This is a genomic window from Flavobacterium jumunjinense (assembly GCF_021650975.2).
Lineage (GTDB): Bacteria > Bacteroidota > Bacteroidia > Flavobacteriales > Flavobacteriaceae > Flavobacterium > Flavobacterium jumunjinense.
Window position 1 is genome coordinate 4554033 of record NZ_CP091285.1, and the last position, 115343, is coordinate 4669375.

A 115343-nucleotide genomic window follows, 5' to 3' on the forward strand; every position below is an offset into this window, starting at 1 on the left:
ATTGGAAAACAGATGCTAGAAACAAACAAGGCTTATTATTTGGAACTTTCTTAGTGTCTCTTTGGACAGTTCGTTTCTTCGTTGAATATGTAAAAGAAAGTCAAGGTGGTTTTGAAAGCGCTTTAGGCCTATTTTCAACAGGACAATGGTTGAGTATTCCTTTCATAATTATCGGGCTATATTTTATCATCAAACCACAAATAGCAAAAAAATAAAAAATATTTTATAAAAAATCGAGCACTAAAATAATTATTTTAGTGCTCGATTTTTTTATATCTTACTTATACTATTAAGTATTTGCTAATTCTTGTTTCATTATATTTGTTACACAGGGTTTTAAAATTGGATTTTCATTAATAAAATAAACCAGCCACTTTTTTAAATGGTCTAACTCATATGGAAGTAATTTTTTTATTGCTTTTTTCAATTCTTTCATAAAAAGTTCAGGATCAAAACTTACTCTTTCAAGTACATCTTTTGTGTAATCGTAAATCATTCTAGACATAATTCAAATTATTATTAGTTAATAAGTAGATTTAAATTCATTATAAAGCTACAACTATCTATTTGAAAATCAAAGTAAAAACATTATTTATTATCGTTTAAAACCTTTTTTTATCGTTGAAATACACTTTTGTAGGTATATTCTTTTTGAATGATAAATTGAAAATAACTTTTGTAAATTGCATACCTATTAAAAATTAAATTCCACCATACTATAACCTTTACAACTCATTGATTTTAAATGAAAAAACATCAGGAAGAAATTAGAAATGAACTAATCAATTCAAAATTAATTACAAGAGAACAAGGCAATCAAATTGATGCATATAAAAAATTATCTATTTTTTCACTACATAATGAATTACGTACTTTATTATATCTTTCAGTTTCTCTCTTTACAGCAGGAATAGGAATAATAATATATCAAAACATAGATTCAATTGGGCATATTGCATTATTACTTGCATTATTTATAATAATCTGTTTTTGTTTTTTTATGAGTTTCCAAAAAGCACCTCGCTTTCAAAAAACAGAAACTTTTTTCAGCAACTCTTTATTCGATTATCTCATAGTATTAGCATACATTTTAACTTGCACTTTTATTGGTTATCTTCAATTTCAATATTCTATTTTCGGTAATCAATTTGGGTTAGCAACACTAATTCCAACCCTGATTGGTTTAGGTTGTGCTTATTATTTTGATAATAAAAGTATTTTAACAATTGCTATTACTGGTTTAGCTGCATTTATTGGCATTACTGTAAAGCCTCAAATGTTGTTACAATGGGACACATTTAACTTAAATACTTTAGGTTATCCATCAATACTATTAGGTGCTGTTTTAGTGCTTTGGTCTATCTATTGTGACACTATTGATTTGAAGAAGCATTTTAAATTAATTTTTACTACCTATGCTTTACATATTATTTCTTTAGCATGTATTTGCAATCTTTTAAGTTATACAAATAGAGTTCCTTTTGCTATTTTTCTACTACTTTCAACTTATTATTTTATCAAAACCAGTATAAAAATAAAAGCAATTTCTATCTATATTTTTACCATTTTATACGGTTATATTGGTTTAAATATCATTTTATTTATGCTCCTTGAAAGATTAGATTTTTCAAACTTATTTGAACTCTTTATTTTTTTACTACCAATATATTTCATCCTTTCAATAATAGGCTTCATTAAATCAATAAAAAAATTCAAACAATAAGTTATGATAAGTTACGACAAAAAGTTATTAGAAAATACTTATTTAGTTAATGAAGCAAAAAGTCTAGAAACTTCTGGATTTATCAGTCAAGAACAGGTTGCTGCTATAAAAAACAATTTTACAGCATTGAAAACTCAGGATAATCTATTTATTCGAATTTGTTTATTCCTTTTAGGAAGTATCCTGTATTTATCTATATGTGGAGCAATCGGTTTTTTAGGTTTAAACTCATTTAATTCAGATTCAGACACAAGTATGTCAATCTTAATTTTTATATTTGGTTTAACTGGTTTTCTAACTACAGAATTCATTTTAGTACGGACAAAGAATTATTTCGGAAATGGTTTAGACGATTCGTTTATTATTGGTATGCAAATAGCCTTTAACGGCCTTATCTTATTCTTCAATAATTCTGACATGGTATTCTGTTTTTCAATATTTTCAATAAGTACACTATGCTATTTTCGATACCTTCATTTAGTATCACTCTTAGCATCTTATATTTCAGTAATAGCACTATTGTTTTTTATTTTTATTGATTATATACATTACGGAGCGGAAATTTTACCTTTTATACTTTTTTTCTTTGGAATAGGTTCTTATCTCTTTTCAAAAAAAATAACATCAAAAATAAAGACTCCCTATTATAGTGCAGGTATTCTTTTAATTAGCAATCTTGGATTAATTTTAACCTATCTTTCAATGAATTATTTTATAGTTAGAGAGCTATCTAATGAAATAAATTCATCTAGAGGAGAAATACCAATGGCTTGGTTATTTTATAGCTTTACGATTCTAATACCATTGTTTTATTTGTTTTACAGTATAAAGACTAAAAACAAACCAATGTTATGGATTGGTGGTCTAACAATGGCATTTACAGTATTCACAATACGTTATTACCATCATATAATGCCTACAGAAATTAGTTTAACATTAGCAGGAATAATTCTTTTTAGTATTGCTTTTCTAGCCATTAGAAAATTAAAAATGAAGGAAAGTGGTATTACATTTTTGCCAGACAGATTTGAACCATCAAATTCATTATTAAATATTGAAACATTAGCAAGTGCTTCTCAGTTTGGAATACAAACAGAAGACCAAACTACAGATTCACCAATGGATTTTGGTGGTGGTGGCTTTAGTGGTGGTGGTGCAGGAGAAAGTTTTTAATGAGTCACAAAAACAAGATACAAGTCATTACAAAAAGATTAAAAAGAATGGTGTTTTAACAACTTTAAAACTCCATTCTTTTTAGTACGTCTATTACGAAATCATGCATTACTCCTCTATAATCCAAGTGCGTAACCATTCTTAATTTCCCTTGTCCCATTGAGGTAATAAGGATGCTTTTTTGCTTTAATTTTTCAACAAACATTTTCTCATCAATATTTTGTTGCAATGTAAAAATGACAATGTTTGTTTCAACTGGTGCTACAGAAGCAATCCATTTCTTTCCTACTAAAACTTCACCAAGCTCTTTTGCACGTTGATGATCTTGTGCTAGCCTTTCAACATTATTCTTTATTGCATATAAACCCGCTGCTGCTAAATATCCAGCTTGACGCATGTTCCCGCCAAATAATTTACGAATCCTAATTGCTTTCTTTATATCGGCAGCGCTTCCTACTAAAACAGAACCAACAGGCGCACCTAATCCTTTAGACAAACAAACAGAAATTGTATCGAAGAGATTACCAAAATCTCTTGGATGTTGATTTTTTGCTACCATTGCATTCCATAATCGAGCTCCATCTAAATGAAATTTCAAATTATGTTCCTGGCAAACTCTTTTAATTTTTTCTAATTCTTCCAATTCATAGCAAGCTCCACCTCCTTTATTTGTAGTATTCTCTATACTCACTAATCGAGTTGTTGGAGCATGATAAAATTCTGGATCATTTATAACATTTCGAACTTGTTGAGCCGTAATTTTCCCTCTATCTCCGTCTACTAAATGACAAGAAACACCACTATTTGCAGCTACTCCACCACCCTCATATAAAAAAATATGCGACCATTTATCGCAAATTACTTCGTCAGCTGGTTGTGTATGTAATTTTATTGCAGTTTGATTCGCCATTGTTCCACTTGGAAAAAACAAAGCCGCTTCTTTACCAAATAGTTTAGCAGTGTAACGTTCTAGTTCATTGACAGTTGGATCTTGCTTAAATACATCATCACCTACTTCTGCTTTAAACATTACGTCTAACATTGCAGGAGTTGGTTTCGTTACGGTGTCACTAATTAAATTTATTTCCATAAAATCAAAAGTAATGTTCTATTTTTGTGACGTAAAACTACAATATTTATGCTTAATATAGAACAAGTAAAAGATATTATTGATCGCCTTGGTGCGTTAAGGAGGTATCTTTGACATCGATAGAAAACAGATTGAAATAACAAACGAAGAAGAAAAAACGTTTGCTCCTAATTTTTGGGATAATGCCAGAGAAGCGCAAATTATTGTTCGAGAACTCCGTTCTAAAAAGAAATGGGTTGAAGATTACAATAAAGCGGTTGATATGACAGATGAACTTCAAATCATGTTAGATTTCCTGAAAGATGGCGATATATCTGAAGAAGAAGTAGAAGAATTGCATGCCAAAACTCTGACTCATATAGAGGATATTGAGTTTAGAAACATGCTTTCTGATGAAGGAGACAGCATGAGTGCTGTTTTACAAATAACTGCTGGTGCAGGGGGAACAGAAAGTTGTGACTGGGCTTCTATGTTAATGCGTATGTATTTAATGTGGGGCGAAAAACAAGGTTACAAAATTAAAGAGTTGAATTTTCAAGAAGGAGATGTTGCAGGTATTAAAACCGTTACACTCGAATTTGAAGGTGATTTTGCTTTTGGTTATTTAAAGGGTGAAAATGGTGTACACCGATTAGTGCGTATTTCTCCTTTCGATAGTAATGCAAAACGTCACACCTCTTTTGCTTCTGTATATGTATACCCATTGGTAGATGATACGATTGAAATTGAAATTAATCCTGCTGATATTGAGATTACAACTGCTCGTTCGAGTGGTGCTGGTGGTCAAAATGTAAACAAGGTGGAAACTAAAGTTCAATTAGTGCATAAACCAACAGGAATACAAATTCAATGTTCGGAAACACGTTCGCAACATGACAATAGAAATCGTGCGATGCAAATGCTGAAATCGCAATTGTATGAAATTGAATTGAAAAAACAATTAGCACAACGTGCCGATATTGAAGCTGGGAAAATGAAAATTGAATGGGGTTCGCAAATACGTAATTATGTAATGCAACCTTATAAATTAGTAAAAGATGTACGCACAGGTGCAGAAACTAGCGATGTTGATGCGGTTATGAATGGTGATATTGACAAATTCTTGAAAGCCTATTTAATGATGATGGGTCAAAAAGAGGAAGAATAAAATCATTGTTTTTATTAAATAAAGCACACTATAAAAGTCCAAATTCTATTAGTTTAGAGTTTGGACTTTTTTATGTTTACTATTAATTAACATCGGTTTCATTGATTTAAAACAAAATAATAGCTATTTTTAGGAAATAATACCTACTTACAACAAATACAAACAGACATAGAAAAGTGAATGTCTTAAAATGTTCACTGTAGCATTAATTTTTAATATTTTAAATCATGAAAAAACAAATTTTAAAATTTGGTAAAGTTTTAACAAAGGCAGAACAAAAAGGAATCATTGGAGCTAATTCTTTTGGAGATGAATATGGGGTTTGTAACTCTCGTTATTCTTTCTTTTGCGGAGTTCCAGATCATGTATGTTGCAATTATATGTGTGTTTTAGTAACACATCCTGCTTGTAATAGAAATTAAAAATAGGTTAGCAAATATAAAATAGTCTTTTGTTGACAAGAGTCAAAAGTGAATCCCAAAGTTTTTTTAAGCTTTGGGATTTTTACTTTCTATAAATCATATAACTAATTGATACTCTACTGACAGAATAATGTAGATTTAATTCTGATGTGTAAATTGACAAATTATTAAAAGTCTATTTCATAATAAGAGCGTAAAAAAAGAAAGAATAGCGAACACCCTTTTGAATATTTTTTTTCACATATCTCAATAATTATTGTAAAATATTACATATTTCAAAACAAAAACACGTTATTTGAAAAAAATACCTAAAATATACTCATGAAACCCTATACGCTACAAGAAATAAATGATGTCCTAAAAGGTACAATTTATGGAACTACAAATCAGAAAATTACTGCCCCTGAACAACTTGAAGTCGCTTCAAATACAGAAATATCTTTTATTGGAAATAAAAAATATGAAAAATTATGGGCTACTTCAAATGCTTGCGTTGCAGTAGTCAATGAAGATATTTCGATAGCACCTGGTGAGAATAGGGCTTTTATAAAAGTAAAAAATGCTGATTTGGCAATGTCGCAAGTACTTGAACTTTTTGCGCCTGCTCCTCCTCAATTTCTTGTAGACATTCACCCCACAGCAACTATAGACTTAACTGCTGTTATTAGTAATGGTGTTAAAATTGGTGCTGGTTGCTATATAGGTCCGAAAGTAGTTATACACGAAAACACAATACTCTATCCTAATGTGACTATTCTAGATGAATGTACTATTGGAAAAAACACAATAATTTGGTCTGGTGCAGTTGTTAGAGAACGTTGCCATATTGGTAATGATTGTATTATTCACCCGAATGCTACTATTGGTGCAGATGGTTTTGGATTTCGACCTTGCTCTGAAAGAGGACTCGTTAAAGTTCCTCAAATTGGAAATGTAATTATTGGAAACGGTGTAGAAATTGGTGCTAATTCTTGTGTTGATAGAGGTAAATTTAGTTCTACCGTAGTTGGGGACGGATGTAAAATTGACAACTTAGTTCAAATTGGACATAATAGTAAACTAGGTCGTTTTTGTATTATGGCTGGAAATAGTGGATTAGCTGGTTCTGTTACATTAGGAAATGGTGTAATAATTGGCGGAAGTGCATCGATAAAAGATCATATAAAGATTGGAGATGGTGTAATTGTTGGTGCTGGTTCTGGTGTTGCTGGAGATATTGAAGCGGGGAAAACAATGCTTGGTTATCCTGCAATTGAGGCTAGAGACGCATTAAAACAATGGGCTATTCTGAAAAGATTAGTCAATGATTCTAAAAAAAGTAAATAGTATTTATGATTTTCTTTTTCTATTATCCTATGTTATTCAAAGGATAATAGAAAAAGAAAATCGTTTTTATAAGTTGATAATTATACCATTTATGATTTGAATTTACTGTAAAATAAAATGATGATTTTTTTCTTGATATGTAATAGAAAATCAAAGCATAACATCGCTACGTTTTTATTTTATATTGAAATAGCGAGGAAAAAAGGGCGTTTTATTCCAGTAAATTCAAGTGATAAATGGTATTAATCACAACCATCAATTCCGCAACTGTCGCCTTCGGTACTATTTACAACTTTTACATTTGACATTGAAGATTTTTCTTCCCATACTTTTTCTAATGTTTCCATAAATACTTCTTCTGGTTGTGCTCCTGAAATAGCATATTTATTATCAAAAACAAAGAAAGGTACACCTTGAACTCCTATATTTTGCGCTGTAGCAATATCGTTATTAACCTCATCCGAATAAGCATCAGAATGTAAAACCTCTTCTACAATTGTTTTTTCTAAGCCAACTTCTTGTCCTAATGTACTTAATATTTCTAAATTATTTACATCTTTCCCTTCAGTTAAATAAGCTTTTAACAGCAATTCTTTTAGTTCGTTTCCTAAATTATATTTCTTTGCTAAATGCAATAAACGGTGTGCGTTATGAGAATTGGCTAAAATGGCTTTTTCAAAATGAAAATCTAAACCAGAATTTTTAGCATTTTGCGTCATATTATCGACCATTTCTTGTGCCCAAGCCTTGTCTTTACCATATTTTACTGCTAAATGATCTACAATATTGTCATCGGCTGATGCTTTAAAGCTTGCGTCTAACTGAAAACTTTTCCACTCAATTTCAACCTTATCCTTGTGTTCAAAATTAGCTAATGCTCCTTCTATTCTTCTTTTTCCTATATAACAAAACGGACACATGACATCGGACCAAATTTGTACTTTTAATGTATTTTCCATTACTTTTTTTATTTGTATATACAAACTTACTTCTATTTGAATGGTAATAAAAAGGATTTAAGAGTTTATTAACGTATCAACTGAGGTAGATTAAAAGGGATGCATGTAGTATAGAAAAGGATAAAAAAAGGTTACAAAACCATAGGCGGCTGTCCCAAAAATGATAAATAAATGCCTGTATTGAAAGAAATTAAACTTTGATTTTAAATAATATACGTTAATTATTTCAAGTAATATTCCTAGAGAATAAAGAACATTTGCCATGAAGCCCCAAAATAAAATTCCAATACAATCTAATAAACCAAAACAAGGTGAAAAAATAAGCAACAGAGAAAAAGTGCCTAAAGCTCCTAAAATCATATTAAAGCTAAGTCTATGCCTTTCCCACCAATTAATTGTTTGATTTATTGAACTAAAATCTATTTCTTTCATGTTTTTAAATTTATCTACTTGACTTAATCAAATACTACTTATTTTATACTTTTTTATTCTTCAACTATCTTGGTTGCGAGGTATTCTGGTAATTTATTTACTGCTGCTGTTAATTTCTCTTTATTGACTGTTTGTTTTTCTTCGTTTTCTAAATTGTGGTTATAGTTTAAAAACAAATAATACATTAAAATCCTATTGTAATCGTCAAGTTGATTATCAGCTATCATTTCTAGCATTTTTGCTTCTATTTCATTTGCTTTTTCAGTTTCAGATAAAGCTCTGCCTATCCTACCTATACTTCCATAATAATGATTTTCACTTGGGTTTTCAATTCGCAAACTTATTCCTAATAGCAAGTCTAAAACATTAATATCTAAGACTTCTAGCTCTTTTATATAGGTTTTCCTTTTTCCCCATGCATAACTTCCATCACTTACTCTGTCAAATCTATCGTTCATGATGTCTAAATGGGATCTAAGAAATATTTCCCAGTTTATGGTTTCAGCCGCTAATTTAGCAATATTTACAGCGTGTATTCTTGGACTATTATCTTGACTACAACCTCCTACTACAATTCGATTTCTTTTTAATTCGAGTGCTGTTTTTGGTGAATAATAAAGTGCTACATATTCTTCAAATTCATCATTTGAACCTCCTTTTTCTAGCACTTCTTTAACTGCTTCTTCCAGAAGTGTATCAATTTTTTTATCAATTGCTTTTAAACTATCTACTCTCTTAAGACGTAAAGAATCCCATAATTCACGCTTCTTCAAAAATTTTTCATACTTTTTTTCAGTATATTTTGATTTGAATTCGGGTTTCTTTGTTGCTTTATTAATGTAATCTATAAATTTTTTAGATTTCGCAGACTTTTTGTTTGAGAATCTAACACCTCCTTTTTTCGCTCTTTCATAAAAAATATGTGCAGTAGTATCGACCATACAATCTGAATATTGAATCATTCTCTCATAATGCTCTGGTATGGGTTGTTGTCTAAAATCTTCTGTAAAGTAAAAAGCATAGATAGACTCCTCTGAATATTCACTCTTTTCGTAATGATCAAAAACCCATTGTCCTTTTACTGATTGGTCATATTTTTCTAAATCTTCATAAAAATTAAATTCATGTCCATATTTATCATTGAACTCTAAACTACTTAGCTCTACAACATCTTCATCATTATAATTCTTATATTTAAACTTCACTACTACTAAGTCTTTTTCTAACTCGGTTTGGTTGTACTTTTTTATAAAATCATCAAATGCGATGTTTGCTTCTATATCGTTTTTAGCTTCATTTGCTAGTGAGCCTTTTAATGAGATATAATGAGCCTTTGCCTGTGGTTTTGACAAATAGGTTTTATTGAATTCGCAAACTTTAAATTTTAAGTTTAGCGAATCTACAATAAATTTTAATTGTTTTACAGTGGTGTCCGAATAGATTAATCCATTGTTCGATTTGCCAAATTCTGTGTTTTGGGAAAAAATGTTTGTCCCTAAAAATAAAACAAGTATTGTTGTAAGTAGCAATTTGAATTTCTTCATATTAAATATATTTTCCAATTATATCTTACCAAAGATAACTTTGGTTTTTATTTTTTAGTATCTTCAAGTATTATTTTTATTTCTGTTTCCTTTTTTACTTCTTCTATTAATCTTGCTCTTTTTAATCACCAATATTCTGTAATGGATTGTATTAAATCGGCTCCTCCTTTGTGCGGATGTGGCACGTAATTTTCTGGTGGTTTTGGCAGTTTTTGTTCGCAAGCTTTGGAACAAAGATTGGCAAGCATTGGAATAGCATCAGTACCTACGTATGCTGTTATCCACATTTGATTGGTGTTTTCATAACTCAGGTCTTTTTCACAAACGCTACATTTTAGTTGGTCTCCAAAATATCTAACGGGATTATGGTCTAGTTTGGGAAATTTCATTCTGTTCCTAAAATTACCATAAAGCGCTCTGACACTTATTCTACTGTCTTTTAGCTTTTTGCATTTCGTAATTTCATAGGGAAACCAATGCAAATTATAGGATGTATAAGGATCGAAATTTTCTAACGATTCCATTTGCCCGATCTCTGGTGGTATTCGTTTTAAATTACTACCATAAAGATCTAATTTCTTAACTTTTTTAAGTTTGGCAATAGATTCTGGCAGGGTATAGATTTGTGAATACAGTTCGTTTCCTAATGCTAATCTTGGCACAAATTCGTCTGCTCCATTCGCTGCAATTTCTTCAACATAATTGCATAGTTTTTGCCAAGCTTCAGTAGTTCTGTCTTGCACATCATTTGGTATTTTAGATATTCGATTGTTCATAGTGGCTTTTGCTTTGTGATGACTTGTTCGCTATTCAAAACCTCCTGACTTTTTGAAGTTGTAGATGTTAGGGAGTGATAGCTAATTATAAAAAAATTAATTATAAATAATGTGAAATAAAACCAAAATAGTTTTCTGTTTTTAATTGTTTTCTTCAATTGAATACTATGCTTTGGGTTGTCTGTTTTTTTTAACTGATTAATCATTTCATTTAATGAAATATAGGGCTTCTTTTTAACCTTAACTTTTAAAATATTTTCAAAAACATATGGTGAATCATCATTAAATAAATGATAAAGAATAAGTATAAAGAAAACAATAGCTAGAAAGTACATAATTTACTTATTTTTTTGATGACATATGCCTCAACGTTGGGAAACTTTACGGAGCTTTAGTACTTTAAATATATTCCTGAAAGGAGCATAAAAAACTGATACAAAGTAATTATTACCGTAAAATGAAAGGTGTAATCATTTCGTTCTAAATAATTTGTTATTTTCTGTTTTATCCTTTTATTTTTCTCGGTCATTTTTTCATTTGTACTTTTTTTATAATTTACAATGGTTTTAAAAAAAAGGCTAAAAATAGGTATTGCTATACTAAAACATAACAAATGTATTAATGCTTGTGTTATTCCATTCTCAACATTGCTTCTTAGTTTTGAAAGAAGTAGTAAAAAAAACAAGAAAATTATTTGTAATCTTATTGTTTTTAAACTCATTATTATTTTATAGAGAATGAGGTTTAGTAGTAAGAATGAAAAGATATAGATAATTACCATATAGTTATTTAAATTGTGTTCTAATCAAAGTTTTTTCTGTTTACTTTTTTTCTATTGTAGAAACCATTCCAGAAGTCTTTTTCGTTTTCAAAATTTATTTCTTCATTAATGGGTTGTAATTTAAGGTTTCTACTACTATCTAAAAAATACAATTCTATGGAATTATTTTCTTTTTGTTTTATTAAGGCTTTTGTAGAATGGCTCCATTCTCCAAATGTTTTAAAGTATAGGGTATCCTTTTTAATGGCTATTTTTCTCCATTCTGATAGTCCTACCCAATAATTATCGTATGCCATTCTCATTGAATCTTTTTTAAAATAAACTTCAAAATATCCTCCATTTTTAGAAACAAAGTAGTTTTTTTCAATAGTTGTATTATGACAACTGAATGCAAATAAAAGACAAAATATAAAGAGAAGGTATTTCATTGTTTCGTATTAATCTTATTTTGATTGCAATTGCTATGCCTACTAAGAAACGTAATTTATTTGTGCTCTTACCTAAAAGGTGGTCCAGAAACCCAACCCACAATAGATTGTCGTGTGCCTTTTGTAATGGGTGTAACGCGATGCATGATGAAGGAAGGAAAAATGACTATGGTTCCTTTTTTTCGGGGTGCATTTTCTATTTTATTGTTTATCATAAATTGTAAATCGCCTCCTTCATAACTATCTTCATCGGACAACTGAATGGTCATGCTTAATTTTCTAGCGGAAATTTCTCCTGCACCAAAATCTAAATGCCAATCAAAAAAATCGCCTTCTGAATATCTTGTTAGTTGTAGTTCTTGATGGAAGCCTAACAAATCAAACCAATATCTTTCGTTATTGCAGTTGATTGCTAAACCTGCTAATCGGTTATAAATCCAATCGTTTTCGGGTGTGTTGTCTATAAACATTACGGAACTCTTTCGTAATTCGTCATTATAGGTATCGTCTCCAGAGAGTGTTGCTTTTATGGTTTTGTCTTCTTCCCAAAAATGGAGTATTCTATCTATTTCATGTGGAAGAAATAGTCCTGTATAGTAGATGTATTCTGCAAAGTTATGCTTTAGTGGTAGACCAAATGAGTAATTTATTGCCATGCTATTTTGCTTTTTAGTACCGTTATATTCTTTGTGGCTGTTGGGTAAATTTAAAACAAAAGATTGCTAATTCAAAATAGTTTTTGGTTCTATTGCACGAAAAGACATACTGTTTTATGAATTGTTTTTGTTTGCTGGTGATGAAACTGTTTATAAGGTATAGGTTCTTGATACACTGTTTATAAAATTGCTATTCGCATTTTATAAACAACACTCGAACTGACGGTGTGCAAAACTAAGAGTTGATGGAGAGCATTTTAACCACCCCGTCCTTCGGACACCCCTCCAAAGGAGGGGAAATGAATACCATTCTGGGCTAACTGTTGTGTTGAAAATCAGTTTGTGTTATACTAGTGAGATCGGGTAACTCGAACTGACGGTGTGCAAAACTAAGAGCTGATGGAGAGCATTTTAACCACCCCCTTCGGACACCCCTCCAAAGGGGAAAATGAAAAAGTCCTATTATTAAAGTTAATAAATAGGACTGTTATTGAGTGGTAAATCGATATTAGAAAGAGGTTGTTTCCGCCTTCTTCTTTTTCTTCCGTGTATTGCTTTTTCTTCCGCGTATTGAAACAGAGTAACTCTCGGCTAAAAATGAGCTTCCGTGTGTTGCAATACAATTTCCCTGTGTTACAAATGAATTTCTCTGGGGTACAAATGAGTTTCCGCTGTTTACAATTGTTTTTCCGTGTTTTTCAAATGAATTACTCTGACTTACAAATGAGTTTCCGCTTTATTCAATTGTGTTTCCGTGTATTCTAAATGCCCTTCCGTAGTGCTTTAAGGTTTCTTTTTTGCTGTGGTAGTGCTTGCTGCTTTACTGTTTATTGTGGCTGCTACTTTGGCAAAGCTGAATAGTTCTTGTTTTGTTTTATCGGTTTTATAGAAGTTGTGTGCAATTTTCGCAATACTTATTACTTGTTCGTAGATTTCGTTGAAGGTTACTACTACTTCTTCTGTAATTACTTTGCGGCCTCCTTTTTTGCCTTCTTGGGTAATGTTGGCTTGTTTTAGGGTGTTTGCATAGCCTATAATTCGGTCTATTGTGGCTTGTGCTATTCCTTTTGCTACAATTTCGGTGTTTAGCGTTGGGGTTAGGTTGTTTTTGAATTGATATAACAATTGTATTAGTGCTTCTTGGTCGCTTTTTTGAACGTTTTTATGGAGTGCTACAAAGCCTAATGTGGTTAGGATTTCTTTTTTTTGAACGGGTTCTTTTTTGAAATCTTGTTCTATTTGAATTTTGAATTCGGCTAGGTCTATTTGTGCTTGTGCTTGAATGCTGAGTACTACTTGTGTGGCTTCGCGCATTTCTTTGGCAGCATCTTTTCCTAAATAGGTTTCGGTTATGTCTTCAATTTGTGTTTTTAGATCATTGAAGAACGGATCTGCCCAGGTGCTTCTTTTGGATAGTAATAGTGTTTTGTTTGCAATTGCGTTTTCTACAATTGTTGCTGCTGCTGTTAGCATTTCGACATCTTTTACTTTGTACTTTCTTGTGATTTCATTTTGCATATGTTTGTTATTTAATTGTTTGAAATCAAATGTAATACATTGGCAAATTATCAACAATAGGGTAAATGTTATTTTTTTTATAAAAAATAGGGGTGCATTTTTTTGGTGGTTTGAAGAATTACACGAAAGGATTCGTAAGGTAGCGTGGGGTTCTTTGTTATGTAAACAGACTTTTTATTTTATACCAAAACCCTGAATTAATTATAGTTTTTGTTTCCTGTACTTTTCCTTCATTTTCTGGTTCAGATTCCTGTTTTTCAATAATCCATTCAGCTCCAATTCTATCTCTATAAGCTTTTTGTCCGTAATTCAGATAATAAATATCATTAAGTGTTGCATCGAGTTTTATTATTTGTTCTAGACACACTAGCTTATAATTTTCTATTTTTGGTTCATACTCGGTATGGAATTGCCAGTCTCCATCTTCATTATGATAAACATACAAAATTGGTTTACCTTCTAAAGCATGATGAGTTGTATAAACTCCTAATTTCTTTTCTTCGTGATATTTGAAATCAATATTTCTATCAAGTAAAGGTTGCTCGAACTTCCAATTTTCATTGAACTCAGTTTCCCAAGGCCATTTATTTTCTTTATCTGGCCAAATCATTTGTAAAACTGGGAAATCAAAAGTTTTTTTATAATACCATCCAGCATAACCTAAATAGTCAGGATAATTTTCTCTTTTTACTTCTAAGAATTGAATTTCATAACCTTCTAGTAAACCTGAATATGTTTGATTAGGTTGATAGTTTTTTCCTTTTCTTATTTCGTCTCTTAACCCATTTAAAAGGTGCGCCATAACATCAGTTTTAAGTCCGAAAATTATAATTTCAGGATGTTGGAACTTTTCATAAAGTCCAATTGTATAAACAAATGCAGGCAGGTAACCATCACTTTCCAATAAAGCTAAATGACAATCATATTCTTTGATGTCATTTACTATTCTTTCTTTGGCTTCTTTATCGTGTACTTCGTGATTTTCCATATTACTAGTATCTTTTTATAGGTATACAAATATCCTTTTATTTTTTTATTCCTTCAAATCTAAACTATCCTTTTTAACTCTGCAATACGCAGTAAAGGGTGAATGATTTGTGGTGTGTTTTATTTTGTGCTTTACAAACACGTATAACATTTCTTTCTAACGATTTTGGATATTAGAGCGATCGGTTTTTTAGGAGGAAGTTTTACTTTTGTACCTCTAATTCGGGAGACTTTACGGAGCAGGGATTTAATTAGAACTCTTCAGAGAGCTGGTTTAGATTATCAGGTAATTCATTAGAATAAGTTAAATATATACATCTTTTCATTTTCTTTATAAATAGAAATCTATATCTCTGGTATTTATTAATTTCAATAGGAAAATATTTTTTATTTATTGTTATTAAAATATTTTCAGTGTTTTTTGCTTTAATCACTTTATAAAACTCATTTTTTCTTTTCAATTGAAATGTTTCATTATAAATTACATTTGTACCAGATAGACTACCTGTTTCTACACTAATGTTACTATTTATCAACGACTTATCTATAATAATAAATAAATTAAAAAAATTAGGTGTTCCTTCAATTTTCTTTTCAAAAGTCGAATTTACATCAGTCTCTATATATTCAACAATATAAGATGTCTTACATGATGTAATAAAAAACATAAATAAATAAATAAAATTTTTCATCATATTATAAAACAATTTAAATTCCTAATTAATTATTAACACCTCTACCGAGCGAATAAATGTGATTTTTTTATAAAAAATAAGGGTGATTTTTAGCAGAGCAAATCTTCTTTCTTACTCATTATTGAATAAATCTAATAGCGGGTCTGTATCGATATCATAGTCATTCCAAGTTGTTTTTTCTTTCAATAATTTATTAATCATATCTTCAAAATATCCTTTATAATTTACTTCAATTTCTTTACTTACTTTTTCACCGTTAAAATTTGAATTGATAACCATTTTATTTTCACCTAAGAAAGTAATTTGCAAATGTGGTTCTTTATCTAGTCCGTGATTTCTATTTCTAGACAATAATAAAAACCATAGTGATTGACCAGTTCTTAAGTCTTTATCAAGTCCTAAATTTCTCATTTCTTTAATCAATCTGAGCGCATCAAGGTTGAATGGACGTTTATCGTCATTATATCCTTGATAAAAGTTTTCAATTAAATTCCAACTCTCAATAAAATCCTTTTCAATTTGTTTCATCTATTTTAGGGTTATAAAGTTAGTATCATCATAGTCCACCATCTAACAAACAATGAAAGTATTCCAATAATACTCAAAATAATTGATAGTATTGAATACTGCCGATTTTCTGCTTTACGAATTGCTAAAATTCCAAATCCTAAAGCAATCGTTACAACTAAGCCGATATATAATTTTACATCTAAGTAAGCTAATTCTGTTAGTCCAAAAAGTGCTTTGTTTTTACCACTCGAATTGTTAAATAGGGTTGCTAATCTATAATTTAGAACTACTATTCCACAGATACTGACTACACTAATTAAAATAGAAATTTGATATTTTTTCATTATGAAATAGCTTTTTTGTTTGTAATGCTTTTGTTTGTGGTCACGGAAAACATTTCCGCACTAACGATTGGGTACATACTTGTTTTGTAAGTTGTTGTCTTTCAGAATTCCATTTCATCCCTTGTGCAAAACCAGTTTGGATGACAATCAGTAACTACACATCCTCCGTATTTCACTTTTCTTTCTTCTAAAATTGGCTTTCCATTTTTATCTGTTATTTCTCCGTCTTTATCACGAAACTTGACAGACGCTACAAATCCATAAGTAATAGAAATTACTTTATCGTCTTTTTTGCATATTGGACAAATTGTATTTTGAGTTTTTGAGTAAGGACAAACAGAAGAATATTTTAATTCTAATTTTTGGATTTCGCCTTCTTTCAAATTAACTCTATAATATGTGTTAGTTGGATAATTTCGAGGAAGAATAAAAACATTTAAAGTATCTGTTGACAAATTTTTAAATTTAAATTCCAAGTTTTTGTCAACTTTTATAGTATCATTTCTTGTTTTAGATTTTAATATTATCATTGTGTTTTTTAAAACTACTTGATAATTTTCTAAATCTTCAAGTATTAGTTTTCCGTGAATTTCTCCAGTTTGACAAAATCCAAAAAATGAATTTAAAATTGTAATAAGAAATAATATGATTATTTTTTTCATAACTTGATGTTAGCGTTCTGCGCCAAAATAGCTTGGATGGTTGGAAGCCTGTAACCGCTCAATTTTCGGCTTAACGAAAAAATGATGCGAAACGGTAACTAAAAAGAATCTTCACTCGTTTCAATCTTCTAATTTCTATTGGTTTTCTTTAGAAGAGTTCTGTTTTTTATAGTCTTTTCTCGAAATTAACGCCATGATTAAGCCGAAAAATGAAGCATTAAAAATAAATTTTCCTAATCTAAATTCATTTCCACTAAAGTAATCGTATCCAGCAATTGCTACAGCATATATTAACCCTGTTAATAAAAAAGTTTTTATCATTTTTTTTATTATTGGCTTCATGTTTTTTTATTTTTTTAATGTTTTCATTTTTTATGAGTAATTGTATGTAACGTCATATACTTAGTAAATAGTGTTTTTTAAGAAGCAATTTCAAAATGGATTTATTTTTCCAATTTCAATTCACTAAAAACCTCTTTAAACATTTCTCCTGGATCAATATCAATGGCTAGAGCAATTAGATACAATTCATCTGCTCTTAATTTTGTTGATTCATTTGAAGTTAATTGAGACAATCGCGCTTGACTGATTCCTGTTCTTCTAGAAACCATTGCTCTATTTACAGATTTCTTGGTAAGATATAGTCCTAAAGAAGTCATAATACTTTCGAATTTATACTCGTAAATATAGCTTAATTAAAGAAAAATATAGAATATCTAAAGTTTTGTTTTGGATTTAGATAGATTATCACTAGATTTGTTTAGAAAGTCTAAATAATTATTTATAAAATATAGTGATATGAGTAAAAGATATACGAAAGCAGATTTAGAGGAAATTATCTATAATCAATTAGAAAATCTAAACGCAATGCATGATTTATTGGGAATTATGAAACTTCAAAATGATTTAATACAAAATATTAATCAGAAACTTAGAGAGGAAATTGGTCAATTTAAAGGACAACAAGTAATGTATCCAACACGAAAAAAAACTAAATCGTAATTTCTATGTTGGATTTACTTTGTTTGTGGTTTAAAGGCGGGGATTTTGAGGAACAGATTATATTTTTCAAATTTAAATAAAATACAATTTGGTTTTTTTTGACGCTCTTTGTGGGTACAGAATGCCATTATGAGCTAACTGTTGCGTTGAGAATCCAGTTTGTGTTTTACCTGTGCGATCGGGAAATTTTTATAATCATTTCTAGTAGCTCGTCTAAATGACTCGTTCCGAAAAAGCCATCTGACTTCAAATAATATTATAAAAAATCATTGACTTAAAAATCTATAAATGATAATTCAACGCTTAGCAAAGTCTAAAATAGTTAGTCCTCAAAGCCAAGTGACTTTGAGGACTAACTATTTTAATCTTCGGTGTTCAAATGTTTCAAGTAAAAATGTAGCCAATGTTATACCTGCACCAACAGCTAATTTAGCATGCCTTTCATTTAATCCTTTTCTTGCATTTTCTTTACCGTGACCAGTCCCGTATAAATTTCTCAATTCTGTTAGTTTAATAACTACTTGACTTAAATTACTTAAAAGAATTTTTATTATGTCTGAACCTTTTTTTGCATCATCTACATCATCAGGAACGAGTTCTAAAGCTTTTTGCACACTTTTCAAAAGTTTTGGAATATCATCTTTCTTATCAAATGAGATTTTTGATTTATTTAAAATTGTTTTCAATGTAGATTCTACTAATTCTTTGGTTGAGCCAATTGCTAAACCAACATCTTCTGTAATAGATTTTTTTATTCTATCTATATGTTCTTGGAAATGCGATTTATCTAATAAATCAGTTGCATTTTGTAAATCTTCAAAATTGACTATTTGACCTACTGATGATAATTCTCCATTTGAAAATTCAAAACCATCACGAAGTAAAAATTTACTTAATTTATCAAACCAAATTTTATTTTGTTCAGTATTCCATGTGAATTTATTATCTTCCAAATCATTAAGTATATCTTGATAAACATTCAAAATTTTTCGACACATAATTGGATTTCTCCAGTCGATTCCTATATAATAATTTTCAACTAGTGTTCTACGTTGTCCCCCATAATTTGACTCATCAGAATGCTCTGTGAATTGTACATCATGATTGTCAAAGTAATTTTCAATTTCTCGTAAAGTTATTGTTACAAAATATTCTTTAAATTCAGAACGTGTTTTTTTACTTATAATTTCCATATTCATTGAGGTTTACCATGCTTATTGTTAGCTTTATATAAATGAAAGATTGCGTAGAATTATCCTTTGTAGCTTAATCTCGCTTTTTTAGCAATTCATAAATTTTATCTAATACAAACATATCGATAGATAAATTGGTTAACTCATTTGTATTTGAACGAATATCTTCTAATTTAGAAGACATATCTTCTAATAATTCAATCATTTTTTCGGCTTGTTCTTCTGTCATTTTTTTGTTTTTTAATAATTACACTAACTTATTTATACATGTTACAAAATCACACAAAGCCATCTGTTTTTAGGTAGATCGGCATGATAAATCCTGTTTGTTTTATTTATTCCTTACAAACCTAAACTTTTCTTTTTAGTCTTGCAATACGTATAAATACGTAGTCAAGGTAAAGTAGTTCGCCAAAACACTTTTTTATGGTGTATTGGGTTGGTTTTGTTTTGGTAAAAATAGGGTGCTTTTTTTAATCTATTTTACGGTTTTCCTTATTGTGGTGTTTTTTTTGGTTCTCGAGTTCTCGATACTTTTTAACTTCGTTGCTCTGCGTTAAAAAACTCGAACTGACGGTGTGCAAAACTAAGAATTAATGAAGCCGAATTTTAACCACCCTGTCCTGCGGACACCCCTCCAAAGGATGGGAATTGACGGAGTGCTAGGGTTCTCGATACGTTTTTTATGAAATTGCTGTTCTACAACACCTATTCTTTTATAAGTAAGCCACTAATGAGGTGCTTTCAGCAAGACAATTTTGAGGATAATCATTTTACGTTAACATCCTACACCTGTCAGGTTTTAGAAACCTGACAGGTGTAGGATGTTAGTATTAATACATGAATTTCTTTTTAACACAATCAATAAACACACAAAAAAATCCCAAGCATTACACTTGGGATTATTGCTGTTCTCCATAACTTAACAAATTCGGAAAACATCATAAAAATGTTTTATAATATAACTAACTCACAAAAACATTTTATTATTTCATATGCTATCTTTTTAAAGAAAAGTGTGCTTTAAACACCCTTCTACTTTCTCCAAATAAATAATCTACTGTGAACCAATAATCGGTAGAAGGCAATTGTTCGCCATTAAACGTTCCGTCCCAACCTGCTCCAACGGTAGATAGTTGTTTCAATAACTTTCCATACCTATCAAAAATAAAAATACGTGCATCTGGCTGATCGGATAACGCAACAATATTCCAATTATCATTAATTCCATCACCATTAGGGGTAAAAAACTTAGGATAATCTAAAACAATAACTTCAGTCGTAATTGATGCGGAACAACCATTCAAATCGGTAACCGTAATAGTATGTGTTCCAATAGCTACATTTTCAAAAACAGGACTCAATTGAGGAATATTGTCGTCTAACTGATATTCATAATTACCAGAAGAAGTAGCATAAACCGTTATTGTTCTTTCGCCCGAAAAAGGTTCCCCCACTACACAAGTAACATTCGTTAAAGTAGGCTGATTAATTGTCATTGCTAAAGTTGTTGCAACAGCACATTGTCCAGCATCGGGTGTAAAAGTATAGGTTGCCGATGTGGTATTGTTGACAACAGCAGGATTCCATGAACCAGTAATACCTTCTATCGAAGTAGCTACTAAAACAGGAGCCGTTTCTCCTGAACAGATGGGTTGCAGCCCTGTAAAACTAGGAACAATAGGCGTGTTTACCACAATCGTCATAACAACAACCTCAGCACATTGTCCGGCATCGGGTGTAAAAGTATAGGTCGTTGTTGTGGTATTATCCAAAGCAGGAGACCATGTTCCTGTGATGCTTTCTAACGATGTTGTTGGTAAAGGACTCAAGGTTTCCCCTGAACATATAGGTGCTACTTGTGTAAACGTTGGTGTTACTAAAGGGTTTACTGTTATTGTTACTGTTGTCAATGTTGATGAAGTACATTGTCCGGCATCGGGTGTAAAAGTATAAGTCGTTGTTGTAGTATTATCTAAAGCAGGAGACCATGTTCCTGTGATGCTTTCTAATGATGTGATTGGCAACGGAGCAAAAGCATCTCCCGAACAAATTGCAGCAACTGCTGAAAATGTCGGTGTTACTATTGGGTTTACAACAATCGTCATCATTACACTATCTGCACATTGTCCGGCATCGGGTGTAAAAGTATAAGTTGTAGTTGCTGTATTGTCTAATGCTGGTGACCATGTTCCTGTGATTCCTTCAATTGAAGTAGTCGATAAAGGAGCCAAAGCATCTCCCGAACAAATTGGTGCTACTTGCGTAAATGTTGGTGTTACGATTGGATTTACAACAATTGTCATCATTACACTATCTGCACATTGTCCGGCATCGGGTGTAAAAGTATAGGTTGTTGTTGTGGTATTATCCAAAGCAGGAGACCAACTTCCTGTGATGCTTTCTAACGATGTTGTTGGTAAAGAACTCAAGGTTTCCCCTGAACATATGGGTGCAACTTCTGTAAACGTTGGTGTTACTAAAGGGTTTACTGTTATTGTTACTGTTGCCAATGTTGATGAAGTACATTGTCCGGCATCGGGTGTAAAAGTATAAGTTGTTGTTGTAGTATTGTCTAATGCTGGTGACCATGTTCCTGTAATACTTTCTAATGATGTAATTGGCAATGGGCTCAAGGTTTCTCCTGTACATATTGGTGCTACAGGATCGAAAGTAGGCATTACACTTCCTGGATTTACAGTACTTGTTAAAGTTGTTATTGTAGCACATTGTCCCGCATCGGGTGTAAAGGTATAAATTGTTGTGGTGGTATTGTCCAAAGCTGGAGACCATGTTCCTGTGATGCTTTCCAATGACGTGGTTGGCAAAGGAGCCAAGGCATCTCCTGCACATATTGGCGCAACAGGATCAAAAGTAGGTGTTGTACTTGGGTTAACAACAATTGTCATATCAACCGGTTCTGCACATTGAATACCTGTGGGAACAAAACTAATATCATCAATCCCAAAATCATTTCCATAAGCAGCTGTATTCTTATCATAAATACAAATCTCAGCCGAAGTACTTGTTCCAGAATTCCAAGGAAAAGAGCTTCTTGTCCAATTACAGGTAGCATATCCTAAATTAGTGTTTCCTATGGCAACTCCATTAATGGTTACTTCTAAATTAGCAGGACTTCCCGAAGAAACAGATTGGGCAAAATAGCTGAAAATATAATTTTCTCCTGCTTGAATAGGAATTGTTTGACACCATACACTATCGTTTCCTCCATTGGAAACAGAAGCATCTGCTACTAAAAAATTACCACCACCCGTATTGTCATTACAAGACGAAAGTGAATTGAACCAAACACTAGAGTTGGTTGTTACTCCATAGACTCCCACAACAGTTCCATCTGAACTTAATGTATGAGTATAGCTACTTGAAAATCCAGAATTACCTTGCGAAAAATCTCCATTTAGAGCTAAATTCGGATTCGGATTCGGGTCGGGTGTAAAAGTATACGTCGTAGTTGTTGTGTTGTCTATAGCAGGAGACCAAGTTCCAACTACACCGTTATTTGAAATAGTAGGCAAAGGAGCAATTACTTCTCCTTCACAAATATCGGGTACAGGTGTAAAAATTGGAGTAGTTATTGGTTTTACAGTTACCAACACTGGTTGAATATCATTACAGTTTGGTGCTACACCAGAGGAACTTCTAATATAATAGGTGCCACTCACATCTATAGCAGACGGTGAAGGGGTAACTAAAGGAATTGTTCCCGCAGGATCGGTCCAATAGGTTAATGTACCACCACCTATACTTCCTACTGTTATAGCAGGATCGGTAATATCTACTGTATTCGGACTACAAACTGCATCTGGATTTGTGATTGATAAAACGGTTGGTGCACACAATTGTAAAACAACTTCTAAATCATCTAGCGCAAAATCATTTCCTCCAGGACTTGTATTAACGTCTACTAAATTAATTGTTACACAAGCAGCCGAAGGCACAAAAGTGTACATTACTTGTTGCCAACCAACAGTAGGCAAATCGGCAGTAGGATTACCATAGATAATTGTTCCTGTAGCGTTTCCAAAATTAACCACAATATTGGGTTGTGTAGTTGCATCTGTAGTTGTAGAAGAAATCGTTCTAATCCAATAACTAAAAGTATAAGAAGCTCCAATTGTTAAACCACAAAGTCCCGAGGCATTGTCTCCAGCACTCCAAAAAGAAGCATTCGAATTGGTATGACCATCAACAACCATCATGGTGTTTCCTGCACCAGCAGTATGGTCGTTTAGGGGTGAAATAAAATATTGATTTAAAGGAGATGGATTATTGCTTATCGCATAACTTCCTGGATAAGTATCTCCTGTAGTAGATGTGTATAGATTGTAATTTGGAACAGTAAAACCGCTACCGGCTCCTCCGCTTTCAAAATCTCCGTTAGTTAAAAGGTTTTGGGAAAATAAGTGCACAGAAAAGAGCACAAAGCATGTAAAGAATGCTTGATTCAATTTTTTCATGATCGTTTTGATAGTTTGTTTGTTTTTAATTCCTTCTAGTAATAACAATAGTAACCATCAAAATTCCCACATAATGATGTTTGTCTTTTCTATTTTAGAATAACACATAAAAGGTTACCAAAAAACAAAACTAGACTTGTATTTATTCTTTCCACTAAAAGTTGATAACGGCAAAAATAGAAAGATATTATGAAATAGCCTCCCTTTTTACTATTATGTTTCTGTAAAATAAAGTCCTAAAAAAAAATAGTTGCGAAAGAAAAATAAAACTGTAATTTTGTTTCCACAAATAGGAAATGGTGTGCTTCCTAAACCAACCGCCCTGAAAAAGCTGATGACACCTGATTAAATATTTATTTTTCACAATTTTAATCAGGAGAACTATGTCTCATAATAATGCACCAGAAACCGCTAGCCAAAAAGTACAAAAGCAGCTCCAATTATTTTTTAAACGATTTCCATCACTACCTTATATTGCAAAATGGTTGCTCATTAGTAGCATCATCAGTATTTGTATTGGTTCTGCATCTGCCGGATTTCTAATCTCCTTAAATTGGGTGACCAACTATAGAGAAAACCATCTTTGGATTATTGCACTACTTCCCATTTGTGGACTATTCATTGGTTATTTATACCATTATTTAGGAAAAGATGTTGAAGCAGGTAATAATTTACTTATTGACACGATTCATGATCCTAAAAAAATAAAAATCCCGTTCAAAATGGCTCCCTTAGTCTATATTGGAACCATTGCCACGCACTTATTTGGAGGATCCGCAGGTCGAGAAGGAACAGCATTACAAATGGCAAGTGCTATAGCCGATCAATTTACCAAACCCTTTAAACTAAATAGCGAAGAACGAAAAATAGTCCTCATTGCAGCTATTGCGGCTGGTTTTGGTTCTGTCTTTGGAACACCATTAGCGGGTGCTATTTTCGGATTGGAAGTATTCCTTATCGGAAAACTCCGTTACAATGCTATTTTTCCTGCTTTTACATCAGCCATCATAGCCGATTTAGTTACCGATTTTTGGCAAGCTGAACACACACTTTATCATATTGATAGTATTCCTACACTTTCTACCTCAACACTGCTATATAGTATTCTAGCTGGAATAGCCTTCGGACTTTGTGCGGCTTCTTTTAGCAAAATAATGCATGCCACCACTCGTTTTTTCAAAGCCAAAATTAGTTATGCTCCTTTGCGACCTTTCATAGGTGGTTGCATTGTTGCATTAGCAGTATTACTTATGGGAACATCAAGATATATTGGTTTGGGTGTACCCGTAATTGTAGAAGCCTTTGATCACACATTACCCGTGTATGATTTTGCCTTAAAAATGGCATTCACACTACTCACACTTTCCGCTGGTTTTAAAGGAGGCGAAGTGACTCCCTTATTCTTCATAGGAGCCACATTAGGTAGTGCGCTATCGTTATTTATACCGTTACCCACTGCCCTATTAGCAGGAATGGGATTTGTAGCCGTTTTTGCAGGGGCTACCAATACACCATTAGCTTGTATCTTCATGGCACTCGAACTTTTTGGTTCAGAATGTGGTATTTATGTCGCTATTGCTTGTGTTGTTGCCTATTTACTTTCGGGACACACTAGTATCTATACCGCACAAATTATTGGCAATGCCAAACATTCCGATTTTAATGAGGAAGAAGGTAAAACAATCAAAGAAGTGAAAAAGTAATACTGTGTTATAATGAAAAAGAACCTCTTTTTATTTGCTTTCGTAATCTTGCTATTTTCATGTAAAAAAACAGAAATAAGACCTATTGAAACAACAAAAAAACTAAAAGAAAAAGGTCTTCCAAAAAGAGAAAGTAGCCAATCGTTTGATTATTCAAAGTTTACTATTTCTAAAGGAAAAATGGGAACATTAAAAATTGGCATGACTTGCCATGAGGCTGACAAATTACTTTCAGATTTAACAAAAAAAGAAACAGATCCTTTCAATTTTGGGTTCGATGGCGGAGGAAAAGCATACATCTATTATTTTGAAGAAGAACCAATTCTATCATTAATCCCAGAATTTGAAACCGATACAATTATTGCAATAATAGCCCTTACAAAAGAAATAACAACAAAAAATGGCTTACACCCAAATGCCTCAGTTTCTGAAATACTTCAAAAAATTCCAAAACTAAAAGTCAACTATAATCCAATGATGGATTGGGAATATATGACCGATGAAAACAATAATTGGGATTTTATTTTTGCTACAGATCCAAACCACCAAATTGGAAATTATACTGCTATTGAAGAACCTACAAAACCGATTCGTTTAGAAATAAAATGCGATTGGATAACCATACATTAACCATCAAGGTACAAAACACAGCACCTCATAATTTAACCTAATAGCATTTCTTTTATTCGCTATTACAAGAAGTTAAACGCAAATTAATTCGTATTTTTAACCTAAAAAAAATGAAGGTTAAAACAGAAATTGCTCCAGAAACAGCTCTTATAAAAGAAGCACTTCCTAAAGTAGACTTTACGGATACCTTTTCAACAACCAATCATCAAGATACTTTAGAAAGTATAACAAACCTCATCTTTGGTAAAGAACCGAAATGGGTGACGCTACTTTTCAAAATTAGAAATTCCATTGTGAAACTGTTTGGTTTAAAAACTGAAATGCCCAAAAATGTAAACACCCACTTTAAAGTAGGTAGCTATATTGGTTTCTTTCAAATTTTCAACATCATAGAAAATGAAGTACTACTAGGAGCAGACGATAGCCATTTAAAATTTAGAGTCAGTATTTTCAATTCTCAAGAAAAAGACTTCAATATAAAAGTAACCACACTTGTGCAATACAACAATACGTTTGGCAAAATATACATGACTATTATAAAGCCCTTTCATGGTTTAGTAGTCAAATCGATGATTAAGAACGCGTATAAAAGTAATTGATTAGTAGTATGAAAGTAGAAAACATCCATCAACGAATCATTAATGCGCCCATCAATACCATTAGCGAATGCTTAAAAACATTAGCAACTGAAAATGATACAATTTGGCCGAAAGAAAAATGGCCTAGTATTCGATTTAAAGAAGGACTTAAAGTTGGTTCAAAAGGAGGACATGGACCTATTCGGTATACGATTGAAGTTTACGAACCGAATCAAATTATCCAATTTCGTTTTTCTAACCCTAAAGATTTCAAAGGCATTCATAAATTCGAAATTACTGCAACAAATACATCACAAACAATAATTAAACACACCATCAATATGAATGTAAAAGGTAAAGGAGTATTGCTTTGGTATTTTACAATTCTACACCTTCATAATGCACTCATAGAGGATGCTTTCGATAAAATAGAAAATCAATTCGATACTGTTAAACAGCCCGCTAGATGGAATATTTGGGTAAGAGTACTACGAAAATTACTTTCCTAGAAAAGTTTTCCCGATGTTCGTATTTTATTACAGTAAATTCAAATTACAACTGGTATTATTATAAATACTTTTCTAAATTGCAAAAGCTTTTCAATGAATACAAACAACTTTATATAATACAAACAAATAGCAAAACAATAAAATGAAAATAATCGACCTCTCAAAACCCATCCAATACAACAAGAACGATCCTTGGTTCATGAAAGTAAAAATAAAACACAAACCTCATCGAAAAGCAAAATGGCTCATTCGTGTTTTAGGACTTCCTTTCAAACTATTTCCTAAAGGGTTTGAAGGTTGGGCTGACGACACTATACAAAAAATGGGAGTACATTCCACCACACATATCGATGCACCTTGGCACTACTCACCTACTACCAACGGAGAAAAATCGAAAACTATAGATGAAATCCCACTCGATTGGTGCTATGGAGAAGGTATTGTAATCGATATGAAGCACAAAGCCGATTTCGACCCTATCACTATTGCCGATATAGAAGCATTCCTATCTGAAAACCAACTTACTATTACTCCAAACATGATTGTTCTTATCAAAACAGGAAGAGATCAGTTTAATGGTACTAAAAACTTTCATGAAATTGGTACCGGAATGAGTGCTACAGCTACCGAATGGCTCATTGATAAAGGCATAAAAGTAATGGGTATCGATTCTTGGGGTTGGGATTTACCACTTCAGCATCTGATGAAAAAAGCTAAAGAAACAAACAATAGTGAATTATTCTGGGAAGCACATCTTGTTGGAAGCAAAAAAGAATATTGCCACATGGAACAATTAGTAAACTTAGATGCGTTACCCTATACAGGGTTCAAAATCGCAGTTTTCCCATTAAAAATTGTAGGAGCATCTGCTGCACCAGCGCGAGTAGTAGCCATGATGGAATAAAAAAACACAAATCACGTTAAGTAGACAAATAGCTATAAATGATAAAGAAAATAATAAACCGACTATTCTTTCCAGAAAAAGAAAGAAATCCGAATTCTAGAACAGAAAGAGCGGTACAGAAAGAACCATCAAACTCAAATCAAACCAATACAGTTGCGTTTAAAAAAGGCGAAATTCATACCTTCACCATACCAAATCTAGGAAATCAAGAACCATTTATCGTAACACAATTTTATTACAAACCAGGTGACGTTGTTAAAGCTGGTGCTATTTTATGCGAAATTGAAAATGAAGAAATTACCATTGAAATGGAGAGTTATTTTTACGGTAAAATAATAGCTACTTGTGCATTAGAAGAAGAACTTACAACAGGAACAGAGATTTTAAAAATTGAAGTACTATAGAAGCACTTTAACAAAAGTGAAGAACATTGCGGTTATACCCAAATTACACATTAGAATCTATTATTTAACATAATGAAACTATAAATGAACAAAAATAACTTTCTATACATCATCTTCCTTTATTCAATAGTAACCTTCGGACAAACTGAAATACACAAAGAAAAGTTTCGCACATTAGAGCCCGATATTTGGTTAGGCATTTGGGATAAAGAAAACTCCAATCATTCCATAGTAGTTGACACATTAAGTTATGATGATATACCCAAAGTAATCGATTTTAGAGGAACAGTTGTAGAAGCCTTAAAATGGAAAGACAAACAAGGAGAAAACATACTTATTCAAACCGTAACAGGACATTTTAATTGGAAAGACTATGAAGAAAATTCAACCAATTATATGATTCAAGATAAGTCAGAATTGTATGCCTATCTATTTCAAAAAGGAGAGAATGAAAACGAATACCAAAGAAAATGGAAAATTTATGATTTCACCGAATGTTTTGGAGTCGATTGGTTTACTGGTTTCATACCCAAAGCAACCACAATAACCGATTTGAATAAAGATGGAATTGCTGAAATAACAATTCCCTATGTGTTAATTTGTAGAGGTGGAATGGATCCTGGTACAATGAAAATAATTATGTATGAGGCAAGCACAAAATATGCATTAAGAGGAGAAACCAAACTCATGTGTGATAGTAAAAATCCCTACGGAGGAGAATATACAGAAAGTGATAATTTAAAAGACAACACCATTTTTAAAAATTTCTTACTAAGACATTGGAATCGTAATACATGCGAAGCCGGGAAGTATTATTAAACCCTAATTAAGCATTTTTTTCAAAACAATATGACAGCAAAAATCCCTTTAGGGATGAAATAATAAATCAATTACTAAATATTGAACATAATTAAAAAACACAGCTACCTCTCACTTATCCTATTAGCGCTACTATGCGGAATAATTTGGCGAATAGAAATAGAGCATCATGGTTGGAAAGGCCTTATTTGGCTTAGCTATTTTCATATTGCAATACCAATTGGCTTCGGGTTATTTTTACTTTGGGCAAATTTATGCATTGAACTAAAAATGTATAAAAGAATACAACTCAATATAACAGCTATTCTATTTGGAATATTTATCTATTTCTGGCTTAAAATTTCACTATACTATCTTTTTAACTCAGGTTCTTCTGCACTTATATTGGAAATGCAAACACCAAGATGGATCTTTTTCGTTTTTAGATATTCTATTTTTATCTTAACTCCACTACTCCCCATAGGTACTTACACTATTTTAAACATTTTTAAAATAAAAAGACCTATTAAACAATTATTTTATGCCATTTTGAGCATCCTTATTGCTATACCAATCTCTGTCATACTATTAAAAATATCCAATCATAAAGGAGCACACAATTATATTCATTCTATTAAAAGCGGTTATATAATTCCATTAATAGTCATATCAATTGGGTTAATGCTAATAAAGAAGAAGAGCACTAAATCGATGAAGTCCTTATAGAATTAGCTTAACATTTTCACACACAACAAAAACCTCCTTAACCAATATAAAATATAGCATCCATAATCCCGTTAAGGATACAATATAGTCAACAAACAAAAACTACTACCCATTTAGTAACATTGGAAAAATCGAAAGGAAAGTTTAGATTTGTGAAACACAAGTGCTCTAAACATCCTCAATAAAAAGATAAGAAAGATGAAAGCAAAACTATTAATTGTATTAATTATAAATATTTTATTAATTCAATCTTGTAAACAAAACAGCAAGAATAAAACAACCAATCATCGCTATTTTGATAAATCATTATCAGATACAATAGCAACAGAAAAATTGACAGCCATTACAGACGAAGAATACCTTCAATATGGTGCTAGAGTAGCATTTATTAATGATAAAGCAGATACAATAATCCCTTTTGGAAAATATGCTTACTTTGGAACGGACACATTAGAATTCTATGCTAATGTTATTGAATATCCAAATGATAGTACCTATGGACGACTAATTGCTATTGATAAAAATCAGAACATTTTGTTTGATATAGTAATGTTTGACAATGGACCAGAGTATTTTAATGAAGAATTAACGAGGGTTCTTAGAAATGGTAAAATGGGATTTGCTAATAAATTTGGACAAGTAGTTATTCCTTGTAAATATAATTTTGCACAATGGTTCGAAAATGGCAAAGCAAAAGTAACCTATAATGCAACATTATCTTCAGATTCAGAAGACCATCAACATGTTGAAAGTAAAGAATGGTTTCTAATCGATAAAAAGGGAAATAAGGTAAAATAGCAATAAAAGTCACTTCGCTTTGGCTTTTATTATTTTATTATCTTGTTGAAAAATTAGTACCAATAGTATCAAACACTAACAAAAAAAAATGAGCCCGATATTATATCGAGCTCATTTATATAAAAATAGTCTTTACTATTCGTTTTCGAACATATCCATTACTGCCTGACTCACACCAATATTAGAGAAACCTCCATCATGGTACAAATTCTGCAACGTAACGCATCTTGTTAAATCAGAAAACATAGAAACTGTATAATTAGCACAATCTAATGCAGTAGCATTACCTAAAGGCGACATTTTATCTGCATAAGCAATAAAACTATCAAAACCTTTCACTCCTTGTCCTGCTGTTGTAGGCGTTGGAGATTGAGAAATCGTGTTCACACGCACTTTCTTATCCTTTCCAAAGAAATACCCAAAACTTCGAGCAATCGACTCTAAATACGCCTTATTATCGGCCATGTCATTATAATCTGGAAAAACACGTTGCGCAGCCATATAGGTTAACGCTACAATACTTCCCCACTCTGCCATAGCTTCTTTTTTATACAAAACTTGCATTACTTTATGGAATGAAACCGCAGAAACATCCCAACCTTTTTGCGTAAAATCATAATTTTGGTTAGTATAATGATTTCCTTTTCTCACATTCACAGACATTCCGATAGAATGCAATACAAAATCAATCTTACCACCTAAAATTTCAACTGCTTTCTCTACTAAATTCTCAAGATCTTCAACAGAAGTAGCATCTGCAGGTATAATTTGCGAACCTGTTTTTTCAGCCAAATCTTTTATCGTTCCCATACGCATCGCAATTGGTGCGTTAGTCAAAACAAAAGTCCCACCTTCTTCATGCACACGTTCTGCTGTTTTCCAAGCAATAGAGTTTTCATCTAATGCTCCAAAAATAATTCCTCTTTTACCTTTTAATAAATTATACATACAATTTATATTTCATCTATATTTTAAAAATTTACAAGCAACTAATAACTAGCTTTGAATACTAGGTACTTGTACCATCTCATTAGCATCAGCTAAATAATCTACACCTTCAAAGCCAAAGCCAAACAAATTCAAGAAATCTTGTTTGTATCCTGCTAAATCTCCCAAAGCAACCAACGTTTCCGTAGAAGCTTCTTCCCACAATGTAGCAATTTTAGCCTGAACATCTTCTCTCATTTCCCAATCATCAATACGAATCCTTCCTTTATCATCTAAAGGCAATGCTTCACCAGAAAACAATCGATCTGCATACAATCGTTGAATTTGCTCTATACAACCTTCGTGAATACCTTCTTCCTTCATAATTTTGTACAACAAAGAAATATACAACGGAATCACTGGAATAGCTGAACTTGCTTGTGTAACCAATGCTTTATTTACTGAAACATATGCTTTTCCATTTATCGATTTTAAAGCATCCGTAATTTCGAAAGCAGTTGCTTCTAAATGGTCTTTTGCACTACCAATTGTTCCTTTTCTATATACTGCCTCTGTTAAAGATGGTCCTATATAAGAATAAGCAACCGTTTGAGCTCCATCTGCTAACAATCCACCATCTTTCAAAGCCTTCATCCACATTGCCCAATCTTCACCTCCCATAACGGTAACGGTATTCGCAATATCTTCTTCATTAGCTGGTTCAATAGAAACATCAGAAACCTTACCTGTATGAAAGTCTACCGTTTTATTTGTAAATGTTCCACCAATAGGTTTTAACGTTGAACGATGTAAAACACCCGTTGTTGGATGCATACGCACAGGAGAAGCTAAGCTATAAATCACTAAATCAATCTGACCTAGATCTTCCTTTATCATTGCTAAAGTTTGTTCTTTAACTTCATTAGAAAAAGCATCACCATTGATACTTTTAGCATATAAACCAGCTTGCTTTGCTTCATTTTCAAAAGCAGCAGAATTATACCATCCTGGAGAAGCCGTTTTCCCTTCGCTTGGTGGTTTTTCAAAGAAAACTCCAATAGTTGAAGCGTTAGACCCGAAAGCACTTGTTATTCTTGAAGCTAAACCAAAACCCGTTGAAGCACCAATCACTAATACACGTTTTGGTCCGTTGATTGTTCCTTTTGATTTAATATATGCTATTTGATTTTTTACATTTTGTTCACATCCTTTTGGGTGAGATGTTAAACAAATGAAACCTCTCATTCTTGGTTCTATTATCATATTTGTAGTTATTTGTACCTACTAAAAGGTGAAATTGTGTTCTTTTATTTACGCTATAAATTGTGACACAAATATAAAGTTTATAAATTAATTCAATAGTTCTTTTGCATGGTTTATAGCCGAATCGGAAATATTTTTACCCGATAACATTTCTGCAATTTCAACAACTCGTTCATCGTGAGACAGTAACTTTAACTCAGAAAGCGTATCGTCTTTTACATTATATTTAAAAACTTTATAATGTTGATTCCCTTTTGCTGCAATTTGTGGTAAATGTGTAATGGCAAATACTTGCATGTTTTGACTCATTTCTTTCATTATTATTGCCATTTTATTCGCAATTTCTCCAGAAACTCCGGTATCAATCTCATCAAAAATGATAGATGGTAATTTAGAATATTTAGCTAAAACTGCTTTAACAGCAAGCATAATTCGTGACATTTCTCCTCCAGAAGCCATTTTTTTAATTGCTCCAACTTCCATTCCTTTATTACCCGTAAATAATAAATTAATAGCGTCTTTACCTAATTTAGTATAAGTATCGGTCTCTTTAATTTCAAAAAGCACTTTTGCATCTGCCATACCCAAGAGTGCGAGTATTTTTTCTATTTTTTGAGATAAAATAGGAGAAGCTTCAAGGCGTGCATTAGTAATTAACACAGCTACTTGATCTACTTTTTCAACAATATCTGCTTTTTCTTTTTCTTTCTTTGCAATTTCAGCATCTAAATCATCACTACGAAGCACTTTAGAATCCAAATCATTTTGAATTGCTAATAATTCTTCTACAGTTGTTACTTGATGTTTCTTTTGCAACATATAAATAGATTGCAGTTTTACATTTACAAAACCTAAACGCTCAGGATCGTTAATTATTTTTTCAGAATTTGAAAAACAAGCATCCATGATATCTTGCAATTCAATCGAAACACTTGCAATACGTTCGTGGAAATCATTATATTCTTTAGAAAATCCGGCAATTTTTTGAAAAGATTGTTTAATCTCATTTAGAGTTATAATAGTCCCTAATTGCTCTTCATTAGCTAACGAAAGCGCTTTATCAACATTCTCCTTAATAAACTCAACATTACTTAGCTGTTCTAACTCCTCTTCTAATTCAGCTTGTTCACCAGCCTTCAACTTTGCAGCAAGTAATTCCTCTAAAAGAAATGTATTGTATTCTTTTTCTTTTGATAGCGATTCCTTTTCAGCAATAAGCTTATTCAATTCTTTAGTCGCTTTGTTAAGCAAACTCAATCCTTTTCTATAGCTTTCTAATCGTCTTTCATTTTTTGCAACAGCATCTACAATTTGAAATTGATACTCTTCATTCAATAATTCGCGAGTTTCATTTTGCGAATGAATATCGATTAAATAAACCGATAAAGCCTGAAGCTCTGCAAGATTAACAGGACTATCATTTATAAAAGCTCTCGATTTTCCAGAAGGTAAAATTTCTCTACGAATTATAGTTTGCTGTTCATAATCTAACTCTTTCTCTTTAAAAAAAGCTTCTAGATTATAATTAGAAAGCAAAAAATGTGCTTCAATGACACATTTTTGCTCTTTATCTTTTAAAGCAGATAGATCGGCTCTATTTCCTAAAACAAGCCCTAAAGCTCCCAAAAGAATAGATTTCCCTGCTCCTGTTTCTCCTGTAATTATAGAAAACTGATTAGAAAAATCAATTTCTAAAGACTCTATTAATGCATAATTTTTTATCGAAAGTGATAATAGCATAGTAGTATATGTAATTTAAAGAAATTATCTAATTTTATTCCATTTAATAGAATTCAAAGGAGATATTCTATTAAGAGTTTCTAAAAGTTGCGCATTATTAGTCATTGGACCGCCAGTAAAAACTTGAACAATTTCGTCTGTTTTGGCATCAAAAAAAGTACGTGTTAATAATGCATTAGGTCGAGAACGTTGAATTTGAGCAATTGTTTCTATTGAACTCGCAATTCCTTCTTTTCCTTTTTTCAAATCTTCTGCCATTAAATCTAAACCTTGAAAATGATATTCTAATAGCGATTTTCTAAAGGAAACAAAGGTATTAGATAACATATCTGAAATTAAAAAATAACGATTATTATTATTTCCTTCCGATTGCGACCATCCTTTATAACCACTAGATTGGGAAACACTCATAATATTAGACGCAATATCTAAATATTTTGTTCCGCCCAATTCGCTGTAAGAATCCATATCTAAACCAATAATGATATTAACATAATATGCCAACACAGAGGTAAGGTTAGAATTAAAGTTATTTTGATCAAAAAGTAATTGTTCAAATTCAATGAATCTAAAACTAAAATCTTTATCATTCAAATTCAATATTGGAGAACTATAACTTGAGTTAAAAATTGCTCTTGATGATTGAACTTGTAAAGTTGCCGAAATATTATTAGAATTAAATTCTGAAACATTAATGAAAAAATTACAATCGATTTTCTCATTCTGTTTATAAGACAAGGTAGTCCACTTAGTATTGTTTAAAAACTCTGAAACTTGTTTTTCTAAATTTTTAAATATTTGAGGGTTAACGTCAGTCATTCGCTCAGCATTTACAGATACTGTAGCATTTAATTCTTGAGCTCTATTAGTGTTTAATGAAAGTACAACAATAAGTATAGTTAACCAATTACGCATCATAATATTGAATGATTTTATTTATAATATCCTGAGCTACTTCTTGTTTTGTTTTTAAATCCATAGGTTCAATAACAAAATCTTTATTTATAAAAGTAACCTTATTTGTATCGTGACCAAAACCTGCTCCTTTATCGTTTAAAGAATTAAGAACTATCAAATCTAAGTTTTTTTTCTGAATTTTCGCCTTTGCATGCTCAATTTCATTTTCTGTTTCCAGTGCAAACCCAATTAAAAACTGATTTTTCTTCTTCTCTCCTAAAGAGGCTAAAATGTCTTTTGTCTTTTCTAACTCTATTATAAACGTAGAATCACTCTTTTTTATTTTCTGACTTGCAACATTTTTTGGTCGATAATCTGCAACTGCTGCTGCTGCAATAGTTACATCAACCGAATCAAAAACATCATGACAAGCATCATACATTTGTTGCGCAGAATTAATTCTTTTTAAATCTATAAGAGGATTATCTACTTGCAGGTGTGTTGGACCAGAAACTAAAATCACTTCCGCTCCATTTTGAGCTGCCATCTTAGCTATATCAAATCCCATTTTACCAGAAGAATGATTTCCAATAAAACGAACAGGGTCTATTGCTTCATAAGTTGGTCCGGCAGTAATTAATATCTTCTTTCCTTTTAAAGGTAGCTTATCTTCAATATCTTTCACTATAAAAGCGACAATATTTTCAGGCTCAGCCATTCTTCCTTCTCCAGAAAGTCCACTTGCTAGTTCTCCTTTTTCAGCTGGAATAATACTATTACCAAATTTGTGTAATTTATTAAAACTTTCTAAAGTTGAAGGATGTTTGTACATGTCTAAGTCCATTGCAGGAGCAAAATACACAGGACATTTAGAAGACAGATAGGTTGCTACAAGCAAATTATCACAATTACCGTTTGCCATTTTAGACATAGTATTTGCGGTTGCAGGAGCAATAATCATATAATCGGCCCAAAGTGCTAATTCAACATGATTGTTCCAATTTGCATTTTCGTCTTCTTCGTTGTAGAAACTAGAATGCACAGGATTTTTAGAAAGTGTTGATAACGTTAAAGGTGTAACGAAATCTTTAGAAGCAGGTGTCATTACAACTTGTACATGAGCACCTGCTTTTATAAAAAGTCTAACAAGATGTGCTGTTTTGTAAGCGGCTATTCCTCCAGAAACTCCTAGCAAGATTTTTTTACCACTTAATACAGTCATACTCATTAATTATTTTGCTTCTCTATGGTAAATCTTACCTTCTAACCATTCTTGAACTGCTAAAGCATGTGGCTTAGGCAATTTTTCGTAAAATTTTGAAACTTCAATTTGCTCTTTGTTTTCAAAGATTTCTTCTAAACTGTCATTATAAGTTGCAAATTCTTCTAATTTTTCAATTAGTTCTTTTTTAATTTCAGTATTAATTTGACCCGCTCTTTTAGCCATAATAGTTATAGCTTCATACACATTACCAGTCGGCTCTTCAATCATGTTCTTGTTATAAGTAACAGTATTTACTGGAGCAGTTGTCTTTTTTAAATCCATGATTTAATTATTTAGAAAATTGTTGTAATTCTTTATCTATTGTTGCTAACATTTCATCAGCCTTTGGCTTAAACTCCGATTCTGGTTTAAATTTAATAAAACTAGAATAGTTTGTTTTTGCCGAAATTAATCTTTCTTCTTTTTTATATTCAACACTATTCATTGCCAATTTATAGGCAGTACTGAATCTCAGATACAATGCTTCTTCTTTAAAAGGTGTTCCAGGATAATCTAAAATAAAATTATCTAATGCTTTTAAAGCAGCGTTATATTCAAGTCTATGATCTGAGATTGTATAGTATTGTTTGGCAATTTCAAATGCTTTTTTCTCCAATTTCTCTCTCAACTCTTTCACATATTCATTTGCCTTAGGCATATATTCTGAATCTGGATAAGTATCAATGAATTTTTGCATCTTTGCTAATGAACGATCTGTATCTCCTTGATCTAAACTATATCTTGGTGATAATCTATAGAAACATTCTGCACCTAAAAAAGCAGCTTCTTCTCTTTTCTCACTTTTAGGATAACTTGAAGCAAAGCTTTCAAATTGATATCCTGCTAAATAATACTGCCCTGTGTTGTAATACGATTTAGAAAACATATAAAACAAACGCTCTCCTTGAGGCTTCCCTCTATAAGCGGGTGCAATTTGTTCATAGATTCGTAATGCTTTCGTATATTTTCCTTTCTCATATAGATCATTCGCAGTTGTATTCTTGAAAGCTAGATCTTCACTTTTTAGTGCTTTTTGATACTCACTACAAGAAGAAAGCGAAACGATAATAAGTAGAAAACAGATAAATTTATTCATTGATTTTATTTTTTTACTTTTTTTATACATATTATTTATACCTAAAAAAGCAACTGCAAATTTAGATATAATTTAAATACTATGGAAATCTTTTTTTAGCTTATTTTTTTTGTAAAATTATTCAATCTATTCGCTAAATTATCATCTACATTTACTAATGGCAAACGCACTGTATTCTCAGACAAGCCTAATGACTTAAAGACTTCTTTAATTCCTGCTGGATTACCTTGTTCAAAAATCATATCGATAGAATCTGCTAAGAGATAATGCAACTCATAAGCTTCATCAACTTTTCTTTGCAATCCTAAACGCACCATTTCGGAGAATTCTTTTGGAAATCCTTGACCAATTACAGAGATTACACCAGAACCTCCAGACAAAACCATTGGCAAAGTGACCATATCATCTCCAGAGATAACTAAAAACCCTTCTGGTTTATTTTGTATTAATTTCATTGCTTGAACAATATCTCCCGCTGCTTCTTTAACCGCTATAACGTTTTTAAAATCATTAGCTAAACGAATAATCGTTGCTGGCAAAACATTACTTGCTGTTCTTCCTGGAACATTATATAAAATTACAGGAATTGGAGACGCTTCTGCAACCGCTTTAAAATGTTGATATATTCCTTCTTGTGTTGGTTTATTATAATAAGGAGAAACAGATAAGATAGCATCAAACTTAGACAAATCTCTTGTTTTTAATTCTTCAACGACTTTTAATGTGTTATTTCCTCCAACTCCTAAAACTAATGGCAACTTTTCTGCATTAGCTTCTACAATAGTTTTTATTACTAATTCCTTTTCATCTTGAGATAATGTTGCCGATTCTGCAGTTGTTCCTAAAACAACTAAATATTCAACATTCCCTTTAGTTACAAATTCAACAATTCTTTGCAACGCTTCTACATCTACTGAAAAATCTTTTTTAAATGGAGTAACCAGTGCAACACCAGTACCTTCAAACTTTTGCATGTTATATTTTATTAAGTATTTTTAAATATTTAAACGACTCAGAAACAAATTCTTTGTATTTATTCAATTCCATCGACAACATAAAATGATGTATTCTAGCATCTACATTTGAAAAGCCAACTTTAAACTTAGCTTTCGACATTTTAGAGACCAATAATAAAGGTATTTTCTCCTCATCGAAGTAATTAATCAGTAGGTCAAATGGATAATCAACAAAGTCTTGAACAACTTTTTTATTGATTTTACCACCAAAACCAATGTCTTTGATACTAAAAACCAATTCGTGTTCAATATTTTTACCCTTCATTTTATCTTGATAAACTAGTATTTTAATTTCCTTAAAATCTTTGCTCATGGATTTAATTTCAGACACAAGCTGTTCTTTATCAAAAAAATAAGTAGCATCAACTACAACACCAACTGTATTAATTTTACCTTCCGATCCTTCGAGGTTATACTCCCATAACCATTTCTTAATTGTTTTTTTTAGAAAAAACTCCTTAATTATTCTAGAAAACATAGTAATTTTACGTGTTCGACAAAAATAAATATTTAAACCTATTTAAAGGATGGTAAATGTAAAAAAGAAAAGAGTAAAATATAGCTATTTTGTTATATTATTAACATTCTCACTTCTCACTTCTTGTAAATCGCCCAAATCTAATATCTATGAGATTGAAGGAAAAAGAATTGCTATTAATGAAAAGTACACACAGGATTCAAAAATTGAAAATTTCGTTGCTCCTTTCAGAAACCACATAACGAATGACCTAGATAGCGTATTAGCCTACAACCCAATTACTTTAGAAAAAAGCAACACCATTGGGAAATGGCAAACCAACATTGGTAATCTTTTAGCAGAAACCACACTAGTACTAAGTCAGCCAATTTTTAAGACTAGAGAAAACAAAACAATTGATTTTTGCTTATTGAATTATGGCGGAATTAGAGCGATAATACCACAAGGAAATGTAACTTCTAGAACGGCTTTTGAGGTTATGCCTTTTGAAAACAGCGTTATTATTGTTGGGTTAACAGGAAAAGAAGTAAAAACTCTTGCCGAATTTATCATAAAAGAGAAAAAGCCACATCCATTAGCAGGAATAACCATTTATACAGATCAAGAAGAAAATGACATTCTAAAGATCGAAATTAACAATACACCATTAGACGAAAATAAACTGTACTATGTTGCCACTTCAGATTATTTAGCAAATGGTGGCGATAGCATGAATTTTTTCAGAGACAGTACTATCAAAGTTGACATTGATTATAAATTAAGGAATTTGCTTATTGATTATTTCAAAAAAGTAGATACGTTACCCAACATCACTACAGAAAGAGTTATCACAAAATAAAGTCAAGATTATGCAAAGAAGAGATTTTCTACAAAAAACAGTAGCCAGTTCGGCTTTATTATCTATCGGAGGACTATCATTGAGTAGTTTTTCAACTCTTGAAGAAAGAAAAATAACAATATTACACACTAATGATGTACATAGTCACATTGATCCTTTTCCTGCCGATCATCCTAGAAACCCTAACATGGGTGGAGCAGCAAGAAGAGCTAGCGTGATTGAACAAATTAGAAAAGAAGAAAAAAATGTACTTCTTTTGGATGCAGGAGATATTTTTCAAGGTACTCCTTACTTTAATTATTATGGTGGTGAATTAGAGTTTAAATTAATGAGTATGATGAAATATGATTTAGCTACATTAGGTAATCATGATTTCGACAATGGAATAAACGGTTTCTTCACACAATTACCACATGCTAATTTTGATTTCGTCTCAGCAAATTACGATTTCAAAAATACCATCTTAGATGGCATTGTTAAGCCTTACAAAGTATTTATTAAAGACGGAATTAAAATAGGTGTTTTCGGATTAGGAGTAGAACTTGAAGGTTTAGTTGACAAAAAACTATACAAGGAAACAGTTTACAATGATCCAATTGAAACAGCAAAAGAAATGACACATATTTTAAAAGAAGAAAAAAAATGTGATTTAATAATTTGCTTATCTCATCTTGGTTTCAAATATAGAAACGAACCTAAAAAAGTGTGTGACATACTTCTTGCTCAACAAACGAAAGACATTGATTTAATTATTGGAGGACATAGTCATACTTTCTTAGACAAACCTGTCTTAGAAACCAATCTTGACGGTAAACAAGTACTCGTAAATCAAGTTGGGTGTTTTGGAATTAATTTAGGAAGAATTGATTTCCATTTCTCCGATGATAAAAAATACGATAATACAACACGAAATATAGTATTAAGCTAAAAAAAACTTAGTGTAGCACGAAATTCAAAAGTGCTACACTAATTACCCCTTCAAAAGTCGCACTCTATTCCTTAAAGTACTTCTTTCTAAAAAATATTTCACATAGAAAAAATAAAACATTGTCTGTAATAAAGAATATGCAATTTTAAAGATTAATAAATTTAAAAAATGCACATACAACACAAAGAATAGTCCAGACATTAAGAGCGATAATACTGCAAATGCTAAATAAGAATTCTTTCTATAACTTGAATGAATAAAAAGAATTGCTGTAAAAACAAGCATTATTAATAATGAAACCCCGAAAAGAATCATATAAACCATCTCATATTTAGAAGTAAAATCTAACAAGCCAAAGATGGAATACAAAAGATATAAAAGCACTACACTTAAAATTATCAGCGATTTATTTATTTTAATCTTTCTTGTTTTTATTAAAATAATAAAGTCAACATATAGAAAATAGATTAAAATAAAATAAGGCAACAAAAAAAACAACAAACCAGCTAAGTAATAATCTGTCACATTAATCAAAAAGAGCATTTCTGCTATGTAAAAAAAGACTAAAGACGACAAAAATAAATCATCATTTTCCCTACTCTTCTTTGTAAAGTAATAAAATACTATTGCTGGAATAAAAACAGGTTTAGAAATCAAAGTCAACACTTCACTTCCGAAGATTATAGACAAAACATAAAGAATACTCGAAACAACATACAAACTTAAAGACGCAGTTAGATTACTCATTTATTAAGTCGTTAAACTGGTATTCATTAATAATTGGCACTCCTAATTTACTCGCTTTTTCTAGTTTTGCTGGCCCCATATTATCCCCTGCAATTACGTAGTGGGTTTTAGACGAAATTGAACTCCCAACCTTGCCGCCATTTTCTTCGATAACCTTTTTCAAATCATCCCTAGAATAGGTTTCAAAAACACCCGAAACTACAAATATTTTCCCTTCTAACTTATCAGAAACGGCAGTACTTAAGTCTTCAACTTTCTCAAATTGAACATTATGACTTTTCAATCGGTTTACAATTGCTACATTATTTTCATTTTCAAAAAACAGAATGACACTTTTTGCAATTTTCTCTCCTATTTCATCAACCAAAACCAAATCCATCAAATTTGCAGAAGCAATTGCATCGATAGTTTTATAATGTTTCACTAATTTCTTAGCCACAGTTTCCCCAACATATCTAATTCCTAAGGCATACAATACACTTTCAAATGGAATACTTTTAGACTTTTCTATCCCTTTAATTAAATTTTCAGCCGATTTATCTCCCATTCTTTCCAAGGAAACAACATCTTCTTTCTTTAGATCATATAAATCTGCATAGTTCTTAACTAAACCCGCATTATATAAAAGTGCAACTGTTTCACCTCCTAGTCCATCAATATCCATTGCTTTTCTAGAAATATAATGCTGAATTCTTCCAATAATTTGCGGTGGACAACCATAAAAATTAGGACAATAATGATTGGCTTCTCCTTCAATTCTAATTAACTCAGAATCACACTCTGGGCAATTCGTAATATATGTAGTAGTTTCACTATTCGATTTTCTTTCTTCTAAACTAACTCCGACAATTTTAGGTATAATTTCCCCTCCTTTTTCTACAAAAACAGTATCATTTATTCTTATGTCTAACTTTGCAATTTGATCTGCATTATGCAAAGATGCCCTTTTCACGATTGTTCCTGCTAATTGAACTGGTTCAAGATTAGCAACAGGTGTAATTGAACCTGTTCGACCTACTTGATAAGAAATTGAATTTAAAACAGTAGTAACTTGTTCCGCTTTGAACTTATAGGCCATAGCCCATCTTGGAGACTTAGACGTATATCCTAATTCTTCCTGATATTGAACTTGATTGATTTTTACAACAACACCATCTGTTTCATAGGGTAAATTATGCCTTTCAACATCCCAATAATTGATAAACTCAAAAACTTTATCTATATTTTTAACCGATTTTGATTCATTTGGCACTTTAAAACCCCATTCTCTAGCTTTTTGCAAACCTTCAAATTGATTCGAAATAGGCAGATTATTCCCTACTAAAGTATATAACAAACAATCTAACGGACGTTTCGCTACTTCGGCACTATTTTGAAGCTTTAAACTTCCAGAGGCTGTATTTCTTGGATTCGAATAAGGTGTTTCGCCAATTTCAATCAAATCCTGATTCATTTTTTCAAAACCAGCAAAAGGCAATATTATTTCTCCTCTAATTTCAAATTTCTCAGGATAATCTCCTTTCAATTGAATAGGAACCGATTTTATTGTACGTATATTATTTGTTACATCATCACCTTGAAAACCATCACCTCTTGTAACAGCTCTCTTTAAACGCCCATTCTCATACAAAATACTTATTGACGCACCATCATATTTAAGCTCACAAGTAAACTCCAGATCTACATCTCCTAATATTTTTTGACATCTTGCTTCCCAATCCAACAAATCTTCTTTAGAATAAGAATTATCTAACGAATACATTCGATATTCATGCGGAATGGTTTCAAAATTCTTAGTAACTGTTCCTCCCACTCGAACAGTTGGAGAGTTTTCATCAAAAAACTCAGGATTTTTATCTTCTAATTCTTGAAGTTGTTTAAGCTTAGTATCAAACTCAAAATCAGATATAGTGGGTTTATCTAGCACATAATAATTATAATTATGTTGATTTAATTCCTCCCTTAAAGCTAGAATAGTTTCTTTCGTACTCATCTATAAACACTATTGATTTAACAAGTTTTCTAATTTTATATAAAGTTCACCTTTACTAATAATTCCGCCTTGTTTTATTATTGAGAAAAGATTTCCATTTCTATCGTCAGAAAAATCTTTTATTCCTTTTTGAATTTCAATTACATCAGAGAAAATATTTTCACTCAACCAATTAATACCTTCAGCCGTTAGAAAATTTATAGTTTCATCTTTTGAATTTATAACATATGAATACACTTTTGAATCGACACATTTGAATAAAAAGATATAATTCTTAGAAAAATGATCAATAAAATTAACATTGGTTATTGCTCTATCCCATATCATGTCGGAAAAAACATCAATTTCTTGTTCTGCAATTTCAGGCTTATTAGCTTTTAACTCATCCCATTCTTTTTTATCAATGGATTGTGTTGCCAAAAATGTAATAAACTCCGGATGCAACTCTTCTAGTTGTTCTTTAGTTAGCCTTATGTATTTCATGCTGTAAATATAAAAAAAAAGCCCTCCAATAATGAAGGGCTTACTATTATTTTTTAATAAAATTATGCTTTTTCAGCGATAACTTCATAATCTAATTCTACTATAACAGATCTATGTAATCTAACTGATGCAGAATATTTACCTACACGTTTAACTATACCGCTAGTAATGAATTTTTTATCAATTGACTGACCGTTTTTAGCTAATTCTTCTGCAATGTTTGCATTAGTAATAGATCCAAAAAGTTTATCACCACCTGCTTTTGCAGAAAGTTTAATTTCTAAAGCTTTTAATGCTTCAGCAATTACATTAGCATCATCTACTAATTTTTGCTCTTTATGTGCTTTTTGCTTTAAGTTTTCAGCTAATACTTTTTTAGCTGAAGGAGTTGCTAAAGAAGCAAACCCTTGTGGAATTAAATAATTACGACCATAACCGTTTTTCACTGTTACGATATCATCTTTAAATCCTAAATTTTGAACGTCTTGTTTTAAGATAAGTTCCATGTTGTTGTCCTTTTTTATAGAAGTTAGGTTTCATTTGATTGAAAACCAACAACTGTATTTTTAAATTATTTTAATAAATCTGCTACATATGGCATTAAAGCTAAGTGACGTGCTCTTTTTACAGCTACAGACACTTTTCTTTGATACTTCAATGATGTACCAGTTAATCTTCTTGGTAAAATTTTACCTTGCTCATTCACAAACTTTAATAAGAAATCAGCGTCTTTATAATCGATATATTTAATACCCGATTTTTTGAAACGACAATATTTTTTTTGCTTATTAGTCTCAATGTTTAGAGGAGTAAGATATCTAATATCTCCCTCTTTTTTCCCTTTTGCAGATTGCTCTAATGTAGACATAATTAGTTTGATTTAGATTTTAATTTCACTCTTCTTCTTTCTGCCCATGAAATGGCATGTTTGTCTAAAGACACTGTTAAAAAACGCATAATACGTTCGTCACGACGGAATTCAGTTTCAAAACCGATGATAATATCAGCTGGTGCTTTGAATTCAAATAAGTGGTAAAATCCACTTTTCTTGTGTTGAATTTCGTAAGCTAATTTTTTCAAGCCCCAATCTTCTTTAGATACCATCTCTGCTCCTTTTGAAGTAAGAAAATCCGCGAATTTACTTACTGTTTCCTTTATCTGTTGTTCAGATAAAACGGGATTCAAGATGAAAACAGTTTCATAATGATTCATAATAATTTATTTAAATTTGAGTGCAAAAGTAGTCAATTTATTTTAAAAAACAATTCATGTTACAACTTTTAAACGAATTTTACTCTTTTATTTGTAGTATTAATATATTTAGCATACTTTTATCATTAAATATATAGGTATATGAAGTTGAATTGTATAGTTGTCGATGATAGTGCGATACAAAGAATGACGATAACAAAACTTGTTAATGAATCTCCAAACCTGCATTTAATAGGTGATTTTGCAAATGCCTTAGAAGCTAAAAACTCTTTAAACAACAATGCTGTTGATTTAATATTTTTAGATATCGAAATGCCTTTAATAAGCGGATTCGACTTATTGGACGGACTAAAAGTTAAACCTCAAATCATTTTTATCACTTCAAAAGCAGATTATGCTGTCAAAGCTTTTGATTATGAGGCTACTGATTTTCTTCAAAAACCAATCTCTAAAGAACGTTTCTTAAAAGCTGTAAAAAAAGCAAATGAATTGCATCAATTACGAAATGAATCTCACGAAGAACAAGGAGAAACAATAATCATCAAAAGTAATTTAAAGAAACTTAAAGTCTTTACCTTCAAAATAAAATGGATTGAAGCTTATGGAGATTATATAAAAGTTGTTACTGATGACGAAAGTCATTTAGTTCTTTCTACCATGAAAGCTTTTGAAAGTGAGTTACCAGATGGTAAATTTATTAGAATTCATAAATCATATATTGTAAATCTAGATAGAGTAGAAAAATTCAATAGTAAATTTGCAGAGATTGACGGACAAAAGATTCCTATTAGTAGAAATAAAAAAGATGTTATCAGCAAAGCTATTGAAGCAATTTAATAATAATCTACATTAATAGAGACTTTTATCGATCTATATTGTCCAATTGCCTCAAAACTCTTTAAAGCTTTTTCCATTGTATTTTTAGTTTTACCTAAATTTACATTGGTAGGAATTTTTACAATAATAGTTCTTATATATTGATTTCTTATTCTACTTATTGCAGGCTCTTCAGGCCCTAAAACAGGTGTCTGTAAGTGTTTTACCAACACGCTATAAATCCAAAGAGAACCTTCTTTTAATCTATCAAAATCTTTATGCTTTAATGTTAATCTAATTAGCCTATAAAAAGGAGGATATTTAAAATTATTCCTGTCATATATTTGCTCTTTATACATAGCCGAGTAATCATTCCTCAAAACTTGTTGAATTGTATTATGATATGGGTTATATGTTTGAATTACAACATAACCTTTTTTACTTTTCCTACCCGATCTTCCAGCAACTTGCACCATCATTTGATACGCTCTTTCATAGGCTCTAAAATGAGGCTGATTCAATAAATTATCAGCATTCAAAATACCAACTAAAGTTACATTATCAAAATCCAAACCTTTAGCTAACATTTGAGTACCAACAAGAATATCAAATTCTTTATTTTTAAATGAATCTATAATTTTTTCAAATCCATACTTGCCACGAGTAGTATCCTGATCCATTCTACCTATAGTTATATCTGGAAATAATTCTCTCAATTCAATTTCAATTTGCTCAGTCCCAAATCCTTTTGTTGACAAATCAACAGATTGGCAATTATGACAATGTGTTGGATTAGCAATAGAATAACTGCAATAATGACATTTTAATTGATTCTTAAACTTATAATACGTTAAACTAACATCACAACTTGGACAGTGTGGAACATGACCACAAGTTAAACACTCTACATAAGAAGAAAAACCTCTTCTATTTTGAAACAAAATAACTTGTTCCCCTAAGCTTAACACTTCTTTAATTTTATTCAATAAAACATCCGAGAAATGTCCGCTCATTTTTTTTCGAAAATATTTATCTTTTAAATCAACCAACTCAATATCAGGCAAAACCACATTACCATATCTTTCATTTAATTCAACTAAACTATATTTCCCAACTTTAGTATTGTAATACGTTTCCAAACTAGGAGTAGCACTCCCTAACAACACTTTTGCTTTATGCTGTTTTGCTAAAACAATTGCAGCATCTCTAGCATGATATCTCGGTGAAGGATCTTGTTGTTTAAAAGTTTGCTCATGTTCTTCATCAACTATAATCAATCCTAAATTTGAAAAAGGCAAAAATAGAGCACTCCTAACTCCAACAATAACTTTAGCTTTTTCAGAATTATTTAAAAGATTATTCCAAACTTCAATTCTTTCATTACTTGTATATTTCGAATGATACACAGAAACTTCATTTCCAAAATATGCCGTTAAACGTTTAACTAACTGAGCAGTAATTGCAATTTCAGGTAATAAAAAAAGTATTTGCCTATCATTTTCAATATGCTCTTCAATTAATTTTATATATATTTCTGTTTTTCCAGAAGCAGTAACACCGTGCAATAATATCACATCATTTTTTTCTTCACTAATTAAAATTTCATCAAACGCTTTCTGCTGATGAATACTTAAAGTAAAAAAACTAGATTTATCCTTATTAAACTCTACTCTATCTTCATTCAAAAAATACTCTTCAAAAACACCTTTATCAACTAATGCTCTTACAATATTTGTACTATTTCCTGAATACGAAACGAGTTCTTTTACAGAAATTTCTTTTTTACTTACAGCATTCAATTGAAAATATTGCAAAACAAGTTCTCTTTGTTTTTTTGCACGAGAAAGACCAACTAGTAATTCATTAAGTTTATCTTCTAATGAAAACTCTTCTTTAATTTTAATATAACGCACCAACTTAGGAGTATACTTCTCAGAAACATCTTCTTGCAAAACCAACAAACCATTATCTAATAATTTCTTTATAGTTGGAAAAACATTTTTTTTATCTAAAATTTTAGAAATATCTTTTATACTAATAGAAGTCTGGTTTTTTAAAGCGTCAATAATTAAAAATTCATCATCCGTAAATTCTGAAGTTTCAATTCGTGAAATATCTAAACCATCCTTGCACGATATAATCGTTTCACTTTCAAGAATTAAACCAGAAGGCAAAGCTGATTTATAAACTTCTCCAATTGAACACATATAATAATTTGAAACCCACTTCCAGTGTTCAATTTGAAACAAATTAACAATTGGCTTTTGATCTAAAATTTGATGTATTTCTTTAGGCCTATATAATTGTGGAATACTATTATGCTTACCTATAACTAATGCTGTAAAAACCTTACTCTTCCCAAAAGGAACAGCAACACGAATTCCTATATTTATATAATAAAATTCAGCTTCAGAAACTTCATAAGTAAAAATTCTAGCTATTGCCAATGGTAAAACTACATCTATAAAAAATTGCATAAACAAATTTAATCTTAAATTTATTACATTACAAACAAAAGTGAGAACAATATCATACAATAAAAAACCCTAATCAGTATGATTAGGGTTTTTAAAAGAAAGGCGGCGACATACTCTCCCACAGGATTGCAGTACCATCTGCGCAGGTGGGCTTAACTTCTCTGTTCGGAATGGGAAGAGGTGAGCCCCACCGCAATAACCACCTTAAATGATCTAATTGCTTTGGGCAATTAATTGCAATAAACATTTGTTTTTCAAAATGAATATGTGCAATAATATCTTAACATATTGAGACAAGAAAATATATTTATTATTCTATAGAAAGTGCATCCCTGCTCCTTGCGGAGCAGGAAATTCGTACATAAGCTTACGGGTTATTAGTACTACTTGACTATGACATTACTGCCTTTACATCTATAGCCTATCAACGTGGTCATCTTCCACGACCCTTAAAAGAAATCTCATCTTATGGTGGGTTTCGCGCTTATATGCTTTCAGCGCTTATCCCTTCCAAACGTAGCTACTCTGCAGTGCTCCTGGCGGAACAACAGATACACCAGAGGTTTGTCCAATTCGGTCCTCTCGTACTAGAATCAGATCCATTCAAATTTCTAACGCCCACAGTAGATAGAGACCGAACTGTCTCACGACGTTCTGAACCCAGCTCGCGTGCCACTTTAATGGGCGAACAGCCCAACCCTTGGGACCTTCTCCAGCCCCAGGATGTGACGAGCCGACATCGAGGTGCCAAACCCCCCCGTCGATATGAGCTCTTGGGGGAGATCAGCCTGTTATCCCCGGCGTACCTTTTATCCTTTGAGCGATGGCCCTTCCATGCGGAACCACCGGATCACTATGCTCTACTTTCGTACCTGATCGACCTGTATGTCTCTCAGTCAAGCTCCCTTATACCATTGCACTCTACGCACGGTTACCAAGCGTGCTGAGGGAACCTTTAGAAGCCTCCGTTACTCTTTTGGAGGCGACCACCCCAGTCAAACTACCCACCAAACAATGTCCCCCACTTAAGCGGGGTTAGGCCTCAGACAAGCAAAGGGTGGTATTTCAACAATGACTCCACAACGCCTAGCGACGCCACTTCAAAGTCTCCCACCTATCCTACACATCACGTGTCCAAGGTCAATATTAAGCTATAGTAAAGGTGCACAGGGTCTTTTCGTCCCACTGCGGGTAAGCGGCATCTTCACCGCTACTACAATTTCACCGAGCTCATGGCTGAGACAGTGTCCAGATCGTTACACCATTCGTGCAGGTCGGAACTTACCCGACAAGGAATTTCGCTACCTTAGGACCGTTATAGTTACGGCCGCCGTTTACTGGGGCTTCAATTCAATGCTTCTCCGAAGATAACATCTCCTCTTAACCTTCCAGCACCGGGCAGGTGTCAGGCCCTATACTTCATCTTACGATTTTGCAGAGCCCTGTGTTTTTGATAAACAGTCGCCTGGACCTTTTCACTGCGGCCAGCATTGCTGCTGGCGACCTTTCTCCCGAAGTTACAGGTCTATTTTGCCTAATTCCTTAGCCATGAATCTCTCGAGCACCTTAGGATTCTCTCCTCAACTACCTGTGTCGGTTTACGGTACGGGTACTTATAATCTAAGTTTAGAAACTTTTCTTGGAAGCCCTTAGGCACACTATCCCTTTGTCCGAAGACTCCGAGTACTATCGTATTTCGCCATTCTCTACGGATTTGCCTATAGAGAATATAGCTAGGTACTTCAACGAACTATTCCGTCAGTTCGTGGTGCTTTCATCACTCCGTCATTCCATCACAATTATAAGTAGTACGGGAATATTAACCCGTTATCCATCGACTGTTCCTTTCGGATTCGCCTTAGGACCCGACTAACCCACAGCTGATTAGCATAGCTGTGGAAACCTTAGTTTTTCGGTGTGCGGGTTTCTCGCCCGCATTATCGTTACTTATGCCTACATTTTCTTTTCTAAACAGTCCAGCAATACTCACATATCACCTTCGACCCAGTTTAGAATGCTCCCCTACCACTTGTAATATTTTACAAATCCATAGCTTCGGTAGTATACTTATGCCCGATTATTATCCATGCTCGTCCGCTCGACTAGTGAGCTGTTACGCACTCTTTAAATGAATGGCTGCTTCCAAGCCAACATCCTAGCTGTCTATGCAGACAAACCGCGTTATTTCAACTTAGCATACATTTGGGGACCTTAGCTGATGGTCTGGGTTCTTTCCCTCTCGGACATGGACCTTAGCACCCATGCCCTCACTGATGAAAATCATTATATAGCATTCGGAGTTTGTCAGGAATTGGTAGGTGGTGAAACCCCCGCATCCAATCAGTAGCTCTACCTCTATATAACTATTTCAGCGCTGCACCTAAATGCATTTCGGGGAGTACGAGCTATTTCCGAGTTTGATTGGCCTTTCACCCCTACCCACAGGTCATCCCAAGACTTTTCAACGTCAACGGGTTCGGACCTCCACTTTGGGTTAACAAAGCTTCATCCTGCCCATGGGTAGATCACACGGTTTCGCGTCTACCATTACTGACTAAAGCGCCCTATTCAGACTCGCTTTCGCTACGGATCCGTGGCTTAACCACTTATCCTTGCCAGCAACGGTAACTCGTAGGCTCATTATGCAAAAGGCACGCCGTCACCCCACGAAAGGGCTCCGACCGCTTGTAAGCGTATGGTTTCAGGATCTATTTCACTCCGTTATTCACGGTTCTTTTCACCTTTCCCTCACGGTACTGGTTCACTATCGGTCTCTCAGGAGTATTTAGCCTTACCGGATGGTCCCGGCAGATTCACACAGGGTTTCACGTGCCCCGCGCTACTCAGGATACTGCTATCTATATCTTCTCTTACCTATACAGGACTATCACCTTCTTTGGTTAACCTTTCCAGGTTATTCTAATTCAATCCGCATAGAATATCGCAGTCCTACAACCCCAGTATTGCCGTAACAACACTGGTTTGGGCTAATCCGCGTTCGCTCGCCACTACTTACGGAATCACTTTTGTTTTCTTCTCCTCCGCCTACTTAGATGTTTCAGTTCAGCGGGTTTACTCTCCCGTAGGAGTACTATGTCTTCAACATAGTGGGTTGCCCCATTCGGATATCTACGGATCAATTCGTGTGTGCCAATCCCCGTAGCTTTTCGCAGCTTATCACGTCCTTCATCGCCTCTGAGAGCCTAGGCATTCCCCATACGCCCTTATTTTGCTTATTGTACTTTTATTTAAATGTTATACGAAATATAACACCCAAAATTTGTGCTTTCTATTATATTTTTATATTTTTCTTTTCTCAATATGTCAATGAACTTGTGGCTTTTTAAGCCGTGGTGGAGAATATCGGAGTCGAACCGATGACCTCCTGCGTGCAAGGCAGGCGCTCTAGCCAGCTGAGCTAATCCCCCATTTTTAGCGCTAAGTTAACAGTTCTTCAGTTAACAGTACTTAAAACGGCTTCACTCAACCTCTAAAATTTCCTTTTAATAAAACTTTCCCAAAATAGTAGTCCCGGGCAGACTCGAACTGCCGACCCCTACATTATCAGTGTAGTACTCTAACCAGCTGAGCTACGAGACTCTGTTTCTTTAAGTTTTATTATATTATTTGAACTAACAGCGAGAATAAAAACAAATCTACAAATTCTAAAATCTTTCTCTAGAAAGGAGGTGTTCCAGCCGCACCTTCCGGTACGGCTACCTTGTTACGACTTAGCCCTAGTTACCAGTTTTACCCTAGGCAGCTCCTTGCGGTCACCGACTTCAGGTACCCCCAGCTTCCATGGCTTGACGGGCGGTGTGTACAAGGCCCGGGAACGTATTCACCGGATCATGGCTGATATCCGATTACTAGCGATTCCAGCTTCACGGAGTCGAGTTGCAGACTCCGATCCGAACTGAGACCGGTTTTGAAGATTCGCATCTAGTCGCCTAGTAGCTGCTCTCTGTACCGGCCATTGTAGCACGTGTGTGGCCCAGGACGTAAGGGCCGTGATGATTTGACGTCATCCCCACCTTCCTCGCGGTTTGCACCGGCAGTCTCGTTAGAGTTCCCGACATCACTCGCTGGCAACTAACGACAGGGGTTGCGCTCGTTATAGGACTTAACCTGACACCTCACGGCACGAGCTGACGACAACCATGCAGCACCTTGAAAGACGTCCGAAGAAAAAACTGTTTCCAGTCCTGTCGTCTCCCATTTAAGCCCTGGTAAGGTTCCTCGCGTATCATCGAATTAAACCACATGCTCCACCGCTTGTGCGGGCCCCCGTCAATTCCTTTGAGTTTCACACTTGCGTGCGTACTCCCCAGGTGGGATACTTATCACTTTCGCTTAGCCACTCAGTCCGAAAACCGAACAGCTAGTATCCATCGTTTACGGCGTGGACTACCAGGGTATCTAATCCTGTTCGCTACCCACGCTTTCGTCCATCAGCGTCAATCCATTAGTAGTAACCTGCCTTCGCAATTGGTATTCCATGTAATATCTAAGCATTTCACCGCTACACTACATATTCTAGTTACTTCCTAAAAATTCAAGCCCTACAGTATCAATGGCAGTTTCCTAGTTGAGCTAGGAGATTTCACCACTGACTTATAAGGCCGCCTACGGACCCTTTAAACCCAATGATTCCGGATAACGCTTGGATCCTCCGTATTACCGCGGCTGCTGGCACGGAGTTAGCCGATCCTTATTCCTACAGTACCGTCAAGCTGCTACACGTAGCAGTGTTTCTTCCTGTATAAAAGCAGTTTACAACCCATAGGGCAGTCATCCTGCACGCGGCATGGCTGGATCAGGCTTGCGCCCATTGTCCAATATTCCTCACTGCTGCCTCCCGTAGGAGTCTGGTCCGTGTCTCAGTACCAGTGTGGGGGATCTCCCTCTCAGGACCCCTACCCATCATTGTCTTGGTAAGCCGTTACCTTACCAACTAACTAATGGGACGCATGCTCATCTTGTACCGTTGGAACTTTAGTTATCAAATGATGCCATTCAATAACACTATGAGGTATTAATCCAAATTTCTCTGGGCTATCCCTCTGTACAAGGCAGATTGCATACGCGTTACGCACCCGTGCGCCGGTCTCTAGTTCCGAAGAACTATACCCCTCGACTTGCATGTGTTAGGCCTGCCGCTAGCGTTCATCCTGAGCCAGGATCAAACTCTTCATCGTATATTTTTTATATTGTACGATTCTAGCTTTTGTATTTAATTCGCCTTTACTCTCTTATTTTATAATTTAAATCACTTTAAATTATGCTGTCAATTCAATATGTCTATGAACGTGTCATTCTTGTTTTATAACCTTCACTTTCTTTAACCCCCTAAAACTCTATATCTCAAAAGCTTTTCAGTATCTCAGTTAGCGAGTGCAAAACTACAACCTTCTTTTTAATCTCGCAAGCTTTATTTGATAAAAAAAATTATTTTTTTTTTATCAAATAAAGCTTACTCAATATATAAATGAACTTCGCTTGTTTCGCGGGGTGCAAAGATAATTAGTTTTTTATTTCTGACAAGCTTTTTTGAAAAAAAATTACTCTTTTTTTAAGCCTCAACTTTACGTTGTAATCATCAATATATATCTAAGAACTTCTGCGGTTATGCGGGTGCAAAAGTAGCCACTTTTTGCGAGTTTCCTAATCTTTTCTTAACTATTTTTTAATATAATTTCAGCTGTTCTGAAAATCAAATACTTACACAACAAACTTTTTTCTTCTTATCAAATACTAATCTTCTTTTATAGCAACGATAGAAGCTAGCTACCACGTAGCGCGAATAGCGGGACGAAAAGTGTTTCTAATCTTTTACTTCTGCTCCTTATATATATACTACATTTTTTTACTCCTTTATATAGATTAATTTAAAGAATACTCATTAATAAAATCTATTATTTGATTATCTAGCTCTTTAGATTTTAGATTATGACCTAATCCTTCTGTCATTATTAAGGTATTATTTTTAATTAATTTGGATAATTGCTCTGTATAATTTGGATTAGTATCCTTATCGTATTTATCATGAATTAACAAAACAGGTATATCAATTTCTTTAGCAAACCTCTTAGCTGAAAAAAATGATGGTTGATTTCCTAATTTATTTTCAAACTGTTCTATTATTAAACGTATTGATTTCTTACTCAAAGACAACAACTCTTTGTAAAAAACAAAAAAATCATCTGCTTCTCCAGGCGCACCCATAACCACAGCTTTTTTTATACCAGAAGTTTTATTATCATAAAGCATATACTGAAGCGCAAAACCTCCCACAGAATGAGCAATTGCATAATCTATTTTTTCAACATTTTTCAAGAATACCTCTAAACAGTTCTTGTAAATTAAAAGGTTCAACAACTTTCCTTCTGATAATCCGTGACCTGGAGCATCAAAAGCATAAACCGTAAAATCATCTTGGATTAGCTTCTCTATTATTTTCCTCCACCTGAATGTATTACTTGCCCACCCATGCATTAATATTACTTTTTTCGAACCATTCCCCCATTTATATGCTTGCATTTTTTTTTCTTCAAAATTAAAATTAAACATTTCTGCTGTTTGAAGAAACGCCAAGTGATGTGGTTGCACTTTTTTACTTAATGGATTGCAGAATAACTCATATCCTTTACGCTTTAGCAGCCCTGGATTTACATAGGCCAATGTATTTAGATAAAACCCTGTTGATTTAATTATTATTTTCTTCATTTCTTATCCTTTTAATGATACCGATTGGTATCTTTTTATTTAAAAAAAACCTACTTTCTATATGATTCTATATAATTTTTAAGATGTTTTGTTACCAGTCTTAAATCTGTATTTGTGTTACTTAGCTTACTCATCATTATCGCACCTTCTAAACTTGCAATAATTACCGTTGAAAATGCTTCAACATCTAAGTCTGATTTTAGTTGATTATACTTTATTCCATTTAACAATAACTTATTGATTGAAATTTTAATAGCATTTAAGAAAGTTTTTGCTTTAAATTTTAAAATCGTTTCTGTTTCATCAACTTCTATAGCTGCATTAAGCAAAGGACAACCTCCTTTAATTATTGGCTCATTTGTATAGGAACAGAAGAAATCAAAAAGCGCGTTCAATTTATCAAAAACATTATTCTCTTTTTTTATACTCTCACTCAATGTTTTTAAAACCAATTTTGACATATATTCCAAAGATTCAATTTCTAACGCTTCTTTATTTTCGAAATGTCTATAAATCGCTCCTTTTGTATAACCACTTGCTTCAGTTATCTCACTTAAAGACGTACTTTTATAACCTTGCGTATTAAACAAGTTACTTGATTCTATTATAATTCGGCTTTTTGTAAAATCTGATTTTCTCACTTAACAAAGATACCAATTGGTATCTAAAAAACAATTATTTAAACTGAAAAATTATTCTAAACAAAAAAAAACTCTGAGTTTCCTCAGAGTTTTTCTTATTATATAAATCAAAAATTATTTGATAATTTCTATTTTTTGCGCTTCTTCATTGTTTACACTATCAAAGAAACCTTGATCTCTCATCCACTCATCACTAAAAACTTTACTCATATAACGAGAACCATGATCTGGAAAAATTACAACAACATTACTTTCTGCTGTAAATTCTCCTTCTTCGCCAAATTGTTTAATAGCTTGCATTGCAGCTCCAGATGTATAACCAACAAACAACCCTTCTTTTCTTACTATTTCTCTAGCTGTATGAGCGCTATCTTCATCTGAAACCTTCATAAAAGTATCAATCATATCAAAATCTGTAGCTGTAGGAATTAAATTCTTCCCTAAACCTTCAATTCTATATGGATAAATTTCTTTACTATCAAATTCATTAGTCTCATGATATTTTTTCAAAACCGAACCAAAAGCATCTACTCCAAGTATTTTAATATTCGGATTTTTCTCTTTTAAAAAACGAGCTGTACCCGAAATAGTCCCACCAGTTCCACTACAAGCAACTAAATGCGTAATTCTCCCTTTTGTTTGTTCCCAAATTTCTGGACCAGTTGTTTTATAATGAGCATCTATATTTAAATCATTGAAATATTGGTTTATATATATAGATCCTTTTGTCTCTTCATGCAAACGCTTAGCTACATTATAGTATGAACGCTCATCATCCGCAGACACATGTGCAGGACAAACATATACTTTTGCACCCATAGCACGCAACATATCTATTTTATCTTTTGATGACTTAGAACTCACAGCTAGAATACAATCATACCCTTTAATAATACTAACCATAGCTAAACTAAAACCCGTATTACCAGATGTTGTTTCTATTATAGTATCACCAGGACTTAGAATCCCTCTTCGCTCTGCCTCATTGATTATATATAGTGCAATTCTATCTTTTGTAGAGTGCCCTGGATTAAAAGCTTCTACTTTAGCATAAAAATTACCTTCTATATTTTCGGTTACTCTATTTAATTTAATTAGAGGTGTATTACCAATTAATTCTAAAATATTATTGTAGGCATTTATTTCTTCTTTCATAAAAACTATATTAGTGGGGAGTGATGTCTCTTTTTTTTAAGCCCCAAAACCTTGCAAATTTAACAAAAAAATTTAACTACTGCTTAATTTTCTCTAAATCTAACAAAAAACTAAATTCTTTAGCCAGATCTTTCAGTGCTTCAAAACGTCCTGAAGCACCACCATGACCCGCATCCATATTAGTATGCATGAATAATAATTTATCATTATTTTTTAATGCTCTTATCTTAGCAACCCACTTTGCAGGCTCCCAATATTGTACTTGTGAGTCATGAAGACCAGTAGAAACATACATATTTGGATAAGATTGAACTTTTACATTATCATAAGGTGAATAAGATTTCATGTAATCATAGTATTCTTTTTCGTTCGGATTACCCCATTCATCATATTCTCCTGTAGTTAACGGTATCGTATCGTCCAACATTGTTGTTACAACATCTACGAAAGGCACTTGTGCAATTACGCCATTATACAATTCTGGAGCCATATTTACAATTGCGCCCATCAATAAACCACCAGCTGAACCACCTTCTGCGTATAAATGCTCTGGAGATGTGTATTTTTGTGCAATTACATACTTTGAGCAATCAATAAAGTCTGTAAAAGTATTTTTCTTTTTTAACAACTTACCATCTTCATACCATTGTCTTCCTAAGTCTTCTCCTCCTCTAATATGCGCAATTGCATAAACAAATCCTCTATCTAAAAGACTTAAACGGGTAGTTGAAAAATAAGGATCCATTGAAGCACCATATGATCCATAAGCATATAATAAAAATGGATTTGAACCATCTTTCTTTAATCCTTTTCTATAAACCATAGAAATTGGCACTTTTGTTCCATCTGTTGCAGTTGCCCAAATTCTTTCTTCAACGTAATTATTCTTATCAAACTTACCTCCTAAAACTTCCTGTTGCTTTAAAACAACTTTTGCTTTAGTTTTCATATTAAAATCAATAACCGAAGATGGTGTTATTAATGATTGATAAGCATAACGCAATATTTCAGTATCAAAATCTGGATTGGTAGTTGTATAAGCTGTATATGTCTCACTTTCAAAAGGTAAATAATAAGCTCCTTCACCGCTCCAAGGCCTAATTTGAATTTTATTTAATCCATTTGAACGTTCTTCAACTACTAAAAAATCTTTAAATATATCTACACCTTCCAACAAGACATCATCTCTATGAGGAATAACTTCTATCCAATTTTCTTTAGATGTAGCTTTCTCATTTGTTTTCATTAATTTAAAGTTAGTCGCTTTATCCTTATTTGTCACTATATAAAAATTATCTCCAAAATGAGAAATACTATACTCTAAACCTCTAGTTCTTTTTTGAAACAGTCTAAATTCTCCATTAGGATTATTTGCTTCTAAAAATTGATATTCTGTTGTTAGTGTACTTGAAGAACCAATTACAATATATTTTTTTGATTTATCTTTATAAACAAAAGTAGCGAATGTATCATCTTTTTCATGATAAACTAATTCATCTTTCTTAACATCTGATTTCAGAACATGCTTATAAATCATGTCTGAACGTAATGTTTTTGGATCTTTTTTAGTATAGAATACTGTTTTATTATCACTAGCCCATGTTGTACCACCGGTAGTGTTTTCAATTTCTTCAGGCAAAATATCACCTGTGATTAAATTTTTAACTCTAATTGTATATTGCCTTCTTGAAACTAAATCTACTCCAAAAGTCGCCCATTGATTATCTTCACTAACACTTAGTCCATTTAAACTAAAATAAGCTTGCCCTTTCGCTAATTCGTTACAATCGAACATAATTTCTTCTTTCGCTTCTAGACTTCCTTTTTTACGAGAGTATATTGGATAATCTTTTCCTGTTTCAAAACGAGTTATATAATAATAACCATTATAAAAATAAGGAACTGAAGTATCATCTTCTTTAATTCGGGCTTTCATTTCTTTAAACAAATCACCCTGCAATTCTTTTGTATGCGCAGTCATTTTTTCATAATAATCATTCTCTTTATTCAAATAATCTATTACTTCTTTATTTTCTCTGTCATTTAACCAAAAGTAATTGTCTGTACGAATATCTCCGTGTTTTTCTAAATTATGAGGAACTATCTTAGCAATAGGTGGTTGAACATCTGATTTCATTTCTTCTTTTTTATCTTTACATGAAGTGACAAATGTAAGAGAAATGAAAACAAAGTATGGAATTTTTTTCATGAAATTATACATTTAAAGTTAACAGCTAATTTACTATTTTTGCAACAATAAAAAAATTAAAATCTATGTTTGGAGATATAATGGGTATGATGGGTAAAATAAAAGAAACCCAAGAAAAAGTAGAAGCAACTAAGAAAAGACTTGATACTGTTCTTATAGATGAGAAAAGCAGTGATGGTTTATTAGAAGTTACTTTAACAGCGAATCGAAAAATTAAATCTATAACTGTGAGTGATGATCTACTACAAGACAAGGAAATGCTTGAAGATTATTTAGTAACTATTTTAAACAAGGCAATAGAAAAAGCAACAAACGTAAATGATGCTGAATTAGGTGCCGTTGCAAAAGAAGGCATGCCAAACATTCCTGGAATGGATATGTTTAAATAATTTAAAAAAGGATAGCATTATCATTTTGCTATCCTTTTTTTTATTTCTTAACTAAGTACTTTACTACCGCTTCTGCTGCATGCAGACCAAACAAGGCTGGCATCCAACTATTTGTTCCATAAAATGATTTTTTATAGTTTTTACCATCAGTAAGTTTTAAACTTTCAGGATCAGGAATTTCAATAGAGTATACCGCTTTCACTCCTTTATTTATTCCTTCTGACTTCAAACGCTTGCGTATATTTTTAGCAAGCGGACAATATTCTGTTTTACTTATATCTCGAACACGTACTTTACTAGATTCGCATTTTCCACCTGCCCCCATATTACTTATTACTTTAACTTTTTTTCGCTTTGCAGCAAGTATAAGGTTTAATTTTGGTGTAACACTATCAATACAATCTAACACATAGTCAAATTCTGAAGTAACAATTTCAAATGCTCTTTCGGGAGACAAAAATTCTTCTATTCTTGTCAATTTTAATTCTGGATTAATATCTAACAATCGATCACCAACAATTTTAACTTTCGGCTGATCTATTGTAGAGTGTAATGCTGGTAATTGTCTATTGATATTTGTTATATCTACTATATCACCATCTACAATTGTCATACTACCAATTCCTGCTCTTACTAAAAATTCAGCAGCAAAACTACCTACTCCACCTAGACCAACAACCAACACATTTGCATTGGCCAACTTATTCATTCCTTCTTCTTTAAATAATAATTCTGCTCTTTCTTGCCACTTTGCCATTCTATTTTACTTAAAATTTATTGTTTAAATACTGAGCTAAAGTTATTAGCTACATTTTTTTTTAATTCCTCTATATGTATATTCTTTATAATACTCGCTCTCTCATAAACTTCGATTATACCTTCTTCAATTGTGTCTGTTTCTAAGAAAAACCTATCATTAGGAATATTTTTAAAAACTAACGCCAATTCGGGGTTACGCAACAAATATTTACCAAATGACAGATAAAACCCGTTATCTAAAAGTGATTTTGCAACTTGACTGTTTTTAGAAAAGCCATGAATTATCATTGGATTTTTAATCTGCATTTCTTTTTTTATCGCAATCATTTCTTGAAAAGCTGACACACAATGTATTATTACTGGCTTAGACGTTTTTTTTACCAATTCGATTTGCGATTTAAAAACTTGCACTTGCTTATCCAATGGTATTTCTATTCGTTTATCCAATCCACATTCACCTAGAGCCAAGCATTCAGTTAAATTCAATTTCACTTCAATACATTTTAAATCAGAAATTAACCTATCTTCATCGATATACCACGGATGAACACCAATAGAATATTTAGCTATTTCATCATCAAATTCCCAAGGATATTGATTCACTACTTCTAAAACCAAATCATCATTAGAATCTGAATGTGTATGTAAGTTAATAAAGCGCATTAATCATGAAATTTTTTAACACCAGCTTCTATTGCAATATTCAAATCGTTTTCCAAAGGAACAATTGGACAAGAATATTTATAATTATAAGCACAGTAAGGATTATAGGCTTTATTAAAATTAATAATTACCTTATCTGAATCAGGAATACGCATATCTATATAACGACCACCAATATAACTATCTTTTCCACTTGTTAAATCTGAAAAAGGAAGAAACAGATAATCCTTAAAGCCAGGTCGTCTTGATAGTTCTATATTTTGATACACATTTAAAACAAATTTATCACCTTCTATTTCAAAATGAAACTCACCATATTTCTTATACATTGGCGTTCTATCTGTTGATGTTTTCATTTTAAATGCTTTTTGCTTTTTAGCTAAAACAAATTTAGCTTCTACAATGAACTTTTTGTTAATTGGATAAAAATCTAAGGTTTCGAAAAGAATCCTATCTTCATTTGTTAATGGACTTTTCAATGAATCCGAAAACTCTTCATTCATTTGCCTCTGAAACTCATAGACATCATTCACATCATTATTCTGAGCAAAAGAAGATTTCAAAAACAATAATGCAATGATATATTTACACATAACTCTTTTTTTTACAAAAATATATATTTTCTAATTGTTGACTACAAAAAAAGGAGTACTTTCTAAGAATAAGTATAAAAAAAAGAACACTTACCAAAGTGTTCTCTATATATTTAATTGTGAAAACAACTTATTTATAAGATGTTACTACTTTTACCTCTTTATTATTAATCCAACTTGACATTAACTCTTTATTCGATGATATTGGCACTAAATAAAAATTACTAAACATTTGCAATACTTGAGATTCTTCTATTAGCTCTTTTTCAACAAAACCAGAAAAGTAATTTGAATGAATTATATAAATTTTATTTGCATTTCGGTAAATAAAACCCACATGATTTCTATTAATTCCTATAAAATAAACCCCATCACTTATAGCTTCATAAAACTCATCTTTAACATCAAAAAAACTAGCTCCTTTAATATTTATTACCTCATTTGAGAGTGACAAACTATACGCTTCATTAATAGGTAGCTGTTGTGCTAACATATATCGATTAACATTAATTCCAATATGTTTTAAAGTAGTTGAAACGAAATAACCACATGCAATTTCTCCTTGATTTGGCACATTCGAATATCCTTCAAAAGACCATTTAGTACCATACCAAAAGGGAAATATTTTGTTAACTAAATTATTTTCAAAAGCAATCGAAATTGCAGCAAAATCTGCTTTATCCGTTAATAGTTTAAGTTTTTCATTCCTTATTGCTGTTTTCACTTCATTATAATTCTCTAACAAAAAGCAATTATCGTTTTTTCCATTCGAATTAAGAGAAATCCAACTCATAAAAAAGAAGAACAAACTGAAAAACTTCATCTCAAATTTACATTACTAATTATTTAAAGAAAGAATCTACAAATTCATATTTGTTAAAAACTTGCAAATCATCAATTCCTTCACCAACTCCAATATATTTTACAGGAATTTTAAATTGATCTGAAATACCAATTACAACTCCTCCTTTTGCGGTTCCATCTAATTTAGTTACTGCTAAACTTGTAACTTCTGTAGCAACTGTAAATTGTTTTGCTTGTTCGAACGCATTTTGTCCTGTAGAACCATCTAAAACAAGCATTACATCATGAGGTGCTTCTCCTACTACTTTTTGCATTACACGCTTCACCTTAGAAAGTTCGTTCATTAAATTCACTTTATTATGCAAACGTCCAGCGGTATCAATAATAACCACATCTGCATCTTGAGAAACAGCAGACTGTAAGGTGTCGAATGCAACAGAAGCAGGATCACTACCCATTTGCTGACGAACGATTGGCACACCTACTCTATCTGCCCAGATTTGTAATTGATCTATAGCAGCAGCTCTAAAAGTATCTCCAGCCCCTAAAACAACTTTATAGCCTGCTTTTTTAAATTGGTTAGCTAGTTTTCCTATAGTTGTTGTTTTACCAACACCATTAACACCCACAACCATTATTACATATGGTTTTTTCCCTGAAGGAATAGAAAAATCTGTGTCATTTCCAGTATTATTTTCTGAAAGCAAGCTTGCTATTTCTTCCCTAAGAATTTGATTTAACTCTTCGGTTCCTAAATATTTATCAGAAGCTACTCTTTTCTCTATTCGCTCAATAATTTTTAATGTTGTATTTACTCCAACATCAGAAGAAACTAAAATTTCTTCAAGACTATCTAAAACTTCATCATCAACAGTCGATTTTCCGGCAACAGCTTTAGTTAATTTTGAAAAAAAAGTAGTTTTAGATTTCTCTAAACCTTTATCTAAAGTCTCCTTTTTTTCTGAAGAGAAAATTTTTCTAAAAAAATTCATTTTTATAATACTTAATATTTAGTAACAAATGTAAAAATAAAAAAGCTACTTTCAAACGAAAGTAGCTTTTCTATGTATATTAAAAAAAAGAATTATTTCTTTTTTAAGAATTCATCAACTAATTCTGGAGCCATTACAGATTCAACGAATGTGTATGCACCTGATTTTGGAGATTTAACCATTTTAATAGCTTTAGTTAATCTCTTAGAAGCTGTTTGTAAAGTTGCTACGGTTTTCTTTGCCATGACTTATATTATTTAATTTCTTTATGAACAGTTACTTTCTTTAAGATTGGATTAAATTTCTTAATCTCTAATCTATCTGGAGTATTTTTTTTATTCTTAGTAGTTATGTAACGAGAAGTTCCCGCAACACCTGAAGCTTTATGCTCAGTACACTCTAAAATTACCTGGATTCTATTTCCTTTCTTTGCCATCTTGATATATTATTATGATTTAAGGATTATTTTACAAATCCATTTGCCTTTGCTTGTTTTAAGACAGCAGCAATACCTTTTTTATTTATTGTCTTTAACGCAGATGTAGATACTTTTAAAGTTACCCATCTGTCTTCTTCCGCAATATAAAAACGCTTTTTAAACAAATTAACAGAGAATTTTCTCTTAGTTTTATTCATAGCGTGAGAAACATTGTTCCCAACCATTGCTCTTTTACCTGTAAGTTCACAAACTCTTGACATTATTTATAATCTTTTTTTCGTTATTCAAAATCAGGGTGCAAAGAAACAAAATCGAAATGAAATATACAACTTTGTTCTACTCTTTTTTTAAAATTTCTTTATATAAAATTTCAAAACCCTTATTCACCGCTCTACCAGTGACTTTTTCTCTAGGCTGTCCAAAATTAAATTCTTCTGAGAACACCCCATTTGGTGTTGCAAATGCAATAAAAACTGTACCCACTTCCACATCGGAGTCTCCTTTTTCTGGCCCAGCATTTCCCGTTGTCGCAATTGCATAATCTGATTTAAAAATCTTTTTTGCTTGCGTCGCCATAGACTCAGCTACTTGTTTGCTAACTACTGAATGCATACTAATTAAATCTTCTGAAACTCCAAGAACATTAATTTTAGATTCTGTCGCATAACACACAACACCTCCTTTAAAAAAAACAGATGCGCCAGGAATTGCAGTTAATAATTGTGCGATTCTCCCTCCTGTACAACTTTCCGCTACTGCTAATGTTCTATTTTCTTTTCTAAGAAGATCACTAACTACATTCTCAATAGGTTGATCATTCTCAGTCCCAATAATTATTTCTCCAATAATTTCATGCAGTTTTTGAACTTGAAAATCAATTTCTTCATTCAAAACCTTTTCATCAAATCCTTTAGAAGACAACCTCAACCTTACTTTTCCTGGAGAAGGTAAGTAGGCTAATTTTATATGCTCTGGCAAATTATCTTCCCAATCTTCAATTTGTTCTGCTATTAAACTTTCCCCTCTTCCATATGTCATAATTGTTTTATGAACAATTGAAGCTCTATTATACTCTGAAATTAACTTAGGAACAATTACTTCGTCAACCAGGTATTTCATTTCGTATGGAACACCTGGCAAAGAAACATACACTGTATTTTCTTTTTTAATCCACATTCCTGGAGCTGTACCAACTTTATTAAAAAGCACAGTTGCTTTTGAAGGCACCAAGGCTTGATCTCTGTTTATCTGAGTAATTGGTCGCTTATAAAACCCTTCTATTATCTCTTTAACATGAAGCAAAACACTATCATTCTCTACAAGTTCATCTTCAAAATATTTGCAAAAAGTTTTTTTTGTAATATCGTCTTTCGTAGGGCCTAGTCCGCCAGTAATAATTACTAAATCGACTTTATTCTGTAGCTGCTTTAATGTATTTAAAATATGCTGCTTCTCATCAGATATTGAAAGCATTTCATTTATCGAAACACCTATCTTATCTAATGCTTTGGCAATATATGATGAATTTGTATCTATAATTTGACCTATCAGAATTTCATCTCCAATAGTTATAATTGAGGCATTCATAAATTTTAGATTTAAATTTTAAAGTCTTTCTTCAATTCTTTAATAGCCAAATCGACTCTTTCTTTTAGTGATTTATAAACCTCTTTAATTTCTTTCTTTTTGCCTTCCGACTTAGCCCATGTCATTATTTGAAGGTTTTCTTCATATGCTAAATCCATTCCCAATAAATCCAATGATGGTTTTATTTTATGAGCAGCAGCATAAGCTCTTGAAAAATCTTTTTCTTCAATCCCAACTTTTATAGATTTTATTTCTGCTGGAACTTCTAAAAGAAAAAGATTTACAATTTGAAGCGCGAAATCGATATCATTTTCTGAAATCTCATACACTTTAGATAAATTGTATTGCAATGCCATAAATTTTTTATTTAACTTGAATTTTGAACATTTGATTGTTTTCTATATACCCTTCCAGAACATCTCCATCTTTAACAGCGGCAACCCCTTTTGGAGTTCCTGTAAAAATAATATCCCCTTTTTTAAGTGTGAAAAATCGTGAAATGTAGGCTATAATTTCATCAATTTTCCAGAGCATTAAAGAAGTATTTCCTGCTTGAACAACAGTACCATTGCTCCTTAACTCAAAGTTAACATTTTCTAATGACTCGAACGATTTTTTCGGTAAAAAGCTACCAATAATCGCTGAATGGTCAAAAGCCTTTGCTTTTTCCCAAGGCAAGCCTTTGCTTTTTAGTTCATTTTGCAAATCTCTTGCCGTAAAATCTATTCCTAAACCGATTTCTTCATAATATTTATGAGCAAATTTCTCATTAATATATCGACCAACCTTACATATTTTAACCAATATTTCCACTTCATGATGCACATCATTACTAAATTCTGGAATATAAAATGGATTTTTTTTAGGCAAAACAGCTGTGTCAGGTTTTAAAAAAATAACGGGTTCGCTAGGCCTTTCATTATTTAATTCTGAAATATGGTCGGTATAATTTCGACCAATACAAATAATTTTCATTCTTATTTTATTGCAAAAGTTATTAAACGTAAAGTGGTTAAAGCTTAGTATTTAATTTTCTCAATTTAATTGCGGTTAAAACCTTTTTGGTATATAGTGGAAAATCTGCATTTTGCAACCAACTATAATAACCTGGTTCTTTTTCTAGTACTTCTTCAACAAGAACTCCTTTATGCTTCCCAAAAGAAAAGATCTCTTTTTCTTCTTTATTTAAAGCTATAAATCCTGCAAAATCAACCGATTTTTTTCGTGTTGTAAATTCAGACAACGTTTTCATATCGTTTTCTAAATCATCATACCTATCTAACTGTGCTTTCAAAATTTCATAGGTTGCCATTGTATCCGCTTCTGCACTATGTGCATTTTCAAGACTTTGGTTGCAATAAAATTTATAAGCAGCACTAAGTGTTCTTTCTTCTTTTTTATGAAAAATAGTTTGCACATCTACAGAAACGCTATTCTTCATGTCAAAATCGACACCAGCTCTAAGCATTTCTTCAGCAAGCAAAGGAATATCAAAACGATCAGAATTAAAACCTGCCAAATCAGAATCTTTAATCATATTAAACACATGAGAAGCTAATTCTTTAAATGTTGGTTCATTCGCAACTTTTTCATCTGTGATTCCATGAACTGCAGTTGTTTGTGCTGGAATTGGAATTGTTGGATTTACCAACCATGTTTTACTTTCTTTATTTCCATTTGGAAACACTTTAAAAATAGAAATTTCTACAATTCTATCTCTTGCAACATCAATTCCTGTAGTTTCAAGATCAAAAAAACAAATCGGTCTATTCAGTTTTAATTCCATTTATATTTTTATTTTTAAGAAGATAAAATAGTATAACTTCTGCTATTATTAAATTAAAAGTCCATCCTAGCCAAGAAACAATTCTATATGTATCCATTGGCGGTGTTTGAAGCAAAAATACAATAATGAATTTAAACAATCTAAGAGAAACAGCAGATAATGTTAATGCGAAACTTCTTATTGCAAATTCTCTGTGTTTTTTAAAATTTTGTTTTCTTATGTAATAATAACTCAAGCAAGTAAAAACCAACCAAAGTATAGAAAGCAAAACAAAAGCTACTTGCGCTACAATTCCTCCGTTTGCGTGATAACTCATTACTAAACCAGATGGCCCAGAAACAAATAGAATTACAAAAACATATAACTTCCCAAGACCTTTATGAAGCCTATTGTATTTCTGACGCATCTTTTTTGAGAACTGTACCCAACCCATTAACATTAAAAAAATACTAGAATACACATGTGTAAAAAAAGCGATTTTATAATGTAACAACTGAATTTCTTCATACTTTATTCTTAAAAAAGCCACATCAAAACGTAGAGGAATGTATTGTATTGTTATCAGCAACAACAAGTATGTAAAATATCCATAAACAACAAGAAGCAAAAACTTCAATACATCTCTAAAAGTTAGATTTTCTTTTACTATTTTTTTCATCGAAAGCTATTAACCTCTTCCAAATTCATCATAATATTCTTCAGCATTTTTTTCATAAACCAATAACAACTTAATATTATTCTTTTCTATCTCCGTCAAATCCTCTTTAATGTTAGTATGCACGGGAATATACCATTCATGTTTATCGAAAAAAGCTCTCAATTGACGATTTTTAAATGAATATCCATGTTTTGCATAAATTGAATTTCTTAAAACATAAATATCTGCTTTGGATAAATTTTCTACTTCTTTTTTAGTTAATAAAGCCGAAGAAGGATTCAAATTAAACACCTTTTCAGTTGTTGCAAAATATTCTTCTTGGAGATAATTTTCAACATGCCCATCATATTCTTCTTGAACCATCTTAGATTTTTTCTTTTCCCAATCCACATAAACATTGGTCAACTTGTTATTCGGATTATAGTTGAATATCTTTTTTGTTAGATCGTATTTTCTTTCATGTGTTTCCACTTTTTTATAAGCCTTCCATTTTCCAGAAACAACACTATCATTTTTTCCAATTTCAAAATTAAACTCCCCGTCATATTTATCATCTCCAAGTTCTTTTACTTCAAAAATATAACTCCCATCTACAAAGTTAATCGATCCCGAGAATGGTCTGTTATTTCCAGCAACAACAGAGTGACCTTCTACCAAATCGCCTGTTATCTTATCTATAGATATCGTAATTTTATTGCTCATATTATAAGCAACATGCTCTCCTGTGTATTTGTTTTTTTTTATAATCATCCTCCAAAGGCTCAAACCAACCTACCCAATATCCTAACAAATCATCCGTAGAGTTAATAATTAAATTTTGATTAAACTCCGATTCATTAATTTCAGAAATCAAATCGTTTTCTGCTGGGTTCTCAATTTCTGGAGCAACATCTTTAACTGTTTCTTTACAACTATAGAAACCCATTCCTATTAGCAACAAAAACAAATATTTCATATGTACTTTCTTTTAATCTATTTATAAAAAAAATGACAGGCTTAGAAAAACCTGTCATAAATATAATTATTTTTTTTTCAATTCTTAAACCTCACGATTAATATCCCAAGCTTCTAAGTATTCGGCAACTCTTTTCACGAAGCTTCCTCCAAGTGCTCCATCTACAACTCTATGGTCATAAGAGTGAGACAAAAACATTTTTTGGCGAATACCAATAAAATCTCCTTCTGGTGTTTCAATAACAGCAGGCACTTTTCTAATTGCACCTAATGCTAAAATACCAACTTGTGGTTGATTAATAATTGGTGTTCCGAAAACAGAACCAAAAGTACCAACATTAGTCACAGTATATGTTCCTCCTTGTGTATCGTCTGGTTTCAACTTTCCGTTTCTTGCTCTGTTCGCTAAATCATTAACCGCTTTAGCCATACCAACTAGATTTAACTGATCTGCATTTTTAATAACAGGTACAATTAAATTTCCGTTAGGTAATGCAGCTGCCATTCCTAAATTGATATTTCTCTTTTTGATAATAAAATCACCATCGATCGAAATATTCATTCCTGGAAAATCTTTTAATGCCTTTGCAACAACTTCCATAAAAATTGGAGTAAAAGTTAATTTTTCTCCTTCTCTCTTTTCAAAAGAACCTTTAATCTTCTCTCTCCATTTAACGATATTCGTTACATCAACCTCTATAAATGATTGTACATGAGCAGAAGTCTGAACAGATTCTACCATATATTTAGAAATCAACTTACGCATTCTATCCATTTCTACAATCTCATCACCACCATTAACAGAAACTGGAATTACTGGTGCAACGGATTGATTTTGAACAACAGGTGTCGTTTTTTGAACAACAGGAGCAGATACGGGCGCAACAGTTGATTCTTTAACCGTAGCAGGTTGCACACTTCTATTTTCTATATATCTTAAAATATCTTCTTTATTAACACGTCCACCTTTACCAGAACCTTCAATATTTTCCAATTCTTGTAGCGATATACCTTCTTCTTTAGCTATATTCTTTACTAAAGGAGAAAAGAACTTGTCTGAACCTGAATAATCTTCAGAAACTGCAACAGTTTCTTTAGCTACTTCAATAGTTTTTTCTACTTCAGCTACTGGAGCAGCAACTTCAACTTGTGTTGCAACTTCTCCTTCACCTTCTGTTTCAATTATGGCAATTGTTTGCCCTACTTGAACAACATCATCGGTATTAAAAAGAATTTCTACAAGTGTTCCTGCAACTTCAGAAGGCACTTCACTATCTACTTTATCAGTAGCAATTTCAAGTACAGCCTCATCCATTTCAATTTTATCTCCAACGTTTTTCAACCAATTGGTTACAGTTGCTTCTGCAACACTCTCACCCATTTTAGGTAATTTCAATTCAAATTTTGCCATATTATTAAACTATCGTTGTGTTTTTGTATTTCATTTGCAAAAATACTAATTTTTATAACTGTTTATAAAGAATATCGTAAATTATTTTAATATAACCACTTCTCCTCTATCATTTGAATTATTACTACCAATTATATAATTTGAATTGCTAATATAATTCTTAAATGTTATTTTCTTTGATTTATTCTCAATCATGAATTCTATTATTTCTTTGTACGAAAACGAATCTGTATCAAAAACAATCTCAATATTTTTATTATTATCCCTTTTAAACCTTTCAAAGCTAGCTATAACTTTGATAGGCTTAGGCAAATTTAATAAAGTTTTCGATTTAGAAAAAAAGATATATTCATCTATTTGTTTTATTTTATTTTTTTGTTGATTTTTCTTCATCAAACTAAACGCGAAACTTCCAATTTTCATCATTAGATCAAAAATAAAAGATTTCTTAAAATGTTTTCCATAAAAGAATTGCATTGCTTCTTGAAAACGCTTCATGTAAGTTCCATCTCGAACTGTACTTTCTCCTTTATAATGAATTACGTTTGTTTCGTGATAGTAATAATTTGTTTTCCCTAGATTCTTAATCATATAACTTAAATCTATATCATCGGAATACATAAAACAATCCTCATCAAATCCCCCTACATTTAGATACAAATCTCTCTTCATCACCATAAAAGCACCTACTAAAATATCGACTTCGCCAGATTCATTTTCATGTATATGTTGCGCATAATACCTATTAAAAAAAAATGAATTTGGAAAAACCTTATACAATCCGAATATCTTAGTAAACGCAACCCATGGAGTTGGCACTCCTCTTTTACATTCTGGTAGAAAATTCCCTGTTCCATCAATCAGTTTACAGCCAATAATTCCAATTTTAGAAGAATGTGCTTCATGTGCTGAAATGATTTTAGAGAAAGTATCTTCCGCAACAACAGTATCTGGGTTTAAAATGCAAATATATTCACCTTTAGCTTCTGCTACAGCGATATTATTCCCTTTTGGAAAACCCAAATTTGCTTTATTCTCAATCAATTTCACATTAGGAAACTGTCTCCTCATCATTTCACAACTATCATCTTTCGAATCATTATCTATCACAATAATTTCGCCATCAACACCTTCTAGTGCTTTCTTCACACTTAAAACACACTGCTCTAAGAAATACCGAACATTATAATTGAGAATAATTACTGATAATTGCATGGTGCGAATATAGGAATTCTTGCCTACTTTCAAAAGACCAATATATAATGACAGTAGTAAATTTATTGAAAAATTCTTAATATCTTCGAAGCATTAAACAAAAGCTACATACATAATTAAGAAACACAAAAAATAATCAAATGAAATTTTTTATTAGAACACTCCTTCTTCTGTTATCACTAAGCACGTTTTCTCAAGAAGATATTGCGCAAAATTTTGATAAAAAAGAAATTTACATTACAATGAGAGATGGTGTAAAACTTTTTACAGCCATCTACACTCCTAAAGATATATCTAAGGATAACAAATATCCTTTTTTAATGCAAAGAACTTGCTATAGTATTGCCCCTTATGGTGAAGACAAGTTCCCTAAATCATTAGGACCAAACACTTTTCTATTGAATGATAAATATATTTTTATTTATCAAGATGTTAGAGGACGTTATATGAGTGAAGGAACATTTACAAATATGACACCACAAGCGGAACAAAAAAGTAAAACAAGTGTTGATGAAAGTACAGATACTTATGATACTATTGATTGGCTTATAAAAAACATTAAAAATAACAACGGAAAAATTGGACAGTACGGAACTTCCTATCCTGGTTTTTATACCGCTGTAGGAACTCTTGCAAATCATCCGGCTCTAGTAGCTTCTTCACCACAAGCACCAATTTCTGATTTCTTCTTTGATGATTTTCATCACAATGGTGCTTTCATAATGGGATATTTCAGAACTTTCCCAGTTTTTGGAATACAAAAAGACAAAGCTACTAGCGAACATTGGTACATGAAAGATTTTATAGCTCCAACTTCTAAAGACGGATCTGTCTTTTATAATGAACTAGGAACTATTAAAGAAGCGTCTGACAAATATTATAAAGACAATTTCTTCATGCAAGAAATTATAGAACATCCAAATTATGACAGTTTCTGGCAAAAAAGAAATTTATTACCCCATTTAAAAAACATAAATCACGCAGTAATGACCGTTGGTGGATGGTATGACGCAGAAGATTTAGCTGGACCACTAAATATTTACAAAACAATAGAAAAAACAAGTCCAAAAGCAAAGAACACAATTGTTATGGGACCTTTCTCTCATGGAGCTTGGGCTCGTGAAACTGGAAAACACTATCATAACGATATTTACTTTGGAGACAGTATTGCTACTTTTTATCAAAAGAACATTGAATACAAGTTTTTTAATCATTATTTAAAAGGTGATTCAAAAAATGCAGTTGCTCTACCTGAAGCCTATATGTTTGATACTGGTAAAAAAGAGTGGAATGAATTTTCTAATTGGCCTCCAAAAAAAGCAAGCAAACTTAATTTTTATTTAAGTTCAAACGGAAAATTAGACACTAACAAGTCTAATAAAACTGCTTATAGCGAATATTATAGCGATCCAAACAATCCTGTGCCAAGTAGTGTGAACTATTCAGATTTCAACGGATTCACACCCAGAAACTACATGAGTGAAGACCAACGTTTTGCATTGAGTCGTCCAGATGTAATCACTTTTACTACCGATTATTTAACGGAAGATATCACACTTGCAGGAGAAATCATGGCGAAATTAAAAATCGCTTCTTCTTCTTCAGATGCAGATTTTGTTGTTAAACTAATTGATATTTATCCACAAGATGAACCTCAAAATGAAGACAAACCAAATGTCATTTATGCTAATTATCATCAAATGGTGCGTAGTGAAGTTATGCCTGCTCGTTTTAGAAATAGTTTTGAAAAACCAGAAGCTTTAACACCAAACCAAACAACGGAAGTGAATTTAAAATTGCAAGATGTTTTACATACTTTCAAAAAAGGACACAAAATCCAAATTCAAATTCAAAGTACATGGTATCCTATGATTGCGGTTAACCAACAGAAATTTTTAGAAAATAATTATTTAGCGACTAAAGAAGATTATACTAAAGCCTTTATTAAAATTTTTAATGATAGCTACATTGAAGTAGACATATTGAAATAGAAAAACGAAAGCTGTCTGAAAAGGCAGCTTTTTTTATGATTTAAAACGATTATAGCAAATCGTTAAAATCATCAAACCAGAAACATAAGTTTATTAATTCAAACTCACAGACCACAATCTACCACACTTCAATCGTGTTATTTCATCCTTTTCTTTTTATAATTCTTCGCATTTCATAACAGAGATTCATCAATAAAATATTCAAAATTGAAAAATATCTTCCCTTAAACATAAATTTCAAAAAACTTTTAAAATTTTAAACTTCAAAGCTGAAACAAAAAAATTACTTTTGCATTTCTAAATCATTGGCATATTGCCAAATTGAAAAATTGACATATTTAGCATGAATTACCTTTCAGTAGAAAACATATCCAAAGCATACGGAGAACGCGTTTTGTTTGACAACGTATCTTTCGGAATTAATAAAGATCAAAAAATTGCCTTTATTGCCAAAAATGGTTCTGGAAAAACCACCATCATGAACATGATTAACGGTTTTGATGAACCCGATACAGGACAAATTGTTCTTCGAAAAGGAATCAATATGGCTTTTTTATCACAGAACAATAATCTACAGGATGAATTAACCATTGAAGAAAGCATTTTTGCTTCAGACAATGAAACGCTGAAAGTAATAGAAGCTTACGAAAAAGCATTAGAAAATCCTGAAGACGAAGAAGTGTATCAGAGAGCTTTTGATGACATGGATCGTCATAATGCTTGGGATTTTGAAACACAATACAAACAAATTTTATCAAAACTAAAATTAGTCGATTTAAAATTACTAGTTAAAAACCTTTCTGGTGGACAAAAGAAACGTTTGTCGTTAGCAATCATTTTAATTAGCCGTCCAGATTTATTAATATTAGATGAGCCAACCAATCACTTAGACTTAGAAATGATTGAATGGTTAGAAGATTATTTTTCAAAAGAAAATATTACTTTATTCATGGTAACGCATGATCGTTTTTTCCTAGAACGTGTTTGTAATGAAATTATAGAGCTTGACAATAATAAAGTATACCAATATAAAGGAAATTATTCCTACTATTTAGAGAAAAAAGAAGAACGAATTGCTTCTGAAAACGCAAGTGTTGATAAAGCACAAAACTTATTTGTAAAAGAATTGGCTTGGATGCGTCGCCAACCAAAAGCAAGAACTACAAAATCAAAATCGCGTCAAGACGATTTCTACAAAATTAAAGAAAAGGCAGAAAGCCGCAGAAAAGATAATGTTGTTGAATTGGAAATCAACATGGAAAGAATGGGTAGTAAAATCATCGAAATGGTTAAGGTTACTAAGAAATTCCCAGAAAAAACTATCCTTGATGAATTCTCCTATTCCTTTCAACGTGGAGAACGTATCGGAATTATTGGAAAAAACGGAACTGGAAAGTCTACGTTTTTAAATATTCTTACAAAAACAATGAATCCAGAATCTGGTAAAGTCATCATTGGTGACACTATCAAAATTGGCTACTATACTCAAAGTGGAATTAATCCAAAACCAGGTCAGAAAGTAATTGATATTATTAAAGAATATGGAGAATACATTCCTTTAACCAAAGGTAAAATTATTTCTGCAACACAATTATTAGAACGCTTTTTATTTGATGCTAAAAAACAGTATGATTTTGTAGAAAAACTGAGTGGAGGAGAATTGAAACGTTTGTATTTATGTACTGTTTTAATTCAAAATCCAAACTTCTTAATTCTCGATGAGCCAACTAATGATTTAGATATTGTTACATTAAATGTATTAGAAAGTTTCTTATTAGACTATCCTGGTTGTTTATTAGTAGTGAGTCACGATAGATACTTCATGGATAAAATTGTAGATCACTTATTCGTTTTTAGAGGAGAAGGACAAGTAGAAGATTTTCCAGGAAATTATTCTGATTTTAGAAGCTATGAAGATTCATCAGAACCAAAAGGATTAAGCAGTGTTAGCACAGAAAATAATGCTTCAAAATCTTGGAAAGAGAAAAATGCTACTGCAACAGGCTTATCATTTAACGAACAAAAAGAATTCAACAAAATTGAACGTGAAATAAAAGATTTAGAATTTGAAAAAGCTAAAATTGAAAAAGAATTTGCCGACGGAAAAGTAGCAGATGATAAAATTGAAGCTAAAGCAAATGAACTTCAAAAAATAATTAAATCTTTAGAAGAAAAAGAAGAACGTTGGTTCGAACTTTCAGCAAAAGTGGAATAAATTTTAAACCATTAAGATAGTAAGCTTCATTAAGTTTTTCTTAATCATATTACTATCTTAATGGTTCAAAAAAAACAAAAAATGATTCATATTCTAAAATCATATCTAAAATTCCTTTGGAAATCCAAAAACGAACATGGAGTTCATTCTCCTTTTGTATATGATTTAGTCACCAAGTGTTTTTATGACAAAACGAATTATTCCGAATATGCTATTCTAAATAATTACAGAAAATCACTTTTAACTAATAAAAACGCTATCGAAGTAACCGATTTTGGAGCCGGTTCAAGGGTTTTCAAATCAAACACAAGAGAAGTAAATAAAATAGCAAAAACAGCAGGTATTACTTCAAAAAATGCTGAATTACTTTTTAGAATAGTTAATTATTTTCAACCAAAAAACACCTTAGAGATAGGAACATCTTTAGGACTTGCTACTTCTGCGCTATCATTAGGCTATTTAAAGACGAAGATAACTTCACTAGAAGGCTGTCCAAACACTTTGTCGATTGCAGAAAATCACCTACAAAATTCAAGTATAAATAAAGATAATATCCATTTTATAAATACCGAATTTACACAATACCTATCAAGCTATAACACACAACCTACAAATTACAACTTCATCTACTTCGACGGTAATCATTCCAAAAAAGCAACATTAGAGTATTTCGAATTACTTTTACCAACCATTACAAACGAAACGGTTTGGATTTTCGACGACATACATTGGTCCAAAGAAATGGAAGAAGCTTGGGAAACTATAAAAAAACATGCAACTGTAAAAATCACCATTGATACTTTTCAATGGGGTATCGTTTTTTTTAGACAAGAACAAGAGAAAGAACATTTCATAATAAATCCAAATAAAACCTTAAGTTCATTTCTTTTTGAAAAAATTAGATTTTAATTGTAACAAAATCACTTGTTTTTCTACTTATGTTTAATTAAGAATTCCGATTTACAGAATTCTAAATTCTAAATTCTAAATTGAAATGGCACAACCAATCATCGAAATAAAAGACATCAAAAGAGATTTTCCATTAGGAGACGAAGTTATTCATGTACTAAAAGGAATTGATTTAAAGATCAATAAAGGAGAATACGTTGCATTGATGGGACCATCTGGTTCAGGAAAATCGACACTTATGAATCTTTTAGGCTGTTTAGACACTCCAACTTCTGGTACTTATGTTTTAAACGGAAAATTGGTGAGTAAAATGCACGATGATGAGTTAGCAGAAATTCGAAATAAAGAAATAGGATTCGTTTTCCAAACTTTTAACCTAATGCCAAGAACAACAGCATTAGACAATGTTGCATTACCAATGGTTTATGCTGGTTTTTCAAAATCGGAACGAAATGAAAGAGCTACCGAAGTTTTAACACAAGTAGGGCTTGCTGACAGAATGGATCATAAACCCAATCAATTATCAGGTGGACAACGCCAACGTGTAGCAGTAGGCCGCGCATTAGTAAACAAACCAGCTATTATCCTTGCCGATGAGCCAACAGGAAACTTAGACAGTAAAACATCCGTAGAAATCATGGGTCTTTTTAACGAAATTCATGCTAACGGAAACACTGTCATTCTAGTAACTCACGAAGAAGATATTGCAGCATATGCACATAGAGTTATTCGTCTTAGAGATGGAGTTATTGAAAGTGATACGATGAACACTAATATAAACATTCATGAAAAAAACTAAACTATTACTAACTTTCGGGATTATTGCGTGTAGTATTTCACAAATAAGTTCTCGTTATTTAAACCTAGAAGACTCAATCAAAGGCCTTATAATGGGGTTTTGAATTGGAATTTTAGTTATAGGAATACTTCAACTAAAAAAAACTTCAAAAGTATAATTCCGATTCAGAAGCGAATGGCTAGGGGTTTATTTATTATTCCTTTTCCTGCTCTACATTCTATTTTTTCTAAACCTTCACAGGTTTAAAAAAAATACCATTCCTATCAGGGCTATTTAGTATTCCATTTTTTCTTTTGTCAGTAAGTCATTATATTTGGTACACAAAATTGAATCTATGAAAATTGCTTTACTTACCTGTGAAAAATTACCTGACTTACTCCCCTCCGATCAACTATTAATTCCTGAATTAGCAAAACATAACATTGTAGCAAAAGCAGAAATCTGGGACAACATTTCAGTAGATTGGTCAACATATGATTATCTCATTTTTAGAAACACATGGGATTATTATGAAAAAGAAGAAAAATTCAACCTTTGGCTAAATAAAATAGAACAGTTAGGAATAAAAACACTCAACTCCTTATCTATAATAAAAGAAAACAAACATAAATTCTATTTGCAAAAACTTCAAGAAAAAGGAATTACAATTATCCCAACACTTTTTCAAGAGAAAACAAATAATTTAAACTTAAAATCAGCTATACCAAATCATTGGAAAAAAGCAGTTATAAAACCCGCATTTTCAGCTGGCTCCTACCTCACAAAAGCATTTGACATCTCTAAGATTGACACTATCAACCAAGAGTATAAATCTATAGCTACAGAAAAAGAATTATTAATTCAAAAATTCATCCCTGAAATTAATACAGAAGGAGAAACTTCATTTATTTTTTTCAACAAACAATTCTCACATTGTATCAATAAAAAACCAGCACAAAATGATTTTAGAATTCAAGTTCAATTTGGTGGAAAATACACCATAATTCAACCTTCTAAAGAAACAATACAACAAGCACAAGAAATAGTAAACTGTTTTCCTGACAACCTATTATATGCCAGAGTTGATGGAATTATTATTAAAAATAAAATACACCTTATGGAAGTAGAGTGCATTGAACCCGATTTATATTTTTCTTTAGCACCAGAATCATTACAACGATTTACAACTTCATTATTGCAATTAATTAAGTAAATTTGACATGCGAGAAAACAAAATCTTTACAATCATAATTGTTATAGCAATACTCTATCTAATTCTAAAAATACTACATAGAATATTTCCTAACAAGATAAATCATAGAAAACAATTTAAAATCACAAGTCAAAAAAACAAAAAAAAACCTGAAGATTAGAATTTTTAAAATTCTAAAATCTAAAATCTAAAATTCACATGAAAGTATATACAAAAACAGGTGACAAAGGAACAACAGCCCTTTTTGGAGGAACTCGTGTACCAAAACACCATATAAGAATCGAAAGTTATGGAACAGTCGACGAATTAAACTCCTATATCGGACTAATTAGAGACCAAGACATCAATCAGAATTACAAAGATGTACTAATTGAAGTACAAGATCGATTATTTACTTTAGGAGCAATACTCGCAACTCCTCCAGAAAAAGAAACTTTAAAAAACGGCCAACCAAGGCTACAAAATCTAGGACTTCAAGATAAAGATATTGAGTATTTAGAAAATGAAATAGACACCATGGAGGAAAACTTACCTCCAATGACTCATTTTGTATTACCAGGAGGCCATCCAACTGTGTCATATTGTCACATTGCTCGTTGTGTTTGCAGAAGAGCGGAACGCCTGTCAGTACAGCTTAACGAGACTGAGCCGACAGATGCGCATGTCTTAACCTATTTAAACCGACTATCTGACTATCTTTTTGTGCTGGCACGAAAGTTGACTTATGACTTGAAGGCTGATGAAGTAAAATGGATACCTAGAAAGTAGGAATCAATCTTTAATTTAGTAGTGAATTTCATCATTTAAAAAGGTGTATTTTACTAATAATTATAGCCTAAAAAAAAACGTTCTTATAAATAATAAAAAATAAATCAAAAAAAACTTGACTATTTAAGTTAAAAAATTATTTTTGCATAAATTTAAATCGATAGAAAATGTATTGGACATTAGAACTAGCATCTTATCTAAGTGATGCTCCTTGGCCTGCTACCAAAGACGAACTTATCGACTACGCTATCAGGACTGGTGCTCCTTTAGAAGTAGTAGAAAACCTTCAATCAATAGAAGACGAAGGAGAAATCTATGAATCAATGGAGGAAATATGGCCTGATTATCCGACAGATGACGACTATCTTTGGAATGAGGATGAATATTAAAAGATAAAATCAAACACTAGAAAAGTCTCTTACTGAGGCTTTTTTTTTGTAAATTTATAAACGAATTCTATAAATAATAAATTATACTTATGAGTATTATTAATTCTATACTGAAAGCTTTTGTGGGAGATAAATCTCAAAAAGACGTAAAAGCTGTTCAACCACTTGTAAATAAGATTAAAACCTTTGAAACGGCTTTGATCTCGCTTTCTCATGACCAATTGAGAGCGAAAACAATCGAATTCAAAGAAAAAATAAAAACAGCACGTTTAGAAAAAGACACTAAAATTGCTGAATTAAAAGATACAGCAGATAAAACTACTGATATTGATGCACGTGAAGATATTTATTTAGAAATTGATACGCTTGAAAATGAAGCTTATGAAATTTCTGAAAAAGTACTAAACGACATTCTTCCAGAAGCATTTGCTGTACTAAAGGAAACGGCTCGTCGTTTCAAAGAAAACACTACAGTAACAGTTACTGCAACACCAAAAGACAGAGAGCTTTCTGCAACAAAACCCTACATTACTATTGAAGGTGATAATTCTTCATGGGCTAATTCTTGGGATGCAGCTGGAAAAGCAATCACTTGGGATATGATACATTACGATGTTCAGTTAATTGGTGGTATTGTTTTACATCAAGGTAAAATTGCAGAAATGCAAACTGGAGAAGGTAAAACTTTAGTAGCTACACTTCCTATGTATTTAAATGCGCTAACAGGAAACGGTGTTCACTTAGTAACTGTGAATGATTATCTTGCTCGTCGTGATAGTACTTGGAAAGCACCTCTTTTTGAGTTTCATGGATTAACAGTAGACTGTATTGATAATCATCAACCAAATACTCCAGCAAGAAGAAAAGCGTACAACTCTGATATTACTTATGGTACAAATAACGAATTTGGTTTCGATTATTTGAGAGATAATATGGCACATTCTCCGGAAGATTTAGTGCAAAGAAAACATAATTATGCAATTGTTGATGAAGTCGATTCTGTACTAGTTGATGATGCTCGTACTCCATTAATCATTTCTGGACCAGTTCCTCAAGGAGATCGCCATGAATTTAACGAATTAAAACCAAAAGTAGACAACTTAGTAAACTTACAACGTAAGTTAGCTACAGATTGTTTGACAGAAGCCAAAAAATTAATAAAAGAAGGAAATACCAAAGACGGTGGTTTCTATTTATTGCGTTCTTACAGAGCAATTCCTAAAAACAAAGCATTAATTAAGTTTTTATCGGAAGAAGGAATTAAACAATTACTTCAAAAAACCGAAAATAGCTATATGCAAGACAATAACAGAGAGATGCCAAAAATTGATGAAGCATTATATTTTGTTATTGAAGAAAAAAACAATCAAGTTGAGTTAACAGATAATGGAATTCAATTCCTTTCTAAAGACACAGATGAGCATTTCTTTGTACTTCCAGATATTGGAACAGGTATTGCGAAAATTGAAAAATTAAATTTACCTGCAGAAGAAGAAGCAGAAAAAAGAGAAGAATTATATAAAGATTTCTCTATAAAATCAGAACGTATACATACATTAACACAACTTCTTAAAGCCTATACTTTATTTGAAAAAGATACAGAATATGTAATCATGGAAAATAAAGTAATGATTGTAGACGAACAAACTGGTCGTATTATGGATGGTCGTCGTTATTCTGATGGTCTTCACCAAGCGATTGAAGCAAAAGAAAACGTTAAGATTGAAGCAGCAACACAAACTTTTGCTACTGTAACATTACAAAATTATTTCCGTATGTACAGCAAATTAGCTGGTATGACAGGAACAGCTGTTACAGAAGCAGGTGAACTTTGGGAAATTTACAAACTAGATGTTGTAGAAATTCCAACAAACAGACCAATTGCTCGTAAAGATAAAGAAGATTTAATCTATAGAACAGTTCGTGAAAAATTCAACGCTGTTATTAACGATGTTGTAGAATTATCTAATTCAGGTAGACCAGTATTAATTGGAACAACTTCTGTAGAGATTTCTGAGTTATTAAGTAGAATGCTTAAAATCAGAAATATTCCTCACAACGTCTTAAATGCTAAAATGCACAAAAGCGAAGCTGAAATTGTAGCAGAAGCAGGAAAACCTGGAATTGTAACCATTGCAACAAATATGGCAGGTCGTGGAACGGATATTAAACTATCCGATGAAGTTAAAAAAGCAGGTGGTTTAGCAATTGTAGGTACAGAACGTCATGATTCACGTCGTGTTGACCGTCAGTTACGTGGTCGTGCTGGTCGTCAAGGAGATGTTGGTAGTTCACAGTTCTACGTTTCGCTTGAAGATAACTTAATGCGTTTATTTGGTTCTGAAAGAGTTGCAAAAGTAATGGATAGAATGGGATTAAAAGAAGGTGAAGTAATTCAGCATTCTATGATGACTAAATCTATCGAAAGAGCTCAAAAAAGAGTTGAAGAAAATAACTTTGGTGTTCGTAAACGTCTATTAGAATATGATGATGTAATGAATGCTCAAAGAGAAGTAGTATACAAACGTCGTCGTCATGCTTTACACGGAGAGCGTCTAAAAGTAGATATTGCAAACATGATGTATGACACTTGTGAACTTATTGTTCAAAACAATAAATCTGCAGGTGATTTCAAAAATTATGAATTCGAATTGATTCGTTTTTTCTCTATAAGTGCTCCAGTTTCTTCAGCCGATTTTAGTAAGCTTCAAGAAAAAGACATTGTTGATCAAACTTACAAAGCGGTTTTAGCTCATTATACTGAAAAATCAGAAAAAAACACAAAAGAAGCTTTCCCTGTTATTAAAAATGTTTACGAAAACAATAACGGACAATACGAAAGAATTGTTGTTCCTTTTACTGACGGAATCAAATCTTTAAATATTGTTACTGATTTAGAAAAAGCCTATAATTCTGAAGCAAAAACATTATTAACAGATTTTGAAAAGAATGTTTCTTTAGCAATCATTGATGAAGCGTGGAAAAAACACCTTCGTAAAATGGATGAATTAAAACAATCTGTTCAGTTAGCTGTTCACGAACAAAAAGATCCATTATTAATTTACAAATTTGAAGCTTTCAAATTATTTAAAAAAACGATGGACGATGTGAATAAAGAAATCATTTCTTTCATTTTCAAAGCAGATTTACCTTCTCAAAATCCAAATGCGATTATTGAAGCTAAAGATGTGAAGCAAAAAGAAAATTATACTGAAAGTAAAGATGAAGTTTTAAACACTGACGAATTAGCGTCTAGAAATAGAGAAGCTGGTCAACAAGCTCAGAATCGCCCACAAATTACAGAAACAATCGTTAGAGAAACTCCAAAGATTAATCGTAATGATACTGTTACCATTAAACATGTAATGAGTGGTAAAACAGAAACCATGAAATTTAAAAAAGCAGAAAGTATGATTGCTTCTGGAGAATGGATTTTGGCATAAAAATTTTAAATAAAATTCAACATAAAATCCTTAGTTATTAATAAATAACTAAGGATTTTTATATTAATCAGAAAAAAATGGAAAATCATCATTGTCCTAGTTGTAAAAACAATACACCAATCTCATATGACTTATGTTCCTTTTGTAAATTTCCATTTAATGGAACCGAAAATGAGAAATCATTACACATTGGAAAATTTATAAGCGCTAAAAACATTCTAGATAAATCTAAAGAAAACATTCAAAATAGTAAAAAAGTATTATTTATGATAGTTGCTTTTAATATTTTAGGAGTTGTAATTTCAGTTATGAAAAATCAATATGATTTCTTTGGCATACTAATCTCAACAATAATTACACTGACAATGCTATTTTGCGCTTTGTATTTACATAAAAAACCAATGATTTTAACAATCATTCCTTTGTCTCTAATACTATTAATTTACACGATTAATTTTATTTTCAGTAGGGAAACTTTTTTTTCAGGGAATCATTTTCAAAACAATAATCCTTTTTGCTTTAACTTATAACTTATACACTTTAAACCAAGCAAATAAATTTAAAAAAGAGAACAATCTAAATTAGATAAATCAAATTATGTATTTATAATAATTCGTTAAATACACATTTGTAATTAGTAATCTTATTTAGGTTTTTCTACCTTTGATTAATTAAAAGAACCGAAATGAAATCAAAATTTATATTTTTAAGTATATTATTCATTTGTACTATACAAAGTTTTTCTCAAAATGTAGAAAACTTAAAAAAAGAAGCTTTAAAAGCCTACAAAGCTGGTGCAACAACTGACTTCGAATTGATTTTTGATACGACATACCCAAAAGTATTCGATATCATTTCTAGAGAGTCAATGAAACAAATGTTCAATCAAATGATGGAGAATGAACAATTTTCTATTAAAGTTATTGAAGTTGAACCTAATTTTTCATTTGGAGAAATTAAAAAAATAGGGAAACAGACTTTCTGCCTTGTAGACCATAACAATGTAATGAATATGAAATTTAAAGCTCCTATGGAAGACGCAGAAGCTATGATTGAATTGTTCAAAAACTCCATGGATGCAAAGAATGTAACATTCGATGAAAAAGAGAATCAATTTAAAATAGAATTACGTTCAACAATGATTGCGGTTGCAGATGAATTAACCGAAAACAAATGGAAATTTCTGAATAAAGACAAAGAAAATCGTTTATTTACAATGATTTTTGATGAAAAAGTAAAAACCGAATTAGGATTATAAAATGTCAAACACAATAGTATATTCTGCTTTTTTTAAAGCAGTACAAGAAAGTATTAGCAATGGAACATTTGCAAAATTAACACTTGCAAAAACCGTTGGAAAACCTGAGTTACAAAATATTTATGTTAGAATGCATTTAGAAGAAAAAGTATTAAAAACAGCGCTAACATTCAAGATATACAATGGTGTAAAAGAAGAAATTGTAAAATTATCTGAAGTTGATGCCATAGAATCAGATTTAACACCTCATTTAATGAATCCGTTTTTTTCTGCTTTATTATTTACAACAGAAGCAGACATCACAATGAAAATAAATAAAAAAAGAGTTGCTTCAATTATTGAACAACCCCCAACTTTTAAAAATGTTGATCCTATTTTATTAGAGTTTTTAAACTTATAAAAATAAAGCACGTTATAAACTAAAAAACAAAATAAGCACATTGTACTTATTTTGTTTTTTTTTGTTTTTAAAATTGATTTCTAAAAAACCCTAACAAGATTGAATCCAAAAAACACGTCTCCTTTACTCCAATCTCCAAATGCATTTCCTAAATATCCTGTTTCATTCATTGCTTGTGCATTAGTAAAATGCAATTGAAACACATGTCCTCCAGTTTCAATATCAACACCTACAGACATAGGGTTTCTTGCCAATGAATTGGATGCTCTATTCATATGTGCTGCATAATCCATTGTTAAGGCTACACGTTTAGAAATTTTATATCTTCCTCCTACTCCAATGGCAAATTGACTATTTTCTTGATCATCATTTACAACATAATTTTCATGAAAATAAGTTGGTGCTAATTCTAAAGAAAGAGATTCTGAAAATTTTCTAGACACTAACAATTGTGTTGTGTAATTTAGTCTGTTTTCAAATTTCAACTTAGGTAATAAATCCTTATCTAATTCAGAATTTACAACTACACTATTAAAACCTACAATTGTAACAGGAAAACCGTCAACTTCTTGTGCTTTCAATCTGTATTTTATAGCACCTTCATAGGATTTTTGGAAACCACTTCTAGATGCATGAATCGTTAACCAATCATTCACACCATATAGCATCTTAATTTGCGTATTAGCATCATCTAATCCAAAGAAAGTATCAATTCCATTTTTAACAGAGCCAAATCTATGAGCAACAATAAAATAAAAATCTCCTTTAGCTGCTAATTTTGTAGACTCAAGATTTACAATTTTCATCGATTTAAAAGCTGATGTTTCTACAAAAGTCCCTGTCGAATCAGTATCAATCTCAGAAAACAAATCATCTTGAGCATAAATAAAAAATGGGCATAAAATAGCTAATATTACTTTTTTCATATTTTAATTTTTTGTTTTTTTTTAGTTTATGAATATCGCAATTTTAAAAGCAATTTCATATTCTTTTTATTAATCTTTTACAATTGTACACTGATCCATTTTAAACTCTTCCAAAAGTTCATCATAACCAATAAATCGACCTTTAATCTTTACATTTTCATCTTTCTTCAAATCTGTAGCAATCGGTTCAGAAAAAACTGCAAAAAGAGTTCCGTCAACAACAAGTGCATTCGCTTCTAAATCGATTTCAGATATTTTTCCCGAAACTGTAATCGTTTGATCTAAGTATTTAGCATTTGCACTAGCTTCATTTTCTTTAAAGTCTTTGTCTAAAGTTGCTACACCAATTGAGAAACTAGCTTCTTCTGTACTTATATCTCTATGATCTTTATATAAATAATTATAGCCTACAAAACCTGCAATTATTAGTAAGACTAATAAAACAACCCATTTATTTCTTTTCATAACTTTCTTGTTTTAAACAAAAATATAATAATATTTTCATTTTCATAATTAAAAAGCTATTTTTACTTCAACAATAAAGCTATTAAAATGAAGAAACCACAATACTACTTATCAATCCTAGCAATTCCTTTTGTATTATTAACAAGTTGTTCTAATGACTCCGAAGCAGATTTAATTGAGAGTCAAAACCTAAACACAGTTACCTATACAAATTTTGCAAAAAGTATAATTGATAATAATTGCTTATCTTGTCATGGAGCAACTCCTTCAAATGGAGCTCCTATGTCGTTAAACAGTTATAGTTTAGTAAAAGATGCTGTAATGAACAGAGGCTTGTTAGATCGTATTTCTAGAGTACAAGGAGCATCAGGAATGATGCCTAATGGAGGAACAAGACTACCTCAAACAATAATTAATTCAATGAACGAATGGCAAACAGATGGTTTGCTCGAATAACTTTTAAATTATGAAAAAATTAATATTATTCTTTTTTTTAAGCTTAACAACATTAAGCTTTTCACAAGATAAAAAATCGACTAAAACTGGTGAGATTACTTTTGAGGCTTCTGTACCTTCTTTCGAAGAGGTTAAAGCAACAAACAAAGGTGTTTCTTGTATATTAAACACCAAAACTGGTGAAATTGCTGCCCTTGCACTTGTTAAAGGCTTTCGTTTTAAAGTTGCATTAATGGAAGAACACTTTAATGAAAACTATATTGAAAGTAATAAATATCCAAAAGCAATTTTTAAAGGAAAAATTGAAAACTTTGACAGTTCAAAACTTTCTTCAGCAGCACAAAAATTCACTATCAAAGGAACATTAGAAATTCATGGAAAAACAAAAGACATAATTTCTATTGCGTATATCAAAAAAACCGGCAACAGTATAGATATTACAAATGAATTCGATGTGAATGTAGACGATTTTAATATCGAAATTCCAAATGTTGTGAGCAAAAAACTATCAAAAAAAGTAAATGTTAAATGTCATTATGTATTATAAGATTTTCATAAAAACCTTGTACTAGATTCTGTAATTTCTTTATATAGTAAAAAAAACACAAAAGCCAGTTTAAATGATTTAAACGGGCTTTTGTATTAAAAATTATTAAGAAAATAATATACTATTCATCCATTTCAAGAAAAACAGGATCCTTCATAATGTTATCGGCAAGAATTTCTACTCTTTCAGTAATTTTATTACAAAAGAAAACACGTTGTCCTTTTTGAATACTTTCCATTAACCTCATAATGACAGATTCATGTCTGTTTTTCAACAAAACATCAATATCATCGAAGTGTATTACTTGAAGAGTATTCACATTAAAACCAGCAGAAGAAAACATCTGATTTAGCTTATTTGGTGTTCCCACTAAAACATCAATTCCTAATGAGATTAAATTTTTATCTTCGTCTAAATCTGTTTTATCGTGAGTTCCAAAAACTCTAAGCTTATTTTTTTTATTATATAACTCGAATAGCTCTAAAACTTCTAATAACATTGGCTTATCATTAACCAAAATTAGTGCTCTTGGAGATTCTTGAAAAGGTTCTTTTAACTTATGGATAACATTTACAACCATAGCTGTTGTTTTTCCAGTTTTTTTCCCTCCTTGAATAACTAAATCTGCTCCACTCTTTATTGGTGAAAACGTTTCCAACTGCAATTCTGTAGCTTCTGTTATTCCGTTTTCAATTAAAGCCTCTTTTAAGTCTTCGTTTATTTTTTTTAAATTCATTATTTATAGAATTAGTCATTAAATAAATTGCAATTATCTTCTTAGCATAATTAACAAATTAATAATCACGTAATATTATTTACTAGCAAACAGTTTTACATCTTGTACCGATATTTCAGTATCTCCCAAAATAATAAGTCGCTCTACTACATTTCGTAACTCTCTAATGTTACCTGTCCAATCATATTCTTGCAATAACTTAATTGCTTTATCATTAAATTGTTTAGGCACAGCTCCTTGTTCTTCTGCTATTTTCTGAGCAAAATGCTTTAATAAGATTGGAATATCATCTCTCCTATCATTTAATGCAGGTACTTTAATTAAAATTACAGCCAAACGATGGTATAAATCTTCTCTAAATCTACCTTCTGCTATTTCAACTTTTAAATCTTTATTTGTAGCTGCAATAACTCTAACATCAACTTTAATATCTTTGTCTGCTCCTACTCTTTGAATTAAATTTTCTTGCAATGCACGCAATACTTTTGCTTGAGCAGGCAAACTCATGTCTCCAATTTCATCTAGAAAAATAGTTCCTTTATTAGCCGCTTCAAATTTTCCTGCACGATCCTTTACTGCCGAAGTAAAAGCTCCTTTAACATGTCCGAAAAGTTCGCTTTCTATCAATTCACTAGGAATTGCAGCACAATTCACCTCGATTAATGGAAATGTAGAACGATCACTCTTTTCATGAAGCTGATGTGCTACTAGTTCTTTCCCTGTTCCGTTTGGTCCAGTAATTAAAACTCTAGCATCAGTTGTAGCTACTTTATCAACCATTGTTCTAATATGGTTAATTCCTTCACTTTCTCCAATCATTTGATAATTCTTACTTACTTTCTTTTTAAGAATTTTATTTTCAACAACTAATTGCTTTTTATCTAATGCATTTCGAACCGTATTTAACAAGCGATTTAAATCTGGTGGTTTAGAAATATAATCAAAAGCTCCAAGTCGCATAGTATTTACAGCAGTTTCCAAGTCACCATGCCCAGAAATCATTACAACAGGTATTTCTGGTTTTATTTTTTTGGTTGCTTCCAAAACCTCAACACCATCCATTTTAGGCATCTTAATATCACAAAGAATTAAATCATAATCTTCATTCTTTATTTTCTCTATCCCTTTTAAACCATCTTCTGCTTCTTCAACTTGGTAGGTATCATTTTCTTCTGAAAGTATTTTCGTTAAGACTCTTCTAATCGCAGCCTCATCTTCAATAACTAATATTTTCGGCATTATGGTTGTTTATTAAAAAATTATTGATTTTAAAGTTAGCAAAAATACAACACAAAAACTAACTTATACAATTGTTACAAATTCTTTTTCAATTAAAATTTAATTATGAATCAATTTACAAATAAAAAAAGAAGCTTCCTATATTTTAGGAAGCCTCTTCTATGGTATTGTATTGATTTTATTTACTAATAACGTGGATATCTCTTTGTGGAAACGGAATAGAAATTCCATTTTTTCTAAAAGCTGCATCTATTTTAAATCTTAAGTCACTCTTTATATACGGGCTACTCATACCATCTGAAACATAAAAATATAATGAAAAATTTAATGATGAATCTGCAAAATCTTCAAACAAGACTTCTACTTTAGGTTCATTTAAAACTTCAGTACACTCTCTTGCACATTCAAAAAGCACTTTTCTAACCAACTCAACATCACTACCATATGCGACACCAATATCAACCTGTTCTCTATTTGTAAAACTATTTTGTGTCCAATTAAACAAGGTGTCTAACATGAATTTATGGTTTGGAATAACCATAACTCTATTATTCCTAGTAACTACACGAGTAGTTCTTAGCTTAATTTCTAATACTCTTCCAACTCTTCCATCGACTTCAACAATATCACCAACGTGTAAAGATTGATCTATTATTATTAAAATTCCTGAAATAATGTCTTGAAAAAGTTGTTGGAGTGCAAAACCTAAACCTACTAATAAAGCCGCAGATGCAGTTAGCAAGACACTCATATTTACTCCTGAAACATCTAACGCAAAAATAAACGCAAAAATGAAAACGATGTACCGAATGAATTGAAAAAAACTTATAAATTTATTTTTATCTTCTTTTGGCAGCTTTCTAGTAACAATTATTCTTATTGCTTTTAGAACCAAACTGGTTGCTACTAGAACAATAATCAACAAGGAAATGGTTCCTACAGTAATATCGATTGTATCTGTATCAATAATTTTAAAATTGATTATTTCATTAATTGCTTTTAACATTTTTTAGTATTTAAGCCATTTATATAATTCTTTCCAAGTAGTTTTTTTTCCATACATTAAAATACCTACTTTGTAAATTTTTGCTGCAAACCAAACCACCCCTATAAAGGTAGCAAACAAAGTTACAACAGAAACTACTAATTGCCAATAATGTTCTGGTTCTAAAAATGGCACTCTCATTAACATCACAATTGGAGAGGTAAATGGAATTATTGAAAATACAGTTGCTACAGTACCATGTGGATCATTTATTACAGTAAAAAAGCCAATATAAACTCCTAAGATTAAAGGCAACATTATTGGTAACATAAATTGTTGAGAATCTGTTTCAGAATCTACAGCCGCACCAATTGCAGCATATAATGAACTATACAAAAAGTATCCTCCTATGAAATACAACATAAAACAAAACATCATTAAACCTAATGGTAAATTCCAAATCTCAGTAACATAGGATTGTATTTTTTCCATTCCAGCTGTTTGTTGAGCTGCTTCCATCATTTCTGGCGATACTGATGCTGTTCCTCCCATTTGAAGTCCGAATACATTTTGAGCTATAAACATTAGCAACAAACCAACGACTAACCAAATTGCAAATTGCAAAATTCCAGCAAATGAATTTCCGATAATTTTCCCCATCATTAATTGAAAGGGCTTTACAGAAGAAATAATAATTTCTATAATTCTATTTGTTTTCTCTTCAATAACGCTTCGCATTACAAAATTTCCATATACAATAATGAACATCATAATCATATATCCCATTAATCCACCTATGAAAACTTTAATTTCATTAAGTCCTTTTAAACTTTCTTCTCCAGAAAATTTAGATAGCTTTAATGTTGAAGTTTCTCGTGCAGCTTCAATTTTTACTTCGTCTAATTCTAATCTTTTAAAATTGTTTGAAGTTAAAACAGAATCTACAACATCTTCTACATCTCCAATAAAGTCCATGCTTGCACTACTTTCAGAAATATATTCTACCTTATCCTTTAATTGTCCTAAAGAATCAACTTTAGGAATATACAACATTCCTTCATAACTATTAGAAGCAGTATCTTTAGCAACTTCAAATGGCATTGCTGATAAATCGGTATAATGTATATTTTTATCACTTTTAAAGCTGTTTTTCAAAAAACCAGCTTCATCATGAATAGCGACTTCTGTTGCTTTGTCTTTATTCATAGTAGACAAATAGCCTACCAACACAGCAATACCAACAAATAATAATGGACTTAAGAATGTCATTACAATAAAAGATTTATTGCGCACTTTTGCTATGAATTCTCTTTTTATAATTAAAAATAATGTTTTCATTTTTTATAACTTATAATAATAGTAAATATTGTTTTGTTGAAACTACTCACTTACTGATTGAATAAAAATATCGTTTACACTTGGAATTTTTTCAACAAAATGGGTCACTTGTCCGAAATTTGTTAAAATTGATAATAGATTATTAGGATTATCGTTTCCTAATTGTACTTCTAACTTTAAATCCTTGTTTAAAGATTTAAAATCAGTTTGATCTATTTTATATTTTTGAGTTAATTGATACATTAACCCTTCAACATTATCGGTCAAAATTCCTACTTGAAAAGTATTCGATCTATATTGTTGTTTTACGTCTGTTAACTTACCTTCAATTAATTTATTTGACTTATGAATTAATGCAATATAATCGCACATTTCTTCAACGCTCTCCATTCTGTGTGTTGAAAAAATAACAGATGTACCTTGCTTATTTAATTCTATAATTTCATCTTTAATTAAATTGGCATTTACAGGATCAAACCCCGAAAACGGTTCGTCTAATATTAACAATTTAGGTTTATGTAAAACAGTTACAACAAACTGTACTTTTTGAGCCATTCCTTTGGAAAGTTCTTGGATTTTCTTATTCCACCAACCTTCTATTCCTAATTTCTCAAACCAATATTTTAATTGTTTTTTTGCTTCTTGATTAGACAAGCCTTTAAGTTGCGCTAAATACAAGCATTGTTCACCAACTTTCATGCTTTTATAAAGCCCTCTTTCTTCTGGCAAATACCCAATATATTGTATGTGCTCTGGTTTTAATTTTTCTCCATCTAATAAAACAGTACCAGCATCTGGCATTGTTATTTGGTTGATTATTCTAATTAATGTGGTTTTCCCTGCTCCATTTGGACCAAGAAGTCCATACACACTTCCCTTTGGTACAGAAAGCGAAACATTGTTTAAGGCTGTATAATCTCCGTATTGCTTAATTACATCCTTAACTTCAAGAATATTACTCATATAGTTTTTATTATTTAGCAGTAGACTGCCTTATTTTAGAATGGTTTGTGTAGTAAAATCGTTTTTTTGATTGTCAAATATTCAATAGACATAGTAGACTTTCATTCTAATATGTTTACAATTAGTAGTAAAACATTTTTTTTGTTACAAAAAACCCACCCCTTTTTTACGAAGGATGGGAAAAATTGCTATGAAAAAGAAAAATTCACTTCCCATAAGAAAGTGAATTCCAAATGTATATATTTTTATTCACTTATGAAAACATATCTTTTACTTTTTCAAAAAAAGATTTTTCAGATTTTTCAGGTGAAGGAATAAAGTTTTCATCTGTCAACATTTTATCAAAAAATGCTTTTTGCTCTTTATTTAATGTCTTAGGAGTCCATACATTAACATGAACTAATAAATCACCATTTCCATAACTATTTAAACTAGGAATACCTTTGCCTTTCAAACGAAGAATTTTACCCGATTGAATTCCTTCTTCTAATTTAATTCTAACCTTCCCACCTACTGCTTCAATTTCCTTAGAAACACCTAATGCAGCTTCTGGGAAGCTAATATATAAATCATAATGAAGATTTTCTCCTTCTCTCTTTAAAAACTCATGTTCTAGTTCTTCAATAGCAACAATCAAGTCTCCAGGAATACTATTACTTCCAGGTGCTTCATTACCTTTATTTGATACTTTTAATTGCATTCCATCTACAACTCCAGCAGGAATTTTGATAGATACAGTATCGTCTTCCATTATCATTCCATGAACATCTGCTCCAGTTGGTTTATGATCTAATATTTGACCCGAACCACCACATGTTGTACAAGTAGCTGCTGTTTGCATTCTCCCTAAAATAGTGTTTGCAATTTTCATTACTTGCCCACTTCCATTACAAGTAGAACAAGTTCTATATGAAACACCTTTTGCTTGAATTTTACGTTTAACCTTTATTTTCTTTTCAACACCATTAACTATTTCCTCAAGCGTTAACTTTACTTTTATTCTTAAGTTACTTCCTTTCACTCTTCGTTGTCCTCCTCCAGAGAAACCACCACCTCCACCGAAAGCACTACCAAAAATATCTCCAAACTGACTAAAGATGTCGTCCATATTCATATGACCACCACCAAAGCCACCGCCACCAAAACCGCCAGCACCATCGAATGCAGCATGTCCGTATTGATCATAACGTGCTTTTTTGTCAGGATCACTTAAAACTTCATAAGCTTCTGCTGCTAATTTAAAATTTTCTTCAGCAGTAGAATCTCCTGGGTTTTTATCTGGATGATATTGAATTGCTTTTTTTCTATATGCTTTCTTAATTTCATCTGCAGCTGCACCTTTACTTATACCTAATATTTCGTAAAAATCTTTTTTCATACGTGTAAATTTATTAGTCAGTAGTTACTATGTAATCTTTTAATTTATTAGCTTTTATTTACGACAAAAGACAATATAATGATTTCATAAACAATTTAACTCGTCTTCGGAATTCGAAAACGAGTTATAAATACTCGAACTGACGTTTTGTATTCTTAATTACCAATTATTACTTTAGGGAAACGAATAATTTTGTCACCCAATTTATATCCTTTTTCAATTACATCTACAATTTTACCTTTCAAATCTTCTGAAGGAGCAGGAATTTGTGTAATTGCTTCTGCAAAATCTGCATCAAAAGCATCACCAGCTTTAATTTCAACCTCTTCTAAACCTTTAGATACTAAAATAGATTTTAATTTTTCCTTAATCAATTCTACACCTTTAACAAGCGATTCGTCTTCTGATTTAGAAATTTGCGCCCAAGCTCTATCAAAATCATCAACCACAGGCAACATTGCTTGTAGTACTTCTTGATTTGCTGTTTTAAACAAATCTATTCTTTCTTTAGAGGTTCTTTTTTTATAATTTTCAAATTCCGCAAAAAGACGTAAAAATTTATCTTTTTCTTTTGCTAATTCGTCTTGAAGTTGCTCTTCAACCGTTAGTTCTGGTTGTTGATTTTCTGAAACATTTTCCTCTTGAATAATTTCTTTTTCTTCGATGTTTTCAGTACTTTCTGGATTCATATATTGATTTTTATTTTAAACTTTTTTTCACACTTCATTATTACAGCAAATCTATTGCCAAATACAGAAAGATGCCAAATTGTCATTAAATAAAATATTCACAATCTCTTAACATATTTGTTTCAAATTTTATTTAATTTTGAATAATATTACTTATTCAGTTTAAATAAAAATTACATAAACTAAAACAATTATGAAAAAAAGCATTTTAAGTATCGCTTTAATCACATTAATCAGCTTTACAAGTTGTAAAAATGAAACTAAAACAGAAACGACAGAAGAAGCAGTAACAGAAGTTGCTATGGAACCTACTTATTCTGGAACCTACACTTTAGACAGTGCAAATTCTTCAGTGGCTTGGGTTGGAAGTAAACCAGCTGGAAAGCACACAGGAACAATTACTGTAAAAGACGGAAGTTTCGATATTACAGATAGTAATGTTACTGGTGGTACATTTACATTAGACATGAATTCTATTAATGTTACAGACATTGAAGGCGAAGACAAAGAGCATTTAGAAATTCATTTAAAAGGAACAGGTGATAAAAAAGAAGAAGATCATTTCTTCAACACAACAAAATTCCCTACTGGAACTTTCAAAATCAAAACCGTTACAGAAGTAGAAGGTGTACAAACAGTTACTGGAGATTTAACTCTTAAAGATATTACTAAAGAAGTAAGTTTCCCTGCTGAAGTTACAGTTTCTGAAACTGAAGTAGCTTTAGTTTCAAGTGCATTTAAAATTGACAGAACATTATGGGGTGTTAATTATGCATCAAAATCAATTTTTGATGATTTAAAAGATAAATTTGTTGATGATGAAATTGAATTAACAGTTAATGTTAAGGCAAAAAAATAATTCATTATCAAAATCATACCAAAATGGAGACTATCAAAAAATAGTCTCCATTTTTATTTTAGTAAATTCTGTAATGCTTTTTCTAATGAAGCGTACTTGAATTGAAAACCTTTATTTAACAACTTTATTGCACTCACGTTTTGACTAGCAAATAACAATTCATGCATTTCCCCTAAAATAAGTTTCATGATAAATTTTGGCACATTTGGTAAAAAACAAGGTTTCCCCAAAGTAGTTGCTATTGTTTTTGTCAATACAGAATTGGTAACTGGATAAGGAGAAACTCCGTTAAAGACTCCTTCTAACTTATTTTGAATTACAAAATAAAAAATAGCAACTAAATCTGAAGCATGAATCCAAGATTGATATTGTTTTCCGCTTCCAAAAGGAGAACCAACACCTAATTTTATCGGTTTCATCATTTCTTTCAAAGCGCCACCATCTTTTGCCAACACAAGTCCAATTCTAATTTTAGCAACCTTAAGGCCTAACCTTTCAAAAGCGCTTACCTCATTTTCCCATTTATAAACAACTTCTCCTAGAAATGAATTATCCACTTCTGTATCTTCTTCATGGTAAACCTTATCAAGACTATCTGGATAAATTCCAATAGCTGAGGCAGAAACAATTTGTTTTACAACATTTTGTTTTTTAGATAGAGATTGATATAATAAACGTGTAGAAAGGATTCGACTGTTAATTATTTCTTCCTTATATGAAGGTGTCCATCTTTTTGAAACTGATGCACCAGCCAAATGAATTATCGTTTCTACTTCTTCGAAAGCATCTAAATCAATTTCTCCAGAATTTGGATTCCAATAAAACCCTTTATAATTTGACTGTGAAACTAATTTCGATTTAGAAGTAGACAAATAATGTACTTCAATTCCGTTTTTAAGTAGCAAATCGACTAATTCACTTCCTATTAAGCCTGTTGCTCCTGTTATTAGTACTTTCATTTGTTATGCTTTTAAACAAAGATACATAGTAAAAATACTATAATGAAGCTAATTAACTAAAGTTAACACATGTATAATGATATTTACGACCTTACTTTAAGCGTCCATTCAAATTGCATTTCAGAAACTTGTTCTCCTTTTTGATTCGTTCCTATAGACGTTAACCAAATTGTTTGTCCTTCTTTGGTATCGATCGCTTTTTGAATTGTTTCTTTCATTAGTAATCCTTGATTACATTTGAATGTTATTCTTCCTACTGCTTTTTTGGTAAACGAACATTTATTGTTTGCAACAAGCATTGAAATATTTTTTCCGCTCTCTTTAACTTGTAACATAACTAATGCTCCTGTTGTAAATTCTGCTGCCATTGCTTGCACTGCAAAATACATTGAATTAAAAGGGTTTTGATTAAACCATCTATGTTTTACGGTTGTTGAGCATTCTTCCTGAGAAATGTTTTTTACTCTTACTCCACTCCAAAAAGCAGAAGGTAACTTAAAGAACATGAAAGCGTTAAGTTTTGAAGGTGTGAATTGCATATCTAGTATTTTTTGTAAAAATATGAAAAAATAGTATGCGCTCATAGTATTTTTTATAAATGTTAATTTTATGTTAAATATTAGTACTATGCGTAACATAATACCTTTTTTTAGACTTATCTTTGTATAAGAAATTAATAGCTATAGTATAATTACTTATTTAAAATCATCAATCAAAATCAAACCAATACTTATTAATTATGAAAACATCAAACGAAAAAAGCTTAAGCTCATTAATACATTTAAGTACTTTAAGTCAATATATTTTTCCATTAGGAAATTACATTTTCCCTTTAATCTTATGGTCAACAAGAAAAGATAAATCAGAATTCGTAGATCATAATGGAAAGCAAGCTTTAAACTTTCAGTTAAGCATGCTTCTTTACAGTCTGATAGCTTTAATTATTGCGGTACCTACCTTTGTTATTTGGTTAATCAAAACAATCGATAGGTTAGAAATAAACAATAATATTGTTACTTGTCGCGATGTATTTACAACAGAGAATATAACAGGAATGGTTATTTTGGGTGTAATTACAATGATATTACTTCTTTTCATGAAGTTAGGCGAGTTCTTCCTTATAATTTATGCCTCTGTAAAAAGTGCTAATGGAGAAGAGTATAAATATCCGTTAACCATTAATTTTATAAAATAGTTTCAATCAATCAATCAATCAATCAATCAATCAATCAATCAATCAATCAATCAATCAATCAATCAATCAATCAATCAATCAATCAATCAATCAATCAATCAATCAATCAAGGGTCTGAAAGGTTCAGGCTAAATCAAAAAACGAACAGTTTAATTAAAAAATCATGTAAATTATGAACATTGAAAACACAAAAGCTCAAATGAGAAAAGGTGTTTTAGAATTCTGCATACTTTCCGTATTAAAAGAAAAAGATGCTTACACTTCTGAAATTCTAGAAACACTAAAAAACGCAAAGTTACTCGTTGTTGAAGGCACGGTTTACCCTCTATTAACACGATTAAAGAACGACGGACTCTTAAGCTACAGATGGGAAGAGTCGACATCTGGACCACCAAGAAAATATTACGAATTAACCGAAGTGGGGCAAGAATTTTTAAACGAACTAAATAGCACTTGGACAGAATTGTCGGATGCTGTAAACATAATAACACAACCAAGCCAAAAATAAAAAGTCATGAACAAAACAACAAGTATAAATTTAGGAGGTTTCTTTTTTCACATAGATGAAGATGCTTATCAAAAATTAACACGCTATTTTGATGCTGTTAAACGTTCACTTTCTATAGAAGGAAGAGACGAAATTATTAACGATATTGAAAGTAGAATTGCAGAATTATTTCAAGAAAGAATTAAAACTGAAACACAAGTTATTCGTATAAAGGAAATAGACGAAGTAATCGCTATAATGGGACAACCTGAAGACTACATGATAGACAACGAGGAAACCAATTATAGTAGCGGAACAAAGTCTAACTTTTCAAACACAAAAACGAGACGCTTATATAGAGATAGAGACAATGCTATTTTTGGTGGTGTAGCTTCAGGATTTAGTCATTATTTCAATATTGATCCGTTATGGATTCGTATTTTATTCATAATCTCACCTTTCATTAGTTTTGGAACATCTTTAGTAATCTATTTGATTTTATGGATCTTAATACCCGAAGCATTAACTACGTCTCAAAAACTAGAAATGAAGGGCGAACCAATAAATATTTCAAATATTGAAAAAAAGGTTAAGGAAGGAATAGATGATATTGCGGGAAAGTTAAACAATCTTGATCACGAAAAAATAGCGAATACTGCTAGAAATGGAGCGAGCCAAATAGGGTCAAGATTAAGTACTGTTTTTCTTGGTATATTTAAAATAATGGCAAAAATTATTGGTGTATTTATCATTTTCTTTTCGTCAATGGCTTTATTAGGAATAATTATAGCAAGTATCATTATGATCTTTTCATCATCATTACCAGATGCTTATATTTTTAATCATATCCATACACCTATCGATTTAGATGTGCCAATTTGGCTTCAAGGAATGTTGCTTTTATTAACCGCTGGAATTCCATTACTTTTCATATTAATATTAGGATTAAAGCTTTTAGTAACCAACATGAAATCGATAGGAAACTATCTAAAATATTCGCTTTTGGCAATTTGGATTGTTTCAATAATTGGATCTTGTTACTTAGGAATTAAACAAGCAACCGCTATAGGTTTTGATGGAAAAACTGTTAAGAAAGAACAAATTTTCATGCAACCAACAGATACTTTATATGTAAGAATGCAATACAATAATTATTATGCAAAAAGTATTGAACAACGCGTAAGAGAAAAATACACACACGATGAGAAAAATAATGAAATTATATACTCTACAGACGTGCAAGTTCATTTTCTTAAAACCAATGAAAATCAACCATTCATTCAAATAGAAAAAACAGCGACAGGAAAATCCCACAAAGAGGCTACAAGTCGTGCTGAAAAAATTAAGTATAATTTTGACATTCAAGGAAATAGAATTAACTTAGACAACTATTTTATAACGAATTTTAAAAATAAATTTAGGGATCAAGAAGTTGATATTTATATTTACCTTCCAAAAGGAACCTATTTAAAACCAGATAAGACAATTCAGAATTTAAATTGGACAAATCATCGTGATTATGAAAATAACTTCTTTGATATCTATTCTGGAAATGGCGAAAATGTTTTTAAAATTGGAGAAGATGAAGCGGTTTGTTTAAACTGTGAAGAAGAAGAAAATGATGAGGAAGAAAGTGAAAGTCATATTCATATAGAAGAAGGTTCTACAGATGACAATGTTACGATAAAGATGGATGGAAAAGGCTTAAAAATTAAATCGGAAGATGGAAAAGTAGATATTCAATTAAATAAAGAATAACTAAAAAAACAATTATAAAAAAACTAGCAATCATGGTTAAATTAATTATTCAAATTACGAAAGTTGTAGTTACAATTATAACTGCATTATTATTACAATCTTGTTTTAACACCAACTGGAATGGAGATAGCATTGATGGAGACGGAAATGTTGTAGCAATAAACAGAACAATAAATGAATCGTTTAGCGCTATTTCTGCACAAACTGGATTAGAAGTTTATATTACGAAAGGAAATGATGTAAAAGTTCTTGTTGAGGCTGATGAGAATTTGCAAAACCATATTTTTACAGAAGTAAAAGATGGAGTACTTGAAATATATACAGACGCAAGTATTAACAATTGCGATTCGAAGAAAGTTTATGTTAATGTTATAAATTTAGAAAACATAAAATCTTCAAGTGGAGCAGCAATTAAGAGTAACAATGAACTGAAATTTGATAAATTAAAATTGACAGCTAGTAGCGGAAGTAATATTAATGTTAAAACAAATACAGACCAAATTTCTTGTAAAAGTAGTAGTGGCAGCACAATAACTGTTAATGGAAAAACCAATCAACTAACTACTGATGCTTCCAGTGGAAGTGCTATAAACCTTGACGAATTATTTGCTAAAAAAGCAAAAGCTAATTCATCAAGCGGAAGTTCTATTGTTTTAAACGCTTTAGAAGAATTAAATGCAGATGCCTCTAGTGGTGGAAGTGTCGAATTTATATCCAAACCTAATTCATTAATAGTAGACGAAAGCTCAGGAGGAAGTGTAAGTCAAAAATAACATTCAAAAAAACATCAGTAAGCGCTGATGTTTTTTTTTATATTTGCCATTCATATTAAAACCCACATTCTTTCCTTTGGAATGATTATTGCGCGTTTTAAAAAAGAAAATAAAATTTAGAGTTTATCATGATGAAAAAAATCACTTTGCTATTTTTAGTATTATTTGCTACTACATTCACTTTTGCACAAAAAAAAGAAAAGATTAAAGGCTCAAAAATTGTTACACATACCATTAAAAAAGTTGAAAATTTCGAGAATATTGAAATAGAAGATAATGTAGAAATATATCTTGTAAAAGCTGACTCTGCTTCTATTGAAATTGAAGCTGATGACAATCTTCATGATATTGTTAATTTTTCTGTAGCTGGAAACACACTACGAATTAATACATTAAAAAATGTTAGTGGAGCAAAAAAATTCACTATACGAATTAACTATGCAGCACAATTAACATCAATTACCGCTAAAAATGATTCGAAAATATTTGCCTTAAATGAATTGCAATTAGAAAACATCACTATAAAAAACTTTGACGATTCTTCATCGTTTTTAAATGTAAATTCTGGTTCTTTTACTTTAGTTCTTAATGATAAATCTGAAGCTGAAATTAATGTAAAGTCACAAAAAACAACATTAGAACTAAGTAAAAATACAGAATTAAAAGCTTTAGTTGCTTCTCCAGCAGTAAAATTAGATATGTATGAAAAGTCTAAAGTTAAAATTGAAGGTGATGCCGAAAACTTCAAAATAAGATTGGACAACAATGCTAGTTTAACAGCTGACAAGTTTACTGCAAAAAACATGGACTTAACCATTGAAGGTTATTCGAAGTGCGAAGTAAATGTAGTCGAAACTATAGCAATTACTGCATCTGGAAAAACAGATATTGAATTGTATGGCGAACCAAAAATTGACATGAAAAAATTCACGAACACAGCAACATTGTATAAAAAGGAAAAATAATGAAACGCTACATACTCTTTTTTTTATTCATTTCAACAATTGCCTTTACGCAAAATAAAACTACATTTCCAAATGATTTCTTCGGAAAATACAAAGGAAAACTTAATATTCATAATGCAAAAGGAAGTCAAATAATCGACATGGAATTGCATTTATTACCTACAGATAGCGTTGGGAAATATATTTATACCATTATTTATAAATCTGAAAAAATAGATCAAGAGCGAAAATATACACTCATAGAAAAAGACAATGCAAAAGGTTCTTTTGTTATTGATGAAAATAACGGAATTATCCTAAATGCTTTTGTAGCAGACAATACCTTGTATTCCATATTTGAAGTACAAGGTAGTTTACTCACAACTACAGAACATTTTAAAGATAACTATGTTGATTTTGAAATAATGTATACGCAAAAAGACAAAGTTAAAAAGACTGGAAAAAACACAGAAGAAGTTCCAGAAGTACTTTCTTTTCCAGTTATGAGTGTACAAAAGGCACGATTGTTTAAAGAATAGTTATTCTAAAATTTTAATCTCATATATATTTGGCCACATTTTACCTGTAATAAAAAATGTTTTCTTTGCTTTATTATAAGCAACACCATTCATCTCTAAGATTAAATTTGATTTATTTTTTGCATCATAATACAAACCTGAAAGATCAATAGAACGCACCACGCTACCGTCTTTAATATCTATTTTTACAATTCTATTTTGGGTATATACATTAGCATATATAAAGCCTTCAACAAATTCTAACTCATTTAAATTCTGTAACACTAAACCGTTTTCAGTAACCTTTATTTTTTTAACCGATTTCAAATCTTCAACATCAATAAAAGTCAAAACATCTGTTCCATCGCTCATTACCAAAGTAGCATCATCAATATTTGTTAAACCCCAACCTTCATTACTATCAAATGTAAATGTGTCAATTTTATCAAATGTTGTAGCATCATAAACAAATCCCGTTTTATTCAAATAAGTCAATTGGAAAATTTTATTGTTCGCTTTAGCAATTCCTTCTCCAAAATACTTTTGTTTGTCTAATTTAGCTTTAACATCCATCTTTCCTGTTGCTAAATCTACAATTCCAAACACAGACTCCGTTTCAGGTAAACTTTCAGGAGAACCTGTACTTTCATAAAGAATAGCATCATCAAAAAACAAACCTTCTGTAAAAGCATTTAAATCGTGCTGAAAAACATTTTTAATTTCATATTGCTTTTTATCAATAACAATAGATTCTGTGCTCCCTTTTTTATCCTGACAAGCAACAGTTAAGAAAAACAACGATACAACTAACAAACGAATATCCATAAATAAGAATTAAAAAAAATGTTCAAATGAATATCACTTGAACATTAATTGAATAAAATTACTACTTGTTTTTCTTAAAGAAAAACATTTAACAACACTTTAATCCTTAAAAAAATAGAATAATTCGTCGATATTATATTGTTGTCCCATTAAATGGTTATTAAATATTTTGACTGGTGCATAATTGAATTCATTATCAACACACCATTGAAATTGCTGCATTAATTGGTTGTTTTCTTGGTTAAAATCGCTTGTTTTATGCCACTTTTCTTTCCAAACTTCCATTTCCATTTTTTCAATATGCCAATCATCAAGTGCTTGAATTACATCTTTTCCTTGATTATTTAGTTTTAAAACACTTCTAGCGATATCTAAATAAGGGTTATCTTCATTACTCACATTCAAATTATAAGAAATAGCTAATTTTAATTGCGTAGGATATTTCAACCATAGCTCTTTTGCCGCTTTATAAGCTGTGTGGCAATGAGGACAACTTGGACTTAAAAACAATGAAATTAAATTTTTAGCACTTGTTTCTCCAATTGTTATTTTCTCTAAAGCATTAAATTGGTCAACATTAGTAATACTTTCACTTGTTTTGTAAAAGACCTCTTCATTACGTTTAAATCGAAGTAATGCATTTAGTTCCACTTCATTTTCGTTTCCTTTTTGAATCCATTTCTTTAATAAAAACCATGAAAAACCAATAATTGAAATTAAAAGCAATGCATTTATTGTATTTTGTATTGTAAAAGATAATACATTAAAATACATTAAAAATAAAATTCCATTTGCGATTAATAATCCCGAAATCACTAAACATAATAAACACCATTTTTTTAAACTAAACTTTTGCAAATAGATGGAATAAATGAGCACTGGAAATGATAATAAACTTACCAAACCAATTATAGCTCCTAATTGTAAGCCAAAAAGTAAGGCAATGAATGAGAAACTAAAAAACAATACCGGTAAGTCTACAAATTCAACATATTTTGAAAAAGTATACGATTTAGACTTAATGATAGAATCACAAGAAAACTCTTCACTAATTGTACAAAATTTAGATTCTTTTTTATCTTTAGCAAAATAGGTTTCTAAGATTTCTTTTGTAACGAAAACTCCAATTCCAGCAATGATTAATAATATTGTATGAAGATGATCTTTTAATTGAATTGAAATCGACAATAGAATTAAAATAACCAAAAAACCTGGAAGAAATGATTTTGTATTTTTAAATGAGTTCACTATTTCATCGTTCTCATTTTCTTCTACTAAAAGCACAATTCCTGTCCAATGTTTTTCAACTTCTTCTCTAGAAATTATTTTCACCTTTCCTTCCTCATCTTCAATGGAAAACTCACTTTCCACTCTAGTCAGCAAATACAAAGCTGATTCATCGAACTTTAGTTCGGTAATAAATGAGTTGGTCAATTCATCAAAATGTTCAAAAGGAACATTTGCCGCAATATTTTCTATATTTAGAAAACTCAACCCATCTGTAATAGCTAACAAACTAGGGTAGTTTGGATGCGATTGATAAAATTGCTCAAAAGCTATAACTTTTGAAGAATAATTTGAATTTTGGAGGTATTTAATTACTAGTTTAAGCATGTTTTATTATTTGTTTATATTCCCAAATGTAAAAAAAACATCGTTATAAAAAGAATGTTTTTTCTAACTTTATATAAATATACTACATATATTTCTCAAGTTCTTTCGTAATTTCTTCACTTTCTGGTCCAGGAGCGTTATCATTTACTAATTTTCCATTTTTATCATAAATAAAATATCTTGGTATTGTTTTTAAGAGTATATCTTTATATAATTGTGCCTCAGGATAATTGGTCGCAAGAAAATTAGTAGCTCCGTTCAGTTGTTCTTTTCCAGCAGCTTTTTGCCACGCTTCCAAATTCTTATCGATACTTATATATACAAATTCAATATTTTTATATTTCTCATGAAGCTTTCTTGATGCTGGCATAGCTGCTCTGCAAGGTGCGCACCAACTTGCCCAAAAATCGACATAGACTACTTTTCCTTTATACTTTGAAATAATATCTTGTAACAGCACTTCTTTTTTGTTTTCATTTAATAAAGTAACTGCTGTCGATTCTTTACTTACTTTTTTATTTGATATCCCATAATATTTCTCTTCAATAGTCTTTATTAAAGTCTTATCGGATACATTCGATGCGAATAGCTGAAAATATTTCTCTGCATCTGGTTTTGAAAAATTACTTATTATTTCTTCTAAAAAAGTATAGAGTAAAAAATCTTTGTTCTTTGGTTGTATGCTATCTATCTTAAGAACATTATCGAAATTAATTCGAAAGTCTACAAACGCCCCATTACTTTTCTTTACAGTAGCTACTGGGTATTTGTTATAGAAACTATACAATAGATAATTAGAATATTTTTCTACAGCTAAATTAATAGTTGCATTAAAAATACTATCCTGTTTTTCAATGTTTCTATATTCTTTAAAAACATTAATTTGATAGATTTCATCTTCGATACTATTTTTATTTTTTAAAGCATTAAAATGATTTAAAATTGATGCATTCCTAGCTTCATACTCTTTTTGAGCTTTTTCTGTTTCTTGCTTGTTTCTTATTCTTTTGTTTTTTTTAAAAAAAGTGAGTCTATCATCAATTAATGGGTATTGCACATTTCTTTTAACATATTCATTTGCTCCTAAACTATCTGCATTCTTATTCAAATAGGTAATATACGGAGTATCACCTGGGTAGCTAAAAACAGCTGTATCACCTGGTTTTAAAATATAGGTAGTAGAAAAATGAACATGAAATGGATGTTGCAAGTATATTTTATTTTCAGTAATAATCGTTACTGTATCTGTCTTATTTAGATTATCAATATTTAACTCATTACTGACAAACTCATTATTTTCTCTATAAAACATTTTTGCTAAACTATACCTAACAGAACCATCTGCTCCTCTAATAGAATCTTTATCGTATGTTCTTTCTTTAAAAACAAGAGTAATAGTGTTTTTCTCTGGAATACTTTGAGTCGTATCTTTCTTCTTTTCTTGAGAACAAGAAAAGTTTGAGAGGATTATTAAAAAAAGTAAAAATCTCATAATTTGTTTTATTAAGGTTGCCCGTAATTGAGCAACCTTTTTACTATTAATACCAAGAAGCAGAACCGCAACTTGAACAACACCAATTTCCACCATGAGCAGCAGCTGTTGCCATTGCAACTTCTTTACTAACAGCTCTCTCTACACTTGATCCTCCATCATTACACCATGGGCCATGATCCCCTGGTGCTGTACATTTAGGAATATAATACGCACAAGTTCCTGCACCTTCAACGGTTTTCATTTGTTCTTTTGAAAGCAATGTAATCCCAGTTAAATTTAAAATTGATTTTCTCATTTTATTTATTTTATAATGTTAAAACCATCTAGGCATTTAAAGTCAGCTAGATTTCTGACTATCCTTGCAAGAGATATTTTTAAACTCAATTAAATCTGTAAGTTTTTATTTATATTATATTAAAACAAATTTAAACAAAGTCAATCTTAAAATAGGTACAGAAAAAATACACTTTTTGTTAAAGTTTAAGGATTATTACACAAAAAACTTACCCTTATATACATTAACAGACAGACTATTATTTATATAACAACGTAAAAACTAATATTTTATTCCACAAAAAAAACCATTCTAAAAAGAAATAATCTCCTTAGAATGGTTCTACTATTAACACGAGGAAAGAAAATAGATAAAAGATGATAGACTTATCTAATTTTCATCAAGAGATTAAGTAGTTTCTACTTACGTTATATCCCCGTATCTTTGCTGTTTCCGTATTATAATTCTTAGTCTTTTGCCGCTAAATAGCGTTCAGCATCTAAAGCAGCCATACAACCAGTTCCAGCCGCTGTAATAGCTTGTCTGTACACATGGTCTGCCGCGTCTCCTCCAACAAAAACTCCAGCTATATTGGTTTTAGAAGTACCTGGAATATTTTTAATATAACCCGTTTCGTCTAAATCTAAATAATCAGCAAAAATATCGGTATTTGGTTTATGACCAATTGCAACGAAAAATCCTGTTGCAGTAATTTCAGTTACTTCTCCAGTGGTTCTATTTTTAACTTTTACACCTGTAACTACTTGTCCGTCTCCTAAGACTTCTTCAGTTTCAGTATGCATTAAAATTTCGATGTTAGCCGTTTTTCTTACTCTATCTTCCATTATTTGTGAAGCTCTAAATTTATCGCTTCTTACCAACATGGTTACTTTTTTACAAATATTTGAAAGGTAATGTGCTTCTTCACAAGCACTATCTCCTGCTCCAACAACAACAACTTCTTGATTTCTATAGAAAAATCCGTCGCAAATTGCACAAGCAGAAACACCACCACCTAGTTCTAGGTATTTTTGCTCTGAAGACAATCCTAAATATTTAGCAGTAGCTCCTGTAGAAATAATTACTGTTTCTGCATGAATTTCGATAGAATCATTGATCCAAACTTTATGAATATCGCCAGAGAAATCAACTTTTGTAGCCCAACCGTCACGAATGTCTGAACCGAAACGTTTCGCTTGTTCTTGCAATTGAACCATCATTTCTGGACCAGTTACACCATCTGGATAACCTGGAAAATTCTCTACCTCATTGGTAGTTGTCAATTGTCCACCTGGTTGCATTCCTTGATATAATACAGGAAACATATTCGCTCTTGCAGCATAAATCGCAGCAGTATAGCCCGCTGGACCTGAACCTATAATTAAACATTTTACTGTTTCTATTTTATCTGACATAGTATTTTTATTTTTAAGAAGTATCAAAAGTACTGATTTTGAACCAAACGAAAAGTAATACAGGTTACAAAAAAACTATTTGACAATAAGATTTATTTATTCTCGCTTAATTTATTTAGTAACACGTCGAAACTTACTTTCTCTTGTTCTCCCGATTCTAAATTTTTAATTCCAAACTGCTCATTTTTCATTTCATCTTCTCCAACTAAAATAGCAAATGGAATTCCTCTTTTATCTGCATGTTGAAATTGTTTTCCAATTTTAGCATTATCAGGATACATTTCTACTTTTACACCTGCTTGCCTTAATTTTGCAATGGCTTTCATGGCATATTTTGCTTCTTCTAATCCGAAGTTTAAAAACAATGCCTTTGAAGTTGCATTTACAGTTTCTGGAAATAAATCTAATTGTTCAATTACCAAAGCAATTCTGTCTAATCCAAAAGAAATACCAACACCACTCATGTTTTTCAAACCGAAGATACCAGTTAAATCATCATAACGTCCACCACCACCAATAGAACCCATATCGACACCCTTTGGTGCTGATACTTCAAAAATAGCTCCCGTATAATAGTTTAAACCCCGCGCTAAAGTAACATCTAAATCTAAAGTAGCAGTTTGCAAACCAATTTCGTTTACATTATCGCAAATAAACAATAGTTCTTCTACCCCATTCATTCCTTCTTCAGAAGATGCTAATAAATCACCTAATTTTGTAATCTTTTCAGAAATAGTTCCGGTAAAATTAAATAACGGTTGCACTTTTTCAATGGCAGTTTCAGAAATTCCTTTTTCAAGCATTTCTTTTTTCACACCGTCTTCTCCAATTTTATCTAATTTATCTAATGCTACTGTAAAATCGATTAACTTATCAGACGCTCCAATAACTTCTGCTATTCCAGATAAAATTTTACGGTTGTTTATTTTAATAGTGACTCCGTTTAGTTTTAATTGACTAAAAACAGCATCATACAATTGTACCAATTCAACTTCTTGCCAAAGTGAATTCGACCCAACAACATCGGCATCGCATTGGTAAAACTCTCTGAAACGTCCAAATTGAGGATTATCAGCTCTCCAAACAGGTTGAATTTGATATCTCTTGAATGGGAACTCAATTTCATTTTGGTGTTGCACTACATACCTAGCAAAAGGGACTGTTAAATCATAACGTAAAGCTTTTTCAGAAATTCTTGATGTAAATTTATTTAATTCAATACGCTGTTGTACAGAAATTTTTTCAGCCGAATTTATTTGCAAATCAGTTACTGATTCTGGTAATTGAATTTTATTCTTGTTATAGAAAAAATTCCCCGAATTCAAAATCTTAAAAATAAGTCGATCGCCTTCTTCTCCGTATTTTCCCATTAAGGTTTCCGAATTTTCAAAAGAAGGTGTTTCTATAGGTTGAAAACCAAATTTTTCGAAATTGGTTTTTATAGTACTAAATATATAATTACGTTTTGCTACTTCAACAGGTGAAAAATCACGTGTTCCTTTTGGTGTGCTTGGTTTTTGAGCCATGTTTCAATTTAGAATTTATTTATAAAACAATAATCACTTTTAAATGCTATTTCCAAACAATCCAAAAGCTAAATTTTAGCCCTGATGGAAGCGACATCCTGACATTACGAAGAAAGAAACAAGCTCTTTAATAACCTATTTAGTTCTTCGTAATGACAGATATAGCGAACAGCAGGAAAATGGATAAAAAGTAAGCAATGAATTATATGCTACAAATTATGTCATTTTATATTTTTGCAAATATCGAATTTATTAACGATTAAGAAAAATTATACAACTAATTACTAAAAACTTTTTACTAATTACTAAAAAAAAATGTAACAAATCTTCTTCTTTAAAGTCTAATAGATGTTATGGTAGGATTATTTAAAGAAAACACAAGAATTGCACTTGACTCTATAAAGGGACAAGCATTGCGTACAGCACTAACAGTTTTAATTATTATGATAGGGATTACCTTTTTAGTAGGGATTCTTACATTAACTAAGGCTTTAGAAAATAATTTATTTGGAAATTTTGCTTCTATGGGAGCGAATACTTTTTCGATTAGTCGTTATGATTTTTCGGCTGAAATTAATCAGAATGATGTAGATCAGAAAGTAAATCCTATTATAAGTTACCCACAGGCCAAGGCATTTCAGGATAAATTTGATTTTCCATTCACATCGACTTCTCTTTCATTTACAGCAGCTGCTGGTGTTGAAGTGAAGCATCAGGGAGACAAAACCGATCCAGAAATTAATATCTTAGGAATTGATGAAAACTTTTGTCCAAACAAGGGTTTAGAAGTTGTTAAAGGTCGTAATTTCAATACTTTTGACGTTCAAAACAATAATTATGTTTGTATTTTAGGTTCCGATTTTGAAAAAGGGCTTTTTAAAGATAAAAATCCTTTAGAGAAAGTAATTTCTATTCGTGGTGCTAAATTTAAAGTAATTGGTGTTTTAAAAGAAAAAGGATCTACTTTCGGAAACAGTCAAGATTTACGTGTTTTGATTCCGAATCAAATTGCGCGTTCTATTTTTTCTGCTCCAAATATAAATTATGATTTAGATATTAAAGTACACAATGAAGCTTTGCTAAATGAAGCTGTTGATGATGCAACTTTAACAATGCGACTGGTTCGTAGATTGAACCCAATACAAAAAAATAATTTTGGTATTGAGCGTAGTGATGATTTAATTCAAACCTTAGGCTCAAATATAGCAATGATTAACTTAGTTGCAATAATTATTGGTGCCATAACCGTTTTTGGTTCTACTATTGCCTTAATGAATATCATGCTAGTTTCTGTTAGTGAAAGAACTAGAGAAATTGGTATTAGAAAATCATTAGGAGCTAAGAGAAATACTATTGCTTGGCAATTCTTCACCGAAACTTTTATTATTAGTCAAATGGGAGGCTTTTTAGGAATTATTTTCGGAATAATATTAGGTACAGTAATTTCATTATTTGCTGGTTTTTCTTTTGTTGTTCCTTGGTTAGCAATGTTTGCCGCTTTCATTACTACTCTAATTGTAACCGTTATTTCTGGTTTATATCCTGCAATAAAAGCATCGAAACTTGATCCTGTGGAAGCGCTTCGCTATGAGTAAATTTGAAGATGAAATTACTTTAAAAGTAAGACAAAATTTAGGTCAATATGCTATTCTAACTTTAGAAGAAATAAACCATTTCTTAAGCTTGTGCAAATATAAAACCTTAAAAAAAGGGGATTTTTTTTCAAAAGAAAATACCATTTGCAATGAAATTGGTTTTGTTCTATCTGGTATTTTTAGATCGTATTATTATTCTAGTGAAGAAGAAGAAATTACCTATTGCTTTGTTTTTCAAGAGCATTTTATAACAGCTTATTCTTCTTTCATTACACAAGATAGAACACAAGAAAGTATTCAGGCAATTACCGATATCGAAATGTTAGTCATTTCTAGAGAAGCTGTTGCTAAAATTGAACAAAGCAGCACAAATTGGTTGCGCTTTTTGAAATTTTTAGCCGAACAAGAATACATAAAACTTGAAAGAAGAGTTTTTATGTTGCAAAAAGAAAAAGCTGAAACTAGATATAAAGATCTTATTGAAAACAAACCTCAATTTCTGCAACATATTCCATTGCACTATCTTGCTTCCTATCTTGGTGTTACACAAAGACACTTGAGTAGGCTTCGAAAAGAGATTACCTAATTAGACAAATGTCCTTTATTATGATTGGTATTCGTTTTTACTTTGTTAAAAATTCAAACCATGAAAAACATAGTAATTATAAACGGAAATCCGAACTCCGAAAGTTTCAATTTTGCTTTAGCTGAAGCTTATAAACAAGGTGCAAAAACCACAAATGCATCTATTGAAGAAATCAACATTCGAGAGTTACAATTCAATCCTAATTTAGAGTTTGGTTACCAAAAAAGAACCGAACTAGAGCCTGATTTATTAGACGCAATAGACAAAATTAAAAAAGCAGATCATTTAGTTTGGGTTTTCCCGATGTGGTGGTATGGTTATCCTGCTATAATGAAAGGATTTATTGACCGAACTTTTCTACCAGGAATTACTTTCGATTTTAAGGAAGGAAAAGCTTTACCAGAAAAACTACTAAAAGGAAAAACAGCAAGAATCATAATTACTTCTGACACTCCAAAATGGTATGATTCTTTGTTTATGAAAAGTCCTGCAATTAACCAATTCAAAAAAGGCACACTCCAATTTTGTGGTATAAACCCTGTAAAAGTGACTTATCTTTCAGTAGTTAAAAACGCCACTATATCACAAAGAAAAAAATGGTTAGAAGAAATAACTATTCTAGGAAAACAATTAAAATAAAACATTACAAAGTACAACAAATCATTCTATCGTTACCATAGAGGTCTTTTTTCAATTCAATATTTTGGAAACCAAGCGCAACTAATAAGTCTACTGTTTCTTTTCCAAGATATTGATTGATTTCAAAATACAAAACTCCGTTTTCTTTGAGTCCTTTTTTCGCTAAAATTGCAATTTTTCTATAAAAAAGCAAAGCATCATCATCTTCTACGAATAAAGCCAAATGGGGTTCATACTCCAATACGTTTTTCTTAATTTCTTCTTTTTCTAAATTCCTAACATAAGGAGGATTTGAAACAATAACATCAAATTTAGCAGCAATTTCTTCTAGACTTTCTAATTTTAAAATGTTAGTTTCAATAAAACGAATGGCAACTTTGTTTAATTCAGCATTTTTTTTTGCAGTTTCTAAAGCTTTTTCAGACACATCGATAGCATAAACAGAAGCAATAGGAATATTTTTCTTAAGAGAAATTGGAATACAACCTGTTCCTGTTCCAATGTCTAAAATCTGAATCTCATCTCTGTCTGAAGTAACATTTTTCAACTTCGAACTTTCAACAATCCATTCAACTAATTCTTCGGTTTCAGGACGAGGAATTAAAGTGTTTTCATTGACTAAAAAAGGCAAACCATAAAATTCGGTTGTTCCTATTATATATTGAATTGGCTTTTCTTTTTTCAGTTCTCTAAGTATTTCACTCCATTGTGTAAGTTGAGTTTCATCTATTGAAAAATCAGGTTGCAATGCTAAATCTACTCGCTTCATTTGATGCAGATGTTCTAAAACAATGAAAAAGAAAGATGCTACTTCATCACTTCCAAACAACTCATCTAATTGATTATGAAAACTATATTTTATTTCTTTTAAAAGCATTTTACTTTTTTAAATTTATATTTTCTTTGTCATCCAAACTTCACAACTATTATGTCCTGTATTCCCTAACGGAGCATCAATAGATTCAAACCCTAAATTGACATATAATTTCTGAGCGGCTTTCATAAACGCTAATGTTTCTAGATAACAAAGTGTAAAATCATTTTCCTTTGCAAAATCCAAACATTTTTCAATAATTTGTTTTGCAAAACCAGTTCCTCTAATCGCTGGTGAAAAGTACATTTTCTGCAATTCGCAAACATGCGCTGCTTCATTTTCTAATGGTGCAATTCCACAACCTCCAACAACTTCTCCATCTTTCTCGACAATATAATAAACCGATCGTTCTTCCTGATACACTTCAAAAAGCGTATCTAAGATTGGATCCGCATAGGCAGTTCCTACTTTTGGAGCGTCTAATTCGTGAAAAATACCACGTATAACTTTTGCAATTTGCAAATTATCCTTTGGTTCTATTGCTCTTATAATCATGAAACTAATTTTAAAAGCAAAAGTAAACAAATTGACAATATAGTAACGGTAATTTTATCTTAAAAATAGTACTTTTGTAGTATGGAAAATCATGAATTTTACATGAAACGTTGCATTGAACTTGCTAAAAATGGTTTAGGAACCACCTATCCTAATCCTTTAGTTGGTAGTGTAATTGTTTATGACGGAAAAATTATTGGTGAAGGTTGGCATAAAAAAGCTGGAGAAGCTCATGCAGAAGTGAACGCAGTGAATTCGGTAAAAGATAAAACTTTACTCGAAAAAGCGACAATATATGTAAGCTTAGAACCTTGCAGTCATTATGGAAAAACACCTCCTTGTTGCGATTTAATTATTGCGCATAACATTCCAAATGTAATAATTGGTACAATTGACCCTTTTGCTAAAGTGGCAGGAAATGGCATTAAACGTTTGCTTGAGGCTGGAAAGAAAATTAACATTGGAGTTTTTGAAGAAGAATGTAACGCGTTGAACAAGCGTTTTTTTACTTTCCATAAAAAACAAAGACCCTATATTATTTTAAAATGGGCAGAAAGTAAAGATGGTTTTATTGCTCCTAACAAAACGCAACGAGAAACTGAGCAGGAGAAACTAAGCCCTGTGTGGATTACAAATTCCTATTCGCGACAACTTGTTCATAAATGGAGAACTGAAGAGCAAGCAATTCTTGTTGGAACAACGACTGTTCTAGAAGACAATCCTAAATTAGATGCAAGAGATTTTAAAGGTAATCACCCTACAAGAGTAATTTTAGACAGAAACAATACTGTTAGCGATTCTTTTCATATTAAAGACAATCAAAGAAAAACCGTTATTTACACAGAAACCAACAATTTAACAAATTCAAGCAATATAATTTACGAAAAAATAAATTTTAATGATAATTTTTTATTAAATTTAACAAAAAATCTACATAAAAAAGAAGTTCAATCTATAATTATTGAAGGTGGCTCTAAAACACTTCAAACTTTTATAGACTCTAATTTATGGGATGAGGCTCGTGTTTTTATTGGTAACAGCTTATTAAAATCGGGGATCAAAGCTCCCGTTTTAAAAAGAACTGCTAAAAAAAGCATAAGCATAATGAATGATGAAATTAAATTTTTTGAAAATTATGATTGACACTATTATATTTGATTTTGGTAATATTTTTATAGATATAGATTATAATCTTACCCAAGAAGCTCTAAAAAAGCTAGGCGTTAAAGAGTGGACTACTGAATTAGATACTTTAAATAACGAATATGAAGTTGGAAAAATAGATGAACTACAGTTTATTCAAGGCATTCAAAAACATACTAACAATGCCGATTTAATAGAAATTAGAGCTGCTTGGAACGCTCTTTTATTAGA

The 115343-nt window shown here is 31.4% G+C and carries 121 protein-coding genes, 2 tRNA genes, 3 rRNA genes and 1 riboswitch (2 of these 127 cut by a window edge); of the genes, 45 read left to right on the forward strand and 81 right to left on the reverse strand.

Annotated elements, in window-relative coordinates; genetic code table 11:
• On the forward strand, positions 1–215 hold the final stretch of the coding sequence (gene lgt, locus L2Z92_RS20665) for a prolipoprotein diacylglyceryl transferase (RefSeq protein WP_236456665.1). Its footprint begins 739 nt before the window's first position; 215 of the gene's 954 nt are visible here — the last part of the coding sequence; its start codon lies beyond the left edge, outside the window; the stop codon is at positions 213–215.
• 74 nt (positions 216–289) lie between these two features.
• On the opposite strand, the gene L2Z92_RS20670 is transcribed toward lgt, so the two are convergent.
• Positions 290–505 carry a hypothetical protein gene (locus L2Z92_RS20670; protein ID WP_236456666.1) on the reverse strand — a complete coding sequence of 72 codons (216 nt, stop codon included), beginning with the start codon at positions 503–505 and terminating at the stop codon, positions 290–292.
• Positions 506–745: 240 nt separating this feature from the next.
• Here L2Z92_RS20670 and L2Z92_RS20675 point away from each other — a divergent pair, with 240 nt between their 5' ends.
• Together L2Z92_RS20675 and L2Z92_RS20680 are read left to right on the forward strand one after the other, a co-directional pair.
• On the forward strand, positions 746–1723 hold the full coding sequence (locus tag L2Z92_RS20675; protein WP_236456667.1) for a DUF2157 domain-containing protein: 978 nt from the start codon (positions 746–748) through the stop codon (positions 1721–1723).
• Positions 1724–1726: 3 nt separating this feature from the next.
• A complete protein-coding gene (locus tag L2Z92_RS20680; RefSeq protein WP_236456668.1) occupies positions 1727–2896 on the forward strand; it encodes a hypothetical protein in 1170 nt (389 codons plus the stop codon).
• A 64-nt stretch (positions 2897–2960) separates the two neighbouring features.
• Here L2Z92_RS20680 and L2Z92_RS20685 read toward each other — a convergent pair whose 3' ends face one another.
• Positions 2961–3986 (reverse strand): threonine aldolase family protein, encoded by a 1026-nt coding sequence (locus L2Z92_RS20685; RefSeq protein ID WP_236456669.1) that lies wholly within the window; start codon positions 3984–3986, stop codon positions 2961–2963.
• Positions 3987–4034: 48 nt separating this feature from the next.
• Here L2Z92_RS20685 and prfB point away from each other — a divergent pair.
• From prfB to lpxD, 3 genes are all read left to right on the forward strand, one after another.
• Positions 4035–5133 (forward strand): peptide chain release factor 2 gene (prfB, locus tag L2Z92_RS20690; protein ID WP_236456670.1). Its coding sequence is split into 2 segments (ribosomal slippage): positions 4035–4097 and positions 4099–5133, totalling 1098 coding nucleotides; the frame shifts between segments, so codons are not numbered across the junction.
• Between the two features lie 227 nt (positions 5134–5360).
• Entirely contained in the window at positions 5361–5555 is a 195-nt protein-coding gene (locus tag L2Z92_RS20695) for a hypothetical protein (RefSeq protein ID WP_236456671.1), read from the forward strand.
• A 321-nt stretch (positions 5556–5876) separates the two neighbouring features.
• Complete coding sequence (gene lpxD / locus L2Z92_RS20700) at positions 5877–6881, forward strand: UDP-3-O-(3-hydroxymyristoyl)glucosamine N-acyltransferase (RefSeq protein ID WP_236456672.1); 1005 nt, start codon at positions 5877–5879, stop codon at positions 6879–6881.
• Between the two features lie 242 nt (positions 6882–7123).
• Here lpxD and L2Z92_RS20705 read toward each other — a convergent pair whose 3' ends face one another.
• From L2Z92_RS20705 to L2Z92_RS20775, 15 genes are all read right to left on the reverse strand, one after another.
• Entirely contained in the window at positions 7124–7840 is a 717-nt protein-coding gene (locus L2Z92_RS20705) for a DsbA family oxidoreductase (protein ID WP_236456673.1), read from the reverse strand.
• Positions 7841–7930: 90 nt separating this feature from the next.
• On the reverse strand, positions 7931–8272 hold the full coding sequence (locus L2Z92_RS20710; RefSeq protein WP_236456674.1) for a hypothetical protein: 342 nt from the start codon (positions 8270–8272) through the stop codon (positions 7931–7933).
• Between the two features lie 53 nt (positions 8273–8325).
• Positions 8326–9816 carry a hypothetical protein gene (locus L2Z92_RS20715; RefSeq protein ID WP_236456675.1) on the reverse strand — a complete coding sequence of 497 codons (1491 nt, stop codon included), beginning with the start codon at positions 9814–9816 and terminating at the stop codon, positions 8326–8328.
• Between the two features lie 125 nt (positions 9817–9941).
• Complete coding sequence (locus L2Z92_RS20720; RefSeq protein WP_236456676.1) at positions 9942–10592, reverse strand: hypothetical protein; 651 nt, start codon at positions 10590–10592, stop codon at positions 9942–9944.
• The gene (locus tag L2Z92_RS20725) at positions 10589–10927 is read right to left on the reverse strand and encodes a hypothetical protein (protein ID WP_236456677.1); all 339 of its coding nucleotides are present in this window, start codon (positions 10925–10927) and stop codon (positions 10589–10591) included. The genes L2Z92_RS20720 and L2Z92_RS20725 overlap by 4 nt, the downstream gene beginning before the upstream one ends.
• A gap of 466 nt (positions 10928–11393) precedes the next feature.
• Positions 11394–11801, reverse strand: a complete 408-nt coding sequence (locus tag L2Z92_RS20730) for a hypothetical protein (protein WP_236456678.1) — start codon at positions 11799–11801, stop codon at positions 11394–11396.
• Between the two features lie 68 nt (positions 11802–11869).
• Positions 11870–12457, reverse strand: a complete 588-nt coding sequence (locus L2Z92_RS20735; RefSeq protein ID WP_236456679.1) for a 2OG-Fe(II) oxygenase — start codon at positions 12455–12457, stop codon at positions 11870–11872.
• Positions 12458–13240: 783 nt separating this feature from the next.
• Complete coding sequence (locus tag L2Z92_RS20740; RefSeq protein WP_236456680.1) at positions 13241–13975, reverse strand: hypothetical protein; 735 nt, start codon at positions 13973–13975, stop codon at positions 13241–13243.
• Positions 13976–14132: 157 nt separating this feature from the next.
• The gene (locus L2Z92_RS20745) at positions 14133–14963 is read right to left on the reverse strand and encodes a DUF4262 domain-containing protein (RefSeq protein ID WP_236456682.1); all 831 of its coding nucleotides are present in this window, start codon (positions 14961–14963) and stop codon (positions 14133–14135) included.
• Positions 14964–15213: 250 nt separating this feature from the next.
• Positions 15214–15657 (reverse strand): hypothetical protein, encoded by a 444-nt coding sequence (locus tag L2Z92_RS20750; protein ID WP_236456684.1) that lies wholly within the window; start codon positions 15655–15657, stop codon positions 15214–15216.
• A gap of 111 nt (positions 15658–15768) precedes the next feature.
• Positions 15769–16185 (reverse strand): hypothetical protein, encoded by a 417-nt coding sequence (locus tag L2Z92_RS20755; protein WP_236456686.1) that lies wholly within the window; start codon positions 16183–16185, stop codon positions 15769–15771.
• 11 nt (positions 16186–16196) lie between these two features.
• Complete coding sequence (locus L2Z92_RS20760; protein ID WP_236456688.1) at positions 16197–16511, reverse strand: hypothetical protein; 315 nt, start codon at positions 16509–16511, stop codon at positions 16197–16199.
• 101 nt (positions 16512–16612) lie between these two features.
• Positions 16613–17173: a hypothetical protein gene (locus L2Z92_RS20765; protein ID WP_236456689.1), complete on the reverse strand. Its 561-nt coding sequence runs from the start codon at positions 17171–17173 to the stop codon at positions 16613–16615.
• A 135-nt stretch (positions 17174–17308) separates the two neighbouring features.
• Positions 17309–17515 carry a hypothetical protein gene (locus L2Z92_RS20770; RefSeq protein ID WP_236456691.1) on the reverse strand — a complete coding sequence of 69 codons (207 nt, stop codon included), beginning with the start codon at positions 17513–17515 and terminating at the stop codon, positions 17309–17311.
• A gap of 101 nt (positions 17516–17616) precedes the next feature.
• The gene (locus L2Z92_RS20775) at positions 17617–17832 is read right to left on the reverse strand and encodes a helix-turn-helix domain-containing protein (RefSeq protein ID WP_236456693.1); all 216 of its coding nucleotides are present in this window, start codon (positions 17830–17832) and stop codon (positions 17617–17619) included.
• 139 nt (positions 17833–17971) lie between these two features.
• Here L2Z92_RS20775 and L2Z92_RS20780 point away from each other — a divergent pair, with 139 nt between their 5' ends.
• Positions 17972–18175, forward strand: coding sequence for a hypothetical protein (locus tag L2Z92_RS20780; protein WP_236456695.1), 204 nt, complete (start codon positions 17972–17974; stop codon positions 18173–18175).
• A gap of 356 nt (positions 18176–18531) precedes the next feature.
• On the opposite strand, the gene L2Z92_RS20785 is transcribed toward L2Z92_RS20780, so the two are convergent.
• The 3 genes from L2Z92_RS20785 to L2Z92_RS20795 form a co-directional block, all read right to left on the reverse strand.
• Positions 18532–19368, reverse strand: coding sequence for an abortive infection family protein (locus L2Z92_RS20785; protein ID WP_236456697.1), 837 nt, complete (start codon positions 19366–19368; stop codon positions 18532–18534).
• A gap of 73 nt (positions 19369–19441) precedes the next feature.
• Positions 19442–19597, reverse strand: coding sequence for a hypothetical protein (locus tag L2Z92_RS20790; protein ID WP_236456699.1), 156 nt, complete (start codon positions 19595–19597; stop codon positions 19442–19444).
• A 769-nt stretch (positions 19598–20366) separates the two neighbouring features.
• A complete protein-coding gene (locus L2Z92_RS20795; protein ID WP_236456701.1) occupies positions 20367–23846 on the reverse strand; it encodes a T9SS type B sorting domain-containing protein in 3480 nt (1159 codons plus the stop codon).
• A 283-nt stretch (positions 23847–24129) separates the two neighbouring features.
• Positions 24130–24197, forward strand: a riboswitch (Fluoride riboswitch).
• Positions 24198–24229: 32 nt separating this feature from the next.
• Here L2Z92_RS20795 and L2Z92_RS20800 point away from each other — a divergent pair.
• The 9 genes from L2Z92_RS20800 (at position 24230) to L2Z92_RS20840 (ending at position 30896) form a co-directional block, all read left to right on the forward strand.
• Entirely contained in the window at positions 24230–25549 is a 1320-nt protein-coding gene (locus L2Z92_RS20800) for a voltage-gated chloride channel family protein (RefSeq protein ID WP_236456703.1), read from the forward strand.
• 12 nt (positions 25550–25561) lie between these two features.
• On the forward strand, positions 25562–26179 hold the full coding sequence (locus tag L2Z92_RS20805; protein WP_236456704.1) for a hypothetical protein: 618 nt from the start codon (positions 25562–25564) through the stop codon (positions 26177–26179).
• A gap of 110 nt (positions 26180–26289) precedes the next feature.
• The gene (locus tag L2Z92_RS20810) at positions 26290–26778 is read left to right on the forward strand and encodes a DUF2867 domain-containing protein (RefSeq protein ID WP_236456705.1); all 489 of its coding nucleotides are present in this window, start codon (positions 26290–26292) and stop codon (positions 26776–26778) included.
• Between the two features lie 8 nt (positions 26779–26786).
• Positions 26787–27266, forward strand: coding sequence for a hypothetical protein (locus L2Z92_RS20815; protein ID WP_236456706.1), 480 nt, complete (start codon positions 26787–26789; stop codon positions 27264–27266).
• 142 nt (positions 27267–27408) lie between these two features.
• A complete protein-coding gene (locus L2Z92_RS20820; protein ID WP_236456707.1) occupies positions 27409–28170 on the forward strand; it encodes a cyclase family protein in 762 nt (253 codons plus the stop codon).
• 38 nt (positions 28171–28208) lie between these two features.
• A complete protein-coding gene (locus L2Z92_RS20825; protein ID WP_236456708.1) occupies positions 28209–28574 on the forward strand; it encodes a biotin/lipoyl-containing protein in 366 nt (121 codons plus the stop codon).
• Between the two features lie 84 nt (positions 28575–28658).
• Positions 28659–29393, forward strand: a complete 735-nt coding sequence (locus L2Z92_RS20830; RefSeq protein WP_236456709.1) for a M949_RS01915 family surface polysaccharide biosynthesis protein — start codon at positions 28659–28661, stop codon at positions 29391–29393.
• 270 nt (positions 29394–29663) lie between these two features.
• Positions 29664–30098 carry a hypothetical protein gene (locus L2Z92_RS20835; protein WP_236456710.1) on the forward strand — a complete coding sequence of 145 codons (435 nt, stop codon included), beginning with the start codon at positions 29664–29666 and terminating at the stop codon, positions 30096–30098.
• Positions 30099–30296: 198 nt separating this feature from the next.
• Positions 30297–30896, forward strand: coding sequence for a WG repeat-containing protein (locus tag L2Z92_RS20840; protein ID WP_236456711.1), 600 nt, complete (start codon positions 30297–30299; stop codon positions 30894–30896).
• A gap of 135 nt (positions 30897–31031) precedes the next feature.
• Here L2Z92_RS20840 and L2Z92_RS20845 read toward each other — a convergent pair whose 3' ends face one another.
• The 9 genes from L2Z92_RS20845 to L2Z92_RS20885 form a co-directional block, all read right to left on the reverse strand.
• A complete protein-coding gene (locus tag L2Z92_RS20845) occupies positions 31032–31844 on the reverse strand; it encodes an enoyl-ACP reductase FabI (RefSeq protein ID WP_236456713.1) in 813 nt (270 codons plus the stop codon).
• Between the two features lie 48 nt (positions 31845–31892).
• On the reverse strand, positions 31893–33086 hold the full coding sequence (gene fabV, locus L2Z92_RS20850) for an enoyl-ACP reductase FabV (RefSeq protein WP_236456715.1): 1194 nt from the start codon (positions 33084–33086) through the stop codon (positions 31893–31895).
• A gap of 87 nt (positions 33087–33173) precedes the next feature.
• The gene (gene recN, locus L2Z92_RS20855) at positions 33174–34826 is read right to left on the reverse strand and encodes a DNA repair protein RecN (RefSeq protein ID WP_236456717.1); all 1653 of its coding nucleotides are present in this window, start codon (positions 34824–34826) and stop codon (positions 33174–33176) included.
• Between the two features lie 24 nt (positions 34827–34850).
• Positions 34851–35744 (reverse strand): type IX secretion system protein PorD, encoded by an 894-nt coding sequence (porD, locus tag L2Z92_RS20860; RefSeq protein WP_236456718.1) that lies wholly within the window; start codon positions 35742–35744, stop codon positions 34851–34853.
• Positions 35734–36945, reverse strand: a complete 1212-nt coding sequence (gene coaBC, locus L2Z92_RS20865; RefSeq protein WP_236456721.1) for a bifunctional phosphopantothenoylcysteine decarboxylase/phosphopantothenate--cysteine ligase CoaBC — start codon at positions 36943–36945, stop codon at positions 35734–35736. The genes porD and coaBC overlap by 11 nt, the downstream gene beginning before the upstream one ends.
• Before the next feature lie 9 nt (positions 36946–36954).
• On the reverse strand, positions 36955–37269 hold the full coding sequence (locus L2Z92_RS20870) for a DNA-directed RNA polymerase subunit omega (protein WP_236456722.1): 315 nt from the start codon (positions 37267–37269) through the stop codon (positions 36955–36957).
• Between the two features lie 7 nt (positions 37270–37276).
• Positions 37277–38083: an outer membrane protein assembly factor BamD gene (locus tag L2Z92_RS20875; protein ID WP_236456723.1), complete on the reverse strand. Its 807-nt coding sequence runs from the start codon at positions 38081–38083 to the stop codon at positions 37277–37279.
• 95 nt (positions 38084–38178) lie between these two features.
• Positions 38179–39057 (reverse strand): 4-hydroxy-tetrahydrodipicolinate synthase, encoded by an 879-nt coding sequence (gene dapA, locus L2Z92_RS20880; protein ID WP_236456724.1) that lies wholly within the window; start codon positions 39055–39057, stop codon positions 38179–38181.
• Position 39058: 1 nt separating this feature from the next.
• A complete protein-coding gene (locus L2Z92_RS20885) occupies positions 39059–39577 on the reverse strand; it encodes a DUF6913 domain-containing protein (RefSeq protein ID WP_236456725.1) in 519 nt (172 codons plus the stop codon).
• Positions 39578–39626: 49 nt separating this feature from the next.
• Here L2Z92_RS20885 and L2Z92_RS20890 point away from each other — a divergent pair, with 49 nt between their 5' ends.
• Together L2Z92_RS20890 and L2Z92_RS20895 are read left to right on the forward strand one after the other, a co-directional pair.
• Positions 39627–40415 carry a 5'-nucleotidase C-terminal domain-containing protein gene (locus L2Z92_RS20890; protein WP_236456726.1) on the forward strand — a complete coding sequence of 263 codons (789 nt, stop codon included), beginning with the start codon at positions 39627–39629 and terminating at the stop codon, positions 40413–40415.
• Positions 40416–40425: 10 nt separating this feature from the next.
• The gene (locus L2Z92_RS20895; RefSeq protein WP_236456727.1) at positions 40426–41343 is read left to right on the forward strand and encodes a bifunctional metallophosphatase/5'-nucleotidase; all 918 of its coding nucleotides are present in this window, start codon (positions 40426–40428) and stop codon (positions 41341–41343) included.
• Positions 41344–41385: 42 nt separating this feature from the next.
• Here the strand turns inward: L2Z92_RS20895 and L2Z92_RS20900 are convergent, their stop codons facing one another.
• The 6 genes from L2Z92_RS20900 to rpsF all read right to left on the reverse strand — a co-directional run bounded on the left by L2Z92_RS20900 (position 41386) and on the right by rpsF (position 45778).
• Complete coding sequence (locus L2Z92_RS20900) at positions 41386–42090, reverse strand: hypothetical protein (RefSeq protein WP_236456728.1); 705 nt, start codon at positions 42088–42090, stop codon at positions 41386–41388.
• Positions 42083–44083, reverse strand: a complete 2001-nt coding sequence (gene ligA / locus L2Z92_RS20905) for an NAD-dependent DNA ligase LigA (RefSeq protein WP_236456730.1) — start codon at positions 44081–44083, stop codon at positions 42083–42085. Before ligA ends, L2Z92_RS20900 begins: the two co-directional genes overlap by 8 nt.
• Positions 44084–44092: 9 nt before the next feature.
• Positions 44093–44566, reverse strand: a complete 474-nt coding sequence (locus L2Z92_RS20910; RefSeq protein WP_236456732.1) for a DUF6495 family protein — start codon at positions 44564–44566, stop codon at positions 44093–44095.
• 62 nt (positions 44567–44628) lie between these two features.
• Positions 44629–45072 carry a 50S ribosomal protein L9 gene (rplI, locus tag L2Z92_RS20915; RefSeq protein ID WP_236456734.1) on the reverse strand — a complete coding sequence of 148 codons (444 nt, stop codon included), beginning with the start codon at positions 45070–45072 and terminating at the stop codon, positions 44629–44631.
• Positions 45073–45137: 65 nt separating this feature from the next.
• A complete protein-coding gene (gene rpsR / locus L2Z92_RS20920) occupies positions 45138–45434 on the reverse strand; it encodes a 30S ribosomal protein S18 (protein ID WP_045971798.1) in 297 nt (98 codons plus the stop codon).
• A 2-nt stretch (positions 45435–45436) separates the two neighbouring features.
• Positions 45437–45778 (reverse strand): 30S ribosomal protein S6, encoded by a 342-nt coding sequence (gene rpsF, locus L2Z92_RS20925; protein ID WP_236456735.1) that lies wholly within the window; start codon positions 45776–45778, stop codon positions 45437–45439.
• Between the two features lie 141 nt (positions 45779–45919).
• Between rpsF and L2Z92_RS20930 the strand changes: the two genes are divergently transcribed.
• The gene (locus L2Z92_RS20930) at positions 45920–46615 is read left to right on the forward strand and encodes a LytR/AlgR family response regulator transcription factor (RefSeq protein WP_236456737.1); all 696 of its coding nucleotides are present in this window, start codon (positions 45920–45922) and stop codon (positions 46613–46615) included.
• Here L2Z92_RS20930 and priA read toward each other — a convergent pair.
• The 10 genes from priA to L2Z92_RS20985 form a co-directional block, all read right to left on the reverse strand.
• Complete coding sequence (gene priA / locus L2Z92_RS20935) at positions 46612–49071, reverse strand: replication restart helicase PriA (RefSeq protein ID WP_236456740.1); 2460 nt, start codon at positions 49069–49071, stop codon at positions 46612–46614. The genes L2Z92_RS20930 and priA overlap by 4 nt on opposite strands.
• A 97-nt stretch (positions 49072–49168) precedes the next feature.
• A 5S ribosomal RNA gene (gene rrf, locus L2Z92_RS20940) occupies positions 49169–49278 on the reverse strand.
• Between the two features lie 150 nt (positions 49279–49428).
• Positions 49429–52310: ribosomal RNA gene (locus L2Z92_RS20945) — 23S ribosomal RNA — on the reverse strand.
• 112 nt (positions 52311–52422) lie between these two features.
• Positions 52423–52499, reverse strand: a tRNA-Ala gene (locus L2Z92_RS20950).
• Positions 52500–52597: 98 nt separating this feature from the next.
• A tRNA-Ile gene (locus L2Z92_RS20955) sits at positions 52598–52671 on the reverse strand.
• Between the two features lie 82 nt (positions 52672–52753).
• Positions 52754–54269: ribosomal RNA gene (locus tag L2Z92_RS20960) — 16S ribosomal RNA — on the reverse strand.
• Together the 16S, 23S and 5S rRNA genes with 2 tRNA genes alongside form the textbook arrangement of a ribosomal RNA operon.
• 685 nt (positions 54270–54954) lie before the next feature.
• Positions 54955–55797 carry an alpha/beta hydrolase gene (locus tag L2Z92_RS20965; protein ID WP_236456741.1) on the reverse strand — a complete coding sequence of 281 codons (843 nt, stop codon included), beginning with the start codon at positions 55795–55797 and terminating at the stop codon, positions 54955–54957.
• A gap of 50 nt (positions 55798–55847) precedes the next feature.
• Positions 55848–56438 carry a TetR/AcrR family transcriptional regulator gene (locus L2Z92_RS20970; protein WP_319800387.1) on the reverse strand — a complete coding sequence of 197 codons (591 nt, stop codon included), beginning with the start codon at positions 56436–56438 and terminating at the stop codon, positions 55848–55850.
• A 114-nt stretch (positions 56439–56552) separates the two neighbouring features.
• Complete coding sequence (locus L2Z92_RS20980) at positions 56553–57593, reverse strand: PLP-dependent cysteine synthase family protein (protein WP_236456743.1); 1041 nt, start codon at positions 57591–57593, stop codon at positions 56553–56555.
• 76 nt (positions 57594–57669) lie between these two features.
• A complete protein-coding gene (locus L2Z92_RS20985; RefSeq protein ID WP_236456744.1) occupies positions 57670–59802 on the reverse strand; it encodes a S9 family peptidase in 2133 nt (710 codons plus the stop codon).
• A gap of 65 nt (positions 59803–59867) precedes the next feature.
• On the opposite strand from L2Z92_RS20985, the gene L2Z92_RS20990 reads away from it, so the two are divergent.
• Entirely contained in the window at positions 59868–60191 is a 324-nt protein-coding gene (locus L2Z92_RS20990; RefSeq protein WP_236456745.1) for a YbaB/EbfC family nucleoid-associated protein, read from the forward strand.
• Positions 60192–60231: 40 nt separating this feature from the next.
• On the opposite strand, the gene L2Z92_RS20995 is transcribed toward L2Z92_RS20990, so the two are convergent.
• From L2Z92_RS20995 to L2Z92_RS21075, 17 genes are all read right to left on the reverse strand, one after another.
• Positions 60232–60948, reverse strand: a complete 717-nt coding sequence (locus tag L2Z92_RS20995; RefSeq protein WP_236456746.1) for a tRNA threonylcarbamoyladenosine dehydratase — start codon at positions 60946–60948, stop codon at positions 60232–60234.
• A 17-nt stretch (positions 60949–60965) separates the two neighbouring features.
• Entirely contained in the window at positions 60966–61613 is a 648-nt protein-coding gene (locus L2Z92_RS21000) for a TatD family hydrolase (RefSeq protein WP_236456747.1), read from the reverse strand.
• Entirely contained in the window at positions 61613–62206 is a 594-nt protein-coding gene (locus L2Z92_RS21005) for a DUF1684 domain-containing protein (RefSeq protein ID WP_236456748.1), read from the reverse strand. The genes L2Z92_RS21000 and L2Z92_RS21005 overlap by 1 nt, the downstream gene beginning before the upstream one ends.
• A gap of 130 nt (positions 62207–62336) precedes the next feature.
• Positions 62337–62999 (reverse strand): hypothetical protein, encoded by a 663-nt coding sequence (locus L2Z92_RS21010; RefSeq protein WP_265210621.1) that lies wholly within the window; start codon positions 62997–62999, stop codon positions 62337–62339.
• A gap of 49 nt (positions 63000–63048) precedes the next feature.
• A complete protein-coding gene (ftsY, locus tag L2Z92_RS21015; RefSeq protein ID WP_236456750.1) occupies positions 63049–64002 on the reverse strand; it encodes a signal recognition particle-docking protein FtsY in 954 nt (317 codons plus the stop codon).
• Positions 64003–64094: 92 nt separating this feature from the next.
• On the reverse strand, positions 64095–64247 hold the full coding sequence (locus L2Z92_RS21020; RefSeq protein ID WP_008253891.1) for a DUF4295 domain-containing protein: 153 nt from the start codon (positions 64245–64247) through the stop codon (positions 64095–64097).
• A gap of 8 nt (positions 64248–64255) precedes the next feature.
• Positions 64256–64438: a 50S ribosomal protein L33 gene (rpmG, locus tag L2Z92_RS21025; protein WP_026714106.1), complete on the reverse strand. Its 183-nt coding sequence runs from the start codon at positions 64436–64438 to the stop codon at positions 64256–64258.
• A gap of 26 nt (positions 64439–64464) precedes the next feature.
• Positions 64465–64701, reverse strand: a complete 237-nt coding sequence (gene rpmB, locus L2Z92_RS21030; protein ID WP_236456751.1) for a 50S ribosomal protein L28 — start codon at positions 64699–64701, stop codon at positions 64465–64467.
• Between the two features lie 76 nt (positions 64702–64777).
• Complete coding sequence (locus tag L2Z92_RS21035; protein ID WP_236456752.1) at positions 64778–66028, reverse strand: competence/damage-inducible protein A; 1251 nt, start codon at positions 66026–66028, stop codon at positions 64778–64780.
• 11 nt (positions 66029–66039) lie between these two features.
• On the reverse strand, positions 66040–66384 hold the full coding sequence (locus tag L2Z92_RS21040; protein WP_236456753.1) for a histidine kinase: 345 nt from the start codon (positions 66382–66384) through the stop codon (positions 66040–66042).
• A gap of 7 nt (positions 66385–66391) precedes the next feature.
• Entirely contained in the window at positions 66392–67003 is a 612-nt protein-coding gene (locus L2Z92_RS21045; RefSeq protein WP_236456754.1) for a fumarylacetoacetate hydrolase family protein, read from the reverse strand.
• Between the two features lie 37 nt (positions 67004–67040).
• Positions 67041–67814, reverse strand: coding sequence for a 3'-5' exonuclease (locus L2Z92_RS21050; protein WP_236456755.1), 774 nt, complete (start codon positions 67812–67814; stop codon positions 67041–67043).
• A complete protein-coding gene (locus L2Z92_RS21055; RefSeq protein WP_236456756.1) occupies positions 67795–68472 on the reverse strand; it encodes a DUF2306 domain-containing protein in 678 nt (225 codons plus the stop codon). The genes L2Z92_RS21050 and L2Z92_RS21055 overlap by 20 nt, the downstream gene beginning before the upstream one ends.
• Positions 68473–68481: 9 nt before the next feature.
• Positions 68482–69174, reverse strand: a complete 693-nt coding sequence (locus L2Z92_RS21060) for a YARHG domain-containing protein (RefSeq protein WP_236456757.1) — start codon at positions 69172–69174, stop codon at positions 68482–68484.
• Between the two features lies 1 nt (position 69175).
• Positions 69176–69427 carry a hypothetical protein gene (locus L2Z92_RS21065; protein ID WP_236456758.1) on the reverse strand — a complete coding sequence of 84 codons (252 nt, stop codon included), beginning with the start codon at positions 69425–69427 and terminating at the stop codon, positions 69176–69178.
• 84 nt (positions 69428–69511) lie between these two features.
• Positions 69512–70837 carry a dihydrolipoamide acetyltransferase family protein gene (locus L2Z92_RS21070; protein ID WP_236456759.1) on the reverse strand — a complete coding sequence of 442 codons (1326 nt, stop codon included), beginning with the start codon at positions 70835–70837 and terminating at the stop codon, positions 69512–69514.
• An 81-nt stretch (positions 70838–70918) separates the two neighbouring features.
• Entirely contained in the window at positions 70919–72052 is a 1134-nt protein-coding gene (locus tag L2Z92_RS21075) for a glycosyltransferase family 2 protein (protein ID WP_236456760.1), read from the reverse strand.
• A gap of 140 nt (positions 72053–72192) precedes the next feature.
• On the opposite strand from L2Z92_RS21075, the gene L2Z92_RS21080 reads away from it, so the two are divergent.
• From L2Z92_RS21080 to L2Z92_RS21130, 11 genes are all read left to right on the forward strand, one after another.
• The gene (locus tag L2Z92_RS21080) at positions 72193–74043 is read left to right on the forward strand and encodes a CocE/NonD family hydrolase (RefSeq protein ID WP_236456761.1); all 1851 of its coding nucleotides are present in this window, start codon (positions 72193–72195) and stop codon (positions 74041–74043) included.
• Between the two features lie 343 nt (positions 74044–74386).
• Entirely contained in the window at positions 74387–76258 is a 1872-nt protein-coding gene (locus L2Z92_RS21085; protein ID WP_236456762.1) for an ABC-F family ATP-binding cassette domain-containing protein, read from the forward strand.
• Between the two features lie 81 nt (positions 76259–76339).
• On the forward strand, positions 76340–77167 hold the full coding sequence (locus tag L2Z92_RS21090) for an O-methyltransferase (RefSeq protein WP_236456763.1): 828 nt from the start codon (positions 76340–76342) through the stop codon (positions 77165–77167).
• Positions 77168–77252: 85 nt separating this feature from the next.
• On the forward strand, positions 77253–77966 hold the full coding sequence (locus L2Z92_RS21095) for an ABC transporter ATP-binding protein (protein WP_319800388.1): 714 nt from the start codon (positions 77253–77255) through the stop codon (positions 77964–77966).
• Positions 77967–78300: 334 nt separating this feature from the next.
• Entirely contained in the window at positions 78301–79158 is an 858-nt protein-coding gene (locus L2Z92_RS21100) for an ATP-grasp domain-containing protein (RefSeq protein WP_236456764.1), read from the forward strand.
• A gap of 198 nt (positions 79159–79356) precedes the next feature.
• Positions 79357–79926 (forward strand): cob(I)yrinic acid a,c-diamide adenosyltransferase, encoded by a 570-nt coding sequence (locus L2Z92_RS21105; protein ID WP_236456765.1) that lies wholly within the window; start codon positions 79357–79359, stop codon positions 79924–79926.
• Between the two features lie 167 nt (positions 79927–80093).
• The gene (locus tag L2Z92_RS21110) at positions 80094–80315 is read left to right on the forward strand and encodes a DUF2795 domain-containing protein (protein ID WP_045971987.1); all 222 of its coding nucleotides are present in this window, start codon (positions 80094–80096) and stop codon (positions 80313–80315) included.
• An 89-nt stretch (positions 80316–80404) separates the two neighbouring features.
• Positions 80405–83758: a preprotein translocase subunit SecA gene (secA, locus tag L2Z92_RS21115; RefSeq protein ID WP_236456766.1), complete on the forward strand. Its 3354-nt coding sequence runs from the start codon at positions 80405–80407 to the stop codon at positions 83756–83758.
• 77 nt (positions 83759–83835) lie between these two features.
• The gene (locus tag L2Z92_RS21120; protein ID WP_236456767.1) at positions 83836–84288 is read left to right on the forward strand and encodes a hypothetical protein; all 453 of its coding nucleotides are present in this window, start codon (positions 83836–83838) and stop codon (positions 84286–84288) included.
• Positions 84289–84443: 155 nt separating this feature from the next.
• Positions 84444–85016, forward strand: a complete 573-nt coding sequence (locus L2Z92_RS21125) for a hypothetical protein (protein WP_236456768.1) — start codon at positions 84444–84446, stop codon at positions 85014–85016.
• 1 nt (position 85017) lies between these two features.
• Positions 85018–85416 (forward strand): hypothetical protein, encoded by a 399-nt coding sequence (locus L2Z92_RS21130; RefSeq protein ID WP_236456769.1) that lies wholly within the window; start codon positions 85018–85020, stop codon positions 85414–85416.
• Between the two features lie 80 nt (positions 85417–85496).
• Here the strand turns inward: L2Z92_RS21130 and L2Z92_RS21135 are convergent, their stop codons facing one another.
• Positions 85497–86342: a DUF5777 family beta-barrel protein gene (locus L2Z92_RS21135; protein ID WP_236456770.1), complete on the reverse strand. Its 846-nt coding sequence runs from the start codon at positions 86340–86342 to the stop codon at positions 85497–85499.
• Positions 86343–86411: 69 nt separating this feature from the next.
• Positions 86412–86807 carry an OB-fold putative lipoprotein gene (locus L2Z92_RS21140; protein WP_236456771.1) on the reverse strand — a complete coding sequence of 132 codons (396 nt, stop codon included), beginning with the start codon at positions 86805–86807 and terminating at the stop codon, positions 86412–86414.
• An 87-nt stretch (positions 86808–86894) separates the two neighbouring features.
• Here L2Z92_RS21140 and L2Z92_RS21145 point away from each other — a divergent pair, with 87 nt between their 5' ends.
• Both L2Z92_RS21145 and L2Z92_RS21150 read left to right on the forward strand, forming a co-directional pair.
• Entirely contained in the window at positions 86895–87263 is a 369-nt protein-coding gene (locus L2Z92_RS21145) for a hypothetical protein (protein ID WP_236456772.1), read from the forward strand.
• 10 nt (positions 87264–87273) lie between these two features.
• Positions 87274–87810: a YceI family protein gene (locus tag L2Z92_RS21150; protein ID WP_236456773.1), complete on the forward strand. Its 537-nt coding sequence runs from the start codon at positions 87274–87276 to the stop codon at positions 87808–87810.
• Positions 87811–87931: 121 nt separating this feature from the next.
• Here L2Z92_RS21150 and L2Z92_RS21155 read toward each other — a convergent pair whose 3' ends face one another.
• From L2Z92_RS21155 to L2Z92_RS21185, 7 genes are all read right to left on the reverse strand, one after another.
• The gene (locus tag L2Z92_RS21155) at positions 87932–88546 is read right to left on the reverse strand and encodes a DEAD/DEAH box helicase (protein ID WP_236456774.1); all 615 of its coding nucleotides are present in this window, start codon (positions 88544–88546) and stop codon (positions 87932–87934) included.
• 75 nt (positions 88547–88621) lie between these two features.
• Complete coding sequence (locus tag L2Z92_RS21160; RefSeq protein ID WP_236456775.1) at positions 88622–89785, reverse strand: sigma-54-dependent transcriptional regulator; 1164 nt, start codon at positions 89783–89785, stop codon at positions 88622–88624.
• 178 nt (positions 89786–89963) lie between these two features.
• Complete coding sequence (locus tag L2Z92_RS21165) at positions 89964–90791, reverse strand: mechanosensitive ion channel family protein (RefSeq protein ID WP_236456776.1); 828 nt, start codon at positions 90789–90791, stop codon at positions 89964–89966.
• 3 nt (positions 90792–90794) lie between these two features.
• Complete coding sequence (locus tag L2Z92_RS21170) at positions 90795–92108, reverse strand: ABC transporter permease (RefSeq protein WP_236456777.1); 1314 nt, start codon at positions 92106–92108, stop codon at positions 90795–90797.
• A gap of 42 nt (positions 92109–92150) precedes the next feature.
• Complete coding sequence (locus L2Z92_RS21175; protein ID WP_236456778.1) at positions 92151–93071, reverse strand: ABC transporter ATP-binding protein; 921 nt, start codon at positions 93069–93071, stop codon at positions 92151–92153.
• 253 nt (positions 93072–93324) lie between these two features.
• Positions 93325–94449: a molecular chaperone DnaJ gene (gene dnaJ, locus L2Z92_RS21180; RefSeq protein ID WP_236456779.1), complete on the reverse strand. Its 1125-nt coding sequence runs from the start codon at positions 94447–94449 to the stop codon at positions 93325–93327.
• Between the two features lie 155 nt (positions 94450–94604).
• The gene (locus L2Z92_RS21185; protein ID WP_236456780.1) at positions 94605–95138 is read right to left on the reverse strand and encodes a nucleotide exchange factor GrpE; all 534 of its coding nucleotides are present in this window, start codon (positions 95136–95138) and stop codon (positions 94605–94607) included.
• 193 nt (positions 95139–95331) lie between these two features.
• On the opposite strand from L2Z92_RS21185, the gene L2Z92_RS21190 reads away from it, so the two are divergent.
• Positions 95332–95997 carry a YceI family protein gene (locus tag L2Z92_RS21190; protein ID WP_236456781.1) on the forward strand — a complete coding sequence of 222 codons (666 nt, stop codon included), beginning with the start codon at positions 95332–95334 and terminating at the stop codon, positions 95995–95997.
• A 53-nt stretch (positions 95998–96050) separates the two neighbouring features.
• On the opposite strand, the gene L2Z92_RS21195 is transcribed toward L2Z92_RS21190, so the two are convergent.
• A complete protein-coding gene (locus tag L2Z92_RS21195) occupies positions 96051–96956 on the reverse strand; it encodes a TIGR01777 family oxidoreductase (RefSeq protein ID WP_236456782.1) in 906 nt (301 codons plus the stop codon).
• An 83-nt stretch (positions 96957–97039) separates the two neighbouring features.
• The gene (locus L2Z92_RS21200; RefSeq protein ID WP_236456783.1) at positions 97040–97495 is read right to left on the reverse strand and encodes a DUF4442 domain-containing protein; all 456 of its coding nucleotides are present in this window, start codon (positions 97493–97495) and stop codon (positions 97040–97042) included.
• 200 nt (positions 97496–97695) lie between these two features.
• Here L2Z92_RS21200 and L2Z92_RS21205 point away from each other — a divergent pair, with 200 nt between their 5' ends.
• The 6 genes from L2Z92_RS21205 (at position 97696) to L2Z92_RS21230 (ending at position 102652) form a co-directional block, all read left to right on the forward strand.
• Positions 97696–98151: a DUF4870 domain-containing protein gene (locus L2Z92_RS21205; protein WP_236456784.1), complete on the forward strand. Its 456-nt coding sequence runs from the start codon at positions 97696–97698 to the stop codon at positions 98149–98151.
• A 172-nt stretch (positions 98152–98323) separates the two neighbouring features.
• The gene (locus tag L2Z92_RS21210) at positions 98324–98659 is read left to right on the forward strand and encodes a PadR family transcriptional regulator (RefSeq protein WP_236456785.1); all 336 of its coding nucleotides are present in this window, start codon (positions 98324–98326) and stop codon (positions 98657–98659) included.
• Positions 98660–98665: 6 nt separating this feature from the next.
• The gene (locus tag L2Z92_RS21215) at positions 98666–100396 is read left to right on the forward strand and encodes a PspC domain-containing protein (RefSeq protein ID WP_236456786.1); all 1731 of its coding nucleotides are present in this window, start codon (positions 98666–98668) and stop codon (positions 100394–100396) included.
• 32 nt (positions 100397–100428) lie between these two features.
• Entirely contained in the window at positions 100429–101169 is a 741-nt protein-coding gene (locus tag L2Z92_RS21220) for a head GIN domain-containing protein (protein ID WP_236456787.1), read from the forward strand.
• Positions 101170–101297: 128 nt separating this feature from the next.
• Entirely contained in the window at positions 101298–102134 is an 837-nt protein-coding gene (locus L2Z92_RS21225) for a GIN domain-containing protein (RefSeq protein WP_236456788.1), read from the forward strand.
• Positions 102134–102652 (forward strand): hypothetical protein, encoded by a 519-nt coding sequence (locus tag L2Z92_RS21230; protein WP_236456789.1) that lies wholly within the window; start codon positions 102134–102136, stop codon positions 102650–102652. The genes L2Z92_RS21225 and L2Z92_RS21230 overlap by 1 nt, the downstream gene beginning before the upstream one ends.
• On the opposite strand, the gene L2Z92_RS21235 is transcribed toward L2Z92_RS21230, so the two are convergent.
• The 6 genes from L2Z92_RS21235 to hisS form a co-directional block, all read right to left on the reverse strand.
• Positions 102653–103456 (reverse strand): glutaminyl-peptide cyclotransferase, encoded by an 804-nt coding sequence (locus tag L2Z92_RS21235; protein WP_236456790.1) that lies wholly within the window; start codon positions 103454–103456, stop codon positions 102653–102655.
• Between the two features lie 99 nt (positions 103457–103555).
• Complete coding sequence (locus tag L2Z92_RS21240) at positions 103556–105070, reverse strand: vitamin K epoxide reductase family protein (protein WP_236456791.1); 1515 nt, start codon at positions 105068–105070, stop codon at positions 103556–103558.
• Positions 105071–105152: 82 nt separating this feature from the next.
• Complete coding sequence (locus L2Z92_RS21245) at positions 105153–106562, reverse strand: TlpA family protein disulfide reductase (protein WP_236456792.1); 1410 nt, start codon at positions 106560–106562, stop codon at positions 105153–105155.
• A gap of 46 nt (positions 106563–106608) precedes the next feature.
• A complete protein-coding gene (locus L2Z92_RS21250) occupies positions 106609–106860 on the reverse strand; it encodes a hypothetical protein (protein WP_236456793.1) in 252 nt (83 codons plus the stop codon).
• A 446-nt stretch (positions 106861–107306) separates the two neighbouring features.
• Positions 107307–108254 carry a thioredoxin-disulfide reductase gene (gene trxB, locus L2Z92_RS21255; RefSeq protein ID WP_236456794.1) on the reverse strand — a complete coding sequence of 316 codons (948 nt, stop codon included), beginning with the start codon at positions 108252–108254 and terminating at the stop codon, positions 107307–107309.
• 92 nt (positions 108255–108346) lie between these two features.
• Complete coding sequence (gene hisS / locus L2Z92_RS21260) at positions 108347–109780, reverse strand: histidine--tRNA ligase (RefSeq protein WP_236456795.1); 1434 nt, start codon at positions 109778–109780, stop codon at positions 108347–108349.
• Between the two features lie 353 nt (positions 109781–110133).
• On the opposite strand from hisS, the gene L2Z92_RS21265 reads away from it, so the two are divergent.
• The 3 genes from L2Z92_RS21265 to L2Z92_RS21275 are packed head-to-tail and all read left to right on the forward strand — an operon-like array spanning position 110134 to position 112600.
• Positions 110134–111375: an ABC transporter permease gene (locus L2Z92_RS21265; RefSeq protein ID WP_236456796.1), complete on the forward strand. Its 1242-nt coding sequence runs from the start codon at positions 110134–110136 to the stop codon at positions 111373–111375.
• Entirely contained in the window at positions 111368–111961 is a 594-nt protein-coding gene (locus L2Z92_RS21270; protein WP_236456797.1) for a Crp/Fnr family transcriptional regulator, read from the forward strand. The genes L2Z92_RS21265 and L2Z92_RS21270 overlap by 8 nt, the downstream gene beginning before the upstream one ends.
• A 60-nt stretch (positions 111962–112021) precedes the next feature.
• A complete protein-coding gene (locus L2Z92_RS21275) occupies positions 112022–112600 on the forward strand; it encodes an NAD(P)H-dependent oxidoreductase (RefSeq protein ID WP_236456798.1) in 579 nt (192 codons plus the stop codon).
• A gap of 4 nt (positions 112601–112604) precedes the next feature.
• Here the strand turns inward: L2Z92_RS21275 and prmC are convergent, their stop codons facing one another.
• Together prmC and L2Z92_RS21285 are read right to left on the reverse strand one after the other, a co-directional pair.
• Complete coding sequence (gene prmC, locus L2Z92_RS21280; protein ID WP_236456799.1) at positions 112605–113477, reverse strand: peptide chain release factor N(5)-glutamine methyltransferase; 873 nt, start codon at positions 113475–113477, stop codon at positions 112605–112607.
• A 15-nt stretch (positions 113478–113492) separates the two neighbouring features.
• Positions 113493–113969, reverse strand: coding sequence for a GNAT family N-acetyltransferase (locus tag L2Z92_RS21285; protein WP_236456800.1), 477 nt, complete (start codon positions 113967–113969; stop codon positions 113493–113495).
• Between the two features lie 81 nt (positions 113970–114050).
• On the opposite strand from L2Z92_RS21285, the gene ribD reads away from it, so the two are divergent.
• Positions 114051–115112, forward strand: a complete 1062-nt coding sequence (gene ribD / locus L2Z92_RS21290; RefSeq protein ID WP_236456801.1) for a bifunctional diaminohydroxyphosphoribosylaminopyrimidine deaminase/5-amino-6-(5-phosphoribosylamino)uracil reductase RibD — start codon at positions 114051–114053, stop codon at positions 115110–115112.
• Positions 115105–115343: the beginning of an HAD family hydrolase gene (locus tag L2Z92_RS21295; RefSeq protein ID WP_236456802.1), read on the forward strand. 373 nt of this gene lie beyond the right edge of the window; 239 of the gene's 612 nt are visible here — the first part of the coding sequence; its start codon is at positions 115105–115107; its stop codon lies beyond the right edge, outside the window. Before ribD ends, L2Z92_RS21295 begins: the two co-directional genes overlap by 8 nt.

Excerpts from the sequence above, each read along its gene's own strand:
- L2Z92_RS20670 (WP_236456666.1), bottom strand. The coding sequence starts at position 505 with ATGTCTAGAATGATTTACGATTACACAAAAGATGTACTTGAAAGAGTA.
- L2Z92_RS20675 (WP_236456667.1), top strand. The coding sequence starts at position 746 with ATGAAAAAACATCAGGAAGAAATTAGAAATGAACTAATCAATTCAAAA.
- L2Z92_RS20680 (WP_236456668.1), top strand. The coding sequence starts at position 1,727 with ATGATAAGTTACGACAAAAAGTTATTAGAAAATACTTATTTAGTTAAT.
- L2Z92_RS20685 (WP_236456669.1), bottom strand. The coding sequence starts at position 3,986 with ATGGAAATAAATTTAATTAGTGACACCGTAACGAAACCAACTCCTGCA.
- L2Z92_RS20695 (WP_236456671.1), top strand. The coding sequence starts at position 5,361 with ATGAAAAAACAAATTTTAAAATTTGGTAAAGTTTTAACAAAGGCAGAA.
- lpxD (WP_236456672.1), top strand. The coding sequence starts at position 5,877 with ATGAAACCCTATACGCTACAAGAAATAAATGATGTCCTAAAAGGTACA.
- L2Z92_RS20705 (WP_236456673.1), bottom strand. The coding sequence starts at position 7,840 with ATGGAAAATACATTAAAAGTACAAATTTGGTCCGATGTCATGTGTCCG.
- L2Z92_RS20710 (WP_236456674.1), bottom strand. The coding sequence starts at position 8,272 with ATGAAAGAAATAGATTTTAGTTCAATAAATCAAACAATTAATTGGTGG.
- L2Z92_RS20715 (WP_236456675.1), bottom strand. The coding sequence starts at position 9,816 with ATGAAGAAATTCAAATTGCTACTTACAACAATACTTGTTTTATTTTTA.
- L2Z92_RS20720 (WP_236456676.1), bottom strand. The coding sequence starts at position 10,592 with ATGAACAATCGAATATCTAAAATACCAAATGATGTGCAAGACAGAACT.
- L2Z92_RS20725 (WP_236456677.1), bottom strand. The coding sequence starts at position 10,927 with ATGTACTTTCTAGCTATTGTTTTCTTTATACTTATTCTTTATCATTTA.
- L2Z92_RS20730 (WP_236456678.1), bottom strand. The coding sequence starts at position 11,801 with ATGAAATACCTTCTCTTTATATTTTGTCTTTTATTTGCATTCAGTTGT.
- L2Z92_RS20735 (WP_236456679.1), bottom strand. The coding sequence starts at position 12,457 with ATGGCAATAAATTACTCATTTGGTCTACCACTAAAGCATAACTTTGCA.
- L2Z92_RS20740 (WP_236456680.1), bottom strand. The coding sequence starts at position 13,975 with ATGCAAAATGAAATCACAAGAAAGTACAAAGTAAAAGATGTCGAAATG.
- L2Z92_RS20745 (WP_236456682.1), bottom strand. The coding sequence starts at position 14,963 with ATGGAAAATCACGAAGTACACGATAAAGAAGCCAAAGAAAGAATAGTA.
- L2Z92_RS20750 (WP_236456684.1), bottom strand. The coding sequence starts at position 15,657 with ATGATGAAAAATTTTATTTATTTATTTATGTTTTTTATTACATCATGT.
- L2Z92_RS20755 (WP_236456686.1), bottom strand. The coding sequence starts at position 16,185 with ATGAAACAAATTGAAAAGGATTTTATTGAGAGTTGGAATTTAATTGAA.
- L2Z92_RS20760 (WP_236456688.1), bottom strand. The coding sequence starts at position 16,511 with ATGAAAAAATATCAAATTTCTATTTTAATTAGTGTAGTCAGTATCTGT.
- L2Z92_RS20765 (WP_236456689.1), bottom strand. The coding sequence starts at position 17,173 with ATGAAAAAAATAATCATATTATTTCTTATTACAATTTTAAATTCATTT.
- L2Z92_RS20770 (WP_236456691.1), bottom strand. The coding sequence starts at position 17,515 with ATGAAGCCAATAATAAAAAAAATGATAAAAACTTTTTTATTAACAGGG.
- L2Z92_RS20775 (WP_236456693.1), bottom strand. The coding sequence starts at position 17,832 with ATGACTTCTTTAGGACTATATCTTACCAAGAAATCTGTAAATAGAGCA.
- L2Z92_RS20780 (WP_236456695.1), top strand. The coding sequence starts at position 17,972 with ATGAGTAAAAGATATACGAAAGCAGATTTAGAGGAAATTATCTATAAT.
- L2Z92_RS20785 (WP_236456697.1), bottom strand. The coding sequence starts at position 19,368 with ATGGAAATTATAAGTAAAAAAACACGTTCTGAATTTAAAGAATATTTT.
- L2Z92_RS20790 (WP_236456699.1), bottom strand. The coding sequence starts at position 19,597 with ATGACAGAAGAACAAGCCGAAAAAATGATTGAATTATTAGAAGATATG.
- L2Z92_RS20795 (WP_236456701.1), bottom strand. The coding sequence starts at position 23,846 with ATGAAAAAATTGAATCAAGCATTCTTTACATGCTTTGTGCTCTTTTCT.
- L2Z92_RS20800 (WP_236456703.1), top strand. The coding sequence starts at position 24,230 with ATGTCTCATAATAATGCACCAGAAACCGCTAGCCAAAAAGTACAAAAG.
- L2Z92_RS20805 (WP_236456704.1), top strand. The coding sequence starts at position 25,562 with ATGAAAAAGAACCTCTTTTTATTTGCTTTCGTAATCTTGCTATTTTCA.
- L2Z92_RS20810 (WP_236456705.1), top strand. The coding sequence starts at position 26,290 with ATGAAGGTTAAAACAGAAATTGCTCCAGAAACAGCTCTTATAAAAGAA.
- L2Z92_RS20815 (WP_236456706.1), top strand. The coding sequence starts at position 26,787 with ATGAAAGTAGAAAACATCCATCAACGAATCATTAATGCGCCCATCAAT.
- L2Z92_RS20820 (WP_236456707.1), top strand. The coding sequence starts at position 27,409 with ATGAAAATAATCGACCTCTCAAAACCCATCCAATACAACAAGAACGAT.
- L2Z92_RS20825 (WP_236456708.1), top strand. The coding sequence starts at position 28,209 with ATGATAAAGAAAATAATAAACCGACTATTCTTTCCAGAAAAAGAAAGA.
- L2Z92_RS20830 (WP_236456709.1), top strand. The coding sequence starts at position 28,659 with ATGAACAAAAATAACTTTCTATACATCATCTTCCTTTATTCAATAGTA.
- L2Z92_RS20835 (WP_236456710.1), top strand. The coding sequence starts at position 29,664 with ATGTATAAAAGAATACAACTCAATATAACAGCTATTCTATTTGGAATA.
- L2Z92_RS20840 (WP_236456711.1), top strand. The coding sequence starts at position 30,297 with ATGAAAGCAAAACTATTAATTGTATTAATTATAAATATTTTATTAATT.
- L2Z92_RS20845 (WP_236456713.1), bottom strand. The coding sequence starts at position 31,844 with ATGTATAATTTATTAAAAGGTAAAAGAGGAATTATTTTTGGAGCATTA.
- fabV (WP_236456715.1), bottom strand. The coding sequence starts at position 33,086 with ATGATAATAGAACCAAGAATGAGAGGTTTCATTTGTTTAACATCTCAC.
- recN (WP_236456717.1), bottom strand. The coding sequence starts at position 34,826 with ATGCTATTATCACTTTCGATAAAAAATTATGCATTAATAGAGTCTTTA.
- porD (WP_236456718.1), bottom strand. The coding sequence starts at position 35,744 with ATGATGCGTAATTGGTTAACTATACTTATTGTTGTACTTTCATTAAAC.
- coaBC (WP_236456721.1), bottom strand. The coding sequence starts at position 36,945 with ATGACTGTATTAAGTGGTAAAAAAATCTTGCTAGGAGTTTCTGGAGGA.
- L2Z92_RS20870 (WP_236456722.1), bottom strand. The coding sequence starts at position 37,269 with ATGGATTTAAAAAAGACAACTGCTCCAGTAAATACTGTTACTTATAAC.
- L2Z92_RS20875 (WP_236456723.1), bottom strand. The coding sequence starts at position 38,083 with ATGAATAAATTTATCTGTTTTCTACTTATTATCGTTTCGCTTTCTTCT.
- dapA (WP_236456724.1), bottom strand. The coding sequence starts at position 39,057 with ATGCAAAAGTTTGAAGGTACTGGTGTTGCACTGGTTACTCCATTTAAA.
- L2Z92_RS20885 (WP_236456725.1), bottom strand. The coding sequence starts at position 39,577 with ATGTTTTCTAGAATAATTAAGGAGTTTTTTCTAAAAAAAACAATTAAG.
- L2Z92_RS20890 (WP_236456726.1), top strand. The coding sequence starts at position 39,627 with ATGGTAAATGTAAAAAAGAAAAGAGTAAAATATAGCTATTTTGTTATA.
- L2Z92_RS20895 (WP_236456727.1), top strand. The coding sequence starts at position 40,426 with ATGCAAAGAAGAGATTTTCTACAAAAAACAGTAGCCAGTTCGGCTTTA.
- L2Z92_RS20900 (WP_236456728.1), bottom strand. The coding sequence starts at position 42,090 with ATGAGTAATCTAACTGCGTCTTTAAGTTTGTATGTTGTTTCGAGTATT.
- ligA (WP_236456730.1), bottom strand. The coding sequence starts at position 44,083 with ATGAGTACGAAAGAAACTATTCTAGCTTTAAGGGAGGAATTAAATCAA.
- L2Z92_RS20910 (WP_236456732.1), bottom strand. The coding sequence starts at position 44,566 with ATGAAATACATAAGGCTAACTAAAGAACAACTAGAAGAGTTGCATCCG.
- rplI (WP_236456734.1), bottom strand. The coding sequence starts at position 45,072 with ATGGAACTTATCTTAAAACAAGACGTTCAAAATTTAGGATTTAAAGAT.
- rpsR (WP_045971798.1), bottom strand. The coding sequence starts at position 45,434 with ATGTCTACATTAGAGCAATCTGCAAAAGGGAAAAAAGAGGGAGATATT.
- rpsF (WP_236456735.1), bottom strand. The coding sequence starts at position 45,778 with ATGAATCATTATGAAACTGTTTTCATCTTGAATCCCGTTTTATCTGAA.
- L2Z92_RS20930 (WP_236456737.1), top strand. The coding sequence starts at position 45,920 with ATGAAGTTGAATTGTATAGTTGTCGATGATAGTGCGATACAAAGAATG.
- priA (WP_236456740.1), bottom strand. The coding sequence starts at position 49,071 with ATGCAATTTTTTATAGATGTAGTTTTACCATTGGCAATAGCTAGAATT.
- L2Z92_RS20965 (WP_236456741.1), bottom strand. The coding sequence starts at position 55,797 with ATGAAGAAAATAATAATTAAATCAACAGGGTTTTATCTAAATACATTG.
- L2Z92_RS20980 (WP_236456743.1), bottom strand. The coding sequence starts at position 57,593 with ATGAAAGAAGAAATAAATGCCTACAATAATATTTTAGAATTAATTGGT.
- L2Z92_RS20985 (WP_236456744.1), bottom strand. The coding sequence starts at position 59,802 with ATGAAAAAAATTCCATACTTTGTTTTCATTTCTCTTACATTTGTCACT.
- L2Z92_RS20990 (WP_236456745.1), top strand. The coding sequence starts at position 59,868 with ATGTTTGGAGATATAATGGGTATGATGGGTAAAATAAAAGAAACCCAA.
- L2Z92_RS20995 (WP_236456746.1), bottom strand. The coding sequence starts at position 60,948 with ATGGCAAAGTGGCAAGAAAGAGCAGAATTATTATTTAAAGAAGAAGGA.
- L2Z92_RS21000 (WP_236456747.1), bottom strand. The coding sequence starts at position 61,613 with ATGCGCTTTATTAACTTACATACACATTCAGATTCTAATGATGATTTG.
- L2Z92_RS21005 (WP_236456748.1), bottom strand. The coding sequence starts at position 62,206 with ATGTGTAAATATATCATTGCATTATTGTTTTTGAAATCTTCTTTTGCT.
- L2Z92_RS21010 (WP_265210621.1), bottom strand. The coding sequence starts at position 62,999 with ATGAGTTGGATTTCTCTTAATTCGAATGGAAAAAACGATAATTGCTTT.
- ftsY (WP_236456750.1), bottom strand. The coding sequence starts at position 64,002 with ATGAATTTTTTTAGAAAAATTTTCTCTTCAGAAAAAAAGGAGACTTTA.
- L2Z92_RS21020 (WP_008253891.1), bottom strand. The coding sequence starts at position 64,247 with ATGGCAAAGAAAACCGTAGCAACTTTACAAACAGCTTCTAAGAGATTA.
- rpmG (WP_026714106.1), bottom strand. The coding sequence starts at position 64,438 with ATGGCAAAGAAAGGAAATAGAATCCAGGTAATTTTAGAGTGTACTGAG.
- rpmB (WP_236456751.1), bottom strand. The coding sequence starts at position 64,701 with ATGTCAAGAGTTTGTGAACTTACAGGTAAAAGAGCAATGGTTGGGAAC.
- L2Z92_RS21035 (WP_236456752.1), bottom strand. The coding sequence starts at position 66,028 with ATGAATGCCTCAATTATAACTATTGGAGATGAAATTCTGATAGGTCAA.
- L2Z92_RS21040 (WP_236456753.1), bottom strand. The coding sequence starts at position 66,384 with ATGGCATTGCAATACAATTTATCTAAAGTGTATGAGATTTCAGAAAAT.
- L2Z92_RS21045 (WP_236456754.1), bottom strand. The coding sequence starts at position 67,003 with ATGAAAATTATTTGTATTGGTCGAAATTATACCGACCATATTTCAGAA.
- L2Z92_RS21050 (WP_236456755.1), bottom strand. The coding sequence starts at position 67,814 with ATGGAATTAAAACTGAATAGACCGATTTGTTTTTTTGATCTTGAAACT.
- L2Z92_RS21055 (WP_236456756.1), bottom strand. The coding sequence starts at position 68,472 with ATGAAAAAAATAGTAAAAGAAAATCTAACTTTTAGAGATGTATTGAAG.
- L2Z92_RS21060 (WP_236456757.1), bottom strand. The coding sequence starts at position 69,174 with ATGAGCAATAAAATTACGATATCTATAGATAAGATAACAGGCGATTTG.
- L2Z92_RS21065 (WP_236456758.1), bottom strand. The coding sequence starts at position 69,427 with ATGAAATATTTGTTTTTGTTGCTAATAGGAATGGGTTTCTATAGTTGT.
- L2Z92_RS21070 (WP_236456759.1), bottom strand. The coding sequence starts at position 70,837 with ATGGCAAAATTTGAATTGAAATTACCTAAAATGGGTGAGAGTGTTGCA.
- L2Z92_RS21075 (WP_236456760.1), bottom strand. The coding sequence starts at position 72,052 with ATGCAATTATCAGTAATTATTCTCAATTATAATGTTCGGTATTTCTTA.
- L2Z92_RS21080 (WP_236456761.1), top strand. The coding sequence starts at position 72,193 with ATGAAATTTTTTATTAGAACACTCCTTCTTCTGTTATCACTAAGCACG.
- L2Z92_RS21085 (WP_236456762.1), top strand. The coding sequence starts at position 74,387 with ATGAATTACCTTTCAGTAGAAAACATATCCAAAGCATACGGAGAACGC.
- L2Z92_RS21090 (WP_236456763.1), top strand. The coding sequence starts at position 76,340 with ATGATTCATATTCTAAAATCATATCTAAAATTCCTTTGGAAATCCAAA.
- L2Z92_RS21095 (WP_319800388.1), top strand. The coding sequence starts at position 77,253 with ATGGCACAACCAATCATCGAAATAAAAGACATCAAAAGAGATTTTCCA.
- L2Z92_RS21100 (WP_236456764.1), top strand. The coding sequence starts at position 78,301 with ATGAAAATTGCTTTACTTACCTGTGAAAAATTACCTGACTTACTCCCC.
- L2Z92_RS21105 (WP_236456765.1), top strand. The coding sequence starts at position 79,357 with ATGAAAGTATATACAAAAACAGGTGACAAAGGAACAACAGCCCTTTTT.
- L2Z92_RS21110 (WP_045971987.1), top strand. The coding sequence starts at position 80,094 with ATGTATTGGACATTAGAACTAGCATCTTATCTAAGTGATGCTCCTTGG.
- secA (WP_236456766.1), top strand. The coding sequence starts at position 80,405 with ATGAGTATTATTAATTCTATACTGAAAGCTTTTGTGGGAGATAAATCT.
- L2Z92_RS21120 (WP_236456767.1), top strand. The coding sequence starts at position 83,836 with ATGGAAAATCATCATTGTCCTAGTTGTAAAAACAATACACCAATCTCA.
- L2Z92_RS21125 (WP_236456768.1), top strand. The coding sequence starts at position 84,444 with ATGAAATCAAAATTTATATTTTTAAGTATATTATTCATTTGTACTATA.
- L2Z92_RS21130 (WP_236456769.1), top strand. The coding sequence starts at position 85,018 with ATGTCAAACACAATAGTATATTCTGCTTTTTTTAAAGCAGTACAAGAA.
- L2Z92_RS21135 (WP_236456770.1), bottom strand. The coding sequence starts at position 86,342 with ATGAAAAAAGTAATATTAGCTATTTTATGCCCATTTTTTATTTATGCT.
- L2Z92_RS21140 (WP_236456771.1), bottom strand. The coding sequence starts at position 86,807 with ATGAAAAGAAATAAATGGGTTGTTTTATTAGTCTTACTAATAATTGCA.
- L2Z92_RS21145 (WP_236456772.1), top strand. The coding sequence starts at position 86,895 with ATGAAGAAACCACAATACTACTTATCAATCCTAGCAATTCCTTTTGTA.
- L2Z92_RS21150 (WP_236456773.1), top strand. The coding sequence starts at position 87,274 with ATGAAAAAATTAATATTATTCTTTTTTTTAAGCTTAACAACATTAAGC.
- L2Z92_RS21155 (WP_236456774.1), bottom strand. The coding sequence starts at position 88,546 with ATGAATTTAAAAAAAATAAACGAAGACTTAAAAGAGGCTTTAATTGAA.
- L2Z92_RS21160 (WP_236456775.1), bottom strand. The coding sequence starts at position 89,785 with ATGCCGAAAATATTAGTTATTGAAGATGAGGCTGCGATTAGAAGAGTC.
- L2Z92_RS21165 (WP_236456776.1), bottom strand. The coding sequence starts at position 90,791 with ATGTTAAAAGCAATTAATGAAATAATCAATTTTAAAATTATTGATACA.
- L2Z92_RS21170 (WP_236456777.1), bottom strand. The coding sequence starts at position 92,108 with ATGAAAACATTATTTTTAATTATAAAAAGAGAATTCATAGCAAAAGTG.
- L2Z92_RS21175 (WP_236456778.1), bottom strand. The coding sequence starts at position 93,071 with ATGAGTAATATTCTTGAAGTTAAGGATGTAATTAAGCAATACGGAGAT.
- dnaJ (WP_236456779.1), bottom strand. The coding sequence starts at position 94,449 with ATGAAAAAAGATTTTTACGAAATATTAGGTATAAGTAAAGGTGCAGCT.
- L2Z92_RS21185 (WP_236456780.1), bottom strand. The coding sequence starts at position 95,138 with ATGAATCCAGAAAGTACTGAAAACATCGAAGAAAAAGAAATTATTCAA.
- L2Z92_RS21190 (WP_236456781.1), top strand. The coding sequence starts at position 95,332 with ATGAAAAAAAGCATTTTAAGTATCGCTTTAATCACATTAATCAGCTTT.
- L2Z92_RS21195 (WP_236456782.1), bottom strand. The coding sequence starts at position 96,956 with ATGAAAGTACTAATAACAGGAGCAACAGGCTTAATAGGAAGTGAATTA.
- L2Z92_RS21200 (WP_236456783.1), bottom strand. The coding sequence starts at position 97,495 with ATGCAATTCACACCTTCAAAACTTAACGCTTTCATGTTCTTTAAGTTA.
- L2Z92_RS21205 (WP_236456784.1), top strand. The coding sequence starts at position 97,696 with ATGAAAACATCAAACGAAAAAAGCTTAAGCTCATTAATACATTTAAGT.
- L2Z92_RS21210 (WP_236456785.1), top strand. The coding sequence starts at position 98,324 with ATGAACATTGAAAACACAAAAGCTCAAATGAGAAAAGGTGTTTTAGAA.
- L2Z92_RS21215 (WP_236456786.1), top strand. The coding sequence starts at position 98,666 with ATGAACAAAACAACAAGTATAAATTTAGGAGGTTTCTTTTTTCACATA.
- L2Z92_RS21220 (WP_236456787.1), top strand. The coding sequence starts at position 100,429 with ATGGTTAAATTAATTATTCAAATTACGAAAGTTGTAGTTACAATTATA.
- L2Z92_RS21225 (WP_236456788.1), top strand. The coding sequence starts at position 101,298 with ATGATGAAAAAAATCACTTTGCTATTTTTAGTATTATTTGCTACTACA.
- L2Z92_RS21230 (WP_236456789.1), top strand. The coding sequence starts at position 102,134 with ATGAAACGCTACATACTCTTTTTTTTATTCATTTCAACAATTGCCTTT.
- L2Z92_RS21235 (WP_236456790.1), bottom strand. The coding sequence starts at position 103,456 with ATGGATATTCGTTTGTTAGTTGTATCGTTGTTTTTCTTAACTGTTGCT.
- L2Z92_RS21240 (WP_236456791.1), bottom strand. The coding sequence starts at position 105,070 with ATGCTTAAACTAGTAATTAAATACCTCCAAAATTCAAATTATTCTTCA.
- L2Z92_RS21245 (WP_236456792.1), bottom strand. The coding sequence starts at position 106,562 with ATGAGATTTTTACTTTTTTTAATAATCCTCTCAAACTTTTCTTGTTCT.
- L2Z92_RS21250 (WP_236456793.1), bottom strand. The coding sequence starts at position 106,860 with ATGAGAAAATCAATTTTAAATTTAACTGGGATTACATTGCTTTCAAAA.
- trxB (WP_236456794.1), bottom strand. The coding sequence starts at position 108,254 with ATGTCAGATAAAATAGAAACAGTAAAATGTTTAATTATAGGTTCAGGT.
- hisS (WP_236456795.1), bottom strand. The coding sequence starts at position 109,780 with ATGGCTCAAAAACCAAGCACACCAAAAGGAACACGTGATTTTTCACCT.
- L2Z92_RS21265 (WP_236456796.1), top strand. The coding sequence starts at position 110,134 with ATGGTAGGATTATTTAAAGAAAACACAAGAATTGCACTTGACTCTATA.
- L2Z92_RS21270 (WP_236456797.1), top strand. The coding sequence starts at position 111,368 with ATGAGTAAATTTGAAGATGAAATTACTTTAAAAGTAAGACAAAATTTA.
- L2Z92_RS21275 (WP_236456798.1), top strand. The coding sequence starts at position 112,022 with ATGAAAAACATAGTAATTATAAACGGAAATCCGAACTCCGAAAGTTTC.
- prmC (WP_236456799.1), bottom strand. The coding sequence starts at position 113,477 with ATGCTTTTAAAAGAAATAAAATATAGTTTTCATAATCAATTAGATGAG.
- L2Z92_RS21285 (WP_236456800.1), bottom strand. The coding sequence starts at position 113,969 with ATGATTATAAGAGCAATAGAACCAAAGGATAATTTGCAAATTGCAAAA.
- ribD (WP_236456801.1), top strand. The coding sequence starts at position 114,051 with ATGGAAAATCATGAATTTTACATGAAACGTTGCATTGAACTTGCTAAA.